The sequence below is a fragment of the Ostreibacterium oceani genome (assembly GCF_009362845.1).
Lineage (GTDB): Bacteria > Pseudomonadota > Gammaproteobacteria > Cardiobacteriales > Ostreibacteriaceae > Ostreibacterium > Ostreibacterium oceani.
In genome coordinates, this window is the sequence record NZ_WHNW01000005.1 from 1 (window position 1) to 111007 (window position 111007).

92 protein-coding genes, 1 tRNA gene and 4 pseudogenes are annotated in these 111007 nt (G+C 46.0%); 66 read left to right on the forward strand and 31 right to left on the reverse strand.

The features are described from left to right. Window positions 1–122 precede the first annotated feature (122 nt). The 4 genes and pseudogenes from GCU85_RS10390 to GCU85_RS05600 all read left to right on the forward strand — a co-directional run. Window positions 123–1091, forward strand: a pseudogene (locus tag GCU85_RS10390) (FAD-dependent oxidoreductase); the annotation flags it as partial. A 151-nt stretch (window positions 1092–1242) separates the two neighbouring features. Next, a complete protein-coding gene (locus tag GCU85_RS05590; RefSeq protein WP_152810205.1) occupies window positions 1243–2613 on the forward strand; it encodes a cation:proton antiporter in 1371 nt (456 codons plus the stop codon). 310 nt (window positions 2614–2923) lie between these two features. Beyond that, entirely contained in the window at window positions 2924–5113 is a 2190-nt protein-coding gene (locus GCU85_RS05595; protein WP_152810206.1) for a TolB family protein, read from the forward strand. A gap of 64 nt (window positions 5114–5177) precedes the next feature. After that, window positions 5178–5657, forward strand: coding sequence for a hypothetical protein (locus GCU85_RS05600; RefSeq protein ID WP_152810207.1), 480 nt, complete (start codon window positions 5178–5180; stop codon window positions 5655–5657). Window positions 5658–5799: 142 nt separating this feature from the next. Here GCU85_RS05600 and yaaA read toward each other — a convergent pair whose 3' ends face one another. Further along, window positions 5800–6576, reverse strand: a complete 777-nt coding sequence (gene yaaA / locus GCU85_RS05605) for a peroxide stress protein YaaA (RefSeq protein WP_152810208.1) — start codon at window positions 6574–6576, stop codon at window positions 5800–5802. 273 nt (window positions 6577–6849) lie between these two features. Here yaaA and GCU85_RS05610 point away from each other — a divergent pair, with 273 nt between their 5' ends. The 9 genes and pseudogenes from GCU85_RS05610 to GCU85_RS05650 all read left to right on the forward strand — a co-directional run bounded on the left by GCU85_RS05610 (window position 6850) and on the right by GCU85_RS05650 (window position 17185). Continuing rightward, window positions 6850–9366 (forward strand): 5'-nucleotidase C-terminal domain-containing protein, encoded by a 2517-nt coding sequence (locus GCU85_RS05610; RefSeq protein ID WP_218110565.1) that lies wholly within the window; start codon window positions 6850–6852, stop codon window positions 9364–9366. Window positions 9367–9670: 304 nt separating this feature from the next. Then, a pseudogene (aroA, locus tag GCU85_RS05615) lies at window positions 9671–11002 on the forward strand (3-phosphoshikimate 1-carboxyvinyltransferase); the annotation flags it as partial. Next, window positions 10995–11675, forward strand: coding sequence for a (d)CMP kinase (gene cmk / locus GCU85_RS05620; protein ID WP_152810211.1), 681 nt, complete (start codon window positions 10995–10997; stop codon window positions 11673–11675). The pseudogene aroA and the gene cmk, both read left to right, overlap by 8 nt. 30 nt (window positions 11676–11705) lie before the next feature. After that, a complete protein-coding gene (gene rpsA, locus GCU85_RS05625; RefSeq protein WP_152810212.1) occupies window positions 11706–13376 on the forward strand; it encodes a 30S ribosomal protein S1 in 1671 nt (556 codons plus the stop codon). A 149-nt stretch (window positions 13377–13525) separates the two neighbouring features. Next, a complete protein-coding gene (locus GCU85_RS05630) occupies window positions 13526–13831 on the forward strand; it encodes an integration host factor subunit beta (protein WP_152810213.1) in 306 nt (101 codons plus the stop codon). A gap of 106 nt (window positions 13832–13937) precedes the next feature. Continuing rightward, window positions 13938–14615: a thermonuclease family protein gene (locus GCU85_RS05635; RefSeq protein ID WP_152810214.1), complete on the forward strand. Its 678-nt coding sequence runs from the start codon at window positions 13938–13940 to the stop codon at window positions 14613–14615. Between the two features lie 186 nt (window positions 14616–14801). Beyond that, the gene (ruvA, locus tag GCU85_RS05640) at window positions 14802–15407 is read left to right on the forward strand and encodes a Holliday junction branch migration protein RuvA (RefSeq protein WP_152810215.1); all 606 of its coding nucleotides are present in this window, start codon (window positions 14802–14804) and stop codon (window positions 15405–15407) included. An 18-nt stretch (window positions 15408–15425) separates the two neighbouring features. After that, window positions 15426–16433: a Holliday junction branch migration DNA helicase RuvB gene (ruvB, locus tag GCU85_RS05645; RefSeq protein WP_152810216.1), complete on the forward strand. Its 1008-nt coding sequence runs from the start codon at window positions 15426–15428 to the stop codon at window positions 16431–16433. Window positions 16434–16639: 206 nt separating this feature from the next. Beyond that, window positions 16640–17185, forward strand: a complete 546-nt coding sequence (locus GCU85_RS05650) for a hypothetical protein (RefSeq protein ID WP_152810217.1) — start codon at window positions 16640–16642, stop codon at window positions 17183–17185. 15 nt (window positions 17186–17200) lie between these two features. Here GCU85_RS05650 and GCU85_RS05655 read toward each other — a convergent pair whose 3' ends face one another. Continuing rightward, on the reverse strand, window positions 17201–19024 hold the full coding sequence (locus tag GCU85_RS05655) for a M61 family metallopeptidase (RefSeq protein ID WP_152810218.1): 1824 nt from the start codon (window positions 19022–19024) through the stop codon (window positions 17201–17203). A 71-nt stretch (window positions 19025–19095) separates the two neighbouring features. Further along, complete coding sequence (gene pyrE, locus GCU85_RS05660) at window positions 19096–19761, reverse strand: orotate phosphoribosyltransferase (RefSeq protein ID WP_407944976.1); 666 nt, start codon at window positions 19759–19761, stop codon at window positions 19096–19098. 167 nt (window positions 19762–19928) lie between these two features. Between pyrE and GCU85_RS05665 the strand changes: the two genes are divergently transcribed. The 3 genes from GCU85_RS05665 to rnr all read left to right on the forward strand — a co-directional run bounded on the left by GCU85_RS05665 (window position 19929) and on the right by rnr (window position 23636). Continuing rightward, on the forward strand, window positions 19929–20702 hold the full coding sequence (locus tag GCU85_RS05665; RefSeq protein ID WP_152810219.1) for an exodeoxyribonuclease III: 774 nt from the start codon (window positions 19929–19931) through the stop codon (window positions 20700–20702). A gap of 141 nt (window positions 20703–20843) precedes the next feature. After that, the gene (locus GCU85_RS05670; RefSeq protein WP_152810220.1) at window positions 20844–21197 is read left to right on the forward strand and encodes a hypothetical protein; all 354 of its coding nucleotides are present in this window, start codon (window positions 20844–20846) and stop codon (window positions 21195–21197) included. A 12-nt stretch (window positions 21198–21209) separates the two neighbouring features. After that, window positions 21210–23636, forward strand: coding sequence for a ribonuclease R (rnr, locus tag GCU85_RS05675; protein ID WP_152810221.1), 2427 nt, complete (start codon window positions 21210–21212; stop codon window positions 23634–23636). 168 nt (window positions 23637–23804) lie between these two features. Here rnr and GCU85_RS05680 read toward each other — a convergent pair whose 3' ends face one another. Together GCU85_RS05680 and ggt are read right to left on the reverse strand one after the other, a co-directional pair. Beyond that, on the reverse strand, window positions 23805–24284 hold the full coding sequence (locus GCU85_RS05680; protein WP_152810222.1) for a DM13 domain-containing protein: 480 nt from the start codon (window positions 24282–24284) through the stop codon (window positions 23805–23807). Window positions 24285–24378: 94 nt separating this feature from the next. Beyond that, window positions 24379–26100 carry a gamma-glutamyltransferase gene (gene ggt, locus GCU85_RS05685; protein ID WP_152810223.1) on the reverse strand — a complete coding sequence of 574 codons (1722 nt, stop codon included), beginning with the start codon at window positions 26098–26100 and terminating at the stop codon, window positions 24379–24381. A gap of 152 nt (window positions 26101–26252) precedes the next feature. Here ggt and GCU85_RS05690 point away from each other — a divergent pair, with 152 nt between their 5' ends. Further along, window positions 26253–27362, forward strand: coding sequence for a phosphagen kinase (locus tag GCU85_RS05690; RefSeq protein WP_152810224.1), 1110 nt, complete (start codon window positions 26253–26255; stop codon window positions 27360–27362). Window positions 27363–27444: 82 nt separating this feature from the next. Here the strand turns inward: GCU85_RS05690 and GCU85_RS05695 are convergent, their stop codons facing one another. The 7 genes from GCU85_RS05695 to GCU85_RS05725 all read right to left on the reverse strand — a co-directional run bounded on the left by GCU85_RS05695 (window position 27445) and on the right by GCU85_RS05725 (window position 33111). Further along, entirely contained in the window at window positions 27445–28410 is a 966-nt protein-coding gene (locus GCU85_RS05695) for a D-amino-acid transaminase (protein ID WP_152810225.1), read from the reverse strand. Then, a complete protein-coding gene (locus GCU85_RS05700; RefSeq protein ID WP_152810226.1) occupies window positions 28403–29785 on the reverse strand; it encodes a TRAP transporter large permease in 1383 nt (460 codons plus the stop codon). Before GCU85_RS05700 ends, GCU85_RS05695 begins: the two co-directional genes overlap by 8 nt. Then, window positions 29785–30324 carry a TRAP transporter small permease subunit gene (locus GCU85_RS05705; protein ID WP_152810227.1) on the reverse strand — a complete coding sequence of 180 codons (540 nt, stop codon included), beginning with the start codon at window positions 30322–30324 and terminating at the stop codon, window positions 29785–29787. The genes GCU85_RS05700 and GCU85_RS05705 overlap by 1 nt, the downstream gene beginning before the upstream one ends. Window positions 30325–30420: 96 nt before the next feature. Then, window positions 30421–30777 (reverse strand): diacylglycerol kinase, encoded by a 357-nt coding sequence (locus GCU85_RS05710; protein ID WP_152810228.1) that lies wholly within the window; start codon window positions 30775–30777, stop codon window positions 30421–30423. Continuing rightward, on the reverse strand, window positions 30777–31775 hold the full coding sequence (locus GCU85_RS05715; RefSeq protein ID WP_152810229.1) for an NAD(P)H-dependent glycerol-3-phosphate dehydrogenase: 999 nt from the start codon (window positions 31773–31775) through the stop codon (window positions 30777–30779). Before GCU85_RS05715 ends, GCU85_RS05710 begins: the two co-directional genes overlap by 1 nt. A gap of 91 nt (window positions 31776–31866) precedes the next feature. Continuing rightward, the gene (gene secB / locus GCU85_RS05720) at window positions 31867–32376 is read right to left on the reverse strand and encodes a protein-export chaperone SecB (RefSeq protein ID WP_152810230.1); all 510 of its coding nucleotides are present in this window, start codon (window positions 32374–32376) and stop codon (window positions 31867–31869) included. 174 nt (window positions 32377–32550) lie between these two features. Further along, window positions 32551–33111, reverse strand: a complete 561-nt coding sequence (locus tag GCU85_RS05725) for a FlgO family outer membrane protein (protein ID WP_152810231.1) — start codon at window positions 33109–33111, stop codon at window positions 32551–32553. A 384-nt stretch (window positions 33112–33495) separates the two neighbouring features. Between GCU85_RS05725 and GCU85_RS05730 the strand changes: the two genes are divergently transcribed. The 7 genes from GCU85_RS05730 (at window position 33496) to dnaE (ending at window position 43956) form a co-directional block, all read left to right on the forward strand. After that, window positions 33496–35661, forward strand: coding sequence for an adenosylcobalamin-dependent ribonucleoside-diphosphate reductase (locus GCU85_RS05730; protein WP_152810232.1), 2166 nt, complete (start codon window positions 33496–33498; stop codon window positions 35659–35661). A gap of 13 nt (window positions 35662–35674) precedes the next feature. After that, window positions 35675–36454, forward strand: a complete 780-nt coding sequence (locus tag GCU85_RS05735) for a TSCPD domain-containing protein (protein ID WP_152810233.1) — start codon at window positions 35675–35677, stop codon at window positions 36452–36454. Between the two features lie 155 nt (window positions 36455–36609). Then, window positions 36610–37503, forward strand: coding sequence for a methylenetetrahydrofolate reductase (locus tag GCU85_RS05740; protein WP_152810234.1), 894 nt, complete (start codon window positions 36610–36612; stop codon window positions 37501–37503). 322 nt (window positions 37504–37825) lie between these two features. Continuing rightward, a complete protein-coding gene (lpxA, locus tag GCU85_RS05745) occupies window positions 37826–38599 on the forward strand; it encodes an acyl-ACP--UDP-N-acetylglucosamine O-acyltransferase (RefSeq protein WP_328592798.1) in 774 nt (257 codons plus the stop codon). Then, a complete protein-coding gene (gene lpxB, locus GCU85_RS05750; RefSeq protein WP_152810235.1) occupies window positions 38599–39747 on the forward strand; it encodes a lipid-A-disaccharide synthase in 1149 nt (382 codons plus the stop codon). The genes lpxA and lpxB overlap by 1 nt, the downstream gene beginning before the upstream one ends. Next, window positions 39744–40298, forward strand: a complete 555-nt coding sequence (locus GCU85_RS05755) for a ribonuclease HII (protein WP_152810236.1) — start codon at window positions 39744–39746, stop codon at window positions 40296–40298. The genes lpxB and GCU85_RS05755 overlap by 4 nt, the downstream gene beginning before the upstream one ends. A gap of 13 nt (window positions 40299–40311) precedes the next feature. Next, window positions 40312–43956, forward strand: a complete 3645-nt coding sequence (gene dnaE, locus GCU85_RS05760) for a DNA polymerase III subunit alpha (protein WP_218110567.1) — start codon at window positions 40312–40314, stop codon at window positions 43954–43956. 38 nt (window positions 43957–43994) lie between these two features. Here the strand turns inward: dnaE and GCU85_RS05765 are convergent, their stop codons facing one another. After that, window positions 43995–44687 carry a M48 family metallopeptidase gene (locus tag GCU85_RS05765; protein ID WP_152810237.1) on the reverse strand — a complete coding sequence of 231 codons (693 nt, stop codon included), beginning with the start codon at window positions 44685–44687 and terminating at the stop codon, window positions 43995–43997. 322 nt (window positions 44688–45009) lie between these two features. Between GCU85_RS05765 and GCU85_RS05770 the strand changes: the two genes are divergently transcribed. The 12 genes from GCU85_RS05770 (at window position 45010) to GCU85_RS05825 (ending at window position 57143) form a co-directional block, all read left to right on the forward strand. Next, on the forward strand, window positions 45010–45864 hold the full coding sequence (locus GCU85_RS05770; RefSeq protein WP_152810238.1) for a 16S rRNA (uracil(1498)-N(3))-methyltransferase: 855 nt from the start codon (window positions 45010–45012) through the stop codon (window positions 45862–45864). Continuing rightward, on the forward strand, window positions 45854–47596 hold the full coding sequence (locus tag GCU85_RS10325; RefSeq protein WP_152810239.1) for a two-component system sensor histidine kinase NtrB: 1743 nt from the start codon (window positions 45854–45856) through the stop codon (window positions 47594–47596). Before GCU85_RS05770 ends, GCU85_RS10325 begins: the two co-directional genes overlap by 11 nt. A 126-nt stretch (window positions 47597–47722) precedes the next feature. Further along, window positions 47723–49357, forward strand: a complete 1635-nt coding sequence (locus tag GCU85_RS05780) for a sigma-54-dependent transcriptional regulator (RefSeq protein ID WP_152810240.1) — start codon at window positions 47723–47725, stop codon at window positions 49355–49357. 105 nt (window positions 49358–49462) lie between these two features. Next, window positions 49463–50536: a UDP-N-acetylmuramate dehydrogenase gene (gene murB / locus GCU85_RS05785; protein ID WP_152810241.1), complete on the forward strand. Its 1074-nt coding sequence runs from the start codon at window positions 49463–49465 to the stop codon at window positions 50534–50536. Between the two features lie 96 nt (window positions 50537–50632). Continuing rightward, window positions 50633–51307 carry an HAD family hydrolase gene (locus tag GCU85_RS05790; protein WP_152810242.1) on the forward strand — a complete coding sequence of 225 codons (675 nt, stop codon included), beginning with the start codon at window positions 50633–50635 and terminating at the stop codon, window positions 51305–51307. A 12-nt stretch (window positions 51308–51319) separates the two neighbouring features. Beyond that, on the forward strand, window positions 51320–52063 hold the full coding sequence (gene ubiE, locus GCU85_RS05795; protein WP_152810243.1) for a bifunctional demethylmenaquinone methyltransferase/2-methoxy-6-polyprenyl-1,4-benzoquinol methylase UbiE: 744 nt from the start codon (window positions 51320–51322) through the stop codon (window positions 52061–52063). A 3-nt stretch (window positions 52064–52066) separates the two neighbouring features. Further along, a complete protein-coding gene (locus tag GCU85_RS05800) occupies window positions 52067–52966 on the forward strand; it encodes a hypothetical protein (RefSeq protein ID WP_152810244.1) in 900 nt (299 codons plus the stop codon). 3 nt (window positions 52967–52969) lie between these two features. Next, a complete protein-coding gene (ubiB, locus tag GCU85_RS05805) occupies window positions 52970–54592 on the forward strand; it encodes a ubiquinone biosynthesis regulatory protein kinase UbiB (protein ID WP_328592799.1) in 1623 nt (540 codons plus the stop codon). Between the two features lie 15 nt (window positions 54593–54607). Then, window positions 54608–54934, forward strand: coding sequence for an HAD hydrolase family protein (locus GCU85_RS05810; protein ID WP_152810245.1), 327 nt, complete (start codon window positions 54608–54610; stop codon window positions 54932–54934). Between the two features lie 31 nt (window positions 54935–54965). Beyond that, window positions 54966–55853: a hypothetical protein gene (locus tag GCU85_RS05815; protein WP_152810246.1), complete on the forward strand. Its 888-nt coding sequence runs from the start codon at window positions 54966–54968 to the stop codon at window positions 55851–55853. Window positions 55854–56026: 173 nt separating this feature from the next. Then, on the forward strand, window positions 56027–56587 hold the full coding sequence (locus GCU85_RS10180) for an MFS transporter (RefSeq protein WP_235896236.1): 561 nt from the start codon (window positions 56027–56029) through the stop codon (window positions 56585–56587). Further along, window positions 56577–57143 carry an MFS transporter gene (locus GCU85_RS05825; RefSeq protein WP_152810247.1) on the forward strand — a complete coding sequence of 189 codons (567 nt, stop codon included), beginning with the start codon at window positions 56577–56579 and terminating at the stop codon, window positions 57141–57143. Before GCU85_RS10180 ends, GCU85_RS05825 begins: the two co-directional genes overlap by 11 nt. Window positions 57144–57160: 17 nt before the next feature. Here the strand turns inward: GCU85_RS05825 and GCU85_RS05830 are convergent, their stop codons facing one another. The 6 genes and pseudogenes from GCU85_RS05830 to GCU85_RS05855 all read right to left on the reverse strand — a co-directional run bounded on the left by GCU85_RS05830 (window position 57161) and on the right by GCU85_RS05855 (window position 61388). Then, entirely contained in the window at window positions 57161–57772 is a 612-nt protein-coding gene (locus tag GCU85_RS05830) for a LysE family translocator (protein WP_152810248.1), read from the reverse strand. 209 nt (window positions 57773–57981) lie between these two features. Continuing rightward, window positions 57982–58314 carry a gamma-glutamylcyclotransferase family protein gene (locus GCU85_RS05835; protein ID WP_152810249.1) on the reverse strand — a complete coding sequence of 111 codons (333 nt, stop codon included), beginning with the start codon at window positions 58312–58314 and terminating at the stop codon, window positions 57982–57984. 368 nt (window positions 58315–58682) lie between these two features. Further along, the gene (locus GCU85_RS05840; RefSeq protein ID WP_152810250.1) at window positions 58683–59285 is read right to left on the reverse strand and encodes a glutathione S-transferase family protein; all 603 of its coding nucleotides are present in this window, start codon (window positions 59283–59285) and stop codon (window positions 58683–58685) included. A gap of 23 nt (window positions 59286–59308) precedes the next feature. Next, window positions 59309–60184, reverse strand: a complete 876-nt coding sequence (locus GCU85_RS05845) for a nuclear transport factor 2 family protein (RefSeq protein WP_152810251.1) — start codon at window positions 60182–60184, stop codon at window positions 59309–59311. A 126-nt stretch (window positions 60185–60310) separates the two neighbouring features. Further along, window positions 60311–60409: pseudogene (locus tag GCU85_RS10395) on the reverse strand (NAD(P)H-dependent oxidoreductase); the annotation flags it as partial. A gap of 109 nt (window positions 60410–60518) precedes the next feature. Then, window positions 60519–61388, reverse strand: a complete 870-nt coding sequence (locus GCU85_RS05855) for an SDR family oxidoreductase (protein WP_152810252.1) — start codon at window positions 61386–61388, stop codon at window positions 60519–60521. A 173-nt stretch (window positions 61389–61561) separates the two neighbouring features. On the opposite strand from GCU85_RS05855, the gene GCU85_RS05860 reads away from it, so the two are divergent. The 3 genes from GCU85_RS05860 to GCU85_RS05870 all read left to right on the forward strand — a co-directional run bounded on the left by GCU85_RS05860 (window position 61562) and on the right by GCU85_RS05870 (window position 64670). Continuing rightward, window positions 61562–61993, forward strand: coding sequence for a winged helix-turn-helix transcriptional regulator (locus GCU85_RS05860; RefSeq protein ID WP_152810253.1), 432 nt, complete (start codon window positions 61562–61564; stop codon window positions 61991–61993). Between the two features lie 326 nt (window positions 61994–62319). Beyond that, entirely contained in the window at window positions 62320–64089 is a 1770-nt protein-coding gene (locus GCU85_RS05865; RefSeq protein ID WP_218110568.1) for an ATP-dependent nuclease, read from the forward strand. A gap of 86 nt (window positions 64090–64175) precedes the next feature. Next, window positions 64176–64670 carry an AAA family ATPase gene (locus GCU85_RS05870; protein WP_152810254.1) on the forward strand — a complete coding sequence of 165 codons (495 nt, stop codon included), beginning with the start codon at window positions 64176–64178 and terminating at the stop codon, window positions 64668–64670. Window positions 64671–64956: 286 nt separating this feature from the next. Here GCU85_RS05870 and GCU85_RS05875 read toward each other — a convergent pair whose 3' ends face one another. Together GCU85_RS05875 and GCU85_RS05880 are read right to left on the reverse strand one after the other, a co-directional pair. Beyond that, window positions 64957–65307, reverse strand: a complete 351-nt coding sequence (locus tag GCU85_RS05875; protein WP_218110569.1) for a DUF3147 family protein — start codon at window positions 65305–65307, stop codon at window positions 64957–64959. Window positions 65308–65400: 93 nt separating this feature from the next. Continuing rightward, window positions 65401–65781 (reverse strand): SpoIIAA family protein, encoded by a 381-nt coding sequence (locus GCU85_RS05880; protein WP_152810256.1) that lies wholly within the window; start codon window positions 65779–65781, stop codon window positions 65401–65403. A 220-nt stretch (window positions 65782–66001) separates the two neighbouring features. On the opposite strand from GCU85_RS05880, the gene GCU85_RS05885 reads away from it, so the two are divergent. Beyond that, window positions 66002–66310, forward strand: a complete 309-nt coding sequence (locus GCU85_RS05885; protein WP_152810257.1) for a hypothetical protein — start codon at window positions 66002–66004, stop codon at window positions 66308–66310. A gap of 263 nt (window positions 66311–66573) precedes the next feature. Here GCU85_RS05885 and aceF read toward each other — a convergent pair whose 3' ends face one another. Beyond that, window positions 66574–68274, reverse strand: a complete 1701-nt coding sequence (gene aceF / locus GCU85_RS05890) for a dihydrolipoyllysine-residue acetyltransferase (protein ID WP_152810258.1) — start codon at window positions 68272–68274, stop codon at window positions 66574–66576. Window positions 68275–68286: 12 nt separating this feature from the next. Next, a complete protein-coding gene (gene aceE, locus GCU85_RS05895; RefSeq protein WP_152810259.1) occupies window positions 68287–70950 on the reverse strand; it encodes a pyruvate dehydrogenase (acetyl-transferring), homodimeric type in 2664 nt (887 codons plus the stop codon). Between the two features lie 575 nt (window positions 70951–71525). Here aceE and csrA point away from each other — a divergent pair. The 20 genes from csrA to lpxC all read left to right on the forward strand — a co-directional run bounded on the left by csrA (window position 71526) and on the right by lpxC (window position 93614). Continuing rightward, entirely contained in the window at window positions 71526–71759 is a 234-nt protein-coding gene (gene csrA / locus GCU85_RS05900; protein WP_152810260.1) for a carbon storage regulator CsrA, read from the forward strand. Window positions 71760–72161: 402 nt separating this feature from the next. Next, window positions 72162–72254: transfer RNA gene (locus GCU85_RS05905), tRNA-Ser, on the forward strand. Between the two features lie 322 nt (window positions 72255–72576). Beyond that, complete coding sequence (locus tag GCU85_RS05910) at window positions 72577–74058, forward strand: SulP family inorganic anion transporter (protein WP_152810261.1); 1482 nt, start codon at window positions 72577–72579, stop codon at window positions 74056–74058. A gap of 15 nt (window positions 74059–74073) precedes the next feature. Next, complete coding sequence (locus GCU85_RS05915) at window positions 74074–74949, forward strand: universal stress protein (RefSeq protein ID WP_152810262.1); 876 nt, start codon at window positions 74074–74076, stop codon at window positions 74947–74949. A gap of 416 nt (window positions 74950–75365) precedes the next feature. Further along, on the forward strand, window positions 75366–75800 hold the full coding sequence (gene mraZ, locus GCU85_RS05920) for a division/cell wall cluster transcriptional repressor MraZ (protein ID WP_152810263.1): 435 nt from the start codon (window positions 75366–75368) through the stop codon (window positions 75798–75800). Window positions 75801–75811: 11 nt separating this feature from the next. Continuing rightward, window positions 75812–76729, forward strand: coding sequence for a 16S rRNA (cytosine(1402)-N(4))-methyltransferase RsmH (gene rsmH / locus GCU85_RS05925; RefSeq protein ID WP_152810264.1), 918 nt, complete (start codon window positions 75812–75814; stop codon window positions 76727–76729). Further along, the gene (gene ftsL, locus GCU85_RS05930) at window positions 76726–76992 is read left to right on the forward strand and encodes a cell division protein FtsL (RefSeq protein WP_152810265.1); all 267 of its coding nucleotides are present in this window, start codon (window positions 76726–76728) and stop codon (window positions 76990–76992) included. The genes rsmH and ftsL overlap by 4 nt, the downstream gene beginning before the upstream one ends. Window positions 76993–77009: 17 nt before the next feature. Continuing rightward, window positions 77010–78740, forward strand: a complete 1731-nt coding sequence (locus GCU85_RS05935; RefSeq protein WP_152810266.1) for a peptidoglycan D,D-transpeptidase FtsI family protein — start codon at window positions 77010–77012, stop codon at window positions 78738–78740. Next, a complete protein-coding gene (locus tag GCU85_RS05940; RefSeq protein WP_152810267.1) occupies window positions 78740–80329 on the forward strand; it encodes a UDP-N-acetylmuramoyl-L-alanyl-D-glutamate--2,6-diaminopimelate ligase in 1590 nt (529 codons plus the stop codon). The genes GCU85_RS05935 and GCU85_RS05940 overlap by 1 nt, the downstream gene beginning before the upstream one ends. 6 nt (window positions 80330–80335) lie before the next feature. Then, on the forward strand, window positions 80336–81730 hold the full coding sequence (locus GCU85_RS05945) for a UDP-N-acetylmuramoyl-tripeptide--D-alanyl-D-alanine ligase (protein WP_152810268.1): 1395 nt from the start codon (window positions 80336–80338) through the stop codon (window positions 81728–81730). Window positions 81731–81732: 2 nt separating this feature from the next. Continuing rightward, the gene (gene mraY / locus GCU85_RS05950; protein ID WP_328592800.1) at window positions 81733–82815 is read left to right on the forward strand and encodes a phospho-N-acetylmuramoyl-pentapeptide-transferase; all 1083 of its coding nucleotides are present in this window, start codon (window positions 81733–81735) and stop codon (window positions 82813–82815) included. 18 nt (window positions 82816–82833) lie between these two features. Then, window positions 82834–84174, forward strand: coding sequence for a UDP-N-acetylmuramoyl-L-alanine--D-glutamate ligase (gene murD, locus GCU85_RS05955; RefSeq protein ID WP_152810269.1), 1341 nt, complete (start codon window positions 82834–82836; stop codon window positions 84172–84174). Next, window positions 84167–85465 carry a putative lipid II flippase FtsW gene (gene ftsW, locus GCU85_RS05960; protein ID WP_152810270.1) on the forward strand — a complete coding sequence of 433 codons (1299 nt, stop codon included), beginning with the start codon at window positions 84167–84169 and terminating at the stop codon, window positions 85463–85465. The genes murD and ftsW overlap by 8 nt, the downstream gene beginning before the upstream one ends. Beyond that, window positions 85458–86609, forward strand: coding sequence for an undecaprenyldiphospho-muramoylpentapeptide beta-N-acetylglucosaminyltransferase (gene murG / locus GCU85_RS05965; protein ID WP_235896237.1), 1152 nt, complete (start codon window positions 85458–85460; stop codon window positions 86607–86609). The genes ftsW and murG overlap by 8 nt, the downstream gene beginning before the upstream one ends. After that, window positions 86599–88101, forward strand: coding sequence for a UDP-N-acetylmuramate--L-alanine ligase (gene murC, locus GCU85_RS05970; protein ID WP_152810271.1), 1503 nt, complete (start codon window positions 86599–86601; stop codon window positions 88099–88101). Before murG ends, murC begins: the two co-directional genes overlap by 11 nt. A 1-nt stretch (window position 88102) precedes the next feature. Beyond that, window positions 88103–89083, forward strand: a complete 981-nt coding sequence (locus GCU85_RS05975; protein WP_152810272.1) for a D-alanine--D-alanine ligase — start codon at window positions 88103–88105, stop codon at window positions 89081–89083. Beyond that, window positions 89076–89936, forward strand: a complete 861-nt coding sequence (locus tag GCU85_RS05980; RefSeq protein ID WP_152810273.1) for a cell division protein FtsQ/DivIB — start codon at window positions 89076–89078, stop codon at window positions 89934–89936. Before GCU85_RS05975 ends, GCU85_RS05980 begins: the two co-directional genes overlap by 8 nt. Before the next feature lie 19 nt (window positions 89937–89955). Then, entirely contained in the window at window positions 89956–91182 is a 1227-nt protein-coding gene (gene ftsA, locus GCU85_RS05985) for a cell division protein FtsA (protein WP_152810274.1), read from the forward strand. Between the two features lie 93 nt (window positions 91183–91275). Beyond that, the gene (ftsZ, locus tag GCU85_RS05990) at window positions 91276–92385 is read left to right on the forward strand and encodes a cell division protein FtsZ (RefSeq protein ID WP_152810275.1); all 1110 of its coding nucleotides are present in this window, start codon (window positions 91276–91278) and stop codon (window positions 92383–92385) included. Window positions 92386–92675: 290 nt separating this feature from the next. Beyond that, the gene (gene lpxC, locus GCU85_RS05995; protein WP_152810276.1) at window positions 92676–93614 is read left to right on the forward strand and encodes a UDP-3-O-acyl-N-acetylglucosamine deacetylase; all 939 of its coding nucleotides are present in this window, start codon (window positions 92676–92678) and stop codon (window positions 93612–93614) included. 448 nt (window positions 93615–94062) lie between these two features. Here lpxC and GCU85_RS06000 read toward each other — a convergent pair whose 3' ends face one another. After that, a complete protein-coding gene (locus GCU85_RS06000) occupies window positions 94063–94476 on the reverse strand; it encodes a universal stress protein (RefSeq protein WP_152810277.1) in 414 nt (137 codons plus the stop codon). 186 nt (window positions 94477–94662) lie between these two features. Then, window positions 94663–96477, reverse strand: coding sequence for a BCCT family transporter (locus GCU85_RS06005; protein ID WP_152810278.1), 1815 nt, complete (start codon window positions 96475–96477; stop codon window positions 94663–94665). Window positions 96478–97102: 625 nt separating this feature from the next. Between GCU85_RS06005 and GCU85_RS06010 the strand changes: the two genes are divergently transcribed. Continuing rightward, complete coding sequence (locus GCU85_RS06010) at window positions 97103–97912, forward strand: DUF4328 domain-containing protein (RefSeq protein ID WP_218110570.1); 810 nt, start codon at window positions 97103–97105, stop codon at window positions 97910–97912. A gap of 120 nt (window positions 97913–98032) precedes the next feature. Here the strand turns inward: GCU85_RS06010 and GCU85_RS06015 are convergent, their stop codons facing one another. After that, window positions 98033–99025: an Ldh family oxidoreductase gene (locus tag GCU85_RS06015; RefSeq protein ID WP_407944977.1), complete on the reverse strand. Its 993-nt coding sequence runs from the start codon at window positions 99023–99025 to the stop codon at window positions 98033–98035. A 217-nt stretch (window positions 99026–99242) separates the two neighbouring features. On the opposite strand from GCU85_RS06015, the gene GCU85_RS06020 reads away from it, so the two are divergent. From GCU85_RS06020 to GCU85_RS06040, 5 genes are all read left to right on the forward strand, one after another. Further along, window positions 99243–100145, forward strand: coding sequence for a LysR family transcriptional regulator (locus tag GCU85_RS06020; RefSeq protein ID WP_152810280.1), 903 nt, complete (start codon window positions 99243–99245; stop codon window positions 100143–100145). A 224-nt stretch (window positions 100146–100369) separates the two neighbouring features. Then, window positions 100370–101818, forward strand: coding sequence for an aldehyde dehydrogenase family protein (locus tag GCU85_RS06025; protein WP_152810281.1), 1449 nt, complete (start codon window positions 100370–100372; stop codon window positions 101816–101818). After that, a complete protein-coding gene (locus tag GCU85_RS06030; RefSeq protein WP_152810293.1) occupies window positions 101818–102807 on the forward strand; it encodes a membrane dipeptidase in 990 nt (329 codons plus the stop codon). Before GCU85_RS06025 ends, GCU85_RS06030 begins: the two co-directional genes overlap by 1 nt. 49 nt (window positions 102808–102856) lie before the next feature. Then, entirely contained in the window at window positions 102857–104566 is a 1710-nt protein-coding gene (locus GCU85_RS06035; RefSeq protein WP_218110572.1) for a hypothetical protein, read from the forward strand. Then, entirely contained in the window at window positions 104556–105350 is a 795-nt protein-coding gene (locus GCU85_RS06040; protein ID WP_152810282.1) for a hypothetical protein, read from the forward strand. Before GCU85_RS06035 ends, GCU85_RS06040 begins: the two co-directional genes overlap by 11 nt. An 18-nt stretch (window positions 105351–105368) precedes the next feature. Here the strand turns inward: GCU85_RS06040 and GCU85_RS06045 are convergent, their stop codons facing one another. The 5 genes and pseudogenes from GCU85_RS06045 to GCU85_RS10455 all read right to left on the reverse strand — a co-directional run. Beyond that, the gene (locus tag GCU85_RS06045; RefSeq protein ID WP_218110573.1) at window positions 105369–106046 is read right to left on the reverse strand and encodes a class I SAM-dependent methyltransferase; all 678 of its coding nucleotides are present in this window, start codon (window positions 106044–106046) and stop codon (window positions 105369–105371) included. Window positions 106047–106113: 67 nt separating this feature from the next. Continuing rightward, a complete protein-coding gene (locus GCU85_RS06050; RefSeq protein ID WP_152810284.1) occupies window positions 106114–107664 on the reverse strand; it encodes a carbon-nitrogen hydrolase family protein in 1551 nt (516 codons plus the stop codon). A 324-nt stretch (window positions 107665–107988) separates the two neighbouring features. Continuing rightward, window positions 107989–110142, reverse strand: coding sequence for a vWA domain-containing protein (locus GCU85_RS06055; protein ID WP_152810285.1), 2154 nt, complete (start codon window positions 110140–110142; stop codon window positions 107989–107991). Next, a complete protein-coding gene (locus GCU85_RS06060) occupies window positions 110135–110746 on the reverse strand; it encodes an RNA polymerase sigma factor (protein WP_152810286.1) in 612 nt (203 codons plus the stop codon). Before GCU85_RS06060 ends, GCU85_RS06055 begins: the two co-directional genes overlap by 8 nt. Before the next feature lie 149 nt (window positions 110747–110895). Next, window positions 110896–111007 (reverse strand): annotated as a pseudogene (locus GCU85_RS10455) (IS30 family transposase); the annotation flags it as partial.

Below are 111007 nucleotides of genomic sequence, written 5' to 3' on the forward strand. Positions count from 1 at the left end.
AATCGGTTACTCGCCATTGTCTGGTTTGATAAAGACGCCAAATCTCTTGGCGATCAAGCGGTGTTAAGCGTATTCGTTTGTGCATGTTCATTACAGTATTCTCTCAAAAAATACTGTAAACAACCCGAAGAAATCTTACACCTAACGGCATCTCAACGAGCTTGCCATTTGAAACCCAAATTGCCTATGTCCGCAGTATGCAAGGGCTAGAAAATGCCGTGATTACCCGCCCAGGCTATGCGATAGAATATGATTTTTTTGATCCGCAAGGACTCACGCACAGCCTAGAGACCAAAGCCATTGAAGGGCTATTTTTTGCAGGACAAATCAATGGCACAACAGGCTACGAAGAAGCCGCCGCCCAAGGATTGTTAGCTGGTGTTAATGCGGTATTAAAAGCTGGTGACAAGCCGGCGTGGACCATCACACGAGACCAAGGTTATATCGGAGTTATGGTTGATGATTTGATTACGCAAGGCACCAAAGAGCCATACCGCATGTTTACTAGCCGTGCGGAATATCGGTTGTCGTTGCGTGAGGATAATGCCGATCAACGCTTAACTGAGATGGGTCATGGTCTGGGTTTGGTTGGCGAAGCACGGTACCAAGCATTTTGCGAAAAAATGACCATTTTGGAAAAGCAAAAAGCCGAACTCAAAGCGCTGTGGATACAGCCTGATAACCTAACTGACGAGGCAACCATCACGCTGAGCCGCGAGGCAAATGCCTATGAATTACTAAAACGTCCTGAAATGCCATACAGCGAGTTAGAGAAACTGCCAGGTGTGACGGCAGATCTTGATCAAGTGATTAAAACGCAGCTAGAAATCGAAGTGAAATACGAAGGCTATCTCAAGCGTCAACAAACAGAAATTGACAAGCAGCGGCGCTACGTGGATAAAAAAATCCCCCCACAATTTGATTACACAACAGTCAAAGGGTTGTCCGCAGAAGTGGTTGAAAAATTAACCAAAATTCGCCCAGAAACCATCGGGCAAGCGCTACGCATTTCGGGCGTAACCCCTGCGGCGATTTCGTTGATTTTGGTTTATTTAAAAAAACAACAGTTGGTCGGTGTGCCAGTTGTTTAGTGTGCAATAGAGTTTGTAACGGTGTTTGCAATAAGCCAATGTGTAATAAAGCGATTTGATGCCGATTTAGTGCCGATTTAGTCTGCGCCTTTTTCTGTCAGATATGTTGGTTTGATTTTAGCGGATAGCGAATAATAAAAAGCGCTTGTTGATGCGCTTTTTATGGCATAATAATGCGTCATTATTTTCGTCATTGAATATTCTCTTTCTTACCTTGCTTATTGGTGAACTGGCTGTTATGCAAATCCCTCAGTTAATTGCGATTCTCTTGGTTGCCACAGCGTTACTCTCGGTGATTAACGAAAAATTCATCAAAATGCCGCTTAGTATTGGCGTGATGGTTATCACAATGGTGGCCTCTCTGCTTATTTTGTTGGCAGGTTATTGGGACTGGTTTCATGCCGATCATTTTGTCCATCAACTCGTTAAGCGGATTGATTTTTCCGAGACACTGATGCATGGCATGCTAAGTAGTATGCTCTTTGCGGGTGCATTACACACGAATTTGACCAAATTATGGCAGCAAAAATGGGCGATATTTTTCTTGGCAATTTTTGGTACCTTTATCTCAACGGCATTAGTTGGTTATGGTATTTATTATCTATTTAATGGGCTGGGGCTAGTCGAGTTACCGCTACTTTATTGCTTGTTATTTGGTGCGTTGATTTCTCCAACTGATCCGATTGCGGTGCTCGCGATTATGCGTCGTGTCGGCGCGCCAGCTGATTTAGAGATATTGATTTCGGGTGAATCATTGTTTAATGATGGGGTTGGTGTTGTGCTGTTTGCCGTTATTGGTGCCATGATTTTAGGTGAGTCACAAACCCCAGTGATAACAGGTGCCGTTTTATTTGCAGAAGAAATGGTCGGTGGTATTTTATTCGGCTTGCTGTTGGGGTGGGTAGGTAATTGGCTGCTAGAACAAGTGTATGATTACCACATGGATGCGTTGATAACGCTTGCTGTATCATTTGGTGGTTACCAGATGGCATTGGTGCTTGGCGTGTCGGGGTTGATTGCCGTGGTTGTGGCTGGGTTGATGGCAGGGCAATACATGCGTAAATATTATCCAGCGGATGAGTTGGGGCGAACGCCATTGGATATTTTTTGGAAGATTATCGATGAACTGCTCAATGCTATTTTATTCGTGTTAATTGGTTTAGAGCTGATGTCGTTTGCGACGATTTCTGTGCCGGTATTGGCGATGAGTGTCGTTATTTTGGTGGTATTAGTCGCGCGCTGGGTAAGTGTTTTGATTCCGATTGGCTTCTTAAAGCTATGTCGGCACCCATTTCCAAGGCATGTCATGGGGTTTATGACCTGGGGTGGCTTAAGGGGTGGTTTACCCATCGCGTTGGTGCTGTCACTGCCACAAAGCGAAGCGCGTGAAACCATGATTTTGCTAACGTACGCGGTAGTCGCATTTTCAATTATAATTCAGGGGCTTTCAATTAGCCCACTGATGCGTTTTTGGATGAGAAATGAGAAGCTACCAGCTATATCGCCGTCAACGCGAGACTAGTCAGCGCCTCTAGCGTGTCCAAAATCCCTACAGCGCCTAGAATACCTATCCTCCTCCTCGTTATTGCTTATCAGTGTTAATCAGTGGAAGACGTTTGTCAGTAACATTGGCGCTGGCTAGGATTGGCTAGGTCTGGCGTTATTGGTGAAAAGTCCAAAAAAATGAAGCCGAATCTGGGGCGAATCTGGGGCGAAGGTGCTTATTTGTTTCTGATTTTTAAATTGGCTGCTTGATGGATGGTTTTAGATTGACAAGGTTATCCGTGCGTTTTATGATGACTGTGAATTAATTAACAAGGAGTAAGCAAACCATGTATCGTTCTGACTGTCAAAATCAGCATATTATGCATCAATTTGCAGGGGTGTTTTCAAGCCGCGCTAAGCCGTTGGTAAAAACCATCTGCTTGTTATCCGGGCTATCTTGTGCGTTGGTGGGTTATGCACAAGAAGTCACGCGAGTCAGTGTCAATAGCGCAGGCGAAGAAGCAAACCGGGGGGGTTTTTACTCTAGGCCTACGATTTCAGCCGATGGTCGCTACGTGGCGTTTGAATCAGAGGCAGATAATCTGGTGGCGGGTGATACGTATGGCATATGGGATGTATTTGTGCACGACCGTGAGACGGGCGAGACCACCCGTGTCAGTGTGAGTAGCGCAGGCGAGCAGGCGAACGACGAGTCTGAATCGCCTGCGATTTCAGCCGATGGTCGCTATGTGGCGTTTGAATCAGAGGCAAATAATCTGGTGGCGGGTGATACGAATGGTGCCAGCGATATTTTTGTGCACGACCGTGAGACGGGCGAGACAACCCGTGTGAGTGTGAATAGCGAAGGCGCTGAGGCGAGCAGCTCTTCTGGTTTGCCAGCGATTTCAGCCGATGGTCGGTACGTGGCGTTTGACTCAAGGGCAGATAACTTGGTGGCGGGTGATACGAATGATGCAAGGGATGTGTTTGTGCGCGACCGTGAGACGGGCGAGACCACCCGTGTCAGTGTCAGTAGCGCAGGTGCGCAGGCGAACAGCGTGTCTGATTCGCCAGCGATTTCAGCCGATGGTCGGTACGTGACATTTGCATCGTATGCAGATAACCTGGTGGCGGGTGATACGAATAACGACTGGGATGTATTTGTTCACGACCGCGAGACAGGCGAGACAACCCGTGTCAGTGTCAATAGCGCAGGCGTGCAGGCGAACAACGACTATTCTTCGTACCCTACGATTTCAGCCGATGGTCGTTACGTGGCGTTTTCATCGGATGCAGACAACCTGGTGGCGGGTGATACGAATAACGACTATGATATTTTTGTTCACGACCGCGAGACAGGAGAAATCAAACGAATTCCAATTTCCATAGCTCCATATGATTCTGTATCGTTATCATTATCTGCCGATGGGCGATATATTGCTTACTCATCTGAAATTGAGTGCCTTTTTTCGCCATGCCCTGATGTTGGTTATGGGGTTTATATTTATGACCAAAAGACGGAGCAAACCGAAGTCATTGTTAATTTAGTCGAAGATAATAATATTTATTTTATAGGTAGTGGATTCCCTAGTTTATCAGCCGATGGTCAAACGGTGGCATTTGGTTCGAGTAATACTAACTTGGTGCCTAATGACACCAATCAAGCGTTCGATATTTTTGTGGCAGAGTTAGGCGAGACCATACCCAACATCAGCGGTACGTGGTATGACCGCAACCAGAGTGGTTTAGGGTTTAACATGATTCAAACAGCGAACGACCAGTTGGTGGCGTATTTTTATGGCTATGAAAATGCTGATGGCAACACTAACGGCAACACTACTGGCGATGCGCTGTGGTTATTGACGGACGCTTTGGCCGTATCGCAAATTGAACAGGGCAAAACCTACACCCTGCCTGTCTATACGGGTTTTGCGGGCAATGGCGGTCGCTTTGATAGCGCCCCGACTACGGACAGAAGCGGCTTGACCGAATGGGGCAACGTCGAGCTTACCTTTACTGGCTGCGGTACCGCGACGGCAACCTTGATTGGTGATAATGGTACCAAGTCATTTGATATGATTAAGCTAGCCAATGTCAAAGGCGCTGAATGCGGTGATGCAGTTACTAATAATCCGTTTTTCAATATCAGCGGCACGTGGTACGACACGACTGAAAACGGTCTTGGGTTTAATGTCATTAATACAACGAACAATCAGTTGCTGGCGTATTTTTATGGCTATAAAAGTGGTGCAAATGGTGATACGCATTGGTTGTTATCAGACGCCTTGCCAGTTGATACAGTAGTGCCTGGTCAGACTTATACGATACCCGTTTATACGGGCTATGCAGGTAACGGCGGTACATTTACAAACGCACCGACAGATGGCAATAGTGGTATTCGAGATTGGGGTACACTGCAAATCAGGTTTGATAACTGCAATAGCGGTAGTGCGACCCTGTCAGGCGAAGATGGAACCAAGTCATTTAACCTAGTGAAATTAGCTAACCTGAAAGGCGCAGCTTGTAGTAGTAATTGACGATTAGCAGATAGCTCGTTGATAGTGGATTGATCGGATTGCGACACTATCACAGGAGACGTTTATGCTAAAAATCGAAAAAATAACCTACCTAAAGGTAGGTTATTTTTTATTACCCACCGCTGTTTTTCTATATGATTTCATCTATGTGACGGATGAGTTTCGTTTCGTTTTTGCGGCGCTTATATCCATTTTCTTAGCGTTACCATTGGGGTTTATAGCAGCAAAAGGAATTGAAGATTATTTCTATGACTTAAAAACGCTAGAAACAATGCTAGAAAACCTATCTTTTGGTCACGATATGGCACAAACTATAGCCGAACCTATAATAGGGTTTGTTTTTGTGAGTATTATTATGTGTATTGGCTATGTTCAGTGGTTTATTATTGTCCCTAAGCTATGGAGGGCTATTTTTAGGCTGCGATTCTGGCCGTTTAATGTGATAAACCATGAATCCATTCTCGTCAGAATCGGCGCTGTTATATTCGTGTATATAACTAGTTTTGTTAGTTTTTATATTGCGGTAGCAATTTTTTATTGGTGATTTTTCGACAGGCGACTCTTGCGCTAGGTTAAAATAAGATACAACAATACAAGCAATAACTGGGTAAAATCTGAACAAATGATTGGTGCGGATTAAATAGTTGTTTGCTAATAGTTGTTTGCTAATTGGCGTGATGGGTTGTTTAACCCATACTATCACGGTGAAATACCACGGTATTGTCTGTTGAGTCATCCGCGACAAAATAGTAACCATCAACGGCGAATTTCTTTAAGTCGCGGTAATCGGTTAGGCGCTGCTCGATAATCCATCTTGCCATGAGTCCGCGTGCTTTTTTGGCATAAAAACTGATGATTTTGTATTGTCCATTTTTCTCGTCTTTAAACACCGGTGTGATGACTTTAGCCGCCAAAAGGCGAGTGTTGATGGCGCTAAAATATTCATTGGAGGCGAGATTAATCAACACGGGGTGTTTTTCGTCATGCAATTGTGCGTTAATCGCCTCGGTGATGGTGTCACCCCAAAAACCATACAAGTCTTTGGCGGTGTTTGTCTGGAATTTTGTGCCCATTTCTAGGCGATAAGGTTGCATCAAGTCCAGCGGCCGAAGTAGCCCGTAAAGCCCAGATAAAATGCCTAAATGCGCGTTAGCCCACTGCAAGTCGTGGTCGCTAAGGCTATTCGCGTCCAGCCCCGTATAGACGTCGCCTTTAAACGCTAAAATGGCTTGTTTGGCATTATCTAGAGAAAATGGGGTTTGCCAGTCTTGGAAGCGCTCAAAATTAAGTAGCCCTAATTTGTCACTAATTTTCATTAATGCCGAAATATCCTCTGGGGACAATTTTTTCGCCGTATCAATGAGGGTTTGCGCGTGCGTCAAAAACTGAGGTTGCGTCGCTGTTTTTGTCTGTGGCGGAGTGTCAAAGTCCAATGTTTTGGCAGGAGAAATAACGAGATACATAAAATCCTCAATAGTTATGGATGACAGTGGTCTGTATTTGAATAACACAATTATACGCTAATTTTAGGTCGATGTGACACTTGTGTCGTTTTAGCGGTCGAAAGCGTTGAGTGATGGATATGGTCGATAAGTAGTCGGAAGGGCAGTCGGGAAATAGTTGGGATACTGTCACAAAACGGTCATTTTTTGTTAATCAAACTGCAATAATAAATCGTTACGATGCCCCATGTCAGCAATAGGTATAACGTTTACATATATTTTAGGAGATTGGTTTTGAAAAAGTTACTACCCATCATATTACTTGGCTGTGTGAGTTGGCAGGCCAGCGCGGATTTTACGCTAAACATTTCACACATTAATGACCACCATTCACACCTTAATCCAGAGGATATTGATTTGATGCTGCCTTCGGGTGAAGTGGAAGTCGAGCTGGGCGGTTTTCCGCGTGTCACTGCGCAAATCAACGCCCAAGCAGCGCGCAGTGAGCACCATGTTAAAATTCACGCAGGCGACGCCATAACTGGGGATTTATTCTATACCTTGTTTAAGGGTGAGGCTGACGCGGCACTGATGAATACCGTTTGTTTTGATGTATTTACAGTCGGTAACCATGAGTTTGACGCGGGCGATGCGGGGCTAAAGACGTTTTTGGATTATCTGCTTGATGGTAGTTGCGATACGACAGTATTGGGGTCGAATGTCAGTCCTGAAGTCGGTGTCTCACCGCTAGCGCCTAACGCGGTTGATGACTATTTAAAGCGCACAGCGATTAAATCGTTTGGCGATCAACAAGTCGGATTTATCGGGATTGATATCGCCAATAAAACCAAACAATCGTCTAGCCCAGACGAGACAACGGTGTTTGCTGACGAATTGGAGACGGCACAAACGTATATTAATGAATTAGTGGCGATGGGTATCAATCAAATCGTCTTGGTGACGCATTATCAATATCAAAATGATATCGCACTGGCGGCGCAATTATCGCACGTTGATGCCATCATAGGCGGGGATTCGCATTCGTTGTTGGGTGAGCAATTTGCCGAGGTTGGGCTTAATCCACAGGGTGCTTACCCGACGCGTGTCACTAACGCGGATGGTGATTTGGTTTGTATCGTGCAAGCATGGCAATATGCGGCAGTGGTTGGCGAGTTGGCGTTAAACTTTGATGATGCAGGGGCATTGACTTCGTGTGAGGGAACGCCACATTTGTTGCTGGGTGATACTTTTGTCCGCGATGATGAAACACTTACGGGTGACGCGCTGGCAACGGTACAGGCCGAACTGGCTGCAATCTCTGGTCTAACGATGGTGACACCAGATGCGAATGCTGAAATGGTGCTGGCTGATTATGCCGCGCAGGCCGAGGAATTAGAAACCACAGTGATTGGTAACATTGCTGAGAACTTGTGTTTGGAGCGTATTCCTGGGCAAGGGCGCAGTAGTTTGTGTGATGTCTCGGAGACGGCTGAGCGTGGCTCAGATATTACGATGGTGGTTGCCGAAGCATTCCGAGAAATGAGCGTACTATCGGATGTAACTATCCAAAATGCAGGCGGTGTGCGAATTGATATCCCTGCGGGTGAATTAACCATCGGTGATGCCTACCGATTATTGCCATTTGCGAATACGATTGTTAATCTCGATATGACAGGCGCAGAAATTAAACAAACCCTAGAGGAAGCCATCGACGTTGCGCTTTATGTGGATGGCGGTTCAAGTGGTGCGTATCCTTATGCCGCAGGATTGCGATTTGATGTGGCGGCAGGTCGTGCCTTTGGTGAGCGCATTCAAAACCTCGAAGTCAAGGTCAAGGGCAGTGATAGTTGGGCGTCAATCGACCCGAGTGAATTTTATCTGGTCGCAACCAATAGCTTTATCGCATCAGGCGGTGATGGCTACGACACGATGAAGCGCGTGTTTAATGACCCACTGCGTGCAGAAGACACGTTCTTAGATTATGCGCAAGCCTTTGTCGACTATGTGGAGGCACGGGGCACGGTCGGTAAATTGCCAACTGAGGATTATAGCACCCGTCGTTATTGTGCAACATATGACTGTGGTGGCATCAGTGATTTGTGGTGGGATGAAGACAAAGGTGGTTATGGTGTGTCAATCAAACGCTTAGACAACCGCGTTGTGGTGCGCATTTATGGCTACGATGCTGAGGGTCAGCCTTACTGGAGTACATTAGAAGGTATTCCTGTAACCGACGAGAGTGACGCAGGATTTACCGCAGGCGGTGATGTCTATACCTATCGTTATGATGGCCAAGCCATTGGCGGGCAGTGGAGTCGTGACAATGTGACACCAACAATTATTGGCTCAGGGTCATTGGTTTACGATAAATCAGCCGATACCGTGGCGCTGTCTGTGCGCACTAGCGAGGGGGATTATGATTTAGACCTAACTCGATTTAATGGCAATGATCGCCAAGCAGGAGACGGCGTCTATTGGGCGCCTGATAAGAGTGGCCAAGGGCTTTATGTGTCTAATCGAGCGTCTCGTGTGTTTGTCCAGTGGTTCGTTTATGACGAAAACGGACAGTCTGCATGGTACACCATTGAGCCGTCGGCAGACGATGAAAATCAGTATGTCGTTTACAGTCCAAGCTACAGCGGCGGCAATCCAATGCAGGCATTTGACCCAGCCAATGTTGTGCGAAAAGCCGTCGGCACAGCGAGTCTGACGCAAAACAACGGGCGCAGCTATACCTTGTCAGTGACATTGACAGCAGGACCAAATGCAGGACAAATGGAGGTATTTAACCTAACGGCGTTTGATTACTGATTGAAATTAATTGCTAAGACGACGAAAGCCCTGCGATGTTGCAGGGCTTTTTTTGTTTGCAAAATCGAAATTGGATTGTCGTTGATTGTTATTTATCGATTGTTATTTTGTTTGGGATGGCTAAAATAGCCCTTTAATTGATATAATCGATAGTCTGTCTTAAGGTGGTTGCTTAGTTGGTTGTCCTTGTTGGTTAGCCCCTGTTGGTTAGCCCCTGTTGGTTAGCCCCGTTAGTTAGGTGACTGTCTTGATGAAATCTAGAAGAATAAAAAACGGAGTGACAATGAGCAGTTGGCAAACCAATCCATCGCAACAAATTTCGGGCGACATCCGTGTGCCAGGGGATAAGTCTATTTCGCACCGCAGTATTATGCTGGGGGCACTGGCGAAAGGGGTAACCGAAATTCGCGGTTTTTTGTCTGGCGATGATTGTGTCGCCACTCGACAAGCTTTTGAAGCCATGGGAGTTAATATTACCGACCAAGATGACGTGATTTGTATCGAAGGCGTCGGAATAAATGGGTTGCAAGCCCCTGCAAAACCCATCGATGTCGGTAATTCGGGGACAGGAATGCGATTGTTGGCCGGTGTTTTGGCGGGGCAGTCGTTTGCTAGTACGTTAGTCGGTGATGCGTCGTTGATGCAACGCCCGATGAAGCGTGTTGCCGAGCCACTCAAGCAAATGGGCGCGAATGTCTCGGTAAATGCCGCAGGGTGCGCGCCAATTGCGATTGCCCCGAGTTCTGGCTTGCATGGCGTGACTTATCATCAATCGGTCGCCTCCGCACAAGTCAAGTCCGCATTACTATTGGCGGGGATTTACGCCGAGGGTGAAACAATTGTTCATGAGCCTGGTGTGAGTCGAGATCACACTGAACGAATGTTGAGAAGCTTTGGCTACCCAGTTGAGACGATTGTGACAGGCGAATCTCGCACCACCAAACTACAAGGCGGTGGTGTGTTAAATGCCACGCAAATTACCATACCTGGTGATATTTCGAGTGCTGCTTTTTTTATGGTGGTAGCGGCTATTGCGCCAGCGGGTAGTGTGTTGACTATTCGCGGTGTCGGGGTGAATCCGACACGCACAGGGATTATTGATATATTACAACAGATGGGTGCGGATTTGACGTTGGAAAATCAGCGTAAAGTCGGTGATGAGCCCATTGCTGATGTGGTGGTGCGCGCTTCAACGCTTAAAGGCATTACCGTGCCGCGCGAGTTAGTACCGCTTGCTATTGATGAGTTCCCGGTGATTTTTGTTGCCGCTGCTTGTGCAACAGGCACCTTTATATTACGTGATGCCAAAGAGCTACGAGTCAAAGAAAGCGACCGAATTGCTGCCATGGCAACGGGATTGGCGGCGCTAGGTGTTAAGTGCGAGGTGCTTGAGGACGGCATGGTTATTCATGGTAATTCAGATAATCCATTTCCTAATGCAGCGACAATTGATAGTCTGACCGATCACCGCATTGCGATGGCGTTTGCGGTGGCGGGGACGCGTGCTTGTCAGGCAATTACCATATTACAATGCGCGCATGTGGCGACATCGTTTCCAAACTTTCGTGCATTGGCGGCAGCGGTTGGGATGTCCGTCGAGGAAACAAACGATTTAGCAGGCACGTCGGATGGATAACGCCGTGCCGATTGCGAAAATCATCACGATTGACGGCCCAAGCGCTGTCGGTAAAGGCACGATGGCAAAACGATTGGCAAGCGAGCTCGGGTATCACTTGTTAGACAGTGGTGCGTTGTACCGATTGGTCGCAGTCAATGCGTTGCAGCAACGACTAGACCCAAATATCGCCAGTGACGCAGAAAAGGCGGTGCAAAACTTGCACGTAGAATTTGATGACGACAAAGTGTACTTAAATGGAACGGATGTTACGACAAAAATCCGCGAAGAAAACGTATCAAAAGCCGCATCTCAGATTGCAGTGCACGCGTCTGTTCGCCGTGCTTTGTTTGCTTTTATGCAGGCGTTTGTCAAGCTGCCGGGTATTGTCGCAGATGGGCGCGACATGGGTACGGTGGTTTTTCCGCACGCTGATGTGAAGCTGTTTTTGACGGCTGTGACAGCAGTGCGTGCAGAAAGACGATATAAACAGTTGAGCAAACATGCAAAAAATGTTACCCTAGACGCCGTTTTTTCCGAGTTAGTAGATCGGGATGCGCGTGACAGCACTCGCGATGAGGCGCCGCTTATACCAGCAGAGGATGCGGTGGTGATTGATACCAGTGTTGACACAGAAGCGCAGGTGTATGAAAAAATCATGCAAACTGTGCGATTAGGGGGCATTTTGCCATAAACAATGACAACAAATTGAGAAAATAATTTTATGACTGAAAGTTTTGCGGACCTCTTTGAAAAAAGTTTGGATTCCATCGAATTAGAAGTAGGGACAATCGTTACAGCGACGGTTGCAGACATTGGCAAAGATTTTGTCGTCGTCAATGCAGGGTTGAAATCCGAGGGGTTTATTCCTGTGTCGGAATTTGCCAACGCAGATGGCGAAATGACGCTAAATGTTGGGGATGAAGTTGAAGTCGCGCTAGAAGCGGTAGAGAATGGCTTTGGCGAAACACGACTGTCGTTTGAAAAAGCGAAGCGACTCAAAGCATGGAAACGACTAGAAGGTATTTTAGCCGACGAAGTGACTGTGACAGGTCAAATTACTGGTAGCGTCAAAGGTGGATTTACGGTAGATTTGGGCGATATTCGCGCGTTTTTACCTGGCTCGTTGGTCGATGTACGCCCTGTTAAAGATCCTTCTTACCTAAAAGATAAAGACCTAGAGTTTAAAGTTATTAAGCTTGATGAAAAACGCAATAATGTTGTTGTTTCTCGTCGCGCAGTCGTCGAATCAGAGTACAAAGCAGAGCGTGAGCAATTGCTAACCAACTTAAAAGAAGGCGATGTGATCAAAGGGGTTGTTAAGAATTTGACCGATTACGGTGCATTCCTTGATTTAGGTGGGGTTGATGGCCTATTGCACATTACTGACATGTCATGGAAGCGGATTAAATACCCATCAGAAGTGGTCAACATTGGTGATGAAATTGATGTTAAAGTACTGCGTTTTGAAAAAGACCGTGATCGTGTTTCATTAGGTTTAAAACAACTGGGCGAAGATCCTTGGGAAGACATCTCACGTCGTTACCAAGTGGGCACTAGACACTTTGGTAAAGTCTCTAATGTCGCTGACTACGGTTGTTTTATTGAGCTTGAAGACGGTGTTGAAGGTTTGGTACACGTCTCTGAAATGGATTGGACCAATAAAAACGTTAACCCGCGTAAGTTTGTTTCACTAGGTCAAGAAACTGAAGTGATGATTTTAGAAATTGACGAAGAGCGTCGTCGTATTTCACTGGGCATGAAGCAATGCCAATCAAACCCATGGACAGACTTTGCGACTAAGTATCAAAAAGGCGATACGGTCAAGGGTGCGATTAAATCTATCACCGATTTTGGTGTGTTTATTGGCCTAGAAGGCGATATAGACGGTTTAATTCACTTGTCTGATTTGTCATGGAATAAAACAGGCGAAGAGGCCGTTCGTGATTACAGCAAAGGACAAGAAATCGAAGCCATTATTTTGGCGGTGGATTCTGAGCGTGAGCGTATTTCTTTGGGCATTAAGCAATTGGATAAAGACCCATTCTCAACGTTCTTAGGTGATAATGGTCGTGGTGCGATTGTGACAGGGAAAGTGAGTGAAGTAACGCCTCAGGCGGCAACGGTTTTATTGGCAGACGATGTGGTGGGTGAGTTACGTGCAAGCGAATTCTCTCAAGAGCAGGTTGACGATTTAACGACTAAGTTAAGCGTTGGCGATGAGGTGGAAGCCAAAATCACCAATATTGATCGCAAAACCAAGCAAGTGTCATTATCGATTCGTGCCAAAGATCAAGCCGAAGAAAAAGCCACAATCAAAGACTTTATGCGTTCTGAAACGAGTACCTCTGGTACCAGTTTGGGCGACATATTTAAAGAGCTAAAAGACGATTAATCGTCGCTTGATTCATTGCAGGGGAGTGTGCAGACACCGTTAGCGAGGTAAGCGCCCTCCCTTTGCAATGAAAAAAGTACTAAGTTTAGTTTGATAATAATTCGATTGTGCGAGATAATATCAAGACAATCATAACTAGGTGATAAATAATGACAAAACTAGAGTTAATTGAAAATTTAACGATTCGATTTGATCATTGGAAAAATAAAGACGTCAAGGAAGCGGTATATACCACGTTTGAGGAGATTTGCCATACCTTAGAGTCAGGAAATCGTGTTGAAATTCGTGGGTTTGGTAGTTTTTCTCTGCATCATCGCGATGCACGTATTGGTCGTAACCCGAAAACGGGAGAGAAAGTACAAGTCGAGGCCAAAGCGATTCCTTACTTCAGAGCCGGTAAAGAAATGCGAGAGCGTATCAATGACTCGTATGGCAATACTGCGATAAAAAAATAAGGACCAACTAAAAAAACCAGCCACGCGCTGGTTTTTTTAGTTATTAATCGGTCTGCATGAGTAGGGTCTTTATGGATGGGGGTCTGCATGGATGGTTTTTTGATTGATGAAAAATCAGACAGTCATTTGGCGCGTTAAAGCGTATCTTTTGAGCCACACTAGCTATTTATTGCTATCGAGTTTGTTGGTTATCGGTATCGTTATTTTGCGCGGCGATTGGCCACAAAAGCAATCGATATCACCGCAAAGCGACAATCAGCCAAACTCGGCGTCTCATTTGGCCGCTGGTATGCCAGCAGAGCGGCTAGGTAATGGGCAGTTAAGCAATGAGCAGTTAGATAATGGATTACCACGGCAGCAATGGATGGTTTGCTATCACCCAGTAGTGTTAGATGGCGATTCGCTTCGTCTCGATTGTGCGGGGCAGGTTATCGAGATACGCATCATGGACATTGATGCCCCAGAATTAGCGCAATCGCCCTGGGGGGGGCTGGCAAAGTCTGCACTGGTTGACTTGCTCGCACCCCGCGTTGACGTGAAAATTATCGGCCTAGATGCCTACCAACGCCATTTGGGCAAGATTAAAGTAAATAACCAAGATGTCGGGCTAGGTATTGTTAAATTGGGTATGGCCACGGTGTATCCCCGCTATCAGCCGCCACCTGAGTATATTGTGACAATGCGCCAAGCAAAGCAACAGGCTGTGGGTATCTGGCAGACGGCGGGGTTGCACCAAGATCCACAGCGATTTCGTCGGTTAAGTGATGATGGTACTCGGCGCTAAAGGTAGTCGGTTATAAGGAATCGGTAGGCTAAATAGGGCAGCAGACAGAGAATAAATCTTGGTAATTGATAGCAACTAAACGGCTTTTGAGCTAGAATAGCATTAATTTCTGTTACGAAATTCAAAAAATTAGACAATTAATGAGACCAGTTAATTATTCGTCAACGCAATAACGGTAATTCCTATATGATTGCAAGCTTACAAGGGGTATTGCGGTATAAAAAACCGCCCCATTTAATTATTGAATGCGCAGGCGTTGGCTACGACGTAGAGGCAACGATGACTGTTTTTTCCCAGTTGCCTGAGGTCGGTGGAGACGTGTTGATTTATACGCATTTATCCATTCGTGATGATGCGCATGTGTTGTTTGGTTTTGCCAATTTAGCTGAGCGCGATGCGTTCCGTTTACTGATTAAGGTTAATGGTGTTGGGCCTAAGATGGCGATTGTCATTTTGTCGGGGATGAAAGTTGATGAGTTGGCCGTCGTTATTGCCAATCATGATATTAATATGCTGGTGAGCTTGCCTGGTATCGGTAAAAAAACTGCTGAACGTTTGTTAATTGAGCTCAAGGATAAGTTCCCAGTTATGTCGCCACAGGGAGCGGCGGTAAATACGAACAACCCAATGGCTGCCAATGATCGACAGATCAAAACAGAAGCAGCCGAGGCATTGGTTGCATTGGGCTACAAAATGAGCGAGGCCGACAAAATGGTGGATCAATACTACGAATCAGGTATGACTAGCGAAGTCGTCATTCGTGGGGCGTTACAAACCAGAATGAAGCGGTAACCAAAGGATAATATCACCATGATTGAATCAGATAGACTGGTAAGCGCCGAGGTTGAGGGGAATTCTCGCGTGGAACAAGACATTGACCGCGCCATTCGTCCCAAACAGCTCACCGAGTACATCGGCCAAGTCCCTATTCGCGAGCAAATGAGTATCTTTATTCAAGCGGCACGTAATCGCCAAGAGCCGCTAGATCACACGTTATTATTTGGTCCGCCAGGATTGGGCAAAACGACCTTAGCGAATATTATTGCGGTGGAGATGGGGGTAAATTTGCGAACGACGTCTGGCCCTGTGCTGGATAAAGCGGGTGATTTAGCCGCCATTTTGACTAACTTAGAAGCGCATGACGTGCTTTTTATCGATGAAATTCATCGGCTAAGCGCCGTGGTCGAAGAAATATTATACCCTGCAATGGAGGACTATAAAATTGACATCGTTATTGGTGAAGGGCCTGCTGCACGCTCTATCCAACTCGAATTGCCACCATTTACGCTGGTGGGTGCAACCACCCGTGCAGGATTATTGACATCACCGTTGCGCGATCGGTTTGGTATTGTGCAGCGCTTAGAATTTTACTCGCCCGATGAGCTGCAAAAAATCGTGATGCGCTCTGCACGCTTGTTGGGCGTTGAATGCCATGAGCTCGCCGCGTTAGAAATTGGACAGCGGGCACGAGGCACACCGCGAATCGCCAATCGCTTGTTGCGCCGTATTCGTGATATTAGTGAGGTTAAATCGCACGGCAAAATCTCAATCGATATTACCCGCCAAGCATTGGGTATGCTGCATGTAGACAATGCGGGTTTTGATCATTTAGACCGCCGCTTGTTAGGCGACATTATCGATAAATTTGCAGGCGGCCCCGTTGGTCTAGATACGATGGCTGCGGCAATCGGCGAGGAAAGAGGGACAATTGAGGACGTCCTAGAGCCATACCTTATTCAGCAAGGTTATTTAATGCGTACACCCAAAGGGCGCGTTGCAACGCAAAAAGCGTATACTCATTTAGGGATAGAGAAATAGTATGCTTTCTATTTTATTGTTTGGTATAAAAGAATAAAATCCTACCCCCGAGTCGCTAATCAGATGAAATGGCAGGGTGATTTTGCCGAGCAACTTTGTCAGGTGATTTTGTCAGATTTTTTAGTCAGATATTGCGCTGGTTAATATAGCGTTTGACATAGCGATAATAAGAATTATACTGAGTCTTTTCTCGGGGTGTTGTAGTCGTGAATAAATTAGCCGTGAATAAATTAGGTGTAAGCCGATTTCGTATATTCTTTTCTTCATTCGTCGTTTTGCCGTTACTATCCAAACGGCTTACCTTGATCGCCTTGATTGTCATTTTTTCAGGGTTTGGTTTTTCTAGCATGGCTTGGGCGCAGGCAAATTGGTTCGGTGATTTTTCCTATAAAGCGCAGTCAAAAGCCGATATTGCCGTCGCACTACAGCTTGAAATTATAAATAATAATCGTCAGTGGATTTTACTTAACCAAAAAGACCCTGCGATTATGCTGCAACAGCCGCTATCGAATAATGTAGTGCGGATGTATCAATACTTATTGCGTGAAGATGCGCTTGCCAACAGCCAGCTCTATCGCAATGACTTCGCCGCCTATTATTGCAAAGTGTATCGTGGTTATCTGCAAGTAACGGCAGCGATTGATACACAATTATTTGTTTATGTAGGCAATCGGCGCAAAGATCAGCAGCTACTAACACAAATTGAACGACAGTTTACGCGCATCAACGAACGTTATGCCTGCCAAGCGTAACAGGGTTGAGTCGCGTTAAACGGTTGTTTCTAACCATGCTTGGCCCAGTGCGGTTTGTTGAGTGGCTTTTAGGGTCACTTGGGTTGCTGCGGGTGGCGCTAATATTACGTGTTTTTCAAATAGACGGCCGCGACGGTTGAGCGTTAGTTGGATACTTTCACCCGGTTGATTGGTGAATAACACGGCTGTTGTATCGAGACTGGCAATGTGTTGGTGATTAATGGCGATAATTTCATCGTCAACCGATACGCCGACTTGGGCGGCGTGGCTTAGACTATCAAGGAAAGTGATGTCGATATTATGACGTGAATTTTTACTAATACGAAAGCCTGGTTCGCTGGTGTGTACTTGATTTTTCGTTTTGGCTGGGCTTAATTCATAATCGATGCCAAAATTGGTTAAGATGTCTGCAAGCGGTAAGTCCTGAGTGCCATGGATGCCTGTGTTAAAAAGCCGCTCTAGGTCAGTGTGTTTATCCGCCGAGACAAGCTGTTTGCAACCAGCCAGCGCGTCCATCTCGTCAATACCGCGGTTGTCTTGGCCATAATGCTGCCATAACCAGCGCATTAAGTCATCAAGACTCGCCTGATTTTGTGTGTGTAGCCTGAGCCACAAATCAAGGTATAGGGCAAAAATAGCCCCTTTGCTGTAGTAACTCACCATATGGTTTCGTGAGTTGTTGTCGGCTTGATAGAGCTTTGTCCATGCATCGAAGCTGGATTCCGCAAGGCTTTGTAAATGACGACCTGGTGTTGCGAGAACCCGTGATAGATTGCTGGCTTGGCGGTCAAGGAAGGTTGCCTCGTCAATGATGTTGGCACGTCTTAGGAAGACTTCATCGTAATAGGAGGTAAACCCCTCAAACAGCCAAAGCATTTCGCTGTGCTGGGGTTGGTATAAGTCATAATGCAGGTAATCGGTTGGGCGTAGGCGTTTGATATTCCATAAGTGAAAATATTCGTGCGAACACAGACCCAAAAAATCAATCGTTGGTTTATCCAGTGGTGCGTCTTGACGTAATATCATCTCAGGGGATGCCATGAGTGCAGTTGAATGCAAGTGTTCTAAGCCGCCATAGAGGTTGGGCTCAATGTAGGTCATAAAATGATAGTCGTTTGTCAGCGGTGTGCCGTTAAAAAGCTGTATTTGGGCTTGGCAAATGGCGGCAATCGATGCGCTGATTCTTGTGATATCGTAGTCAGGCAATAATTGCCCAGTAAACACCACGTGATGCGGAATTTGTGCCACAGACACTGTTTGTTGCATGGTGTGTTGGGCTGACTCGATAGGGCTGTCAATCAGTAAGTCGTGGTTTTCTGCGTAGTAGGTTTTGCTGGTTGTGTCAGCGGCTACATGCTGGTTGGATGAGCCTAATGAGTTGGGTGAGTTAGGGATAAGGTGTGGAATAAGTTGTGTAAAACATGGCCACGGTCCAGGCGGGGTGACGGTGATAGTTCGCGGTTGGTTTGATAGATGGATAATGTCTAGGCAAACACAGCATGGATTGAGGAAAAGCCGTTGGTCATCTAGGTAGGCGCCACGCACGGATAGATCGTAGGCATAGATTTGGTAGGTAATCGTCAGCGGCTGATTGCCGCTATGAATTTGCCACGTATCGCCATCTGTTTTTTGCCAAGAAAGCGGATGGTTATCGGTGTCATAAGCGGCAAATGCTTGGACATGACGCGCATAATCACGAATTTTATAGCTGCCAGGAATCCATTTGGGCATTTTGGCAATGACATCGTGGTCGGATTGCGCTATGGTGATTTGCACGTCAATTAGGTGTGCGCCTGTGTTTTTGGCTGCGATATCATAGTGTAAGGTTGGCTTTTTCATGTTGTTAGCTCCGTGTCCGTACTATTTGCCGCACTGCTCGCTGTACTACTTGTCGTACTATTTTCCTGGTATCATTTAATCCCATACTGCTGGCGATATGCGGTTAGTTCGGGTAGGTAATTTTGCGAGTGAGCGTCTTGGTTAGCAAAGGCAATTAGGTCATCCAGCGTAATAATTGCATGCGTGTTGATATGATATTGTGTGGCAATCATTTGAATGGCGGATTGTGTTTGGTTTGGTGCAACCTCTTGGCGGTCAAGCGCCACTAATACGTCGCTGATATCACCTTCGCTATCGGCGAGTAATGCCATGGTTTCTTTGATGGCTGTGCCTGCGGTGATGACATCATCAACGACGAGGACTTTGCCACGAATGGGGCTGCCAACGATTGAGCCGCCTTCGCCGTGGTCTTTGGCTTCTTTGCGGTTGAATGCCCAAGGGATGTCTTGTCCTGTTTTTTGCGATAAAATAATCGCGATAGCGGTTGCCAGTGGAATGCCTTTGTACGCGGGGCCAAAGATAACATCGAACGTGATAGGGCTTTCTAGGATTTTATCGGCATAGCATTCGGCTAAATGCCACAGTGATTTACCTGTGGCGAACTGCCCTGCATTAAAGAAATAAGGGCTGATGCGCCCTGATTTTAGCGTAAACTCGCCAAAGCTAAGGGCATTGACTTGTTGTGCGAGTTCGATGAATTTTAATTGATAGGTGTTGAGTGCCATTGTGGTCGCCATTGTCATCTCGGTTGTTGTTGAAATTGCCTACAAATTGCCTACAAATTGTTGGTTATTATGCCACAGAATGACATTTTTTGGCGTGTTGCTTCAGTCAACACGGAAAAAAAACGGTGGACACCTGAATTGTCATAGGGTTATGCGCCAAATTGCTTTACAATAGGCACATGAAAGTTGTATCGATTAATACCAATGGCATACGCGCTGCCGCACGCAAGGGTTTTTTTTCGTGGTTGCGTGCAGAAGACCCTGACGTTGTCTGCATCCAAGAAACCAAAGCGCAGGTCGATCAGTTAACCGATGATTGTTTTTGGCCCCAAGGGTATCATTGTGTTTATCATGATGCGGTTAAAAAAGGCTATTCGGGCGTGGCGATATACGCCAAAGTCAAGCCTCAGCAAGTCACACAAGGCATTGGCTGGCCAGATATTGACGCCGAAGGGCGCTATTTGGAATTTACCTTTCAAAACGCCAGCATCATTTCGCTTTATATGCACTCGGGCTCTTCGGGGGACGCGCGACAACTAATCAAAGAAGACTTCATGGCGCGATTTTACGCGTATCTAATGGCACGAAAGACCGTGGATGTCCCAATAATTCTGTGCGGCGACATTAATATAGTTCATACAGAAAAAGATATTAAAAATGCCAAAGGTAATCAAAAAAATTCAGGCTTTTTGCCCCATGAACGCGCTTGGATTGATCGACTGTTTCGTGAAGGATTTTGCGATGCCTTTCGATTGGTCGATGACCGCGCTGAACAATATACTTGGTGGTCAAATCGCGGTCAAGCGTGGGCGAAAAATGTCGGCTGGCGCATTGATTATCAAATCATCAGTGCGTGCTTGGCGCCCACGGTGAAATCGGCGATGATTTACAAAGACGAACGTTTTTCTGATCATGCACCACTGGTGATGACGTATGACTTTGCATTAACCTAGTTGATTCAGGTACAATAAATAATAATTGGCGCCAAATAGCGAATTAAAGTGCGAATTAAAGTGCGAATTAAAGCGCAAATTTAAAGTGAGAGATAAAATCTGCAAAAATAACCGTAAAATGAATAAAATTGGATAATAAAAATGGACGATAAGCAAAAAACATCTGATGAAACGATTGATACAACAGGGTTAGACGAGGCCACGGTTGATGTGTTGCCCCTTTCGGTGCGCGAGCATTTGATGCGGGGTAACCAAGCCCTCGCGGTCACGACATTACAAGCAGAAAAAGGTCTGACACAGGCGCAAGCAGAGCAAGAAATAGAAGATTATAAAGCATCACTTCGTCAGCGCAAATTGGAATTAGATATCCAAATAATGAATGCTGAGAATCGGCGTGATTCCAGTGCGACCGTTCGTAAAATCGTGACTTGGGCAGGCTATCTGATTATTTTGCTACTCACGTTGTTTGCGTTAAATATGATAATAAAAATGTAGGTGAATAAACGAATGAGTAGAAATTGGCAAAAGCAGGACCCTGAGTTCTCAAATGAAGAAAAAAAATATCCGCATCCTGTGCCAAGCCGTGCGTTTATTATTACAACGATTCAGCAATCGGCTGTGTCGTTGGATTTTGCAGCGTTGGTCAAGCATTACGCGCTTAACCGTCATGAAAAAGAGACGCTAAGACACCGTATCAAAGCCATGCTGCGTGATGGCCAAGTCGCCATGAACGGCAAAGAAGAACTGCGTATCCCCAAAGCACGCCCCAAATTAATCGGTAAAGTGTATGCACACGTTGAGGGCTATGGTTTTTTTATCCCTGAGGATAAGAGTCTAACCGATGGCCAAGATTTATATTTGTCGCCGTTTCAAATGAAACAAGCCATGCACGGTGATGTGGTTGAGGCCGAGATGCTGACCTCAGGCGGGCGTAGCAACAAAAAAGAAGGGCGCATTATTCGCGTGGTTACCCATGCCAACACGCTGATTATTGGTAAGCTCATTAATGATTATGGTATCAAGGTAGTTAAGCCAGAGAATCGCCGTATTCACCATAAAATTCAGGTGACTAATTTGTCTGAATTTGCAGTCAAGGAAAACGAAATTGTCGCGGTGACCATTAGCCAGTATCCGAATAAAAATAATCCCATTGTCGGACAAATCAGCAAAGTATTTGGTGATCATATGGATGCGGGTATCGAAATAGATGTCGCGATTGCCAATCACCAATTGCCGCATGAATGGCCCGATGCCGTTGTCAATCAAACCATTGCCATACCTGATGAAATCAAAGAATACGATTGCCTTAATCGGGTTGATTTGCGGCATTTGCCGTTGGTCACAATCGATGGAGTGACGGCGCGAGATTTTGATGATGCGGTGTATGCCAAAAAAACCCAGACAGGATACGTCTTGTACGTCGCGATTGCGGATGTTGCGCATTATGTCAGCAAAGATAGCCCGCTAGACCAAGAGGCGAAAAATCGTGCCACGTCGGTTTATTTCCCTAACCGCGTGATACCCATGCTGCCCGAAAAGTTATCCAATGGATTGTGTTCGCTGAATCCGAATGTGGATAGGCTGTGCATGGTCTGTGAGATGCTGATTGATAACCAGGGCGAGATTAAACGCAGCAAGTTTTACGAAGCCGTCATGCACTCCAAAGCGAGACTGACCTACGAAGCCGTTGAGGAAGTCCTCTTTATGGATAATTTGGTGCTAGGGGATGAGTATCAGCATGTCATCCCGCATTTGCAGGATTTAAAATCTTTGTATGAAATACTCAGAGCGCAACGCAATGAGCGCGGTGCGATTGGTTTTGAGACCACCGAGCCTGAATTTGAATTCGACAGTGCAGGCAAAATCGATCGTATTAGTGCGCGCGACAGCTTGAAATCGCATCAATTGATTGAGGAATTCATGGTGCGTGCCAATGTTTGTGCGGCTAACTTTTTGTTAAAGCAACGTGGTAAGCATCGACCGCTGGCGCTATTTAGAAATCACCTAGGGCCTAGCGAAGAAAAATTGACGCAATTAATCAGTATGTTGGCCAAAGAAGGCATGACGCTGACGCTAAAAGGTGAGGCGGGAAATACGGGCGATGCGGGCAATGCGGAAAAAATCCTCGCTGCTGTTTCACCCAAAACGCTTGCTGCGGTCGTTGAAAAGGCCAAAAGCCACGAGAATTTTGAGGCGATACAGCTGATGATTTTACGGGCAATGTTCCAAGCGGTGTACGAGGCCGAAAATCACGGGCATTTTGGTTTAGCCCTAACCGCCTACGCACACTTTACTTCGCCGATTCGGCGTTATCCCGATTTGCTGGTACACCGTGCGATCAAACACGCACTACGCTACAAAAATGAATTGTACGTGTATTCGTTTGAGCAAATGCAGCAACTAGGTGAGCACTGCTCGACTTGCGAACGGCGCGCTGACGACGCAACCCGTGATGTGATTGACTTTTTGAAGTGTGATTACATGATGGATAAAATAGATCAATGCTTTAGTGCGACGATTTCGGGCGTGACGTCGTTTGGCTTATTCGCTACGTTAGACGAGCAATTTGTCGATGGATTAATTCATATTAGTTCGCTGGCGGGTGATTATTTTGTCTATGATGGCGACCGTCAATTACTGATGGGCGAACGCAGCCGCAAGGTGTATAAAATTGGGGATCAAGTCGAGATTCGTGTCAGCGACGTATCGACAGAAAAACGCCAAATTGATTTCGTCTTAACGGACACGTATTTGCCGTTTGGTGGCAAAGCACAGGATAATGCCAAGCAGCCAGCGAAAAAATCACAGGCAGCGAAAAAATCAAAACAATCAACTAAGCAATCGACTAAAAAAGGCGAGCCCAAACCCAGCAAGCAAAATCCGCAGGAAAAAACAGGCAAAAAACGCACGCGCAATAAGCGTAACAAGGGATAAGTCTGAGATAGATGATAGGCTAAATGCGCTTTGTTGTAAGCGGCTGTTTTGTTGGCAGAGAAAAGGGAAAAAACTAGCCTTTGTAAAGCAATGAGTGGCGATACGGTAGTGAAAATGTGGTGGTTCAGATACTGAGATGGACCACCGATAAGTCGTTACTTGCGGTTGTTACTCGCGGTATTTGGCTGATGTGATGAATTCATCAAACGATTCACACCAAACAATAACAGTATTAAAATGAGCGGGCTCAATATCTGCAGGAATGTCTACGACGAAATTTTTGAATGTTTTGACATCACCTACCCGAACCATACTGGTCTTTAGGCGGTTGAATTCTTTTTCGGTTTCAATAAATTGAGGAGAGAGATAAAGCTTGTAGTCTGGACCAGGCGCAAGACTACCTATGAAAGTAATGGATTCGGCGCCAATTGTCACTGTACCTTCCCCCCAATGAAAAGCATCACTATCTTTCAAATCTTTATGGAAAATCGCCGTGTACTTGGCTTGTGATGAGATAGTTTGAATTGCTAATTCGCTAGGCGCTGGTGGTGCGGTCAGAATAGGTAGCGTGTAGATGCCAAGCCCAAAACCTAATATACCCACGATGCAATGGGTTACTATGAGTGCTGCAATGGTGCGTGTTTTCATGGTGGTATGTCTGTGGTTATTTGAGCGGTAATAACCATGAGGGGCAATGCTTGGAATGTTTGCCCCTCATGGTTTGTATGGTACTGATGGCGGCTTAGTAGCCCGCAGTGGATGCGCCGGCTCTGCGTGGGTCAGAGGCGCCAAATAGAATACCATCGACTTTCATAATCGATTGGGTGCTACCCATAGCAGATTTGACCTTGACATCGTGGCCTTTGGCTTGCAAGAGGCTTACGGTGTCTTTATTGAGGGTTTTTTCAACCCGCAGCTCATCGGGCAGCCATTGGTGGTGGATGCGCGAGGCGTTAGTGGCTTCTGCGATATTCATTTGGTGGTCGATGACATTCATGATGACCTGTAACGTAGTGGTGATAATGCGGCTACCGCCTGGGCTGCCCGTGGCTAAAAATGGTTTGCCATCTTTTAAAACGAGGGTTGGGCTCATCGACGACAACGGACGTTTTTTGCCCGCAACGGCATTAGCGTCGCCGCCAATCAGTCCGTAGCCGTTAGGTGTGCCTGGTTTGGCAGAGAAGTCATCCATTTCATTGTTGAGTAAAATTCCCGTGCCATCAGCGACCAATCCTGTACCATAAGAAAAGTTAATGGTATAGGTGTTAGCAACGGCGTTGCCGTACTGATCCATCACCGAATAGTGGGTGGTTTCATTGCTTTCAAACGGGATGGGGTTGTTGGGTTTGATTTCTGCTGCTGGGCGTGCTGTATCGCCAATAGATTCAATGAGCGATTTGGCGTAGGCCTTGCTAGTGAGACCTTTGATGGGTACTTTGACAAAATCAGGATCGCCCAAATATTCAGAGCGATCCGCATAGGCGAGTTTCATCGTTTCGGCCATCAGGTGAAGGGTGTTAGCCGTATTGTGTCCCATTTCGGCGATGGGGTAGTTCTCTAGCATATTGAGTATCTGCACGATATGCGTACCACCTGAAGAAGGTGGTGGCATAGAGACAATTTCATAGCCACGGTATTGCCCTGTGATGGGTTCGCGAAATACGGCTTCGTAATTCGCAAAGTCCTCAACGGCCATCATGCCACCTGCGTCATTGACCGCTTTGCTAATGCGCTCGGCAGTCTCGCCGGTATAAAATCCAGCGCGCCCTGATTCGGCAATGCGTTTTAATGAGCGGGCTAAGTCTGGTTGTTTGAGTTTTTCGCCAATTTGATAATAATCATCGCCTTTGTAAAAGATAGCTTTGGTGCTATCCCACTGCTTGAGGCGGTCTTCTAAGTTAATCAGGGAGTTGTATAAATCAGGGGTCATGACGATGCCGTTTTCAGCTAGATCAATCGCGGGTGCGATCACCTCGCTTAGTGGCATGGTGCCATAAGTCTCTAACGCTTTGATCATGCCTGCAACGGTACCAGGGACACCAACTGCGAGACCGTGAAAGCGTGATTTTTTTTGATCTGGTTCGCCTTGTTCATCTAAAAACATATCACGAGACGCTTTTTGGGGTGCCATTTCGCGGTAGTCTAGTGTGGTGGTTTTGTTGGATTTGGCATCGTGAATGACCATAAATCCGCCGCCACCGAGGTTGCCAGCTCTGGGTAGGGTAACCGACAGAGCAAAGCCAATGGCGACACTGGCATCAACTGCATTCCCGCCTTTTTTTAGAATGTCTAGGCCAATTTGGGTGGCAACGGCCTCTTGTGTCGAGACCATGCCTTGGGTGGCAATGACAGGGTGGTGTATGGCATCGCTTTCATAAATGGCGGTGGGTGATTGTTTGGCAAGGATTGGGCCGGTAATTATAACCAGTACAAGCGCTTTTAATTTTAATTTTAATTTTTTCATTTGGTTACCTTGATTGGTTGGTGAGTAAATGACTGACTGCTAGATTATAAGTTAAAGTTATTTTAAATAACAGCTTTTTTGATGTAATATGTGTTTATTTTTGCGGTATAATCGAGGGCTGAAAATAATCACTACATACGATAACAGATGCAATGCAGACACCTTTTCCACAGAGACCCGTAGTACAGACAGATTTAGCACAGACAGATTTAGCGAATACGCCTTTGTCGGCATTGGCGCGTAGCCAATCTTTGGTTGCAAATTACTTAACGCATGCGGTCTATCTGGCGTTAAAAGACAAAGTTACGCCGTCTGGTAGTACGTTGCAACAAGCCATTCAAAGCAATGTCGATAATCCTGATAGTGCGATCGGTTTTTATGCGATGGATGCGGCGAGTTACCAAATCTTTGCGCCATTATTAAACCCGATTATCAAGGCTTATCATGGCAATATACCAGATAGGCAATCTGGTTTAATTATGCCGTTGGATGACGCAAAAAAAAGCGCTTGGCGTTTTGAAGCAGGGGCTGAATCATTGATTGTCTCAACCCGAATTCGAACAGCAAGAAACTTGGCAGATTTTGCGTTTGGTGGGATGTTAATGCCCAAAGACCGCCAAGCCGTGCAAAGCCAGATCGTGGATGCACTCGCGACGTTACCAGCTGCGCTACAAGGTCAATATGAAACGATTCAAGCGATGGATGAGCAAAGGCAGTCGGCGCTGATTGCTTCCCACTATCTGTTTAAACAAGGCGACCGCTTTTTGGCTTCGGCGGGGCTTAATAATGATTGGCCAAATAATCGCGGTATTTTTTTGGCAGCGGATAAGCGGTTTTTGGTTTGGGTGAACGAGGAAGATCATCTGCGTATTATTTCGATGCAAAAAGGGCACGATATTAGTAGTGTTTACGAACGCTTGGTGATGGCTTTTGATTGCCTTCAACAGCATTTAAACTTTGCCGAAGACCCACGGCTGGGTGTGTTGGCAAGCTGTCCGACCAATATTGGCACAGGCATTCGAGCCAGTGTTCATATTCGGCTGCCGCATTTGGCGCAACAAGGCGAGCGACTCAAAGCGCTAGCTAACCGCTATCATTTGCAAGTGCGCGGACAAGCTGGCGAGCACAGCGATAATGCAGGCAACCCCATCGTTGATTTATCCAATCGGCGGCGTTTGGGGCTGTCAGCATTGGATTGTATTAATGATTTGGTGCTAGGGGTTAATGCGATTATCCGCGAGGAGAAACGCTTGTCGCGTTGAGCAATCTGGCGCAATCTATCTGACTCAATCTCTAACGCCTTTAATTTTTAAGTGGTGACGGTGTTAGGATGGGTTGTCGGTGTTAGGGCAGCTGGTGGTTTAGCCCCGTGTCTAGGTAGATTTGCCGCATTTGTTTTGTCAGTGCGCCAGGTTTACCATCGCCGATGATGGTCTCATCGATTTGAATCACAGGGATGACTAGCATGGTCGCCGAGGTAACAAATGCTTCATCAGCGGATTTAGCTTCATCTAAACTAAAGTCACGTTCTTCTAGTGTGAGTCCGTGGGTGGTCGCCATTGTCAGAATCGCGCGGCGTGTAATGCCGTTGAGTATTTGTGCGTTAGGGGCCTTGGTGATGAGGCGGTTGCCTTTGATGATAAAGGCATTGTTGGCGCTACCTTCGGTGACCAAACCGGCTTCAATAAACCAGGCATCATCAAAGCCATTATCAACGGCAGCCTGTTTAGCTAGCACCGCGCCTAATAACCCCGTGCTTTTGATGTTGCGTTTTGCCCAACGAATTTCAGGAAAAGCCATCACGCGAATGCCCAAATCGGCTAATGGGTTTTCCAGCAGATTTTTCGGCTGCGGAATAATGACTACATTAGGCTGAATGGTCTTTGATGGTAAAAAGTCGCGGTCAGCATCTTGGCCGCGCGTTACCTGTAGATAAATCGCCCCATGAACGAGTTGGTTTTTTTCAATAATGGCCCGCTGAATAGCCATTAATTCGTCTTGGGGCATTGGCATGGGGATGCCGACTTCGTTTAAAGAATAGGCCAGCCTCGTTAAGTGCCCTTGGCTGTCGATGAGGGCTTTATGTAGTACCAGGTTGACTTCATAAACACTATCGGCGAATAAAAAACCGCGATCAAAAATCGAGATGTTGGCATTGGATTCGCTAACAAATTGACCATTGACGTAGCAGATGCGCTCAGCGGCATTGCTAGTTGTGCCGTTAGCCTTATCGTTAGCGGTATCGTTAGCGGTATAGTTGGGGATATCGTTGACGGTATCGTTAAGGGTGTCATTTCTACTATTAGCCATAAATAATACCGGGTAGCCAAGTTGCTAAGGCAGGGAATAGCGCCAAAATTAATAGCATGAAAACTTGAATGATGATAAAAGGTATAACGCCTCTATAAATAGCGGTGGTTTTAATCTCAGGCGGCGCAACGCCTCGTAAATAAAATAAAGCAAACCCAAATGGCGGTGTTAGAAAGCTGGTTTGTAAATTAATCGCCATCATGACGCCCAGCCAAATGGGGTCAAATCCTAGCATCAATAAAATCGGGCCAACAATCGGGACAACCACAAAGACAATCTCGATAAAATCTAAAATAAATCCCAGTAAAAACATAATCAGCATCACAACCAATAGCGCACCCCATTTGCCCCCAGGCAGGCTATGTAGCCAGCTTTCGACTAATTTATCACCACCTAAGCCGACAAAAATGAGCGAAAAAATAGTCGCACCGATTAAGATGAAATAAACCATTGCAGTCACCTCGGCAGTCGAGCGCACAATGGCGGTGAGATTTTTGCGGGTGAATTCACGCTTGAGTATGGCCATCAAGATCGCACCAATCGCACCGACTGAGGCAGCCTCTGTTGGTGTGGCGAAACCTGTGAGGATAGAGCCTAAAACCGCAATAATGAGAATGAGTGGGAAACAAACGGCAATAATAACGCGTTTCAGAAATTGATTAGCTCGTGCATCGGCGATTTCCTGTGCAGGGATTGGCGGCGCACTGTCTGGTTTTAAGAATGCAGTGACTAGAATATAGGCAATATAAAGTAGTGGCAATACCAACCCAGGTAACATCGCCCCCGCAAATAAATCGCCGACAGACACGGTATCAGGAGACCAGTTGCCCATCGCAAGTTGGGCTTTTTGGTAGGCGTTAGAGATGACGTCGCCTAATAAGATCAGCACAATCGACGGTGGAATGACCTGTCCTAAAGTGCCTGAGGCACATATTGTTCCTGTGGCTAGCGCTGGGCTGTACTGGTAGCGTAGCATCGTGGGTAATGTCAATAAACCCATCGCGACAACCGTCGCACCAACGATGCCTGTTGATGCAGCTAGAATGGTCCCTACAATGACCACCGAAATGGCCAATCCACCGCGCAGACGACCAAAAAGCATGCCCATCGTGATGAGCAAATCCTCGGCGATTTTTGATTTCTCAAGTACGACGCCCATAAAAACAAACAGCGGCACAGCGACAAGAATAGGGTTGTTCATAATGCCAAAAATCCGAGAGGGTATTGCATGCAAGATGCTTACATCAAACGCACCAAACAAGTGTGCTGCGCCAGCAAATAGCAGCGAAACCCCCGCAAGGGTAATGGCAACTGGATACCCCATCATTAGGAATAAACAGATGACAACAAACATGATAATGGCTAAATATTCCATTAATTGGTCTCCTTGGCCGCTGGGCTAGTGTGTGTGTCGATATTGGGGCTGGGTTGTCCTGTTTTGATTTGTTTTATTTTATGAAAGACAAGCGAAATGCCCTGTAGAATCAGCAAAACGGCGACGACAATAATGAGTGATTTGACCAGATAAAGCGCGGGCAGGCCACCGACCTCGCCTGATGATTCTTTTAGGCGCCACGAGGAAGCGACATATTGCCATGAATAATAGATAATAAAGGCGCAAAACGGCAACAATAACGCGAGTGTGCCAAATAAATCAACGATACCTTTTTGGGTGTTGTTTAGCCGTGTGTAAAGGACATCAACACGAACATGTTTATCTGCATAGAGCAAAAGCGGCGCGCTTAGTAAGAAAACCAGTGCATTCATAATTAAAACTGCTTCGTTTAATTGGATTGAGTAAGCGTTTAGAAAATACCGCGAAATCACATTGTAAAATGTGGCAAGTACCATGAAAAAAGTTAACCAAGCAACCCCATAGCCTATCCACTTGCTCAATTGATCAATTATCTTCATGTCAGGTTTATCCTCTCAGTTGTCAGATACGAGCGCCTAGCGTCTTGTTACCGCTAGCCTTGTCACCGCTGATTTAGATTATAACAACAAACACAATTATAACAATAAAATCGTTATCCAGGTAATAACCGCCATGATAAGGGTCACTGAAACAGCGGCAGAGCCAGCGTCTTTGGCTTTGCCAAAATCGGGATGCTGTTCGTCAAAGCGATCTACGACGGATTCTATGGCAGAATTAAATAGCTCAGCAAGCAAAATTAATCCAAGGCTAGTGACGAGTAGCAGCCACTCTATTGCTGATGCTGCTATCACAAATGACAGTGGTAAAAGCACGGCGATTGCCGCGCATTCCTGACGAAAAGCGGCTTCGCCTTTAAAGGTATTGATAAACCCTTGTTTCGAGTAGCGGCATGCGTGAATTAAACGAGATAAACCTTGGCGTTTGGGTTTCATTATTCGGTTTCTGGTTTCGGGTAATGCGAAAGTAGGGCTTGTTTGGCGGCCTCAATAGACAGCGTACCACGAATTAATTGTTCGATTAGATTGGTGATTGGGGCGCGAACGTGGTGTCGATGGGCGTATTGTGTGGCTTCAATGGCGGTGTGGACACCTTCTACGGTTTGTCCGATTTCTGCACAGGCAGACTGTGTGTCGTAACCTTGCCCCAGTAATAGCCCAAATCGGCGATTACGAGATAAATCATCGGTGCAGGTCAGCAATAGATCGCCCAAACCTGATAAGCCCATCAGGGTCTCGTTGCGTGCACCCGAGGCGGCGCCTAAACGAGCAATCTCGTGTAAACCCCGGGTAATAATGGCTGCACGCGTGTTGGCGCCAAACCCCAAGCCATCAGAAATACCAGCAGCAATGGCGATGACGTTTTTCAGTGAGCCACCAATTTGTGCGCCGATGACATCGTCTGTGGTGTATGTGCGCATCTGCTCATTGTGTAAAAAGTTGGCGAAATCATTGGCAAACGCCAACGTGCTTCCCGCGACCGTTATTGCGGTCGGTAATCCAGCGGCGACTTCTTTAGCAAAGCTAGGGCCAGCAATAATAGCAAACGGTGTGTCAGGAAATTGCGTTGTAAAGGTGTGGCTTAGCAAGTCGTTTGTTTGTTTATCGAAGCCTTTGATAGCCCAACCAATTGCTTGGCGGCAAACATAAGGTTGTATGCGCGCTAACGTCTCTGCAAAAGCGTGGCTAGGTACAACCAATAGAATCATGTCACAATCATAAATAACCGCAATATCGTCAGTAGGATGGACGTTATCTGGTAAGGGAGTTGACGGCAAATGTTGGTTGTTGACTCGTGCTTGTTGTAGTGCTTTGATATGCGCGGCATTATGTCCCCATAAAAAGACCGTGCTGTGTTCGTCAGCGCGTGCACAGTTAAGTGCGAGTGCGGTGCCCCAACTGCCTGCGCCTAAAACAGCGATTTTTTGTGCCATGCTATTTAACTAGAAAATGGTTACTGTGCCGCGCATTGTTTTTATGCATACAATTCATACGAGTAATGTTGGTGGCTCAGGTTGGTTTAGCTTAGTGCGTGGTTGGTTTGTCGTCTGCCTGAGGCGTGCTTTCTGAGGCAGCAGTGTCAGAGGCGTCAGTTTTGTTTGCTTCAGCTTGCTGTTGCAGATGCTGTTGGTAAAGCGCGTTAAAATCTAACGGGTTTAGCAGCATGGCAGGGAAACCAGCTTTTTGTGATAAGGCGGAAATCGTTTCACGGGCGTATGGGAACAATATATTGGGGATAGCGGCGCCTAAAATATGACCGCGTTGTGCGCTGTCAAAACCTTTGACGGTGAAAAGGCCGGCTTGCATGACCTCGATGACATAAGCGACTTTGTCTTCGATTTTGGCGGTGACAGTGAGCGTTAGTGTCACTTCGTATAAGCCGTTTTCTTCGGAGACACACGTGGACTGGTTGCCAAGGTTGAGGTTGATCTCTGGCTGCCAATTTTGTTGGTGGATGGCGGGGGTGTTGGGTGATTCAGAAGAGATGTCTTTTGTGTATATTTTGTTGATTTCAAATGCTCTTTCTTCGGACATAGTGCGAGTTCCTTATGTGGTTAGTTAGGTCAATAAAATAGCGAGCTAAGATTGTAACAAATTCTCGTGCTAAAAGGGGAGTTGTATGCAAAAAAGCCACAAAATATTGTGGCTTTTTTGCAGGTTTCAATAGGCATTGCTGCTTTATTTGCTCATCGGTGAGCGAATTGCAGTCTATCGTGTTTTTTGTCGTGCCATTTTGCGTACATCAGGCCCCATGGGTAAATCGAAATCATAGCTCGCTAAAATACGATTATCTTCTGGACGGATTAACCGCGTGCTGACATAAACATGGTCACGACCAACGGCATAGGTACCCACAAGGACTGCGCCTGCAGCGTGTTCTTTGGATATTTTTTGAATGTCACGAGACAGCATGTACTCGCCGCTTTTTTCTCTGACTTTGACATCGTGCCGTGTTCTTAAATCAACAACAGGGAAGCCAAACTGGGCAAAGCGGTTGCCAATTTGCTCAGAGACCATCAGACCCAGTGCTGAGCTAGAGTTTAAGTCAGTAATGTCTGCCACGCTAGTAATTAAAATGGCTTTTAGGTCATTTTGCAAATAGGTGGCCTGTGACATAAGCCCTTCACCTGCTTTGTGAGAAGTGCCTATGATATCTGGATCCTTAACATTGCTATAAGTTCCTTTGCTTGCATTTTCATTGAAAATATCAGGCGTTGTGCATCCAGCCATCATGGCGGCTGAAATGGCGATTAGTAGGTATTTTTTCATCCTTTGTGCTCCCAAATGTAGAAATACACGGCTCCTATGCGAAACGATAGACGATGTATTCTTTGTTATTAAACCATAAAATTATTTATTAATCTCGCATAAGATACCACAACTTAAAATGAAGCGAAACCCTCTTGATGGCTTTGAACGTGAAAAAATAAAATTTATTTCATCAAATTGTTGCAAATGGGTCAGACTAGGCTAACCCGTTGGTCTGTCGGTGATTCGCTGTTTTTAGGGCGAAAATAACTACAAATTGGGGTTGATTTGCATGGGGTGCACAATGTATAGTGTATCTCGTGTTTTTGCTTTGGCTGGTTAGTCGAGCAAATCAACACAAGATAATGCACCCTATTTTGATAACTAATTTAAAGGAGACCCGCGATGGATTTGGTCGAACTCGCTGAAAAAACGACAACAAACGTCACTGATATAAAACTACAGCCAGCTTCCCTGGATATTTGGGAAAAAAAATACCAACTAAAAACCAAAGATGGTCAACCCGTTGATGAAGATATAGAAGCGACCTATGCGCGCATTTCAGCAGCGCTTGCCGCAGTCGAAGAGACCAAGCCAAAACAAAAAAAGTGGCAAAAAGCGTTTCATTGGGCGCTACAGAATGGTGCCATTCCTGCAGGACGCATTGTTTCAAATGCTGGGGCGTTACAACACAAGCCAGCGACATCGACAATCAATTGCACGGTTTCGGGTACGATAGTTGATTCGATGGATGATATTCTAGGTAAAGTGCATGAATCTGGGCTGACACTAAAGGCAGGTTGCGGGATTGGTTATGAATTTTCGACTTTGCGCCCACGCGGTGCTTATGTGGCAGGTGCGGGTGCCTATACGTCAGGCCCTTTGTCGTTTATGGATGTTTATGACAAGATGTGTTTTACGGTGTCTTCAGCGGGTGGGCGGCGTGGTGCGCAAATGGCTACTTTTGACGTTTCTCACCCTGATGTGTTGGACTTTATTCGTGCCAAACGCGAAGATGGGCGTCTACGCCAGTTTAACTTGTCGCTACTGATTACCGCAGACTTTGTTGAAGCGGTAAAAAATGATGCCGATTGGCACTTAGTCTTTCCTGTTCGAGAGCAGGAGTTACGCGAAGATCAAGCGACACTAGAGGACTTGATCGCAGATAAGCAAATTATTTGGCGCGATTTTCCTGATAAAACAGGCAAGATACTCAACGACCAAGAGCAAGTGGCGTGCCGCATTTACAAAACCTTGCCAGCACGTCGTATTTGGGATGCCATTATGGCCTCTACGTATGATTATGCGGAGCCTGGGTTTGTCTTGATTGATAAAGTTAACGAGATGAATAATAACTGGTTTTGTGAAACGATTCGCGCAACCAACCCCTGTGGTGAGCAGCCATTGCCGCCGTATGGTGCCTGTCTGTTGGGGTCGGTTAATCTGACCAAATTTGTACGCAATCCGTTTACCGATGAGGCCGTATTTGATTGGGATAGCTACAACGAAGTTGTCTCTATCTTTACGCGCATGCTAGACAATGTCGTAGAAATTAATGGCCTGCCGTTACCCGAACAGCGCCAAGAAATTGCGCGCAAACGTCGCCATGGTATGGGCTTTTTGGGGTTGGGTTCGACGATGACCATGTTAGGCATTGCTTATGGCTCACCGCGTGCTATTGAGTTTACTGAAAAAGTGGCTTGTGAAATGTCACTAACGGGCTGGAAAGCCTCGCTAGAATTGGCCAAAGAAAAAGGCCCTGCACCAATTATGAATGAAATGTTTACCCTAACTCCGCATATGCTGCGTTTGCGCCCTGAGTTAGTTGATGCTGGTTATCAAGTCGGTGATCAGTTGCCTGGTCGTGTCTTGCACGCAAAATATAGCCGCTACATGCAACAGATTGCGAGTATTGATGCCGACTTAGTGAATGAGTTAGCCGAGTACGGCGGGCGATTTACACACCATAGCTCGATTGCACCGACCGGGACGATTTCGTTATCACTGGCGAATAATGCATCGAATGGGATTGAACCGAGCTTTTCGCATCATTACTCAAGAAACGTTATTCGCGAAGGTAAAAAGTCCAAAGAAAAAGTTGAGGTATTCTCTTATGAATTATTAGCTTATCGCGAGCTAATTAACCCCAAAGCCATGCCATTTTCTACTGAGCCAGATGAGCAACTGCCTGATTACTTTGTCTCTGCTGACGATATTACGCCCAAGCAACACGTGGATATCCAAGCGGCAGCCCAAAAATGGATTGATTCATCTATATCTAAAACAGCGAATGTACCTACGGATTTTGATTACGAAGACTTCAAAGACATTTATCTGTATGCCTATGAGCAGGGGCTCAAAGGGTGTACGACCTTTAGGTTTAACCCGGCCGCTTTTTCTGGTGTGTTGGTCAAGGAAAAAGATCTAGAAAGTACGACCTATCAATTTACGCTAGAGGATGGCTCGCAAGTTGAGGTTAAAGGCAATGAACAAATTGAATACGATGGCGAGATACACAGCGCCGCTAACTTGTTTGATGCACTAAAAGAAGGCTATTACGGTAAATTTTAATTAGGATTGACAGATGATAAAGATTGATAAAAAAATAACAGGTTACGCAATTAAAAAAGCCGATGAGCCAGCCGATGCATCAGCCGATGTATTAGCCGGGGTATCAGCTGATACAAAGGCGACAACCATCGGTAAACAGGGTGAAGCAGGCGGGCAGCCAGCTGCGTCTGGACCAATTGAAATGCACGAATCGATTAATCGCCCCGAAAAATTATTCGGCTCAACATACAAAGTGAAAACACCACTGTCGGAGCATGCGCTCTATGTGACCATTAATGATTACTTACTCAACGAGGGGACGGAGTATGAACAGCGTCGCCCTTACGAGATGTTCATTAACTCAAAAAACATGGAGCACTTTCAGTGGATTGTGGCGTTGACACGGGTAATTTCTGCCGTCTTTAGAAAAGGCGGTGATAGCACGTTTTTGGTCGAAGAACTCAAGTCGGTATTTGATCCACAGGGCGGCTACTTTAAATCTGGCGGGCGTTATATGCCGTCGATTATAGCCGAATTAGGCGATGTGATTGAGTCGCATATGAAATCCATTGGCATGATTCGGGATGAGCAAGACCAGCATCAGCAACGCTTGATTTTTGAAAAGCAGCAACAGTTGGCAGCAAAAGAAAAAGAAAAACAACAGCAAGGTATGGCCGCGTCAGCGACAGAGACAGCCAATACATCGGGTTATCCAGCCAGTGCCGTGTTATGCAAAAAATGCTTTGCCAAAGCAGTCGTTGTGATGGATGGTTGCGCGACATGCTTATCCTGTGGAGACAGTAAGTGTGGCTGATTGGTGTGTTAGCTAGCGTTAGTTCGGTTTAGTTTACGTTAGTTCACGTTAGTTAGCGTGAAAACGTCATGTTGCTTGCTGGTTTGACGTAATTAGAAAAACAGCGGCCAAGCAATCACGCTATGATGGGCTTTTTACTAACCGATGAAATCACTATGAATACAAAACAAATCGTTCAAGACTTTTTTGCTGACTTTACCTTAGAAACCACGCCAGGGGCGGCAAAGAAAATCGACGACTATGGGCAGTATATTCGCCAAGGCGAAAAGGTCTATGTTACTTTTTTGCCTGGCTCGGATTTTGCTGATACCGTCGCTGTTTCTAAGCGCCTCAAAGCCGAAGGATTGGAGCCTATCCCGCATATTGCGGCGCGTTCGACACCGAATCGCCAGTTTTTGGAGACAGGCATTAAACAATGTGTGGAAGAGGCAGGCGTCGAGCGCTTTTTGGTGATTGGTGGCGCGGTTGACAAACCCGTTGGCGAGTTTGACTGCACGGCACAAATTTTGGAAACGGGTCTGTTTGATAAGTACGGTATTAAATCGGTTGGCTTAGCAGGTCACCCAGAGGGTAGTCCTGATATAACCGACGAAGGCATTCGCGAAGCACTACGCTTTAAAAATGCGTTTGCCGAGCGCACCGATGCAGACCTTTATTTGGTGACACAATTCTGCTTTGAAGCTGCGCCCATTATTGCCTGGGATAAAGCGCTGCAAGCCGAAGGTAACCGATTACCAATCCACATTGGCCTGCCAGGGTTGGCAACGTTGAAATCATTGATTGGTCACTCCAAAGCCTGTGGTGTCGGTGCTTCGATGAAATTTTTGACTAAGCAAGCAAAAAACGTATCTAAACTCTTGTTGGTTAATGCACCTGATGAGCTCACCATTGATTTGGCAACGTACAAAGCCACAGACCCGAATTGCGGTATCGCAGGACTACATATTTATCCGTTGGGTGGTTTGCCAAAGACGGCTAATTGGTCTTATGCGGTACGCGATGGGCGCTTTAATTTACATAGCGATGGTAGGGGTTTTGATATTGTATAGCTATGTCTCCCAGTTTAGTTAAGCTGTCTCAACTCAGTCGCTGACTCAAGCGGTTGAAGTTGTTTTTAAAAATGAAAGGTCATCTTAGGATGGCCTTTGTTTTTGCATTTTTCGTTGTTTAAGTGGGATTACGAGGAAATTACTGGAATTACGAGGAAATTACTGGGATTATAAATGGTATTACAGCATGATGGGTTATCCTCGGGTTTCATTTGTTGTTGGTGGCACAAAAAATCTATTTTTGCGGTATAATTGATGCCAGTAGTTACCGCTTTTTTTATCTGTGCTCGTCTCTATTGAGTCGTTGCCGAGGAGTATTTAAGTGATTCATTCAACAGCAGTTATTGACCCAAGCGCGCGGATAGATGAAAATGTCAGCATTGGTCCTTATAGCATTATCGGCGCTAACGTGGAAATTGGCGCAGGGACTTGGATTGGGCCGCATGTCGTGATTCAGGGGCCAACCAAAATTGGGCGCAATAACAAAATCTACCAATTCAGCTCACTAGGCGAAGTGCCGCAGGATAAAAAATTTAACGAAACCGATGAAACATGGTTAGAAATTGGCGATGGCAATGTGATTCGTGAATTCTGTACCTTTAATCGTGGTACGGCTCAAGATGCAGGGAAAACGGTCGTGGGCAATGATAACTGGATCATGGCCTATGTGCATTTAGCCCATGATTGCGTGATCAAGGACCATACCATCTTTGCAAATGGTGCCTCGTTGGCGGGGCATGTTACTATCGGCAATTATGTGGTGATGGGTGGGTTTGCTTTGGTTTATCAGTTTGTGACGGTGGGGGATTATGCCATTTGTGGATTTTCTTCTGGCGTGAAACACGACGTTCCTCCTTATTCGATGGTTGATGGTATGCCCGCTAAGGCGGTGACGATTAATATAGAAGGGTTGCGTCGGAATTATTTTTCCAAAGAGGAAATCCAAAGTATTAGAGAGGCGTTTAGGCTACTCTACAAATCGGGGCTGACACTAGACGAGGCCAAACAGGAGTTGCTCGGGCTGGCCAAAACTGCGCCAGTCATTAATTTGCTGAACGAATTTTTTCCCGTGATGAAGCGGGGTTTGATTCGTTAATGCATATTGCTTTATTAGCAGGCGAAGCATCAGGAGACCAGCTTGGTGCTGAGTTGATTAAAGCGCTGAGAAAACGCAATCCTTGCATTCGGTTTGATGGGGTTGGTGGCGAAAAAATGCAAGCACAGGGGTTTAATTCGCTTATTCCGATGGAGGAGTTTTCGGTCATGGGTATCAGCGAGGTTTTATGGCGATTACCAAAACTACTGCGATACCGAAATCAGCTGATTGAGCAATACCAGAGCAGCTTACCCAATGCTTTTATTGGGATTGACTCGCCTGACTTTAATTTACGGCTGGCGGGGCGTTTGCGCGAAATTGGTATTTATACCGCGCAGTATGTCAGCCCCTCTGTTTGGGCGTGGCGCGAAAATCGGATTGAGACGATCAAGCGTTCCTGCGATTTAATGTTAACCTTGTTTGAGTTTGAAAAACAATTTTATGATAAGCATCAAATGCCTGCGGTTTATTGCGGGCATCCGTTGGTTGACTTGATTCCCGCTGAGCTGAACCCCGCCAAAGCCAAAGCACGCCTACAACATGAGCCTGGGCGCCCCTATTTAGCCGTATTACCTGGCAGCCGTCAAAGCGAAGTAAGAAAAATGCTACCCGTTTTCATTCAAACGGCACGCTATTTGCAGAAAAAATTACCCAATCTTGTGTTGCAAGTGCCTGTGGTAAATCAAGAAATTCGGGCGCTGGCGACAAAGCTGTTTGCGCAACAAGGCAGCGGATTGACGTTTGAGCTGATTGACGGTGATGCCAAGCAGGTTATGCTTGCTTGTGACAGTGTCTTATTGGCATCAGGCACGGCAACGTTAGAAGCGATGCTATTGCAAAAACCCATGGTTGTTGCTTACAAAGTCAGCCGAGTAACGGCGACAATTGCTAAACGCTTGGTTAACGTCACACACTTTTCATTGCCGAATTTACTCGCAGACCACCCCGTTGTGCCTGAGTTTATTCAGGATGCGATTAACCCCCACGAAATGGCGCATGAGCTCTATCAACAAATCACAGATGCGTCGCACCGCAATGCGTTGGTGGCGAGACTGGTGCAAATTCGCCGCAAAGTCCGCGGCCATGCAGCAGAAAATGCAGCCAAAGCCGTCTATCAAGACATGATGCGCAAGGAGCTAATGGGATGAGGCTGGCAGGGGTTGACGAAGCGGGGCGAGGTGCTTTGGTCGGCAGTGTGTATGCCGCTGCAGTGGTGCTGCCTGAACAATACGACCGGCGACAAACGATTGACTCTAAAAAAATGACAGAAGCCAAGCGATTTGCTGCTGCCGACTATATTAAATCAATCGCGGTTGATTTTGCGGTAGCAACGGCAACCGCCGCAGAGATTGATGCACTAAATATTCATCACGCGACTTTATTGGCCATGCAGCGGGCGGTTTTGCAGCTAACGGGTCAGATAGATGCGGTTTGGGTTGATGGGAAATTTAGCCCTGAATTACCCCAGCCAACAACTGCGATTATCGGGGGTGACGGGCTGCACGATTGCATTGCTGCCGCGTCGATTTTGGCAAAAACGGCGCGGGATGCTGAGATGAAAGCACTGGATGAAACGTATCCACAATACGGATTTGCGAAGCACAAAGGCTATGCTACTGCTGCGCATCGAGAGGCATTAGCGCATTATGGCGCGCTGCCGATGCATCGACGTTCTTACAAAACCGTTCGAGACTTATGATGAATGAAGTGATATGAGTGAAGTGATGATGAGTGCAGTGAATCCACTAGACAATCAACGTGAATTAAATAACGCAACGAATAACGCGAATAACGCGAATAACGAAATAACCGTACCTTTTGCGCATTTGCGTGTGCATTCTGAATTTTCATTATCAGATGGCATGCTACGCATCAAGTCATTAGCAAAACACGCGAAAGACGCAGGCTATGATAGCATCGCGCTAACAGATATTAATAATATCTATGGCTTGATAAAATTCTATAAAAGCGCGCTTGCGGTTGGTATAAAGCCCATTTTAGGGGCTGAAGTTTATGTGCGTAGTCAAGTTGGGGTACACAAACTGGTATTGCTATGCCAGAATAACCAAGGTTACACCCATCTTTGTGAAATTATCTCTGCCGCCTATTTAAGTAGCCAGTCAAACCAAGTGATAGCGGTTGAGGAATCGGTTTTGCGCGAACATGCAGCCGGTCTGATTGCGCTATCGGCAGCGCATGAAGGCTTGTTTGGCCAGCATTTGCTGGATGGTCGTTATGCAGAAGCAGAGCAGGTGGCGCGCGATTATCAAACGCTATTTGAGCATCAATTTTATATCGAAGTCCAGCGCTTAGCCAAACCTCAAGAGTCGACTTATCTGGCTCGAGCTTTGACGCTAGCAGACAAGCTAGGTATTCCAGCCGTGGCGACAAATCATGCCTGTTTCTTGGCTGAAAAAGACTTTTATGCGCATGAGGCACGGGTGTGTATTAATCGAGGCGATATACTCAACGATGACAATCGCGTCAAAGCCTACAGCGAGCAACAATACCTCAAGTCGTCAACAGAAATGGCGGCGGTTTGGGAAGATTACCCAGAATTACTCACCAACGCTCACCGTATTGCGCAAAAATGCAACGTAACCCTAACCTTAGGTGAGAGCTATTTACCCGCGTTTGCAAACGAATTGGGGCTTAGCGAAGCCGATTACCTCGTCAAAGTGGCCCAACAAGGGTTAACCGAGCGGTTACAGCAACAATTTGTTGATGCAGATACCATTGCGGCTAAACGAAGTCCATACGACCAGCGTCTCGCATTCGAATTAGATGTGATTAACCAAATGGGCTTTCCTGGTTATTTTTTAATTGTTGCAGACTTTATCCAGTGGTCCAAAGAAAACCAAATTCCAGTAGGCCCTGGTCGCGGCTCAGGTGCAGGGTCGTTAGTGGCTTATGCGCTCAAAATTACGGATTTAGATCCGCTTGCTTATGATTTGTTATTCGAGCGATTTTTAAACCCTGAACGGGTGTCTATGCCAGATTTTGATATTGATTTTTGCATGGAAAAGCGTGATTTGGTCATTGACTACGTCGCGCAGAAATACGGTCGCGATAAAGTCTCACAGATTGCAACGCATGGCACAATGGCTGCCAAAGCGGTTGTCCGTGATGTCGGACGTGTTTTGGGTTATGGCTATGGCTTTGTTGATAGTATTGCCAAATTAATTCCATTTGAAATTGGCATGACGCTGACCAAAGCACTCGACGTTGAACCCGAGCTGAAAAAACGCTATGACGACGAAGAAGAAGTCCAAACACTCTTAACGCTGGCCTTATCACTAGAAGGGCTCGCGCGAAATGTGGGCAAACATGCGGGTGGTGTGGTCATTGCGCCGTCAAAATTAACAGATTTCTCTGCGCTTTATTGTGAGCCTGATGGCAAAAGTATCATTGTGCAATATGACAAAGACGACATTGAAGCCGCTGGGTTGGTTAAATTTGACTTTTTAGGGCTACGCACGCTGACTATCATTGATTGGGCACTAAAAAATATTAATGACAAGCGCCAATCAATGGGAGAATCAATCGTTGAGATAAGTAAAATCCCACTAGATGACGACAAAACCTATACCTTGCTCAAGGCATGTCACACCACGGCGGTTTTTCAGCTCGAATCATCGGGCATGAAAGATTTGTTAAAGCGGCTACAGCCCGATCGATTTGATGACATTATTGCGTTGGTTGCCTTGTTTAGACCAGGGCCATTGCAGTCAGGGATGGTGGATGACTTTATCAATGTAAAACACGGCCGCGCGGATGCTAACTATCCGTTGGCAGAATTAAAGCCGATTTTGGCGCCGACTTATGGTGTGATTTTATACCAAGAGCAAGTCATGCAAATTGCCCAAGTATTGGCATCTTATACGCTGGGTGAGGCCGATATGTTACGCCGCGCGATGGGTAAGAAAAAGCCCGAAGAAATGGCAAAACAAGGTGCGTTGTTTATTGATGGTGCGGTAAAAAACGGACATGACCAAGCAACAGCAAAATACATTTTTGATTTGATGGAAAAATTCGCAGGTTATGGGTTTAACAAGTCGCACTCGGCAGCGTATGCACTATTAGCCTACCAGACGGCTTGGCTAAAAACCCATTATCCACAGGCATTTATGGCGGCGGTTTTGTCTGCCGACATGGATAATACGGATAAAATTGTTACGTTAATCGAGGAATGCCGACAAATGGGGCTGACGCTCAGACCGCCTTCGCTTAATGAGTCTGCTTATCAGTTTACGGTCAATGCCCAAAACGAAATTGTCTATGGGCTAGGGGCAATCAAAGGCGCGGGTGAAGCGGCGCTAAAAACCATACTAGAGACACGGCAAACGCATGGTGCTTTTGCCTCAGTCACGGATTTCTTTTTATCCATTGACTTGGCCAAGCTGAATAAACGCGTGTTAGAGGCGTTAATTAAAGCGGGCGTGTTTGATTTATTAACCGCGAATAGACGATTTTTGTTAAAAAATTTGGATGCCTATCTAAAACTGGCAGAACAAACGGCAAAAAACAAAAAAACAGGACAAAACGACTTGTTTGGCATGATGGGGCTTGATTCTGTTGCTACTGCGGGCGCAGGTAGTGCAACCCCTGCGCCTGTTATTGAAACACAGCCATGCGATGAATGGTCAGCGCACGATAAACTTAGCCATGAAAAATCCGCATTGGGGCTTTATTTGACTGGGCATCCGATTGAATCATATCTCAGTGAACTCCGCGAAATCACTCAGCAGTCGTTAGCGCAGTGGCTATCGCGAATGGAAAACGAAGCATCGCCCCAATCAGGGCATAAAAGACCCCGTGGGCAACCCGTTATTCTCGCAGGATTGCTAACGGGCATTCGAGTGCGTCAAGGTCAGCGCGGAAAAATGGCATTTGCGACGATTGATGATCGCAGTGCGCGAACCGAGATTCGATTTTTTTCCGATAATTACGATAAAAACCGTGACAAATTAGCCGACGATTCGATTATTGTGGTGGTTGGCAAAGCGGTTTACGATGACTTTGCAGGCGCTTGGCGCGTGAATGGCGAGACAGTTTATGCGCTAGAGGAATTACGTGAGCAGTTTGTCACCGATGTTCAAATTCAATGTGACCCAACGACAGCAATGCCCGAATTGCTAGAGGCGATTAAAACGCATCAATCAGCGGCAGGTGCGCAGGTGTTTTTGGCGATTCAGACAGCGCATGTCATGGGTAAATTGCAGCTGCCCAAAACGACTAGCTTGCCGTTATCGCCTGAATGCTATCAAGCGTTAACCCGTATTGTCGGCAAAGAAAACATGAAAATGCGTTATCAATTGGATGCACTTACCGCGCCTGATGAGTCGGTAAGTAAGTAGTCACACCACAGCTCCGTTGTAGCCCCGTTGCAGCGCCATCAAATAGTGGCAAATAAGTGAGGCTGTGTCTTCATATACTGCCGCGCGTCTCGCCAATCAGGCATAAAGCGCGTCATTAAGCCGTAAAAACGGGCATTATGACCACGTTCCAGCAAGTGGGTCATCTCATGCACCACCGTTTGTTCAATGCAGGGAATTGGGTAGGCAATCAGTGCCAAATTAATCCAAATACGCTGTGCGGCGATGTTGCATGTGCCCCAACGGGTTTTCATGTGCTTAATCCGTGCTTCGTTTACACGCACGCCCATTATGGGCTCGTAGTGTGCAATCATCGGTTCGATAATATCCTGTAATTGTTTGCGATAAAATCGAAGTAGGGCGTTTTGTCTATGGGTAGTATTGGTCGCTTTGTCTACGCTGGGGCATTGAACGAATAGCTGTTGGGTTTGCTGGCAATAATGGGTTGTGTGCTTTGCATGAAAATCCAGTGAGACAGGTTGCCCCAAAAACATCACCTGCTCGCCGTGGTTGTACTGCGGTTTATTCGGTCGATGCTGCTGGGTTAGCTGTTGTCGCTTGACGTCAACCCAATGCGCTTTTTGCCGCAGTATCGCGGCAATTTCGGCATCTGGCATGTTGGTGGGTGCAGAGACTTGCAGGCAGCCATCGGCATCAAGACGCAGATAGACGTGTTTGATGGCTTTTTTGGTAATGATGGTGTCTGTTCGCATGGGTTGAAAGCTTAGTCAGTTGAATGAAATTTGGTGGTCTTGCCAAGTGTTTATTTGCTGATCACGGTTGCTAATCGTGGATTTACTTAGGCGATTTTTAAGCAGGCAATTTTACACTGAGCGTCAGTATAAAGTCAATGAGTGGTATGGGTCGAGGCGGCATGGGGCGAGGCATAGGTGCGTTATAGATGCAATATAGACTTGTTTGAGTAGGACGTGTGCTACTGGCAAGGTCATGCCGTGAAGGTCAATGCTACGAAACGAAATGAGGTAAAATTCACGTTACGAAGATTCATTGGCAGCGCACGGGCTTTGCAGTATAATGACGGTTTGTTTGGTTTGGATTGATCGCATGAAACGGCTTTATATCGACAGTGAGTTGTCCTTGAATCATGCAGCCGTGTTATCCGAAGCCGCGTATCATTATCTGTTTCGGGTCAACCGTATTGCGCCAGAGGCAACTATTGTGGCGTTTAATGGCGATGGCTACGATTATACGTGTCAGCTACAATTGACGGGGAAACGTCACGCACAGATAACGCCAGTGCGTGTGGAGAAAAACACCCGCGAGTCGCCATTGCATACGGTGTTGATCCAAGGTATATCAAAAGGCGAGCGCATGGATTATGTCATGCAAAAAGCAGTCGAGTTGGGGGTGAATGAAATTTACCCCGTCCTCACGGCAAGAGCGGTGGTCAAGCTAGACCAAACCCGCTTGGCGAAAAAAAACCAACATTGGCACGGTGTCGCTATCGGCGCCTGTGAGCAAAGCGGACGCGCTGTGTTACCTGAGATACATCCTGTTATGCCCTTGCAAACGGTGCTGGCCGCGCTTGCTACGCCACCAATAACCGCGCCACCAACAACCGCGCTAACCGCACAATCATCAGCCGAGCAATCATCAGCCGAGCAAGCACCCTTATCTGACTGCATTAAGTTGGTATTGCATCCCACGGCAAACGAAGCCGTGCTATCCTCGTTAGCAGAGGGCGCGGCCAAAACCTGCTGTATATTGATTGGTCCAGAGGGCGGGTTAACCGATGCCGAGGTATCAATGGCCAGCGCAAGTGGGTTTGTCGCTTGCCAATTAGGGCATCGTATTTTACGAACTGAAACAGCAGCCGTCAGTGCGCTCACCGCGGCACAAATTTTGTGGGGAGATTTTCGTGTTTTTTAATCGTTCAAAAGATGATCCATTAGTCGAGGGTATGGAGCAATTCCCCACTTTGTTGATGGAGCCTTGGCGCGTCAATGAGTTAATCGAAGAAGAAGCCGTCATCCAGCGCCGTCGCCTCTTTCGTGCTATTGCTTGGACGCGCATGGGTGTCGCGCTGTTGGCCTTGATTGTCTTCTTTTTTTATGGCCACCTTGATAGCGTCGTTACGGTGGTTTTATTGTGTTATATCATTTTTATTTTTGCGTTGATGCTGCGCGGTAGCCAACACCCTGATGGCATTAATCGGTATAGCTTTTTAATGGCGATTTTCGATTTGTCGTTACTGAGTTATTTTATTGTGATTAATGATAGCAAAGCGGAAATTGGTTTTTTGTTTTTGAGTGTGCTGTTGAGTGCGATGTTGATGCCGTTTGGTCGTTTGTTAATTATCGTGACATTGGCGGCATTGTCGATTGCCATTGGCAGTATGAAAAGCGTGATTAATCAGTTTTATTGGCCATTTTCTGCACAAAACTGGTGGGATATTTTGCAGACACAATCGCATCTGTTTTTGCCCAGCGAAAATTTACAAGCCATCCTGGCGATGGTGGTTGGGATTTTTGTGACGGCGGTGGTTGCGAATCGTTTGGCGAGTTGGTCGTTTCGTAACGAGGTTAAAGCACAGTTTCGTTATAAACAAGTACGCCATGTGTTGTCGTTTAACCGTTCAATTATCGAACACTTAAAGTCTGGTGTACTGGTCTTGACCGCGGATGCGAAGATTATTAGCATTAATCAGCGCGCTATTGAGTTGTTGAACCTCAGCAGCACGCAGGCGATTATTCACTTGCGTGATTTATCAATTGACTTAGCAAGGCGCTATCAGCATTGGCTGAGTAGTGGTATCGAAGCCCCGATGCCGTATCGACACAATGAAGGCGCACAAGAGGTATCGGTGTCCTTTTCGGGGTTTGGCCAAGCCGAGCAGCGTTCGGTGGTTATGATGAATCTAGAGAGCGTCAATGAATCGTTGCAACAGGCCCAAGAGGCGAAACTACAATCCTTAGGCCGCTTGACTGCAGGTGTTGCGCATGAAATTCGTAATCCATTGTCTTCAATTAGTTCTGCAGCGCAACTGCTGGGTGAGACGGCAGAAAACCCACAGCAAAAAAAGCTGACCAACATGATTGTGACAAACGTCAAACGAACCAATCAAATTATCAGTGATATTTTGGGGTTATTCAAAGAGACCCAATCACGCCGCGAATTATTGTCGGTTAATGAGACCTTGACACAATTTTGTCAGGATTTTTCACTCGCCAACAGTGAACGACGATTTGAGATTTATGTCACGGGTGAGAAAGATTTATCGTTGTATTTTATGTTTGATGCGGGGCAGTTTGACCAAGTGCTGTGGAATTTGGCGCAAAATGCGTTGAAATATGCTGGCGTAGATAATCTAATTATTACGTTGCAGTATCAATTGGCACCGTCACGGAAAAATATCTATATTGATGTGATTGATAATGGCAAAGGCATTCCTGCCGAAAAAATCCCGCATATCTTTGAGCCGTTTTACACGGGTGGCACGAGCGGGTCGGGTTTGGGGCTTTATTTGGTTCGTGAGCTTTGTAGCGCGAATAATGCGAATATTGTCTTTATGCCTTTTGAAGGTGATGATGCCTTTGGTGCGCGTTTTCGCATTGTAACGCAGACGTTTTTTTCTAAAAACACAAAGCCCAAAGCAGGCTAAAATGCCGTATAATGGCTATGATTGAGCGTCGTGATTAAAATTCGTGATTAAGATAAAGCGATTAAGATAAAGCGATTAGTAAGTAAACTAAGTCTGCATGTAATGCACCCAAATTGTTAGGAAGCCATGAGCAAAAAAACGGCAACAGCACTCATCGTCGATGATGAACAAGACATTCGTGAAGTAATCGAAATGGCCTTTATGGGCATTGGCATTGACGCGGTGTTAGCACCGACGTTAAAAGAAGGCATTCGTTTGCTGAAAAAACACGAACAAATTGATTTTTGTATCACTGATATGCGATTGCCTGATGGGGATGGGTTGGATTTAGTCAAATATATTCAGCGCCATTTTCCGCAATTGCCAGTCTGTGTGATTACTGCGCATGGTAATGTTGAGTTAGCGGTCAAAGCATTAAAACTCGGTGCGTTTGATTTTGTGAACAAGCCGTTTGACCTTGACCAGCTGCGCTCGATGGCCAAATCGGCAATGACCTTAGTTGATACAAAAGATGCACACAATAGCGACGATGGTATCGCCGCCAACACCAACGATGCAGGTCAGTCGCCGCGTCACGCAAGTGCGGTTAATATTATCGGCGACTCTGCTGTTATGAAAAAATTGGACGCGGTGATTAAAAAACTGGCGCGTTCACAAGCGCCTGTGTTTATCTATGGCGAATCCGGCACAGGAAAGGAATTGGTTGCGCGCAGTATCCATGCGCAATCGGCGCGGCGCAACGGTCCATTTGTCCCGGTTAATTGCGGTGCTATCCCTGAGAATTTGGTCGAAAGTGAATTTTTTGGCTATAAAAAAGGTGCATTTACTGGCGCAGATAAGGATTATCCTGGGTTATTTGTGTCGGCCAATGGCGGTACGATATTTTTGGATGAAGTGGCAGATTTGCCCTTATCGATGCAGGTCAAACTGCTACGCGCAATCCAAGAAAAAGCCATACGCCCGATAGGGGGCAACCGCGAGCTAGCGATTGATGTGCGAATTCTATCGGCAACGCATAAAAACCTCGAAAAAATGGTGGAATCCCATGAATTTAGAGAAGACTTATACTACCGACTCAATGTAATATCGCTAGGTATTCCACCGCTGAGACGGCGTAATGGCGATATTGCCCTGCTGGCTGAATTCATTATTAAAAAAATGACCCAATCGTTAGGGAGTGATACGATTGTTTTATCGGATTGTGCGATTGACAAACTAATGGCGTATGATTTTCCGGGTAATGTGCGCGAGTTAGAAAATATCCTTGAGCGCGCCGCCACGTTTTGCGAACATCAAACCATTACCGAGGCAGACATTCATTTAACCAGCCAAATGATCGAAGGCGAAGATAGCCTGAGTATTGATTTGAACGCAGCAATGGATACTGATTCACCTGTGGTGCCAGAGACTAAAGGGCAGCAGGCGAATCAAGCGCGGGTTTCCTCACAAACTGATCCGCAAAAACATCCACAGGCACAAAATGCAGGGCAGCAAAATGGCGCACAAACAAGTGTAAAAACAAATATGCAAACTCATCTGCAAACTCATCTACAAACGACAGAAAGCCCTCGCGATGATACCCATACCATCGATGTTGACGCGTTGCCCAATGATTTAGATGCCTATCTTGAATCAATCGAGAAAAAAGCCATCCTTTCAGCATTAAAAGCAACCGATTACAATAAAACCAAAGCGGCAGAAAAACTGGGGATTAGCTTTCGCGCATTTCGCTATAAATTACAGAAATATGACATTAAATAAGTTGATTTCCCCTACTTTACAATACATCCGTTCGCGGTGCGCTGACGCAAAAAACACGTTCGTCGCAAAAAAACACGCTCGTCGCAAAGGCATGCACCCACTAATATGCGCTCACTGACCACAATGCAAACGCCGGTTCAGGCAGACAACATTATTTACTTAACGTCGCACCAGCAATTGACGGCCTTAGTCGAACAGCTATCACCGCCTTTTGTTGTCTTAGGTGAGGGGTCGAATGTCGTTTTTGTCGGAGATTATTCTGGTACCGTGGTTGTTAATCAGCTACCTGGTGTAACGATTATCGATGATAACGAATCAACGGTAACGGTGCTTGCTGGTGCGGGTGAAAATTGGCATCATTTTGTTTGTCAGATGGCGGCGGCTGGTTATCACGGGCTGGAAAATCTAGCATTAATTCCGGGTACCGTGGGGGCGGCACCAGTGCAAAATATCGGGGCTTATGGTGTTGAGGTCTGTGAATTCATCGACTGGGTGGATGCTTTTGACTGGGTTGAGAAAAAATGGGTTAAGCTGTCTGCTGATGCCTGTCAGTTCGGCTATCGTGATAGCCTTTTTAAGCAAACAGCTCAACCAGACCGCTATCTGATTACCGCCGTTGCTTTTACCCTAAAAAAAACGTTTGAACCGGTGTTGACTTATCGTGAAGTGAATGCATGGTTTGCCGAGCAACCACCACAAGACGGAAACGCATTATTGTCTGCCATTGTCAGCATCCGCCAAGCCAAACTGCCTGACTATCGCTGTACACCAAACGCAGGTAGCTTTTTTAAAAATCCTGTCATTAGTGGTGCGCAGTATCGATTATTACAGGCAAATTACCCACAAATACCGGGCTTTTTGCAGCCAATCACTCACGCTATGCCAGAAAATTCTGGGACTGATAATAGCGAACCGAACGTCAAAATCCCTGCCGCGTGGTTAATCGAGCAGATAGGCTTTAAGGGCATGGTTAAAGAAACGGGTGCGGGTGTTTATGAAAAACATGCCCTGATTTTGGTCAATACTGGGCAGGCGACGGGCAAAGCGATTTATGATTTGGCCCAAGAAATTAGGCAAAGCGTTGCCAAAACGTTTACAATAAATTTGCTACCCGAAGTGCGATTTATTGGTGATTTTGGGGGCGAGTTTGAGGGCGAGTTTGGGCGTAATGTCGGGTGAGTTGAGCGTAAATTCAGCACAGAATAACTAGTGGGGAGCAATGAATAGACAAAGCAAAATCAAATGGTCACGTAAAGAAATAAGGGGTAATAGCTAATGATGCATGACGTTTCTGCGGTTATTTTTGACATGGATGGGGTTATTTTTGACTCCGAGCAAGTCTATTACGATGCTTTTTTTATCGTGGCTAAAGAGCACGGACTCATGGCGACAGACGCCATGGTCAGAGAATTTGCGGGCAAGTCAAAATCAGGATGCCAGTTGATTTTACAAAACTTATTAGACAATGATTTGGAAAAAACACAGCAGTTTTGGCAAGATTGGGGGCGCGCTCGTGATGCCTTATTACATGACAACGGCATGCCATTTAAGTCTGGTTTTGTCGAGCTACTGCAATCGATTACTGCCACAAACCGCGATGTAGCGATTGTGACATCGGCTGAGCGTGCGGATTTAGAGGATAACTTTCGTCGGACGAATACCACGTTGCTTGATACTTTCAAACATATCGTCACGATTGAAGCGGTAAAGCAGCCCAAGCCCCACCCAGAACCCTATGACAAAGCCATGCGTTATTTAGGTTATGCCCCTGAAAATTGCGTGGTGATTGAGGACTCAATTCCTGGGGTTAGTGCGGCGTTAGCCGCCAACGCTCAGACCATCATGATTAATGATTATATGCAACCTGAGCCATCGCTCAGGGCGAGGTTGCTTCATTATGCAACGCATCACCAAGACATTTTGCAGTTTATGCAAACCAACGGCTTGTAACGGAGAAAAACCATGACAGATAAAACCCATTTTGGCTATGAATATGTGGATAAAAAAGAAAAAGCCGCCAAAGTGTCCGCAGTATTTGACTCGGTAGCGAGTAACTATGATGTAATGAATGATGTGATGTCATTAGGTGTGCACCGATTTTGGAAGCATTTTAGTGTGATGCTAGCCGATGTTAGACAGGATATGGTGGTATTGGACTTGGCTTCGGGGACTTGTGATTTGGCGATTCAAATGGGCAAAAAATTAGCCGGTACAGGTCGTCTAGTGGCATCGGATATTAATCCCAATATGCTTGCAAAGGGTAGAGATCGCATGGTTGATAAGGGGTTAATCGAAAACATTGAGTTTGTCGAAGCCAACGCCGAGCAATTGCCGTTTGCCGATAATACGTTTGATTTGGTGACGATGGCCTTTGGACTGCGCAATGTCACCGACAAAGATCAAGCCCTGCGTGAGATTTTTCGGGTACTAAAACCCGGTGGGAAATGTCTGGTGCTAGAGTTTTCTAAACCCAGCCATGCACCGCTCGAAACCCTGTACGATTTTTATTCATTTAATGTGTTGCCTAAGCTGGGTAAATGGATTGCCAAAGACGAAGCCAGTTATCGGTATTTGGCCGAATCGATTCGAATGCACCCTGACCAAGCGACATTGCAAGCCATGTTTGACCAAGCAGGCTTTTCGATGACGAAGTACCAAAACCTCACGGGCGGTATTGTCGCTATTCACCAAGGCATTAAAATTTAACGGATGATGGCGTATTCGATCGTGGGTTCTCAATGTTTTGCGAGTCTGCTCAATATCGCATTGAGCCGCCATCAGCGCGAGTGCTGTGTAAAATCGAGTGACGGCAATTCCCGCGACGGTAATCCCTGCGACGACAATCCCCGCGATGGCAACCCTAGCCATCGCAATGGCAACCCTAGCCATCGCAATGGCAATCCTAGCCATCGCAATGGCGCTATAGATTTGTCACCGCTAGAATCCTTGTCAATTACGTTGGCGATTGATGAGCTACCTGCATCAATTGCGGTACGGTTTGTCAATGGTCGGGCAACCGCGATGTTAACAGATACGGCCACAGCAACAGATATGACAACAGATACGAGAACCAGCGCTGAGGCAACAGATGTGGCGTTTTCAGGCAGTTTGTCAGCGATGGTTGCGTTACTGACGGGCGAGGTTGGTTTGGCTGATTCTGAGGTTTATATTACGGGGAAAATTGGCAGCGCCCAGCGTTTTCAAGCGGTTTTTTCGGCGTTAGCGGTTGATTGGCGTGATTTTTTTACACGCCGTTTGCCTGAGACGATTTCAACGTTAGTTCCAGGCCTTATCCCTGATTTGATACCTGAGGCTATGCGTGATTCAATGCGAGATTCAATGCGTGATTCAATACGCGGCGAAGGTGCTAAAACCCACAAAGCTGCATTACAAAAAAGTCTGCATGCGTTTACCAGTGGCGCTCAGCTAGTCGATGCAGGCGCGACACAGTTAACACAATCTTTGCATGAATACGTAACCCAAGACAAAGCATGGGTGGTGCCCCGCGCGGAATTTCAAGCACTCAGCGGGTTAGTCGATACGCTGGACAGTCGATTAACCCAGCTGTTAAAGCAAATCGAATTAAATCAAACCAAGTCAGGAGAATAACCGGTGATTCAAAACGTTGCGCGTTTTTTTAAGGTGTGGCATACCTTAGCCAAGTACCGAATTGATGCGCTGATTCCAAAAACGAGTCGGCATGGTATGATTAAGCTCTTAGTCTTTATGATGCCTGTTGCTTGGTTTCGCCAGCCGTCGGAGTCACGCGCGGTACGTGTGCGTTTGTCGCTAGAGTCATTGGGGCCGATTTATGTCAAATTTGGACAGGCGTTATCGACACGCCCTGACTTATTGCCCCCTGATATTGCTGCCGAATTGGCAAAGTTACAGGATGATGTTGCGCCTTTCTCCAAAGAGTTAGCGATTGAAATTATAGAGAAAAGCTTAAAAACGCCTGTCGGTGAAGCATTTGCTTCGTTTAGTGACGAGGTGCTTGCATCAGCATCGATTGCACAAGTCCACACCGCGACACTGCACAGCGGCGAATCGGTGGTTGTTAAAGTGGTGCGGCCACAGATTGAACGCACCATTCGCAATGATTTGTGGCTGATGTATCGCTTTGCCAATGTCTTGCAACGATTGTCCAAAAATATTCGGCGGCTGCATTTGCCCGAGGTGGTTAGCGAGTTTGATAAAACCATTATGGGCGAATTGGATTTGATGCAAGAGGCAGCCAATGCCAGTACGCTAAAACACAATTTCAAAGATTCAGATTTGCTTTATGTGCCAGAAATTTATTGGGATTATTGTGGTAAAAACGTACTGGTGATGGAGCGTGTATTTGCCGTCTCTATTGGCGATATGAAAACGCTGCGTGAAAAACGCGTGAATCTGAAAGAACTCGCTGCGCGTGGCGTGACTATATTTTTCACGCAAGTCTTTTACCATCAATATTTTCATGCAGATATGCACCCTGGCAATATTTTTGTTGACATCAGCGACCCCGAAAAACCCAAATACGTCGCCATTGATTTTGGTATTATGGGTAGTCTGAATGATCAGGATCAATACTACTTGGCGGAAAATTTTCTGGCCTTTTTTAACCGTGATTATCGCCGTGTTGCCAAGCTGCATATCGACTCAGGTTGGGTGCCTGCCAATGTTTCAGTGACTGATTTTGAAGCCGCTATTCGCAAAGCCAGCGAACCCATCTTTGGCAAACCGCTCAAAGACATTTCCTTTGCTCAATTTCTGCTGACACTATTTCAAACGGCTCGCCGTTTTGAGATGGAGGTGCAGCCTCAGCTGGTATTGTTGCAAAAAACCTTTTTTAATATCGAGGGGTTAGGGCGTGTGTTGTATCCTGATTTGGATTTGTGGGAGACGGGTAAGCCCATTTTGGAAAAATGGATGAAAGACCGATTTGGCCTGCGTGCGATACTTAAACAAATGCGTACGCATTCAGGTGAATATACCGAGGCGCTCACTCAATTGCCTTTGTTGATTAACCAGCAATTACAGCAAACACAACAGCAACAGCAACAACAGGAGCGCCGTCAACGTGCACAGTGGCGGCGAAGTCTTATCGTTGCGGCTAGTGTTGTGTTTAGTGCCTCGGCTTGGTTGATTTTTCAGCCGAGTTTGTGGGCAGAACCCTATTCACGGTATTTTTTGGGTGGTGTGATTGTTTTGATGGTATGGCAATTGCGTCGTGGGCTAAAAAGTGAGGCATAAGGCGCTCAAGACAGGGTGTTGAGCGATAGGGCGCAGATTCAAAATCGAAGCAAGTCGTTTAAAGCCAACGCTGTACAGCTTGCGCTGTTACACAACCTATTGGCAATCGATGCAGACACAGCAAAGCAGCGCGTCTTATTTATTGGCGATTCGCATAATGACGCGGTTATGTTTAATTATTTTGATTTATCGGTGGGTGTGGCGAATGTGATGGATTGTATCGAGACCCTGGCGCACCGACCTAAATACATCACGCAACAAACCGAAAGACAGGGTTTTGTTGAACTGGCTGAGTGGTTATTGGATAATCAATCAGATGAAGAAAAACATCATTTAATTTAATGAGTACTCAAAATATATTGGAGAGATTTGTATGAAACTGGAAAAAGCATACGCAGAAGATATCAAATCTTACATTACTGCTTATGAGGCTGATCAACAATTTAAAATAGGTAAGATAAAGTCAAAGTTTAACTTTAAATGCCCCGGTAACGACTGTCTTGCTCCCGTCACATGCGCTAACTTAGATCGTCCAGATCGTCTAAGAAAACGAGAGCCTTATTATAAAGTTGTCGGTGAGCACAGTGCTGAATGTGATTTAGCTAAAGATATCAATATCCAAAGTCATGCTGCAAGCATGTGCCAAGATATCTATGGTGAGAGCGACCCGTATTATAAAGGCATCCGTCGTCTAGACCTACAACTTCCAAGCACTAAACGACTAGCACGTGATGACAATAATGATCAGACGATGAATGCAACGGAAACGTCAAGACATACACATGAAACTGAATCAGGCAAGCGTAAAAATCAGCCCAGAATTCGACTGTCATCATTAATTGATACATACTTAAACGAAGAGTTCTTTGAATTACAATTACCAGCCATAGGCGTCATAAATAGTCGTGATTTATTTTTTGAAATCAATGGTCAGGACATAGGGGGGCTTGAAGATTATTTTCGAATTTTTTATGGCAAAGCATGGTTTAATAAGAAAGAAAAAGGCTACTCTGTCGTGTTTGACAAAACACTTACACACGGAGAAACCACCCAAAGACCTTCAACCTATATACCCATCAGTGTTATTGAGTCTTCTCCTTTTAAGCATTTCAATTTAAGTACGATGGAAAAAATAGCTGATAACAGACCTAAAGATGTTTTTGTACTTTCAGAAACAGGTCCTCGTGTTAAAAATGGCTACATCAATCTGTGGTGCGAAGGCATTATGTACATTGATTATCGATTGATAAAACCTCGGTAAATGAATCCACAAATAACCGATAGCATTAGCCCCCTGCCAACAACTCCCTCGGAAACTCACTCATGACAACCACCCGCTCTATGGATATGGCTGCTTCGTTTATCGAGTTTTTCGGGTGATTATTTATATCAAATGGCGATTATTTGGATGGCGTGGACATTATCGGATTCAGTATGGTTTACGGGGAGCGTCGCGGCGGCGTATCGCCTGCCATTTTGGTGTTTTGGGTTGTTTGCTGGCATAGTCGCGGATCGGTTCAATCGCCAATCGATTGTGATTCGCGCCAATACGATGCGTTGGTTGTTGTCGCTGTGTATTTTATCCTCTATGCGAGCGATTTGATGACGCCGTTGCTGCTGTTAGGGTTGGTGTTTTTTATTTCGGTGGCGTGGTCGTTTGAAAATCCCGCGTTTTCCGCGCTCATTCCGCAACTGACCGACGCCTCATCCATTGGCACAATCAATCATCTGATCGACAACACGAAGCGCATTGCAGGTGTCGTGATGCCGTTGCTGTCCATCTGGCTGGCATCGCATAGCGACACAGGCGATTATTTTTTGATTATTGCCGCGTGCTATTTGCTGGCAACCGTTTGTGCGTCACGGTTTACGCCCATCATCCCATTTCAGCCGAACACGGCTAGCGTATCACTGCTTTCGCGGTTTAAAACCATGTTTCGCCTGTTTTTACATTATCCGCTGATTATGATCGCCGTGTTTTGCTTTGCGTTTTAATTTAGCGTACGGCGCGGGCGTGGTGTTAGTGCCGATTATCATTGATCAACACTACCATTTGGGGTTGGATGGTTTTAGCCTGTTTATGGCAGCCCAAGGTTGCGGCGCATTAGTCGCTAATCTATTACTCCGCAGGGCGATGCTACCCAGCCAGACGCAACTCAGTCCAACGAAATTCAGTCGAGCGCATCAACAGGTTTACCATGCACCTTTTTATGGGTTTATCATCGTCGCAATCGGCTTAATCGCCGTTGCACTTTGGCACAGCCTGCCAATGCTGATTGTGTTTGGTTTTGTGGGTGGCTGCGGATTGCCACTGATGGATATTTACATGCCCAGCTTGATTCATAGCGTCGGCAACGCGCAACATCACGGCAGATTGTTTGCCATTTGGCGGTTTTTTGCGGATTTTGGCATGGTGATGGGATTTGCGCTCAGCGGACTGCTCACATCCTTTGCCACAGCACCGACTGCTTTAACACTGATTGCCGTGCTGACGATCCCAGCCTCGCTTTACGGATTGTATCGATTTAACCGCAGCCATAAACATATGTAAAAAAATTTGTTCTATCCCTACTTGCTGGCAGTGGCTAAACCAACACCAAAGCACATAAATGTGCCACCGCTGAATCGACTGATGATACGCCCGCCTTTTTCAGAAGCTAACCACCCTCGTGCAGACCTAGCCAGTAATGAATAAACTAGATGAATGCATACGACAAGTGAGCTATACGTCACGACCAAAATGATGAATTGAGTTGTAAAACCTTCGGTGAAATCTATGAATTGCGGAAATACGGACATAAAAAAGAAGACGGCTTTAGGATTGGTCAGCTGGAGCGTTAGCCCCTCTAAAAATTGAAGTTTTCTGTTTTTATAGGTTGCATTGTTTAAGTCCACGCTGATTGCAGGAGAGCGCCAAAGTTTAATGCCTAAATAGATTAAATACGCAGCGCCAACAAACTTCATAATCGTAAAGGCTAGCGATGATGTCATAAGTAGGATTCCTAGGCTTGTGGCAGATACACCTGCCACTATAAAAGTACCAAACGCAATGCCAAGAATCCCGCCTATTGCCCCTTTTGTGCCGTAGCGAATAGTATTGGTCAATGTTAAAACAACACCAGGACCTGGGCTTAACACCGTGATAACCGCTATTAATAAAAACAATAAATAATTTTCCATATTATCCTCTTAGGACATAACCGTTAATTTTTTGCTCGCCACACTTAGGGCAGCATCGCAATGCCATTGCTAATAACAGCGTCTGCTGTAAGTATTCCTGCTAGGGTCGACTACCTATGAACGACACCATTCATTGAAATAACGGTACGCTCTGGACAGCCGCTTTTCTGACGGCACAATCGGCAAAGCAGTGCGACTACATCTGTTTGTTAGGCGGCTGTGTTGAGCGCATAAACATAGGCTTCAATAACTTCACCGCTTTCAATTTTGACTTGTACTCGTTGTCGCTGATAACCAGTGCCCTCGAATTCATCAAGCATCGACCAATGTTTTGATAGCTGATCCGATGAAAAAACAAAACCCTCTACTCCTTCCCCTTCGTCTGATGGGACAATGCCAGGAAAACCTTGCGCCGAACCCCAGCCTTCGTCCAGCAGCTTCCCTTTTAGAATCGCTCTATCCCAATGACCTGGTATGTCCTCTAAAACATGATGATTCGGCCTTCCTGGCGCGAGCGTACCGTAAACAAACAATCGTTCCATTTTTCCTATACCTCCTAATTTTGATGCCGCCTAACAGTTTATTCGCAGCATTCCGTAAATATCATGCTATTGAGCCACAGCTTAATCACTTAGCACGCGCCGTCTATCTGGTTCATTTTTTGTTCGTTTTATGCCTCATTGAGCACCTTAGAACCCTTGCCACTTCAGCTACGCTTTATTTAAAATAAGCATACAACACAATCCATTAATCCACCAATATCTTATTCACTTAAGTTCTGGCATAACGACTTCCTTTATACCATTGGCAGTCTGACGAATCGAAGAGAGCATAATAAATGCACGACCCTATCCACCAATAAAAAAGCCCTAGCAAAGCTAGGGCTTAAAAAGTCAGTCACACATCACACTTACGGCAGCATCGCAATGCCGCTGTTTTTCATTTTATGAACCGATGGATGGGCACAAATGTCTTGCCACCAACGCGCTAAGGCAGGGAAGTCATTATAGGCATCGGTGCGATATTTACGATGCACCCATTCGGTGGCAAAGACGGCGTGAAAATCCCCCACCGTTGGCGCATCATTAATCAAAAACCGATGGTCTTTGAGTTTATGCGAGAGCAGTTCAAACCATTGCGTGGCGCGTTCGGGTTTATCCGCCAATTTGCCACTGAGCGCATCGCTAAAAATATCGTTGATATCCAGCACGGTTTGCTGGCAATCGAATTGCTCGGCTTCGGTTTGCCCCGCCAGTCCAAAGGTTTGTCCCAAGATTTGTAAAATCGCGGGCGTTTGTCCGATGGTCATGCCGTTCGGCAAGGTGATGGCGGGATAACGAAAATGGGCAAATAACGCTTCGCCTTCGCCCGTCGGTGCATCTTTGGGTTCGCGGATGGTGTAATCGGCACCTGCTTCGTCTAGGGTCAGGACGACGCCAATCGCCCGCCCCCAAAACTGCTGACACGCCGTCCAATAATATAATGTATAAGCTGATTGATCTGTGTTCGTCATCGTAAAAACCTCAGTAAAAACCTCTAAAATCCAAACATGGTGTTATCATTGGCTAAGCCTTCGGTGGGGATGGCTTGAATCACGTCCCAATGTTCGGCAATTTTACCATTTTCAAAGCGTACTAAATCATAAAAAATTGAATGCACGCCCAAGTGCTGACCTTCGGCAATCGAGAGCACATAGTTACCTTCACCAACCACAATATGTTGCTTTTCAAATACCCATCTTGGTTTCACTTTACCGCTCATTTGTGCGGCAAAAAAGCCCTCGATGCCATCGGCAGCGTCAGGATTGTGTTGCTTATAATCAGGGTGAAAATAGGTTTGTAAGGCTGCGCCAGCTTCTTCAAGTGTACCGTTAATGAAAATATCAAAGGCTTGTTTGAGCTTGGATTTATTGGCTTCGGTTTGATCCAAATCGGTAATCGCAGTAATACCATCGGTTAAGCGACGACCCGAAGCATTCGGCTCGCTTTCGCATTGCATCGCATCCCAATGACCTGCCAACCTGCCGTCGGTGTTGACGCTAAAGAAATCAAACGCCACCATTTCGTTACAACCATGCCCAAAAGCTTCGGCATTGTGCCACTGGTTTAAGGCAACGGTATATTCACCGTCTTCGAGCAATAGCACCGTGCTGACTTGAATATTTTGCGCTTCAATCACAGGGAATAAATTCAATAACCCTTCCGCTTTGTCGGCAATAAAGGGGTTATGCTGCTCGTAATCAGGATGTAATATTGCTTCGGCAGCAGCGGCATCACGGCTATTAATCGCGTTCATTAAGGTTTCAACCGACGCCTTTCCGTTGCGCGACGAGGTTTCATGTGTGGCGTGTTGATTGCTGCTGCACGCTGCCAATAGCCCCGATAACAGCATTAATACGATGGATTTTTTCATGGTGCACCTCCCGATGCGATGATAAGTTATCAAGCGTCAACGCAAACACGCTTCGGCGCATGATTGCCCCGAAGCGGTTTCGTTAGCCATTGATAATCAATGCGTTGACGCTATTTGATGCTGGCGTTAGCCTGCAAAAACGGTTTGCAGATGTTGATCAAGACGTTTGAAATCATTGGCAATATCGCCGTTTTTCATCACATCAAAACAGGCGAAAGTCGGCAGCGGCTTGGTTTAACTCACCTTTGGCAAAGGGATATTCTTGGTGAGCATTGATAATTAAGGCTTTCTTCATCTTTTTTCCTCGTTTGATTTGTTATGCAATACAGGACGATTAAACGTCCTTACCGCCTAACACGTCTTCCAATTGCATTTCTGCCAGTACGCGGTCTTGAATCGGTTGCTTGGCAGCGTTCATTTCATCCACGCCCCATGTGATACCGACGACGGTGCGCGTTGGGCGTTTGCCAGCAGGCATCGCGGCAAGTTTTAAGTACGTATCGACGACTAATTGTGGGTCAGGCGCTTCTTCGCTTTCTAGGAACTGTCCGAAATGCTCGGTTAACGCAGCTGGCACGTTTGCCAATTCGCCGTAACTGGCTAATACATCGCTACGCGCAGGCGTTTCGCCACCACCTAACAATCCTGAGCGGAACGGCCCCGGCTGCACAATCGCAACATCAATGCCCAATGGCGCGACTTCGTAGCGTAAGCCTTGCACATAGCCTTCAAGCGCGTGCTTGGTCGCGCTGTAAGTCGAGAAAAAGGGCGGCGAGATTTGCCCAACTAATGACGACGTATTAACAATCAAGCCTGATTTCGCTGCGCGCATCGCTGGCAATACCGCTTGCATGGTACGAATCGCGCCAAAGTAGTTGATTTCCATTTGCGCTCTGGCTTGATCCATGCTGAACGCTTCGGTGATGCCAATGTACATGACCCCAGCGTTGTTGATTAAAATATCAATGCTGCCTGCTTTGGCAAGTATTCCAGCGACTGCCGTTTTAACCGATTCGTCATTGGTGACATCCATATCCACAACATGGATGTGGTCCGAATGTGCGGCGAGTTCTGCTTTAACAGCGGCATTTTTGCCGTCTGGTTGACGCATGGTGGCAAATACTTGGTAGCCTTGGTCAGCAAAATCTTTCGCGGATGTTTGCCCAAATCCACTGCTGCTGCCTGTAATAATCACGTTTTTCATCAAATGTTCCTCTGTTAAGAATGGGGGGGGTTAATTTTCTTGCTTGCATATTGCAAGTGATAATACTAGCATATTACTTTTAATTTGCAAGTAATTTGCATTGTACATGATTGCTTTTGTTTTGCAAGTGATTTATCATAGGCACTCTATATTTCACTTTTTGAGCGCATTCCATGCACAACACAGTACCCTTTCGGTGCGATTGCCCCATTACCTCGGCACTAGATATTATCGGTGATCGCTGGATGTTGATTATTGTTAAACAAATGCTGGTCGAGGGAAAACAAACCTTTAAAGAATTTACACAAAGCGATGAAGCCATCGCCACCAATATTTTATCGACCAAATTAAAATGCCTTGAAGCGCTCGAAGTCATCACCAAAACACAAATGCCGGGCAATAAAAAAACCAATATCTATCGCTTAACCGAAAAAGGACTCGCACTAGCCCCCCTCATCATCGAACTCGCCATCTGGAGCGACGCGTATGTCCGCCCCATGCACGCCGACATGCAAAAACCCAAAGAACTCACCCTAATACATCAAGACAAAGCCGGCTTTATTGACGCCTTAGTGCAGCGCTATAAAGCACAGTCGCCATTATAGGCGCAAAGAGCGAATTGATATAAAAGGCAACAAAGCGACAAATCAATACGCATATATCACGATAAAAAGTGGCTTTTCCATTAAAACGAACAACAAAAAATCTAATAATAAGTTGATTTGCATCAAGGTTTAAGGTTATAGTTCATGATTAATAAACTGCTGTTGAATATGAAATCAGGACATACCATGTTATTGTTATTTATCCGACAGCTCACGAGAAAATGATTGATAATGCAGATTATTTTAATATTTAATTGCCTGTCTTCTATAAAGGGATATAAGGCAAAGTGTTCGTTATCCTACTGTTAGGCTACAAGGAATAAATAGTGAAAATTGAAAGTATATGGGTCAAAAACTGGCGTTCATTAAAAGAACAAAAGCTAGAAGCACAAGATCTGATGGTTATCATTGGCCAGAATAACCACGGGAAATCGAACCTTTTGTCTTCTGTCTTGTTCTTCTTTGGTGAGATAAAGCAACAAGATCTGGATTTTCATCATGGTTCTTCAGAACTATTTGTGGAAATTGAGTTTGGTGATCTTGATGAATCAGACAAAACTACTTTCAAGAAGTATTTAACCTCTGAAGAAAAAATAGTTGTAAGAAAAACTGCCTTTCTAGGCGGTAGTTTTGAATACCGAGGGTACATAGAAAACCCATCGGATGCCTGGCTTCAAGAAGCAAATGCTTCTGCTTATACTAAAAGAGAGCTTGCTTCCAGTCTTCCATTCCATCCTTATATCCCCGATTCTGGTCGAATTACCAAACAAAACATCATTGATGCCCAAAACGAATATATCCAAAATAACAGGGAAGCTATTCAATTCGCTTTTGAGCTTGAGACGACAAACTTTCTTGGTTTGCAAAGTGTCGCAAAGGGAATATTTGGTGAGGTTTACTTTATACCAGCTGTAAAAGAAGCCTCGGATGATTTTTCTTCTAAAGATTCTAGTGTTTTCGGAAAAATGTATGCTGATGTTGTAGCTTTAATGTCTGAGCACAATAACGACTGGAAGGAAACAAAGGAAAAACTCGGGAAACTATTTTCCACCCTGAATAAAAAAGATCATGAAGGCAATGACAATAATGATAGACCTCAGCAATTAACTGACTTTGAGAAAGAGTTAACAGATGAACTTGTTGCATGGGGTGCCAAAGTAGATATTGAAGTAAGCGCCCCTGATATTGAAAATGTATTTAAAGCAAATACGCAGGTTTGGATTGATGACGGTGTTAGAACTGATATAAAAAGAAAAGGGCACGGTTTACAGCGTGCTCTGACAGTTGCGCTAATACAAGTTGTTGCTAAGAAGGCTCTTGCTGAGGCAAAGTCAGCGGAAGAGCGAGGAAATAGAAAATCATCAAATTCTAGATACTTCATATTCGAAGAGCCTGAACTTTATTTGCATCCTCAAGCACAAAGGTCGTTATTCGACTCATTCGTGGCTTTGTCTGAGTCAGGGAGTCAAGTTATTCTATGTACTCACTCAAGCGGTTTAATTGATGTTGAGCGTTATAAGTCTATTTACATAGCAACAAAGGATGATGAGTTAAACGGAACTAAGGTTAAACAATGCACCGAAGACTTATTTGAAGGTGATTCGAAGAAAGATTTTAATCTTTCCTACTGGATCAATCCTGATCGTGGGGAATTGTTTTTTGCAAGTAAAGTTGTTTTGCTAGAGGGCGCTACAGAAAAAACTGTATTTCCTCTGTTGGCGAAAAAGCTCGGTGTTTTCAGGTACGAATATACGTTAATTGATTGTGGCTCAAAATACAATATCCCTCTTTACGTTAAGCTGATGAATAAATTTTCTATCCCATATGTGGCTGTTTATGACCGAGATCATCAAGCTCACAAAGGGGACGATGCAATTGCGTCAGCAGATCGAATAACACAAAAAATTGTTGATGAGATTGATAACCACATAGGTTCTTCAGTGGTCTTAGAAAACGATATAGAGGAAGAGCTAGGCTTACCAAATGGGGGCAGTAGCAAACCTTATATCGCATTAAGTCACATCACAGCAGAAGGTTTTGCGGTCACTTCACAAATGGCACAAAAGATCAGAGAAGTTTATGACGCAGAGGCCTAACAAGTTGCTGCACTCGGAAAAATTACTCGCTGCGCTCCCAATTTACCAGTGAGCAAGGCGTTATGCACTAATAGAGAGTCAAAAAAATGGCGAGACTAATTATTGTTACGGGTCCAACAGGTGTTGGCAAGACCACATATTCCTTATCTTTATCCAAGGACATTAGGGCAATCCGATTTTCTATAGATCCGTGGATGCAGAATCTATTTTCAAAAGATATGACCTCCCTTGATTATGACTGGATGATTGAGAGAGTGAATCGGTGTTATGTTCAAATCTGGCAGGTTAGTGAGCAAATTTTAAAATTGGACAGCAACGTGGTTTTAGATCTAGGCTTTACTACTAAAGAGCAGCGCGGTCATTTTGCTGCTCTTGCAAAGGGTCTCGACATTGAGCCAGAAGTACATTATTTGAGCGCGCCAAAAGATGTTCGCAAAAAGCGCGTAGAAAAAAGAAACTTAGACAAAGACCCTAGTGTTTACGCCTTCGAGGTTACTGATTTCATGTTTAACTTTATGGAGCCAAAATATGAAATCCCAGACGAACAAGAATTAGCAAATGGTTGTGTCATAAATACATAACAAGCTAAGGCACGCAGGACTCGCTAACACTCGCCCGAAACACCAATCCAGGAAAACACCAATCCAGGACACCCACTAAAATCCCTGTGTTCACTATCGAAATGTGAAATTTGGATAAATTTGAACGCACTGAGTGATTGCCCTGATTGAATTTTGCTAATTCAATTTGTGCCCTATACGTCAGACAAAGCCGGCTTTATTGATGCCTTTGTGCAGCGCTATAAAGCACGATAAGCACGATTGCGATTATAGGCGTTAACGCATGATGCGGTTGTTTTATGAAAGTTCATAACACCACGCCAAAGTGACGAAGCATCACCACCATTAACCAATAACAAAGCGCAGTGATTCCAATTGAAATGATTAAACTTAGGTAGAAATTTACGCCTTTGTCTAGCAATAAAGGCAATGCAATAAATAACGCCAAAGAAGGCAATACCAACCAAAAAACACTACTGGAGAATTCGCTAATCTTGGCTTTATCTTCTGTGTCAATATATAGCCAAAGCATTGCCAGAACTGACGTTAACGGCACTGAAGCTAAAATCGCGCCGATGAGCGTACTGCGTTTGGCAATTTCTGAAATAAGCACTACCAAAACGGCAGTAATTACGATTTTTATAAAATAATAGAGCACTATTTCCCTCGCTTTGATATTCGGTATTCGGTATTTTGGCGAAATTATGAGCACCAAAAATAATCTGTATTTATCCCGTTGTGTTTTATTTTATTAAGCTAGCAGCCACTTAATCGCCGCTGTTTTGTTGGTAAAAAACTTTGTTTCGCCAGAAATAAACCAGCTAAACATTTTAGTGCATACTGCTTGCCAGTCTTTATGGCCAACCAGCGCGATTTTTTCAAACTCATTGCTATGCCTAAGGCCTAGGCGAAAGTCATCCCAAGCGGCATGTAAATCCCAGCCACGCAGCGCCGTCGCATCAATGAGTGTTTTAACTTTTGGTTCTTTGGCTTCGGCTAACGCGGCTTCAAACATTGGTGTGATGGCTTCGTAATCTGAATGTGTTAATTTGCCAACCGCTTTTATATGAACATAAAACGTATTGTTGGTACGCTCTATGCCAATCGATAAGCCGTGCGTATTTGTTGTCATGATGATACTCTCATTTGTGCCAGTTTTATCTCTATCATACTAAAAAAATGACGTTAAAAGTACTGTGTGAACAAACTAACTAGGGCTCAAGGGTTTTTTGTTTTTCTTTAACTTTTTATTTGGATTGATTTTTTCTATTTTCCGACAAGCAATAGAAAAATTGGTTATTTTGACTTAGAATAGGTCGCTCGTTGTGTAAATAAAAAAATAGGGGGAAGCTATGGAACAGATTGAAGTTAAAAAAGTAAGTGCTGGGACTGTGTTTAAATTGTTCGTGATCGGTTTAACGGTGGGCTTTCTCCCTGTATTCCTTTTATTCGGTGTATTAGGGATGTTGGGCTTGGGGACATTAACTTGGAACGATCAGCCTGTCACTGGGATTAAAGCAATATTCGTTGCGCCGTTTATAGCCGTACTGATGTCATTGATATTTACAGCACTGCTAGGTAGTATTTGCGCATTGGGTTTATGGGTATTTTCTTTTTTCAGACCATTGAAAATTGAGTTTGTTTTGAATGAAAAAATTTAGAGAAATTTAAAAAAAATTCCTGACAATCAGGATAGTCTGACCGTTTTTTGCGCGCGTTTAGTGCGCAAAAAGCAAATAATCACCCCAGAAAAGTACTGGGCATCAAACCGCTCTGAGACATTACTAGGCGCATAGCAAGGTGTATAATTAGGCGTATAATCAGTCATTATTGTGGCTGGCGCCTTATCAGCGATGCTTGTCTGCCGTCTGAAAAAGACCTGAAAAAATAACTATTTAATAACAAGCACCTAAAATAAAATCAGCTATAGTAGCAAGCGTCTAACATCAGCCAGTGTGGCGGCAATATGCTGTGTAAATCGTGCGCCGTCTGCACCGTCTATGACGCGGTGATCATACGATAGAGACAGTGGCAGGATATTACGCGGTACAAAGGCTTTGCCATCCCAAACGGGTTGCATCTTGGACCGAGAAACGCCCAAAATGGCGACTTCGGGAGCATTGACGATGGGTGTAAAGCTGGTGCCGCCGATGCCACCTAAGCTAGAAATACTCATGCAACCGCCTTGCAAATCGGTAGGTGTTAGTTTGCCATCACGGGCTTTTTCACTGAGTGTCATGAGTTCGCGCGATAAGTCATAAATATTTTTTTGGTCCACGTTACGGATAACAGGCACGACCAGCCCATTAGGTGTGTCTACGGCGATACCAATGTGATAGTATTTTTTGATAATCAATGAATCACCGTCACCAGCTAGTGACGAATTGAAATTGGGGTAGGCTTGCATGGCGGCAACTAACGCCTTCATCAAAAAAGATAACATGGTGACGCGAACGCCTTGTTTTTCGGCTTCTGTTTTGAGTGATTTTCGAAAGTTTTCTAATTCGGTAATATCGGCTTCGTCATTTTGTGTCACGTGCGGGATATTTAACCAGCAACGCGTTAAATGCTGGCTTGAGATTTTATTGATACGTGATAGTGGTTGCGTTTCAATCGTGCCGAATTTGCTGAAGTCTTGCGTAGGAATTGGCGGAATGCCTGTCCCCGTTGTGCTGGTTTGTGTTTTGCTGCTTAGTTCCGATTTGATAAAGGCTTTGACATCGTCATGGGTGATGCGTGATTTTCGGCCTGTGCCTTTGATTTGCCCTAAATCAGCGCCCACTTCGCGCGCAAATTTACGTACTGATGGTGAGGCATGGGCTTGTCTGAAGGCAGTGTTATCGATGGGCGCCGCGTGATTGTCGTGTTTGGCTGTGCTTGCTGGTTCGTGCGCTGATTCGTGCACTGATTCGTGCGTTGATTTATTCTCTGGCTTATCCGCAGCTTTATCTGCTACGTTATCCGCTGCTTCAGACTGTGGTGCGCCGTTGCCATTATTATTGGCAGCCACCACCAATTGACCAATGACATCGCCAGTTGATAGTTTGTCGCCAACACTGGCAGTTAGTGAGACAATTTTGCCAGTATTCGGGGCAGGCATATCCATTGCGGCTTTGTCAGACTCTAGGGTTAGTAAGCTTGCTTCTGCGTCAACTTCATCGCCTGGTTTAACGAATATTTCGATGACAGGGACGGCATCATCACCAATGTCTGGTACAACTAAGTCAATCACGGTTTCGTCTGATTCAGCCTTAGTGTCTGGCTTAGTATCTGCCTTAGTATCCGTGGATTTGTTTTTTTCGGGTTTGTTTTTTGATGAGTCAGCCGCAGACTCAACCTCAGATTCAGCCGCAGACTCAGATTCAGATTCAGATTCAGCCGCAGATTCAGATTCAGAAACGGTTAGGGTGCCAATGACATCTCCCGTTTTGACTTCATCGCCTGCCTTTATTGTCAGCGAAGCAATCGTGCCCGCGGAAGGGGCAGGGACTTCCATGGCGGCTTTGTCGGATTCGATAACAATTAACGGCGCATCTTTGTCAACGTGGTCACCGACTTGCACGAGAATCTCAATTGCGGGTAAGCTTTCATCACCAATGTCTGGAATTTTAATTTCAGTAGCCATTTGAATTCTCCCTTATTGTGTGACAGGGTTAGGTTTGTCGGGGTTGATGTCGTATTTTTTAAACGCGGCTTTGACCGTTTTTAAATCCACCTCTCCCATGTCGTGTAGTGCGCAGAGGGTCGATACAACAATGTGTTTGGCGTTGACTTCGAAATGCTCGCGCAATTTTTTTCGTGTGTCAGAGCGTCCGTAGCCGTCTGTGCCTAGCGCAACAAATTTATTGGGCACATAAGGTCGTAGTGAGTCGGCATACAGCTTGATGTAGTCTGTCGCGCAAACGACAGGCCCAGTTTGTTTGTCTAGGCACTGTGTAATAAATGGCAAGCGCGGTTTTTTGTCAGGATGCAATAGACTCCAGCGCTCACAGTCTTCGCCGTTTTTTCTCAGCTGGTTAATACCTGGCGTCGACCAAATATTACAAGCGACTTGATATTCGGACTCGAGAATTTCAGCGGCCGCGATAACCTCACGTAAAATCGCACCGCATCCCATGAGCTGCGCTTTGATTTTATGGCGACCTGCTTTTTTGAACAAATACATACCGTTGACAATGCCGTCTCTTACCTTAGGGTCGTCTGGCATGGCAGGGTGTGTGTAATTTTCGTTCATCGTTGTAATGTAATAGAAAACAGATTCGTTTTCTTGGTACATACGTCGCATGCCGTCTTGAATGATGACGGCCAGTTCATAGGCAAAGGTTGGGTCATACGCGATACAATTTGGAATGGTGTGTGCGTTAATGTGGGAGTGTCCGTCTTGGTGTTGGAGTCCTTCGCCAGCCAAGGTGGTTCGCCCAGCCGTGCCACCAATCATAAAGCCTTTGGCTTGCATATCGCCTGCTGCCCAAGCCAAATCACCAATCCGTTGGAATCCAAACATCGAATAATAAATGTAGAATGGAATCATTTGGATATTATGATGGCTATAGGCCGTTGAGGCGGCAATCCAGTCAGACATCGCGCCTGCTTCGTTGATGCCTTCTTCGAGGATTTGGCCATTTTTTTCCTCTTTGTACCACATCAGCTGATCGGCGTCTTCTGGTTCGTATAATTGTCCAGAGGGTGAGTATATTCCCATTTGTCTAAACATGCCTTCCATACCAAAAGTCCGTGCTTCGTCAGGGACGATGGGTACAATGCGCTTGCCAATCACTTTATCACGCGCCAAGGTGCTCAAAATCCTAACCAACGCCATGGTCGTTGACATTTCCCGATCTCCCGAGGACTCTAAGAGTGCTTTGAACGTCTCTAGCTCAGGGGTTTGCAGTGGTTCGATTTGCCAACGTCGTGCAGGGATTGAGCCACCTAATGCGGCACGTAGGCCTTTGAGGTATTGGATTTCTTCGCTGTCTTCGGGTGGACGGTAAAACGGTGCATCATCGATTTCTTCGTCAGAAATAGGGATATCGAACCGATCGCGAAATTGGATGAGGGCATCGCGCCCCATTTTCTTTTGTGAGTGTGTGGTGTTTTGTCCTTCACCCGCTTCGCCCATGCCGTAACCTTTGACCGTTTTGGCGAGGATGACGGTGGGTTGGCCTGTGGTGTTGACTGCCGCGTCGTAAGCCGTATAGACTTTTTGCACATCATGGCCACCGCGTTTCATCGCCCAAATTTCATCGTCACTTAGGTGGGCAACACGAGCTTTGAGGTCAGGGTGTTTGCCCCAAAACTTGTCGCGAGTGTAGGCGCCACTTTTGGCTTTAAAGGCTTGATATTCACCATCAACGCATTCCTCCATGACTTTTCGTAGCAACCCATCTTTGTCATTCTCTAAAAACTCATCCCATACTGAGCCCCAGAGGACTTTAATGACGTTCCAGCCATTGCCACGAAAATTGGCTTCTAGCTCTTGGATGATTTTACCGTTGCCTCTGACTGGGCCATCGAGCCGCTGAAGATTACAGTTAATAACAAAAATCAAGTTATCTAATTTTTCGCGTGCAGCGAGTGAGATAGCGCCAAGCGATTCAGGCTCGTCAGTTTCTCCGTCACCGATAAAGCACCAGACTTTGCGGTCTTCCTCGGGGATTAGCCCTCGATGCTGGAGGTATTTCATGAAACGGGCTTGGTAAATCGCCATAATCGGCCCCAGCCCCATAGAGACAGTGGGGAATTGCCAAAAATCTTTCATCAGCCAAGGGTGAGGGTAAGACGATAAGCCATCGCCATCGCATTCTTGGCGGAATCGATGCAGGTCTTCTTTGTTTAAGCGGCCTTCTAGGTAGGCGCGGGCATAGATGCCTGGTGAGCTGTGGCCTTGGAAAAAAATTAAATCGCCGCCGTGGTGATCAGACGGTGCCCGCCAAAAATGGTTTAGTCCCATTTGATACAAGGTTGCTGATGAGGCAAAGCTTGCGATATGTCCACCAAGCTCAGGTGATATGCGGTTGGCCTTGACGACCATTGCCATTGCGTTCCAGCGCACTAAGGCAACGATTTTTTTCTCAAGTTGCTGATTGCCAGGCAGTGGCTTGTCGAGGGCTCTTGGGATCGTGTTGACATAGGGCGTGTTAGCGCTAAATGGCATTTTACCAGTGAATTTGGCGATTCGTGTCTGTAGTGCCTCAATAATGAATTCCGCTCGGCTATGTCCGTCGGCATTGGCAACGGCATCTAGCGCGTCAAGCCATTCTTGGGTTTCTTGCGGGTCAATATCATTGTAGCTTTGGTTCATTGCTCCACCTGTGCTGTGAGAATAAAAATCATCGCGTATAATACCATAAACCGATACAAAGCAGTGTGAATTTAATTCTCGCACAAAGCAAATTGAGTGCCAAATTGGATGCCAAGCTGGGGAGTCACTGATTCCGATGGGTCTTGAGTAAATGCAGACCCTAAATAAGGCGCTAGATAAGACGCTAACCATTGGCGTCAATGTATGGCGGTGTCAGTTTTTTCGCTATCCTGCTTTTAGTTGGGCGGGGGTTGAGAGTGTGGCTGGAAGTGAGTTGAGAGTGGGCTGGGAATGGGCCGGGAATGGGCTTGACTGCGTGATTTGGCGGCGTGATTTGGCTACGGGTACTGCCTTGATGCGCTTGCTATTGTTATTATTCACAGGTTGCGTTGCAGGTTGCGTTACATTGATTTTTTATGAAACATGTGAAACTTTTCTGACAAAACTTGTTTTTAATAGCTAAATTAGTTATACTTATATCTAGGAAATTGTCTTATTGACTGTCAGCATATGACTATTAAAAAGAAAGATTTCTTAATTTTTAAACTGATAAATTTATACATAAGGAAATTGCTATGTTAATACTTACTCGTCGTGTTGGTGAAACCATTGTTATTAATAAAGATATTCGCGTTACTGTGCTAGCAGCTAAGGGCAATCAATTACGATTAGGTATTGATGCGCCGCCTGAGGTTGAAGTGCACCGAGAAGAAATTTTTAACCGGATTCATGGGATTGAAGTTGCGCAAGAAGCAGCGCCAGAAGAGACGCAGCGAAGCGTTGAAGAAGAGGAAAACTTTAATCGCTAGATTGTTGACGCCTAGTTGTTAGTTGTTAACACGTTAATCGTCGACGTATCATTCATCAAAGTATCGTTCAGCTTGACTGTCATGACGTCTGGTATTGTGCCTGTCGCTGTGGCTTAGTCGTTTTGGCGGGTCGTTTTGCGGGTCGTCCGTGTTGTCGGATTTGTTGATTTGTTGATTTGTCGTAATAAATAATTTACAGCGCTCGATAATCGTGTTAATCTTTTGGCGTTTTAAGTTACCTTGTCGAAGTTACTTAGTCACGTAGGCTGGCTTTCTTTTGAGTGGCTTGCCGCTAGCGCAATGGGTAATTGCCGAGGTATAGATTGCCAAGGTGCAGATTGTCAGGGTTGCTGATGCTAACGTTTGGCAATATTAAAAAGTAACATTAAAACAAAAAATATTGGAGAGTTGGCCGAGCGGCTGAAGGCGCTCCCCTGCTAAGGGAGTATACGGTTTATAGCCGTATCGAGGGTTCGAATCCCTCACTCTCCGCCATCTTGCGCTGTCCATCTGTCAGGTTCTTATTAGCGCGTTGTGCGCGTTGTGCTGTGCGATCTGTATTGTGCGATTTGTGTTCTGTGCTTCCGTTGATTGGTTAGATTTTCTTAAAAGCAGATAATTGTATATCGATTGTCTGCTTTTTTTATTGATTGTTAGGTGTGCCAGTATGTTCGGCTAGGGATGTTGAGGCGCGCTAATCTATAGGCTAATGTATGGGCTAATCTGCAGGCTAACCTATAGTAGAAATTAGGGTGCAATACGCCAACAAAGACAGGCAGAAAAAACGAAAAAATAATTACATTTTAATAGGTGATAAATGAATTGGAGTCAACTCAAGACCGAATGGTTTTCTAATATCCGTGGTGATTTATTGGCAGGTATGGTTGTCGCGTTAGCACTAATTCCTGAGGCGATTGCGTTTTCTATCATTGCAGGGGTTGATCCTAAAGTAGGGCTATACGCTTCGTTTTGTATTGCTGTGGTTATTGCTGTTATCGGTGGTCGGCCTGGGATGATTTCTGCCGCAACAGGTGCGATGGCGCTAGTAATGGTGACGTTGGTCAAAACGCACGGGTTAGAGTATTTATTGGCGGCGACCGTGCTGACGGGTGTTATCCAAATTCTTGCTGGTGTATTGCGCCTAGGTTCGCTGCTGCGATTTGTCTCGCGCTCGGTTGTGACCGGATTTGTTAATGCCTTGGCGATTTTGATTTTTTTGGCACAGCTGCCTGAGTTTAGTGGTGCGGGCTGGCAGATGTATGCAATGGTTGCGGCAGGTCTTGGTATCATTTATGGGCTGCCGTATTTTACTAAGGCAATTCCTTCACCGTTGGTCGCGATTGTTGTGTTGACTATTTTTGCGATGGTCGTTGGATTGGATTTGCGTGCTGTCGGTGATATGGGTGAGTTACCCGATACGATGCCGATGTTTTTAATCCCCGATATTCCGCTGAACCTAGAGACATTATTAATTGTATTGCCTTATTCTATTACCTTGGCGGCTGTTGGGCTGTTGGAGTCATTGATGACTGCAGTCATTGTCGATGATCTAACCGATACGCCCAGTCAAAAAAATCGTGAATGCGCAGGCCAAGGCGTGGCAAACATTGTATCAGGGTTTTTTGGCGGTATGGCGGGTTGTGCGATGATTGGGCAGTCTGTGATTAATGTTAAATCAGGTGGTCGAGGGCGGCTGTCAACTTTTTTTGCGGGCGCGTTTTTGTTGTTCTTGATTTTGGTGTTGGCGGATTGGGTGAAGCAAATTCCCATGGCGGCGCTAGTCGCGGTGATGATTATGGTATCTATTGGCACGTTTAACTGGGCGTCAATTAAAAACATGCGAACGCACCCCAAATCATCAAGTTTGGTCATGGTGACTACTGTCGTTGTTGTCGTTGCAACGCATAATCTGGCGTTGGGTGTTTTTGTGGGTGTGCTGATGAGTGCCTTGTTTTTTGCGAAAAAAGTCTCGCATTTGTTGTTTGTTGAATCTGAAATGGCGGACGCGTCCAGCCATCGAATTTATCGGGTTTATGGTCAGGTGTTTTTTGCCAGTGCTGACAATTTTGCGGCGCAATTTGATTTTAAAGAAGTCATTGAAAAAGTGACGATTGATATGACAGCGGCGCATTTTTGGGATTTGAGCGGTGTTGGGGCGTTGGATAAAGTGGTGATAAAATTTCGCCGAGAAGGGACAGAGGTCGAAATCTTGGGGATGAATGAAGCGAGTGCAACGTTGGTTGATAAGCTGGGTGTTCATGACAAACCCGATGCCGTCGACTTGCTGTCGCCGCACTGATAGAGGGGTGGTAAAATGACGAAAATATTGGGCTGTATTGATGGGTCGCTTTATGCGGATGGTGTTTGTACGTTAATCAGCTGGGCGCAGGCGCGTTTGCAGCTGCCTGTGACATTATTGCATGTGGTGACGCCTTCCTCGGTCGGGGGTAATCCGATTGATATGACGGGGCAAATTGGACTGGGTGCGAAATCTGATTTGCTACAAGCGCTAGCCGAAATCGATGCGGCGCACGGTAAGCTGGCGTTGAAAAAAGGGCAGCTAATGCTGTCTCATGCGCAAGCATTGCTTGCAGCAAACGGCATTGCCCAGCCTGAGATATTGCATTGGCGAGGTCGGCTGGTTGATACAATTGCTACGTTGGAGTCTGAGCTGGATTTGATTATTATGGGTAAGCGTGGCGAACAGCATCAGACGGATTCTGCCCATTTAGGGGCTAACTTGGAGCGTGTGGCAAGGACAATCCATAAGCCTTTGCTACTGGCAACCCAGCAGCCAAAGCCGATTGAGAGAATTTTGATTGCTTATGATGGTAGTGCGTCGGCACAAAAAACCTTGGATTACGTGGCAAGTAGTGCATTGTTTAAAGGCTTGGAAGTTCATCTACTAAACGTTGGTAACGATTCAGCTGAGGCGACAGCGAGCCTGGCCGTCGCTGAGGAAAAATTAACCGCACAAGGATTGAGCGTGATTGCGAGTTTGCAAAGTGGTGAGGCGGTTGCCACGGTGGCCACGGTGGCCACGGTGGTTAGGGATTACCTAGATACTCATGCGATTGATTTGCTTGCTATTGGTGCGTACGGGCATTCAAAAATCAGGCGCTTAATTTTGGGTAGCACCACAACGGCGTTAATTCAGCAATCTCAGGTGCCAGTGCTGCTATGCCGCTAGGCTGATGGTTGAATTTTAGCCAGCATATTGTTAAATATGAAATAATTCACACAGTTTATTGACGGTGATGTGTAACGGGGCTTGTCCCCGTTTTTTTGTGCGTGCTGTTTTTTTATCCCACTTTAATCCACTTATTTAAATTTTTGCATTATTTTGCCTATATTTTGGCAATCTATGTTAATATTTTGTCTGTTTTAAATTCTACTTGTTGTGAATTTTCTTATTTAAAAACGTTGACTTTGTTAAAAATAAGTCATATAGTTTGCACTAGTGGGATAAAGTGGAATAAATTGCATCGATTGGTTTATTTATTGACTGCTTTAAAAAAACAAATAGTCATTGGTTAGCTATTGATTAGCGCGGGTGACTTGGTTTGACGACTTGATTGGGTTAAAAGCCTAAGGATAAAAAACAACATGTTTCGAGGTCTGCACAATGTAACGATGGATAGCAAAGGTAGGATTGCCGTGCCTGCTAAGCATCGTGACGTGTTGTCGAAGCTGATTGTGGTGCCTAATCCGATGCCAGGTGAGTCTTGTTTATTGGTTTATCCGATTCATGAGTGGGAGCAGGTGGAGGCAGATATTGTTTCGCGTCCTAATTCTGGGTCGGTCAGACAATTAAAGCGCCTATTTTTAGGTCAAGCCGTTGAGTATGTGTTGGATGGGCATGGACGCGTTTTGTTGACGCCGAGTCTGCGTGAATTTGCAGGGCTAGATAAAAAACTAGTGATGGTTGGTCAGGGTAATAAGTTTGAATTATGGGATGAGTCGGCGTGGACGGCGCTTCGCGATGGTGAAGTTGACGATGGCGCGGCTTTTGTAGAAGAATTAGAAAGTTTGTCGTTTTAGGCGGTACTTCGATGAGCGAGCATGTTTCGGTTTTGTTAGATGCATCGTTGACCGCATTGGCTATTCAACCAGATGGCGTTTACTTGGACGCAACATTTGGGCGAGGCGGTCATAGCCAAGGTATTTTGTCGCAATTGGGTCAAGAAGGAAAGCTTTACGCCGTCGATCGAGACCCTGCTGCCATTAAAACGGCGACAAAAATTACCGATACGCGATTTTGTTTTGCGAGTGGTAATTTTTCAGAGTTTATGACGCTATTTCCTGGGTTAGGTAAAAATAGCTTGGATGGCGTCTTGTTAGATTTGGGGGTTTCTTCGCCGCAGTTGGACGAAGCATCGCGAGGATTTAGTTTTACGCGTGATGGTGAGCTAGATATGCGAATGAACCCCGAAACCGGAATCACTGCCAAGGAGTTTGTGAATAACGCCACTTATGGCGATTTAGCGAATGTCATCGCTTGCATGGGGGAAGAGCGCTTTGCCAAACAAATAGCAAAAAAAATAATTAAAGCGCGCACCTCGAGTTTGATAGCTACAACAACACAACTGGCAGAGATCGTGAAATCAGCAATACCTGTTCGATTTCACACACCGGGTCGCCATCCGGCGACCCGCACTTTTCAAGCGATTCGCATTTATGTGAATCGAGAGTTAGAGGAGCTTGAGGCGGTTTTGCATCAAGCTTATCTGGCTTTAAAAAAGGGTGGGCGATTAGTCGTTATTGCATTCCACTCGCTAGAAGATAAAGCGGTAAAGCAGTTTGTTAAAAGTTTGGCAGGCAATGAGTTGCCACCAGAAATACCGGTCTTTAGTTCGGCCGAATTTAACAAGGTGCGTCTGATTGGTCGGCCCGTTCGACCGAGTGAGGCAGAGATTGCGCAAAATCCGCGCGCACGTAGTTCAATTATGAGGGTAATAGAAAAATTATGAGAATATTATTGATGTTGGGTGGGTTGGTATTTACCTTGGCGGTTGGTGCGGTTCAAGTCGCTGAATCTGGCTACCAAGCAAAACGGTTGATGAGCCAAATTCAATCGGTTAAGTCTGAGCGAGACCAGATGCGCCTACAATGGAGCCAGCTGGTGCTAGAAGAATCGACGCTAACCGATGAAGCGATTATTTATCAAGTGGCTGAAAAGCGATTGGGCATGGCATTGCCAACGGCTCAGCAAGTCGTTTATCGCGTTGAATAATCTCCTTTGAGATAAGTATGAAGCGGTTTGTCTCCCCTTATGGCGCAACAACAAGGCGAAATGTTGTCTTGTTGTTGCTGCTTTTTTTTGCGTTGGGGGTTTTGACGCGGGTCGTTTATTTGCAAGTTTATCATGCCGACTTTTTAGTCGGGCAAGGTAATAGCCGATTTGTTCGTGTAAAAAAAGAGCCCGCATTGCGCGGTGAGATTGTCGATAGAAACCAAGTCCCATTAGCGGTCAGTACGCCAGTCAGTAGTATCTGGGTAAATCCCAAAGAAATCATCGAAACACCCGAGGTGATTAGTGAATTGGCGGATTTAATTGGCTATCCTGTTGCTAAATTAACAGAAAGAATTCAAGCGAAAACAGAGAGTACGTTTATTTTTGTGCGGCGTGGTATGGAGCCATCCGTTGCAAAGCATGTCGTGGATAAACGTTTGCCAGGGGTGTATGAGTTGCGTGAGTATCGACGCTTTTATCCTGCGGCAGAGGTGACTTCACAAATTATAGGCTTTAACAATATTGATGATGAAGGGCAAGAAGGCATCGAGCTGTCATACAATGATTGGTTAGCGGGTTTGGCGGGGTCTTCGGAGATTGTCCGTGATCGCTCTGGCAGAGTCGTTGATATATTGCAAGAAATCAAGCCGCCTGTGCAAGGGCAGCCGCTTGAACTAACTATCGATAAACGGATTCAATATTTGACGTATCTGGCGTTGTTAGAAGCAGCGCAGGAAAATAATGCCACTGCGGCGACCGCTGTTGTATTGGATGCCAAAACATCAGAAATTTTAGCCATGGTTTCAGTGCCTTCAGGAAATCCCAATAATGCCCAAGAGCGTAAACCTGCGCTAGTCAAAAATCGTGCGATTACCGACACCTTTGAACCAGGCTCTGTCTTGAAGCCTTTTGTAGTGGCCAGTGCCATGGACAGTGGGTTAATTACAGCAAACACAGCAATAGACACAAAGCCTGGGTTTATGAAAGTAGGCAGCCATGTGGTTCGCGATGTGCGTAATTATGGTGAGTTAGATGTGGCTCGTGTGATTAAAAAATCAAGCAATGTTGGTACATGCAAGATTGCGTTGCGTCTACCACGGGAAAAGTTACATGCGATGTATGCCGCCGTGGGTTTTGGTCAATCGAGTCAGATTGATTTCCCGGGCGAGCAAAAAGGCATGCTACGTGATTTTTCCAGAATGGGGGATTTTGAGTATTGCACAAATTCGTACGGTTACGGGATATCGACCAACGCACTTCAGCTAGCGCAAGCGTATGCTGTTCTTGCCAACGATGGACAATATATTCCTGCAACATTGGTCAAACAAAACACGTTGCCCGAGGCAAAGCGGATAATTAGTCATCAGAGCGCAGAAGCCGTGAGAGATATGTTGGCGCTCGCGGTTGGAGACGGGGGAACAGGAACACGCGCGACCAAAGGCGATTATATGCAAGATTACTCGGTTGCAGGAAAAACAGGAACCGTGCATAAAGTGATTGACGGGCAATACGCAAAAGATCGTTATCGATCGGTATTTGCTGGATTTGCGCCCGCTAAAGACCCAAGTATTGTGATGGTCGTGATGGTCGATGATCCGCAGGGTGATGCTTATTATGGTGGCGCAGTTGCGGGGCCAGTATTTGCCAAAGTCGTCGGCATGACGCTGCGTATTTTAGGGGTCGCGTCTGATCAAGCGCCATCCGTCAATGGTGCGAAGTCAATTCAGATTAATAAAAAGGACGAGTAATGTACTTATCTGAATTACTTGATGGATTGACAAGATTAATACCGACGGATGTGACGGTATCTGCGATAACTAATGATTCGCGAAAAATAACACCACAGACCGTTTTTTTTGCACAGGCTGGGCTACGTTCGCATGGCTTAGACTACCTTAGGGATGAATGTCTTAAGGGCAAAAGTCAACCAGCGGCGGTGGTCTATGAACCGCCCTATGACCTTTCACGATTTGCTTGTGCGGATAACTGGATTGCTATTCCTAGTTTGAGCCAGCATATGAGTGAAATCGGTCGTCGATTTTATCAGCCAATATTCGATATTGCCCCGATTGGGGTTACAGGAACGAATGGCAAAACCAGTGTGACACAATATATCGCACAATTGGCTGATTTTTCAGTGATTGGCACGATGGGTTACGGGCGACTGAATGGTGGCGCGTCTGATGCGCTGACAGCGTTGTCGCATACGACGCCTGATGCGTTGGCGGTGCAGGCAATTTTAGCAGAACTCAGTCAACAGTCCAGTGGTGTTGCGATGGAAGTATCATCGCATGCACTGGCCTTGCACCGCGTGTCGGCTGTTGATTTTGGTGTTGCTGTGTTTACGAATTTAACGCAAGACCATTTAGATTTTCATGGTGATATGGCGCAGTATTTTCTAGAAAAGGCCAAATTATTCATGCTGCCGACCGTGCATACGGCAATCATTAATGTCGATGGGATGCATGATAACCATGGTGGCGAGAGTGACGCGAGTGACGCCAGTGATGCGAGTGATGTGGGTAACTATGGTGCTCGGTTAGCTGCGCAGGTGCAAGCGGCGGGCAAATGTGTTTGGGTTTATGGTGAATCGGATGCCGTGTTGGATTACGATAACGCTGTCAGATTAACGGATATTCAATTATCTGCAAATGGCATTTCGGTCAAATTGCAGCGTAAAACCAACGGTAAGCAATGGACAGAAAATCTAACCGCGCCTGTTTGGGGACGGTTTAATGCACATAATCTGGTGGCAGCGATGTTGGCGCTTCAAGCCAGTGGGTTTGCGTGGGCAGCGTTGCTAAATAAAACGGCATCAATTCGTGGTGTTACAGGTCGCATTGACCCAATTCACTTGCCGAATGGTGGCGTTGCTGTGATTGATTACGCGCATACACCGGATGCGTTAATTCGCACGTTGCAGAGTCTGCGCGAGCAAGTGTCGGGTAAAATTATTGCGGTGTTTGGTTGTGGCGGCGATCGTGATAAAGGCAAGCGGCCGTTGATGGCGGCTGCGGTTGAAGCGCATGCGGACGCAGGCATTATCACTGACGATAACCCAAGGACAGAATCGTCAGCTGATATTATTGCCGATATTTGGCAAGGCGTGGAAAATGAAGCCAAGTTCACCGTGGTTGCTTCACGCAAAACAGCAATTTGTGCTGGATTGGCGCAGTTGCAGGCAGGGGATGTGTTGTTGATTGCGGGTAAAGGGCACGAAACGTATCAAATAATAGGCGATCAAACATTTGATTTTAGCGACTATGCCGTTGTTGCTGAGTGGCTTGTAACGTCGCAAGAAACGCGCAAAAAATGCGCAAAAAACGCGGAGAGGTGAGGCAAGATGAAACCCTTTGATGCAAAGACCTTGAATCGCGTATGGCGCTCGCTATTGGTGGAAACGCTGGACGAATCAGCACATAACACCGCCATGATAGCGTCAATTAATACAGATAGCCGAGCCATTAAGCCAATGGATTGCTTTGTTGCTTTGGTTGGTGAGCACTTTGATGGGCATGATTTTTGTCAAGCGGCCGTTAATCAGGGTGCAAATTTATTAGTGGTTGAAAGCAAACAGCCAATCGACTGTCCGCAAATTGTGGTCAAGGATACGCGGCGCGCTTTAGGGTTACTGGCGGCTGAAATTCGACGGCAATTTGGCGGCCAAGTCATCGGGTTAACCGGGTCAGTGGGTAAAACGACCACGAAACAGATGTTGGCAAATATTTGTCAGCAAGTTGGTAAAACGCATATGACACAAGGGAACTTGAATAACGATTTGGGTGTTCCGTTTACGTGGTTTGCGTTACCTGAGGATTGTCAGTTTGCTGTCATCGAAATGGGGGCTAATCATCAGGGTGAAATTGCGTATTTAGCAGAAATTGTGCAGCCTGATGTGGGGTTGGTATTAAATGCTGGGCAGGCACACTTAGCAGGATTTGGTGGGCTAGATGGCGTGGCAAAAGGCAAAGGTGAATTATTTTCCGCTTTGCAGTCGCACCAAACGGCGGTGATTAATGCCGATGATGCGTATGCCAATTGGTGGCAGGATATGGCGGCAAACGCTGGCAGTAAGGTGACCTTTTCGATGCGGGAAAATGCCGGTGCTGACGTTTATGCCAGTGATATACAGCTTGCTGAACAGCGGTTTACTTTGCATTATGGTCAACATACAGCGACTGTGAACTTGCCAGTAGTCGGTAAACACTATGTACAAAATGCAATTGCCGCTGCCGCTGCCGCGTATGCAGCGGGTTTGCCCATGGCTGCCGTTGTGGCCGGTTTGCAAACCTTTACGTTGGCCGCAGGGCGGCAGCAACTGATTCAGCTTGGTCAGGTAGTAATCATTGATGATACCTATAACGCGAATCCGCAATCAATGCAGGCCGCTGGTGATGCGCTTTCTTTTGCAACAGGTTATAAAATTATGGTGTTAGGTGATATGGCGGAGTTGGGCGAGGCGCAGATTGAAATTCATGCGCAGCTAGGTGCAAGCTTGCAACACGCGGCTGATGCTTTTTTTTGTACAGGGACAATGATGCAGTATTTTGCGCAGCACAATCAGCGGGCGCAGTGGTTTTTGGATAAACAGCGCCTGAGCGACGAATTATTACAGTGGATTATATCCAACGTTGATAAAACAGTGCCCACGACAATTTTGGTCAAAGGCTCGAGAAGCATGAAAATGGAAACGATTGTTGAATTTTTGCGCCAACAGATTAACCCAGTAGAGGAGTAGTTGTGTTTTACCATCTTTCACAGTTATTGGTCGATCAGTTTTCTATTTTTAATGCCATTTCTTATGTGACATTGCGCATTATTCTAGCGGCACTGACGGCGTTTTTAGTGTCCATTTGTTTTGGACCTAAAATGATTCGTTTATTACAGGTCAAGCAAATGGGGCAATTTGTGCGAGACGACGGACCAGAGTCGCATTTTAAGAAACAAGGGACACCAACGATGGGTGGCGTGTTGATATTGCTTTCGATTGGGCTGGCGACGCTAGCTTGGTGCAATTTAAGTAATGTGTATGTGTGGATTTGTATTTTTGTCACCGCGGGGTTTGGCTATGTCGGCTGGCTCGATGATTATCGTAAGTTAATCAAAAAAGACCCGTTGGGGTTGCGCGCCAAAGAAAAATATTTATTGCAGTCTGTGATTGCTATTTTGGCAGCGATTTGGTTGTTTTTGATTGCCGATGATCCATTAGATACGGCGTTACTTTTCCCCATGTTAAAAGACGTTGCCTTGCCGCTGGGGTTGTTATTCATCCCGTGGGTATTCTTGGTGCTAACGGGCGCCAGTAATGCGGTAAATTTAACCGATGGATTAGATGGATTGGCGATTTTGCCAACGGTTTTAGTTGCCGCGGGGTTAGGTGTTTATGCTTATGTGACAGGGCATTTTACTTTTGCTGAGTACCTGCATATGCCATTTGTTCGCGGTTCGGGTGAAATGGCAATTATTTGTGGTGCCATTGCGGGCGCGGGGTTGGGTTTTTTATGGTTTAACGCGCACCCTGCGTTGGTTTTTATGGGGGATGTGGGTGCTTTAGCCTTAGGCGCTTTGCTCGGTATTATTGCTATTGCGATACGGCAAGAATTTGTGTTGGCCATTATGGGGGGGATTTTTGTCTTAGAGACCGTATCTGTCGCGATGCAAGTCATCTCTTATCGGCTAACGGGCAAGCGGATTTTCCGCATGGCGCCTATTCATCACCACTTTGAATTAAAAGGTTGGCCCGAGTCGCGTGTCACCGTTCGCTTTTGGATAGTGACGGTGGTGCTCGTGTTGATTGGGCTGTCGTTACTTAAACTTAGATAAGATTATTTTTTTATTACCATGTTTGTTGAAGAAAAATTAAAACAACTGATGCTACCAGAGCCTGTTGCCATTATTGGTGCAGGGTTGACAGGGAAGTCTTGTTTTAATTTATTGTCTGCGGTAGGCATCCAGTGCCAAGTTTTTGATGAGCGCAAGATACTGCCGCAGCATTTTTCTGAAAACCCTGATATGGTTGCTTTAGGTCCATTTGAAGCAAAAACCTTTGCCGAATTTGCCACCATTTTAGTCTCGCCTGGGGTTGATTTGCGCCGCGCTTGTTTTGTGAATGCTGTGGCTAAAATTATTACGGATATTGAATTATTCGGTCGGTTGACAACGCGCCCAGTCATCGGTGTGACGGGTTCTAACGGCAAGTCTAGCGTGGTGTCAATGTTGCATTTGGCAACACAGCAACAAGGGCTTGATTATTTGTTATGTGGCAATATCGGTGTGCCCGTATTGGCCGCGTTGCAGGGCTCTGATGACCAATGCGATGGTTACATTGTAGAGCTATCTAGTTATCATTTAGAACGTGCACCTAGCTTGCACTTAGCTATTGGCACTTGGTTAAATGTTAGCCCCGATCATTTGGATCGTTACGATAGCTATGCTGATTATGTGGCCACCAAAGCAAAAATTTTTGCACAAGCCGATTACTGTGTGGCAAACGCAGCGGATAGTAACGTGCTAGATTATGCGCAAAAATACAATAACGTGGTTTATTTTTCTGGTGAGCGCAACCGAATGATTCCAGCGACCTATCATTGTGAAGCAGACATGATTTATGCAGGTCAGCAAGCACTGTTTGATATGGCGAATTTTTCTCAAGTCGGACTGCACCATGCCGAAAATATCATGGCGGTTTTTGCCATGGCAAAGCGTTTAAAAATACGCGATGCTGCAGTGGTAGCAGCGTGTCAGCAATTTGTTCCTTTACCTAGTCGTTCGGTGACAGTGGGGAAAAAAGACGGTGTCCTATTTATTAACGACTCCAAGGGCACAAATGTCGGTGCGGCGGTTGCTGCGATTCGCGGTATTGACGCACCGATTATTTTAATTGCTGGTGGGCAAGGCAAAGGCCAAGACTTTTCACCATTAAAACAAGTCTGCAAAAACCATGCCAAGCACGTGTTATTAATGGGTGAAGATGCCCCGTTATTAGCGACGGTGCTTCAAGGTAGCGTGGCGATAAGCCGCGTGAATGATTTGAACGAAGCAGTTAGCACGGCTATTCGTATCGCTGTTCCAGGGGATGTGGTGTTGTTATCACCAGCGTGTGCGAGTTTTGATATGTTTAGTAGTTATTTGGCGCGTGGTGACTTGTTTGAAAAAATAGTAAGGGAGTGGATTGATGCATAAAACAATGGTTTCTAGACAGCAAACAATAACGCATTCGCCATTGCAGGATTTTTATCAGACGCAAACAACGCAAAGCCGTTGGTCAGGCCTGTTATTTCCTGATAAATTATTGGTGTTTAGTTTGCTATTGTTGATGCTTTATGGCTGGGTAATGCTAACTAGTGCCTCGATGCCACGGGCAGGAAGCTATGGTTCGCCTTTTGCGATATCATTGCGCCAAGGCTTATACATGGGGCTAGGGTTTGTTATCGCCTATGCTGTTTTTATGGTGCCTTCTAATTGGTGGTTTAAGCATTCGTACCGAATCTTATTGGTTGGATTTGGTTTTTTATTGTTGGTGTTAGTGCCCGGTGTCGGGCGTGAAATTAATGGCGCGATGCGCTGGATTCCGCTAGGTATCGTTAATATTCAGGCATCTGAATTTGCTAGGGTTTGCATGATGATTTATGCGGCTGCGTATTTGCATCGCTATCAGAATCAAATTCATAAGTCACTCTGGGCGATGCTTAGGTTGCTGATTGTATTAGCGGTATTTGCCGTGCTGCTGTTAAAACAACCCGATTTTGGCGCAACTGTCGTCATTGGTGCGACCGTATTGGGTATGATTTTTTTAGCGGGCGTATGTTTGGTTCGCTTTGTTTCGTGTTCGATTGCAGTGGCTATTGTTGCAGCGCTGGTATTGGTTGCAGCGCCTTATCGGCGTGCACGATTGGTGAGTTTTTTAGACCCTTGGGAAGATGCGTTTGGTAGCGGTTATCAATTGGTGCAATCGCTAATTGCCATTGGGCGTGGTGAGACCCTCGGTGTCGGGATGGGGGAAAGCATTCAAAAACACCATTATTTACCTGAGGCACACACTGATTTTATTTTTTCTATTATTGCCGAAGAGCTAGGATTGGTCGGCGTTTGTGTGTTAATGATACTGTTTACGATTGTCGTTTGGCGTGCGTTTGTCATTGCCAGTAATGCCGACAAAGTGCGTATGCGGTTTGCGAGTTGTCTGGCCTACGGTATTGGCGTGTGGTTAGCGATTCAATCGTTAATCAACATGTCGGTTGCGACAGGTATCTTGCCAACAAAAGGTTTGACGCTACCCATGATAAGCTTTGGCGGGTCGTCTTTGTTGGCCAGTTTTATTTTGTTTGCATTGCTGCTGCGTATTGATAGTGAATCACGCTACCTATTAGCGCGACAAGGGGAGGTGACTGCAAAAAATAAAGCAAATAATCAAATAAACAGGCAAATAGATAGGCAAATAGATAGATCAGGACAAGGGATGCCAAATGACTGATGCTATGCCGTTAACAGCCGCGCCCTTGACCGGTAAGACCATTATGATTGGTGCGGGTGGTACGGGCGGTCATGTGTATCCTGCTTTGGCGGTAGCGCACGAATTGCAAGCGTTAGGTGCGACGGTGCATTGGTTGGGCACGGCTGAGGGGATTGAGTCACGTTTAGTCCCTGATGCAGGACTTGCCCTATCAACCATCCGCATACAAGGTGTGCGGGGTAATGGGCTAAAGCGATTAGTGAAAGCGCCGTTGGCGATTTTACACGCCATACGACAGGCAAAAGCGGTGTTGTCTCAATACCAACCTGATGTGTATATTGGCTTTGGTGGTTTTGCCAGTGGTCCAGGTGCGGCGGCGGCAAAATGGTTGTCTATTCCAGTGATTATTCACGAGCAAAACGCCGCCATGGGGCTCACCAATCGATTGGCATCTCGCTGGGCAAAGCGTGTGTTGCTGGCGTTTCCGCTAGCGCGTGAAAAAACACGTGGCGAGCGAAATCATGGGCATAGTCGCGGTGAAATCGTCGGTAATCCTGTGCGTCAATCTATTGCGCAGTTAGCGGCACAAGGTAGCCGATATGGCCGATTGCATGACGCCAATCAGCCCGTCCGGGTATTAATCGTCGGGGGAAGTTTGGGCGCGAAAGCAATCAATGAAGTCATACCAGAGGCTGTTTTGCCCCTATTGCCCAATATTACCGTGACCCACCAGACGGGGGCAACTACCTTTGAACAAACGTCGGCTGCTTATCAAGCCTTGGGTATTTTAGCGCAAGTAGACTGTCGGGCCTATATCGACGATATGGCGGCAGCTTATGCAAATAGTGATTTAGTCATTGCACGGGCTGGGGCTTTGACGGTGAGCGAAATAGCGACAGTTGGGTTGGCTGCTATTTTTGTTCCGCTACCACATGCGGTTGATAATCATCAGTTTTTGAATGCAAAATTTCTTGTTGATGCAGGGGCGGCTGTGATTGTGCCACAAGATGAGTTAACGGCGCACCGCCTTAAAAACGAAATACAAACCCTCATGGCTGCAAAAACGCAGTTGAGCGAAATGGGGAATCATGCCCTGCAACAGAGCCATGCGCATGCGTTATCGACAATTGTAGCGGTTGTTCAGGAGGTATTAGATGACGTGTGATAATGTGAAGTACGATAATCAGCCACGTAAGCATATGCGCCGCGTGAATCATATTCATTTTGTGGGGATTGGTGGCGCTGGAATGAATGGCATTGCTGAGGTGATGGTGAATTTGGGCTATGCTGTGTCGGGCTCAGATATTCAGTCATCCAGTGCAACGCAAAGGCTGCAATCACTAGGCGTCGATGTCACAGTGGGGCATCAAGCCGAACAAGTGAATAAAGCCGATGTTGTCGTTAAATCGACAGCAATTCAATCAGATAACCCCGAGATAATCGCGGCGCATGCCGCGAGAATTCCAGTAGTCAGCCGCGCGGAGATGCTGGCTGAAATTATGCGTTATCGATTTGGCATCGCTGTTTCAGGGACACATGGAAAAACCACCACGACGTCGATTTTGGCCTCGCTATTGGGCGATGCAGGATTAGACCCGACGTTTGTTATTGGTGGCGTGTTAAATCGCGCAGGCACGAGCGCAAAACTCGGACAAAGCGATTATTTAATTGCCGAGGCGGATGAATCGGATGCCTCGTTTTTGCATCTAACGCCAATGCTAACGGTGGTAACGAATATCGATGCAGACCATTTAGAGACGTACGGTGGAGATTTTTCGGTTTATCGACAAACGTTCGTTGATTTTTTACAACGAATGCCGTTTTATGGGCTGGCCGTGGTTTGTTATGATGATGTCAATATTCAAAAAATCCTACCAGATATAGGGCGCCCTGTCGTGACGTATGGAAGCGCTGCGGATTGCGATATTTATGTTAAAGACATCCGTACAACAGGCTTGATGACAAGCTTTGATGTGGTGTTTTCGCGAGATAACCCAAGCGCCTGTGTCACCTTTGATTTACAAATGCCAGGCAAACATAATGTTTTGAATGCGCTTGCTGCGATTGCCGTTGCGCATGAACTAGATGTGCCTATGCAACAAATCCAACAAGGGGTTGCTAATTTTAATGGCGTTGGACGGCGTTTTACGTTGCGTGGATATTTATCCAAGGCACAAGCACAAATTCCGGTATTCGAAGACTATGGGCATCATCCCCGAGAGCTTTCTGCTGTCTTATCGGCGGCGAAAGCGGCTTTTCCCGATAAGCGAATTTTTGCGGTCTTTCAGCCGCATCGGTTTTCTCGTACACGGGATTTATTTGATGATTTTGCCAATGTGTTGGCGCAGTTTGATAAATTGATTCTGACCCGCGTTTATGCCGCGGGTGAGGCGCATATTCCTGATGCAGATGGACGCGCGTTAGCACGTGCCATTCGAGCGCGGGGTGGGGTTGAGCCGATCTTTGTACCTGAGTTTGACAAAATATCTGAGCAAACGATTCATGTTGCGAATGCTGATGATGTCATTTTGGTTTTGGGTGCTGGGTCTATCGGTCAAATCGCCACGCAAGTTGTTATGCAAACTGCCATGCAAACTGACATACAAGCCGTATCAAAAGACGCATCGAATAGTTCAAACACTAGCGGAGGAGACTAATATGTCGAACGCACTAGACACTAACGCATTAGACACCAGCGCATGGCTTTCTCCTGAGCAGATTCAAGCGCTTGGCAAGGTCGGTGTGTTGTATGGCGGGTTTTCTGCTGAACGCACGGTCTCTTTGGCAACAGGTAGTGCGATATACAATGCGTTGATTGACGCGGGTATTGACGCCGAGCTATACGATGTTGACCGACAATTTTTGTCGGTATTAATCGATAAGCCGTTTGATTTTGCCTTTATTGCCCTGCACGGACGTGGTGGTGAAGACGGCACGCTACAAGCGATATTAGACTGGCTTGAAATTCCTTATGTTGGTAGTGGGATGCAGGCATCTGCTATTGCGATGGATAAGGTCAAAACCAAACAAATTTGGCAAGCATCTGGTTTGCCAGTGTTGCCGCAAATGCTATTGCATGCGGGTGTTTGCCCCGCTGATGTCGTCGCCCAAGTTGGGTTGCCGCTAGCCATCAAGCCTGCTTTAGAAGGCTCTAGTGTGGGTATTAGCAAAGTGTGCAGTGAAGCGGAAATTATGCCTGCGTATGAAAAAGCGCGGGGTTATGACCGTGTGATTATGGCAGAGCGCTGGGTGGAAGGTGACGAGCTAACTGGCGCCATTATCGGTGATGAAGTGATGCCACTGATTCGAATTCGAATGCAAACGGGCTTTTATGACTATGAAGCGAAATACGTAACAGGTGCGACGGCTTATGAATGCCCCTGTGGTCTGCCAGCAGAACAAGAAGCGGCAATCCAAACGTTAATGAAGTCAGCGGCAAAAGCGATTGGCGTCAAGGACTGGTCTCGGGTGGATGTGATGCTCGATGCGGCGCAACAACCTTGGCTGCTAGAAATTAACACCATACCAGGTATGACGCCGACATCGCTAGTGCCAAAAGCCGCAAAACAAGCAGGAATGCGATTCGAAGACACCGTCATTAAAATACTAAAAACTTCATGGGAGAGTTACCATGCGTGATTTTGCAAGTTATGTCAATAACCAGCGATTACCCGATAAACGAGGGGTTTCCATGCGCCGCGATATTGATTGGTGGATGGAGTTTGTTGCAAGTAAGTTAGCCAAATGTTTGTTTTTGTTATTGCTGGCTGCGATGTTGCTTTTGGGTAAGTTGTTTGGGCAGCTGGCACAAGACGCGAGCCGTTTTCCGATTAATGACATTACGTTAAAAGGCGAGATAAAAATCACAACCGCTGAGAAAATTCACGCGGCATTACAGCCATTTAACCAAACTAGTTTTTTTGGTGTTGATGTCAATGCCGTATCAGCGTCATTGCATGAATTACCGTGGATACAGCAAGTTTCGGTGGAACGGGCATGGCCTGATCAATTGTTGATTCATGTTTCTGAGTACGATGCGCGTTATCGTTGGGGTGATGGGTATCTGCTAGACGCATCTGGTAGTCGATTTCCAAATAGTGGGCATCAGGCTTTTGCGGCGTTACCGCTGTTAATCGGTCCAGATGGGTTTGAATCGATGGTCATTGATACCTACGAAAAGGTCGAAGCCGTGTTTTTACCGATAGCGGCGGCAAAAGGCCAGCTACCACTAAAACAATTGGTATTAACGCCATATTTATCCTGGGAGTTACATTTAGACAAGCAAGTAGTGGTAAAATTCGGGCGCGATCAATTTGGAGAGCGTTTACAGCGCTTTGCAGAAGCTTACCAAGTCGGTAAAATTCCCGAATTAGAAAAACTGCAAACGATTGATTTTCGTTATCGCAGTGGGTTTGCTGTTAAATGGCAACCAGCCTTTGCACCCAAAGCGAATGAAGCAGAGCTGATTGATGCTTCACATACTGAGATATAGACCATAAATTGATGAAAAAATGAAGTATGGACAAATAGTTGCTGCAATCGATATTGGCTCTGAGAAAATTGTTGCCGCGTTGGCAAATATCTCAGCTCAGGGAGATATTAACCTCATTGCGTTGGTGGAAAAACAGTCCAAAGGCGTTAAAAAGGGGGGGATTGCCAATATCGCACTAGTTAAGCACACCGTCAACGCGGTGTTAGATGAGCTAGAGGCAGATGGCAGTTATCAAATCCATTCAATTATTTCGTCTATTTCAGGCATTAATATTGTCGGGCATAATGCAGACGGTCGTATCGTGATTAAGAGTAACCATATTACCAAACATAACGTGCTACAAGCCGCCATGATTGCCCGAGATGTCGCAGTTCAGGAAGGGCGACACCTGCTGCATTTGCTAAAGCAAGATATTATCGTAGATAACCAGCATGGTATAGACGACCCGATTGGACTGATTGGTGAAACGCTTGAGCTTCACGCGCATGCTATTACCACCACACAAACGCACTATCAAAATTTACTACAGGTGTTTTCTGAGCGCGATGTTGATGTGGAATCCGTCGTGTCGGCTGGGTTGGCTTCGGCATTAGCGGTGACGATGCCTGAGGAAAAAAAGTTAGGTGTTTGTGTTTTAGATATTGGTGCAGGCACAACAGAGATTACTATCATTGCCAATAACGTGGTCAAGCATTCAGAAGTCATTCAAATAGGCGGCGAAGCGATCACCAGTGATGTCGCGTTTTTTATGCGTTCTACGACAGAAACAGCCGACTGGGCTAAACAACAAGTCGCTATCGATTTTGACTACCCTTTATCAGACACGTTAGAAATTCCAGGCCTTAGCGAAGCATCGCGCAGCTATCCCAAATACGAAATTGCAGAGGTAATCCGCGATCGCTGTGAAGACTTGATTCACATTGTGATGCAAAAAATCAACCGCGCTGGATTTGAATCAGCTTTTCCAGCGGGTTTTGTGATTTGCGGTGGCGGGGCACAGTTGCTGGGGATTGAAACACTCCTCATGCACCAAAGCCAGTTGCCTGTTCGCCGCGGTGAGGTCGAATTAACCATTAACGGCAAAACGGTCAAAGCCTGTCGCTATGCGACTTTGATGGGGTTGTTCATGTGTGCTTACGAAGAAGATTACAGCTCGGCACTGACGCAGCGACGAAAAAAAGGTATAATTAAGTCTATTGTGACCAGTGCTAAAACAGTGGTACAACGATTGCGACAATATTTTTAAATGTCAGAGGTTAACCTGTTGTTTAGACTGATTTTGGTGAGAGTGACGACAGAGTAGGCGATGATTTCAATAGAAAAAAATTAGGGGAGTGACATGTTTGAATTAATGGACAACAGCGAAACAGGTGTGCAACCTGCCGTCATTAAAGTGATTGGTGTCGGTGGTGGTGGCGGTAATGCCGTCCAGTACATGATGGATAGAGAATTGGCAGGTGTTGAGTTGTACTGTGCAAATACCGATTTGCAAGCATTGCATGTGTCTCCGGTGAAAAACAAGGTGCAATTAGGAAAAGAGGTCACGCGCGGGCTAGGTGCGGGGGCAAATCCAGAAATCGGTCGCAAATCGGCCGTTGAAGACAAAGAAAAGCTGGTTAGCATCTTGGATGGAACCGACATGCTATTTATTGCTGCTGGCATGGGCGGCGGGACTGGTACAGGTGCTGCGCCAGTGATTGCAGAAATTGCCAAAGAATTAGGTATTTTGACAGTTGCTGTCGTGACCAAACCTTTTACTTTTGAAGGGAATAAAAGGGGACAAGCGGCACTTGCTGGTATCAGTGAATTATCTGATCATGTGGACTCATTAATTACTATTCCGAATGATCGATTATTAGCGGTAATGGGCAAGTCAGCGAATATTTCACAGGCGTTTGACACGGCAAATGGCGTTTTGTTTGGTGCGGTTCAGGGGATTTCTGACTTAATTGTGCGCCCTGGTTTAATTAACGTTGATTTTGCTGATGTTAAAACCGTGATGTCCGAACGGGGTATTGCGATGATGGGCGCAGGTACAGCAACAGGGGAAAACCGAGCACAAGAGGCTGCCAGTCAAGCCATCTCAAGCCCATTGCTTGAAAATATCGACTTGTCGGGCGCCAAAGGCGTGTTAGTCAATATCACGGGCGGTGAGCAATTTGCGCTAGACGAGTTGGAAACGGTGGGTAATATCATTCGTGGCATTATGGATGAAGACGCGATGGTGGTTATCGGCACAGTCATTGACAAAGAGATTGAGGACGAATTACGCGTGACGATTGTGGCAACGGGAATTGATAACGCCAATAGCGATGCCAAAATTGCCAGTAAAGCGGCCGCGCAAGCGAGTCAAGCGGCACCCGCTAAGGCGCCACCAGAGCCAAAAAAACGCGGGGACTCACCATTTGAACTCGATATCCCTGCATTTTTGCGTAAAAAGGTCGATTAATTGATGCAATTTAAGGCGAAATTAAGGTGAAATTGAGTAATAGAGTTAGCACAGAATTAGCGCAAAATTAGCACAGAATTAGCAGTGGTAGACGAATAAGCGCGTAAAAATCGATTGCAAGTTACCTAATAATCGATGGTGCGTGGCGGACTGGTCTAATAACGTCAGTAGCGGCGTCAGTAGCGGACGAAGTATAACAAAGTGTAAACAAAGTATAAACAAAGTATAAACAAAGTATAAACAAAGTATAAACAAAGTATAACGAATAATATAACTAACCAATTAGATTGATGATTTTACAAAAAACACTCAAAAAACCCGTTGAAATTTCAGGTGTTGGCTTGCATTCTGGCAAAACCGTGAACATGCAACTATTACCAGCGCCTGCCAATCACGGTATTACCTTTGTTCGCAGTGATCTAAAGCCTGCTAAGCGTTTTCGTGCCTGCCCAACATTGGTGACAGATACGCGTTTATGTACGGTGATTAGTCAAGGCGGTGCGAGTGTTGCAACCATTGAACACATTATGGCGGCGCTTGCGGGGTTGGGGGTTGATAATGTCGAGATTGTCGTGGATGCGCCAGAAATTCCGATTGTCGATGGTTCGTCAGCGCCCTTTGTGTATGCGATTCAACACGTAGGCTTGTCAACGCAGGATGCTGAAAAACAGTTTATTTTTATCAAACGTGATGTCGAAGTTCGGGTAGAGGACAAATGGGCCAAGCTTAGCCCTTATTCCCGAGGATTTAAGATTGATTTTGCGATTGATTTTACACACCCAGCGATTCGTAAAACCAACAACCGAATTTCATTGAATTTGACTTCTCAACAGTTTGTTCAATCACTTTCACGCGCGAGAACCTTTGGCTTTTTAAGAGACAGCGAATATTTGCGTGAGAATAACCTAGCGCTCGGTGGTAGTTTAGAAAATGCCGTGGTGCTTGATGAGTATCGGGTACTCAATGAACAGGGGCTACGTTACGAAGATGAATTTGTTCGTCACAAAGCCCTAGATGCAGTAGGTGATTTGTATGTATCAGGTTATGCGATTGTTGGGCATTATATGGGATATAAATCCGGTCATGCGCTCAATAATGAATTATTCCGCGCGCTACTTGCTGACAGTCGTGCTTATGAAATTCGTGGCTTTACTGAAGCAGAGGTTGGTGCGTTGAGTCAAACAGGTCTGCAGACAGGGGAGTTACCAGCAACTGGCTGGGTGTTCTAACGCTATTTTTTTGCGTGATTTTCTTTGCGCTTACTCTCTTAGCGAAATTCTCTTAGCGATGTGCAGTTCCGCATCCGTGTTTTATGTTTACGTTGTGGCGCATTGTCGTGCCACATTACCTTCATGGGTAATGAATCCATTACTGCAATCCATTTATTTCGGCAATCCATTTATTACGGTATCCGTCACTGGGTAAATAGCGTTAAGTGTGAGTGGCGTTAAGTGTGAGTGGCCAAGTGTCAATCCCAGTGTGTCAATGACCTTCAGCTTTAATCGTCTAAAAGAAAAACTAAAGAAACACTAAACAAAAATGGCGCATTAGCCTAGCAACCAATGCGCCGTTTTTAGTGGTTGTTTGAATGCTTATTCAACAACGATTGTTCACGTTAGGCAGCCTTGACAGCGACCTTGGCTAACAATTCCAGCTAACAATCCCTAACTAATAATTCTAGCGAACAACAAAGACTGAAACTTTGGCGTAAGAGGCCATATGTCCACCGTGTGAGCTAAAGATATGATCCATAATGCCAGGTTCATGTGATGCCATAATAACCAAATCAGCGCCAATCTCTTCTGTCGCCTTTAATAGTCTCGAGTTGACCTCTGCGCTGGGGTCTGGTGATTTTAAATTAACAGCGTGTGCAGTGATGCTGTATTGCTTTGCTTTGTGTGCGGTAAATTCCTCTAGAATTTGTCCGTACTCGCCCGCACTGCTGGCAATTTCACTGGGTAGTTCGCCAGAGACGCTGACGAAATAAATTTCAGCGTTATATTCGTGTGCCATGTTACAGGCGACATCAACGGCTTTGGCGATTGTGTCACGATGCACTAGATCGACGGGTACCATGATTTTTGAAAACATACAATTAATCCTCTTGTAGCGTAAATTAAATGGTGAGTGGTTACTGTTTATGGTTACTGGTTAATAAATAACCTAACGAATGAACCACTGACTTAATAAGTTGGGGGAGTTAGCTTAATCGCTTAAGCTCCCCCGTGTTTGGGGTTATGTGTCAGTGAAAGTTAAATGTCGCTGGCTAAACACGCTTTACTCAGCACTTTCACGACGATAGTCATTATAGAGTGCCTTTCCTAGGGAAATGCACATCAATACCATAATGATGGTAAAGGGCAATGCGCCAATAATCATGGCATCTTGGAGCGCGGATAATCCGCCGCCGCCAGCAAATAGCAATACCCCAATGACTGATGTTAATACAATGCCCCAAATAATACGGTGACGGATATCGCTTTCTTCTTCACCGCCTGAGACGATGGTGTTGATAACCAAAATGCCACTATCTGCCGAGGTCACTAAGAAAGTCAGAATAAGCACAATACTCATGATAGTAATGCTCTTTAGTATGATGCTGCCATCGCCTAGCATATAGCCTAGTGTGACAAAGAGTTTAGCGGTGTTTTCAGCGCCTGTAATAGCGCCTTCGGCAACGCCTGTAAGCTCTAAATCAATGGCTGTGCCACCGAGAATGGTCATCCACAACCAGCATACTAGCGAAGGGGCGATGACCGCGCCTAGGACGAACTCACGGATGGTGCGTCCTTTAGAAATGCGCGCAAGGAATAGTCCAACAAATGGAGCGAATGCAATCCACCAAGCCCAGTAGAACGTTGTCCAGCCGGCTTGCCAACCGAATAAGCGACCATCTGTACCCGCTTCATAAAGGGCGGCAGTGGTGGTTTCTGGTAGGCTAGCAAGATTTTCGGGTAAGCTTTCACGGAAGCTATCCAAAGAGCCCCATGCATTGGTCGCCGAGGCATATACCGCTTGTAAATCTTCGCTGGATAAACCCGTCTGTTGAACCGCAGGTAGCGCGCTAAACTCAGCGACTGACTGCGGGCCATGCGCACCAAAACTTAGTTGGAAAAAGTGCAATAAATAATCGCCTAACGCGGCGCCATAAGTAGTCATGGCAAAAGCAAACGAGCCAAAGATGACAAAAGTCATTAATAAGATGAGTGACATCACTAGGTTGCCATTGGATAGCCACTTAATGCCGCGCCCAACCCCTGAAACGGCGGATAAAATCGACATAGCCATAATCACAATAAGCCCTGCGATTAATCCAACACGATTGGGTGTCGGTGCCTCGCCTGTTAAATCCATCATCCATTCCATGCCGCTAATGGCGTATAAGCCATTAATGAATTGGCTAACACCAAAACCAATCGTGACGGCAACGCCGAGGATGGTTGCAATCACCCCAACAATGTCAATCACCGCACCGAGCGGACCATTCACATGGCGACCAAATAGTGGCGTCAGTGCTGAGCGAATGGTCAGCGGCATACCACGCGTATAGGCGTAGTAGCACATGCTAAGCCCTGCGGCGACATAAATGGCCCACGCATGGAACCCATAGTGTAAGAAGGTGTAGCGATAGCCAGCGGTTAATCCCTCTGCGGTGTTGCCTGTCACTTTGCCTGCCACGGTTTCAGGGTTAGAGCCCCAAAGCCAAATCGGTTCTGCGGTGGCAAAGACCATCAAGCCAACGCCCAAGCCCGCACCAAACATCATGGCAAACCAAGAAAAACGCGAAAACTCAGGCCCTTCGTTGTTAATGCTTAATCGACGCCTGCCCGAATTGGGGATGGCGGCAATAATGAATAAAAAGACGGCAAATGCGCCAACCGAAATAATGTAAAACGTGTTGAATATGTTGAGGCTGTCCCATTTGGTACTGGACAGTATTGCGCCTGCGCTATCTGACCAAATCAATGCCCACAGGACAAGCACTACCATAATGAGTTTTGAAATGGACGCTAACGGAATAGACTGCCCTTCGTAAAACCCGGTATTGGCGGTGGGTATATCTACATCGGTGAATGGTTCTTTTATCGACATACTATGGTTACCTTTTCGTTATTTATAGTTAAAATTTAATTAAATCATGGTAATAAAATGCATTTTTTCAATGGAGTTATGCGCAGAAACACGTAAAATCTCACAAAAAGCAGCGAAGATTACCAATCTTTCCGCCTTATACCTAACCATAAAATTAGTTATAAATCAAGTTTAATTGATTGGGAAAATTGAGTTAACGTCGTTTTAACTTAGTCGCGTTTTTGATATTAATAACATTTAATGATTTAAAATCAGTTTGTTGTTTTAGCGTATGCGTAAAGTATGCGCAAATTTATTTGGTGCAAATCTAGAGACGCAATTATCTGATACGATATTTTTGATGTCACTTACCATCTAGTTGTATATGACCGCGCATTATTTTTTAAAAAATATAAATAAAATAAACAAGTTAGTGTTATGCGGTGGTATCTGAGTGATTAAATTAGACGAGCTTTAGTGAGCAGTTTTGGCTTAGAATATGCCTTGTTGTCATATGGTTCATACTATCGGATTTGCCCTGATATTGGTATTGCTTTTTTTGAATTATCTTGGTATGTTGACTGAAATTTAGGATTTTTATAAATCAATTGATGGGTACGGTGGTTACGCTATTTAAGGATGTTATATGAACGAAATAAAGCACACAGGCACTGAAATGACAGCTGATACAGATGCCGAAATGATGGCTGACAAAACAACAGATGAAGGTGTTGATAACCCTTATGAATCACCAGGGGAATCTGTGTATCAGCAAATTGAGCAAGCCGCAGGGAGCCAATTTATTCATTCAGATGGGCTAACGAAGTGTGTTGTTTGGGCGTTGTATGCACAAGTCGTAGTGGCGGTGATTTCGATAATTTCTGGGTTTATGGAGTACCAGCTACTGACAGACTATGAACGCGGTGTCTATGCGTCACAGGACGAGGCTGTTGCCGATGGAGAAGCGAACGACAGGCGCCAAATGGTTATTGCCATAGGATACGGGGCTGTGTTTATTATATCGGGTTTTTTGATTCTTAAATGGGTTTATCGCGCGAATTATAATGCAAGGCAGTTGGGGGCTGTTGGTATGAAATTTACTCCAGGTTGGTCTGTTGGTTGGTACTTTATCCCGATTATGTCACTTTGGAAACCCTTTCAGGCGATGCGAGAGATATGGCAAGTCAGTCATAATCCAAAGGATTGGCAATCGGTAGAAGCTGGCTCAATTTTGGGTGCTTGGTGGGCTTTTTTCTTAATCAATGGCTGGCTTGGACGCGTGGTATACAATCAGTCTAACCGCGCAGAAGAAATTGCCGAATTTAAACAGGCGGCTTCCCTAAGCCTCGCATCCGATGTGGTCGGTATTATTTTGGCGTTGGTGACTTTGTTACTCGTCAATAAAATTTATCGTGCGCAAATCGACCAATACAATAGGCTTTTCAGTACACCATGAGTCAATCTGCCTGCACAATAACGAGGGCAAGTGTTGCAGGTGGTTACTAAAGCGTAAAGCTACTGTAAAGTTAGATAGAGTCGATACTGCTAATATTGACTAATCATTTACAGAGTGACCCTACGATTCGCTATCTTTAATCAGCAACTGAAGCTTATCCCATAGCGCGCGATCGACGTCAACCGCGTTACTTGATTTGTCTATACTGCCTGGTAGACGTGCGCCGTCTTGGGCGTTAACGGCTTCTGTCAGTTGTGATAGCCGTTGCCAAAAAGACTCGTGTTGATTAATCTGAGGGTCAATAAGCAAATAGCATTGACCGAGGTCGTGCGGTTTGCCCTCGGGGGCTTTTAGTGCGGCGACATCGCTTGAATTAACTGACCCTGTCAGGCCTGCGGCAAAAATCTCAGCCATCAAACCAAATCCCCAGCCTTTGTAGCCGCCCGCTGAGCATAATGAACCGCCCAACGCTTTTTCAGGATCATCGGTGGGTTGTCCCGCTGCATCAATCGCCCAGCCAAGCGGAATTTTGGTGCCTGCGGCTTTGGCCATCGTGATTTTGCCAAGCGCGACAGCAGAAGTGCTCTGGTCAAATTGAAAGGCAATGCCGCCTGATTGTGCGGGCACCGACATGGCGATAGGGTTAGTGCCAATGACGGGTTGGTTGCCATTGGGGGGTGAGACTATCGCAGACGCATTGGTCATGCCGATGCCAATCAACCCAGCGTGTGCAATTTGTTCGGTAAAATAGCCCAGCGATGTACAGGTGTGGGCGTGCGCGACAGATAAGACGCAAATACCTTGGCTTTGGGCGGTTTCAATCGCCTTGGGTAGGCCTTTGGCGAATGCGGCTTGGGCAAACCCAAATTGGGCGTCAACATAGACAGCGCTCGGCTTGGGTTGGCTGACAATCGGTGTTAAATGGCCTTGAACACGCCCCGTTTGGAGTTGCTGACAATAGCTTTCTAAGTAGTAGAGTCCACAAATTTTGTTGCCTTTGGCTTCGGCGACAGCAACCGCATCTGCGACAGCGGCGGCAATCCAATCAATCGCACCATGTTTACGTAGTGCTTGGTAACTGATTTCCCGAATTTGACTGATGGGTAAGTGAATCGTGTCTGCGTTATTGGCATGATTAGCATGGCTAGAATGACTAGAATGATCGATGCTCGTATTGGCGGTTGGATTGTTGTTCATGTTGATACCCCGTTAGAATGCAAATAAAATTGCCTAGATTTGTGGTTGATTTTTAAGTTATTTAGGCGTATACCTAGTGTTTGAATGATTAAGTCAAGCTGAATTTATATCAGCATAATAGAGATGAGTTGAAATGGCAATTAAAGTTGAGATGCTACGGTATTTTGTCACCGTTGTTGAGAGTGGTAGTTTAGAGTCAGCCGCATTGGTGCTTAATCGCACACCGTCTGCGGTGTCGATGATGCTAAAACAATTTGAAGAGACCTTGGGACTGGCGTTATTTGCAAGCAGTCGTAAAAACAAACTCACACCAGCGGGGCAAAAAATATACACCATTGCCACGCGCGAAGTGGCGCACTTTGAGCAAACCATTCGTGCGCTCAGTGGGGTTGCTAAGGCGGTGACGGGCTCGATTAAAATTGCGGTGACGCCTTCTATCGCCAGTGCGGTATTGCCCGTGATTATGCGCGACTATATTGCGGCGCATCCGAATTTGCAGATTGAGGTACGAGACATGACCTCGCTACAGGTTGTTGACGCGATTAATAGACAACAAGCCGATGTGGGCATCGCCTGTTGTGATGATAAGGCCAACTTGTATACCCACCATTTGTTTTCTGATCGGTTTGGCTTTGTTTGTCGCAAAGATCATCCTACCATTGGCAATAAAATAGACGAATGGGGACGCATGACATGGGCAGATATTCAGGACGCCTATTTCATCGTCAATGACCTATGTAAATTTATTCAAGATCCAGATTTTGTCACCATTCGCCGCAAATCTAACCTCAGCGCACCGAATACGGCGTCGTTGTTGGGGATGATTCGCGCAGGAATTGGCGTGAGTATTTTGCCTGAATTGGCGGCAATTATGTTAGAGCCTGATTTGTGCTTTTTACCGCTTAAAGCAACTGAATCTAAACGTGAAATTTATTTATTGTCACAGCCTTTGCAATCGTTAACGCCTGCGGCAAAGGCCTTTGTTGGTACGGCAGAGGCTTTTGATTACCGCGCCTATTTGATTCAGAAAAACTGAAATTAAGTTCAATTTTTTAAGCTTGATTGAAGTTAGTTTCTGTGCGATTATCCTAGTACACATCCTCGTGCATATCACGCATTAATTAAATGATAAGCATCGTATAGCGAAGCTAAATTAAATAAAATCAAATACAAATGAAATTAACTACAAATGAAATCAACTAACCAGTTGATTGATGAAAATTAAATCTAGTGAACTACGTCACTAGTGGGAGAAGCAATATGACGCACCACCACAATTTTATCGCGGGTCATTGGATGGACGGAGAATCTGCCATCACCAACATTAATCCATCGGATTTGTCGGATGAAATAGGCACGTATGCGCAGGCATCTAGCGCACAACTAAACCAAGCATTGGAGCAAGCGAAAATTGCCCAGATACAGTGGGCAGGTTATGCGTTGGAGCGCAAACAGACGGTTTTGCACAACATTGGACAAGCACTGATGGCACGCGCTGAGGAGCTAGGCACGCTGCTTTCTCGTGAAGAAGGCAAGCCCTTAGCCGAAGGCAAAGGCGAAGTTTATCGCGCCGGGCAATTTTTTACCTATTACGCCGCTGAAGTGTTGCGCCAATTGGGGCAAAATGCAGATTCGGTACGGGCAGGGGTTGATATTGATATTCGCCGTGAGCCGATTGGCACGGTGGCGGTGATTTCGCCGTGGAATTTCCCGACGGCAACCGCGGCTTGGAAGATCGCACCCGCGCTTGCGTTTGGTAATGCGGTGGTCTGGAAGCCTGCCAACTTAACCCCCGCATCAGCAGTTGCACTCACCGACATTATTGCCCAGCAAGACATTCCAGCGGGTTTGTTTTCGTTAGTCATGGGTGCAGGGCGCGAAATTGGTCAGGCGTTGGTTGAAAGTCCGATGGTCGATGCCATTACCTTTACGGGTTCTGTCGATGTGGGGCGGCAAATTGCCCAAAGTGCCATTGGTAATTTGACCAAGCTACAAATGGAAATGGGGTCTAAAAATGCCTTGGTGGTAATGGATGATGCCGATGTGGATTTGGCGGTTAGTCTCGCGGTCGGTGGGGCTTTTGGTGGTACGGGGCAAAAATGTACCGCGTCTTCGCGGTTGGTGGTGCATCGTGCAATCCACGATGAATTTGTCGACAAACTGGTCAAAGCCACCACCGCAATGCGTGTCGGGCATGCGCTTGCAGCTGATACGCAAATGGGGCCTGTGGTCAGTGACACGCAGCTACAACAAAATCTCAATTATGTCAAAACGGGTCAAGCAGAAGGCGCAACACTACTTTGCGGTGGCGAAAGGGTTGAGCGGAATACCGACGGATATTACATGACACCTGGCGTATTTGTGGATACCAACAACCAAATGCAAATTAACCGCGAAGAGTTGTTTGCACCGTTGACAGCGGTAATCGCTGTAGCGGATTACGAACAGGCGTTAGCCACAGTCAATGATACGCGATTTGGGCTAACATCGGGGATTGTGACGCAACGCTTGTCGGTTGCGCATGATTTTCGTCGCCGTGCCCAAACGGGTGTCGTGACAATTAATCTACCGACCGCAGGCACAGATTACCATGTGCCCTTTGGTGGTCGCGGCGATAGCTCGTATGGTTCGCGTGAACAAGGGCAACAGGCGATTGAATTTTACACCCAGATGAAAACCACCTATATGGCGAGTGGTGATCCGACATGATGCGCATTGACGGCCTGCAATATTGCGCATGGTCGGAGACGATTTTTCGTCAGTGGCGTGCTAGTGGGCTAGACGCAGTTCACGTGACGATTGCTTATCATGAAAATTTTCGTGAGACCGTGTTGAATGTCGAACAATGGAATCGCTGGTTTGAGCGCCATGACGATTTAATTCTACATGGACAAACGGCAGCCGATGTGGCGTTGGCTCATGAGACGCAGCGCACGGCGGTGTTCTTTGGCTTTCAAAACCCGTCGCCTATAGAGGATGATATTGGGTTGGTTGAAGTTTGGCACAAATTGGGCGCGCGATTTATGCAGCTAAGCTATAACAACCAATCCTTATTGGCGACGGGCTGCTATGAATCAGATGATGCGGGCATTACTCGCATGGGCAAAGCCGTGATTAAAGAAATGAACCGTGTGGGGTTGGTCGTTGATATGAGCCACTCTGCTGACCGTTCAACGATTGAGGCCGCCGAAATTAGCGCGCGCCCGATTGCGATAACGCATGCCAATGTATACGCGTGGCATCCTGCGCTACGAAATAAGCAAGACTCTGTGATACGCGCGGTTACCGATAATGGCGGTATGCTAGGGTTTTCATTATACCCGCATCATTTAAAAAACAAATCAGACTGCACGCTGGATGATTTTTGTACGATGATAGCCGATGCGGTTGCCAAATACGGTATTGCACATTTTGGTATTGGCAGTGACCTGTGCCAAGACCAGCCCGATCGTATTGTCGAATGGATGCGTGTTGGGCGTTGGACCAAAGACATTGACTACGGCGAAGGCTCTGCTGATGCCCCTGGGTTTCCAACCATGCCTGAATGGTTTCGTGATAACCGCGACTGGCCAAATTTGGCACAGGGGTTAGTGGCTAAAGGCTTTACAGCCAGTGAAGTCAATGCGTTGTTAGGGGGGAATTGGTATCGGTTTTTCGCAGAAAACTTCACGCCCCAATCGGGCGAAGCGGGTATCTAACAAACTAAAGCAACAAACTAAAGCAACAGACTAAACCATGAGGTGAGCGATGAACGTAACTGAAGCGACGCATAGTTCGAGAGAAGCACGGCGTTATCAGCGACCGCCTGAACAGCTAATGCAGTTGTCGCGTTTGGGTTGCTTTCACGCCTCTAGGTTATCGTTTATGCGCGTTTTGCTACGGCGCCTTTACCTAGACAATTGGCAATTTAAGCAACAGACTTTTGCCATTGACAATAGCGGCGAGGGGTATGCCGTTTATACCGCACAATGCGAGCAATCGATTTATTCGTTGGTGGCGTTTGCACACGATTTACCAGATTCGTTACGCAGTGATCGTGTCATTGCAGAGCGTTGGGATACGACGTTTACTTTATTTGACGGGGTGCCAAGCGCGGCCGATATTGCGCGTTTACAAGCCAATGTGCCGCTGCAAGAAGCAGGTCGCATCAGTGAAAAAGAGCTCTCGTTATCGCGTGCCAACCGCTCAGGACGGTTGTGGTCATATGTGATTGATTGTTTAGCGATGGGCAACCAGCCCGATAGCGATATGATCAAACAGACAGGATACCTAATGCGGACAACCGCCGTTTACGGCTCGGGGAAATTTGGCGCCGCAGACCGCGAAGTCATTGCCGAGCGCCCTGAATTTAGTGGGCCATTTCAGGTAGAAATGTTACATGTCTATTTAATTCGCTGGTTTGTCCGTGATTTGGCGAATGCGTTGGCGAAAGCCCAAGGCGGAGACAAAGCCACAACGTTGGACGCAGGAATAGCTAGATTATTGGGGATAGGGAATTCCACAGGGCTAGGTATGGCGCCGTTTATCGTTAACCATCCTGTGTTATTCAATAATTGGATTAGCGCCCGTGAAATGGCGATTGCCAAAGTCTGTCAACTTGCCAACGCAGATGAATCGGCGGTTGCGTTATTTAGCGCCTGCTTTGATGCCAGTCAAGTCTCTGTCGATAATTGGCAAACGCGCCACCCCATTCAGATTGAAAAATTAACGGTATTACGCGCCGAACTATCGCAACTAGCACAGTATTTGCAGTCGTTTGATTGGCAACAAAGCAGGCCTTGGCAGGCTTTGTTTGACTGGGTTCAGGATACACTGGGCGCAGATGCGCAAGAGTTATTTGCCTCACTCATGCTAGAGCCATATCCTGAGTTAGTGGATGGTTTGGCGCATTGCATGCTAGCGCCCGCCAGCAGCCCGTTAATTGATGGTGGGTTGTCTATTGCAAGGTTGCGTCAAACCATCGAAAGTCGCGCGAATTGGGCGCTAAAAACTGACTGGGAAGCGCCTGATAACCGCGCCCGCGTATGGTATATCTCCGAAGAAAAGCTAGAGCCGCGTCTCGGTGAGCGCTTCGAAGAGGATATTGCCGATTATGAACAGCCACTCTGTACGGGCAAGCGGATTGCCGAGTTATACCAACTGACCACCGATTGCGAGACAAAAACCGTTGGTGATTTTTTATTCCGCCACCCACAACACCGTGAGACGGTCAAGCGTGTATTACGGCTAAATACCCATCCTTATGCCGAAATTCAAGACAATACGATTGAAAAAACCATGTTACCCATTGATATGTTACGTTGTAAATTGTCATTTTTTGGGGCGACACATTTTGATCCTCGCTCCGATCGTTGGGTGCGCATTGTGATGTTTCAACACGCGCCTTATCCAGACGAACTGCACGCTGAAAACTATGATTACTGGCCTTATAACGGAGGCTTGTTGCATGGCGGTTGATTTTTCGTGTAACGAACTCGCTACGCTGGTTAAACACGCCGCCCAAGGCGCAGGCCACCCAATGCCAGAGGCGCTTTCCTATGCTGCGGTGTGGATGAGTCGGTATGACTTTTCGGCGCTGGATTTTTGTGGGGCTGAAGGTTGTGGCATTGAGCTTTGTGGTGCTCGGCTTGCATGCCAAGTGTTGGATAAACAAGTAGACGGCCAGTTAAATTGGCAAGGTCGCCCCGAGATGATTTGGCAATTGCCTAGCACACCTTATCCAACGTATTTTTGCCCTGTGTTAGTCGGGTGTTATTTGGCTGATAACGCGCTGGCCGATAACGCGCGGACGACAATTGGAAATAAAACCTCAGCGACAATATGCGGTATTGCCAATAGCGGTCTGATGCTGCCTTATTGGGCAGCGCTGGCTAAAACAATGCAAATCAGTCTCGCCGTTGATTTCTACGTTGGCGTCTCGCGGGTTTCGATGATAGCGAGTGGCGAGGCATTATGGCTGACGAATGTCGCGACGAACGGCGCCGCAAACAAAGCCGCAAAGTCGATTATCGATACACCACCGCTAGGCGAACGAGGGCTATCAGTGCAGGCGCAGGCAGTAGCGGGTCAAGTCAGCATTCAATTGATTAATCAAGATGCGGTTGCCGTTGATTGTCGGAGCCATGTGCCGTCAAAAAGTCGTGTACGCTTATCACAAGACATCTTAGCAAGGCTCAAAACCCACGCGGCGTCTATCTATGCGCCAGCGACCGAAGAATCACGCCAGCGCGGGGCAGGGTGACGGAAGTTAGCGACAAAACTAGTTGGTGAAAACCGATAAACGATTAGTAATGGTTAATTCAGAAAATTGATAATTGCCCTTTATTTTCGTCAGGGTGTCGCGTTGATAAATAAAAACATGTGTTTCATCGTTTTTGTAATACCAATTGGCAAAATCAATTTCATCCGTGTATAGGTGCGTCATACAATAAAGGCGACCGTTGGGCTTGAGTCGTTGCTTTAGCAGGGTGAATTCTTTGTCTGGGTTATGAAAATGCTCAATCACTTCGCAGCAAACAATGTAGTCGTATTTAGCGTTGAGGACCTCGGGTTGATTGCAAAAAAAAGGATCAAATTGCTGTAGCGTGTATCCCGCGTCGGTGAGGAGTTTGGAAATCACAGGGCCAGTTCCTGCGCCGAAGTCTAGGCCAATGCTGTCGGTGCAAAAGTCTTGTTTTACAGCGTTGACAATGGGCGCGACAAAGCGTTGATAACTCAGGTTATTTACGTCATTATTATGCTGTTCGTAGCGCGCTTTTTCGGCCGCTGGGCTGGGCAAAAAGCGTGTTGGCTTGAAAATGCCTAAGCAATCGCGGCAACAAAAAAAGCAATCTCGATAAAACAAGTCACCACGCCCGTGGCAAAGCGGACAGGTTTCGGTATCTGTGTGCTGAATGCTGCCATTGTCTGTTGACTGGGGTGTCGTTTTCGCCGTCATTTTCGCCGTCATTTTTGTTGTTGTTTTGGGTGGTTAACAGCGTTTGTTTGTCAAGCGCATAAATGAATCACTCGCCTTTATTTGGTGTTTTTGGATTGGATTTTTTTAATTCAAACAAGTCGTTTCTGCGGTCTTTAAGGTTTCTCACACTGCCGAATTGGTTCAGCTCTCTGAGTAAATCAATATCGACGTCGGCGATTAAAATCATTTCGGTGTTGGTCGTTGCCTCGGCCTTTATCCCATTGGCAGGGAATGCAAAATCACAGGGTGTAAAGACCATAGACTGGGCAAATTGGATATCCATATTGTTAACCTTGGGTAGGTTGCCGACACTGCCCGCGATGGCAACGTAGCATTCGTTTTCAATGGCGCGGGCTTGTGCGCAATGCCGAACTCTGGAATAGCCATTTTGCGTATCGGTTAAAAAGGGGACAAACAAAATATCCATGCCTTCGTCGGCTAAAATGCGGCTTAATTCAGGGAATTCAACATCGTAACAGACGAGAATGCCGATTTTTCCACAGTCAGTGTCAAATGAGGTTAATTCATGTCCGCCTTGCAGCCCCCAGACTTTGGCTTCGTCAGGCGTTACATGCAGTTTTTCAAAGCGCTCCAGCGTGCCGTCGCGGCGGCATAAATAGCCGACGTTGTAGAGTAAATCACCCACTAATTCAGGCATGCTGCCAGTGATAATATTGATATTATACGCAATCGCTAATTCAGAGAATTTTTGCACAATGTGTGGGGTATGACTGGCCAGCTCTCTGATCGCCTCTGACTCAGGCAGGTGGTTGTTATCGGCCATTAACGGCGCATTAAAAAATTCAGGGAACAGCGCAAAATCTGCACGATAAGCAGAAACCGCATCAACAAAATACTCAGCCTGTTGCATTAATTCGTCCAAGTCTTTGTATAATCGCATCTGCCATTGGATTAACCCTAGCCTGACGACTTTTTTATTGGTGGTGGCTAGCGAATTTTGTTTTTCATAATAAACATTGTCCCATTTCAACAGAATGGCATACTCATTTGATGCATCGTCGCCTGCCAGATAGCCCTTTAAGATTTTGGAGGGATGAAAATCATTCGACATTTGAAAATTTAACACAGGGTCTTGTATTTCCTTGCGTTTGACTTTTTCAATATATTCTTTGGGCGACAGCGTCTCAGCGTATTTGTGGTAGTTAGGGATTCTACCGCCAAAGACAATGCCGCGCAGGTTTAGTTTTTCGCATAACTCTTTGCGATAGTCGTATAATCTGCGACCTAATCGCAGGCCGCGATATTCAGATTTGATAAATACATCAATGCCATAAAGCACATCGCCATCATCAGTATGAGTGTCAAACGTATAATTGCCGGTGATGTCTTTGTAAGTATGGTGGTCGTCAAATTTGCTATAATCCACAATAATGGATAACGCACACCCTGCCAACAAACCGTTGACTTTGATAACGGCTTGCCCGTCAGGAAATTTGGAAATCAATGACTGAATATGAGAAACCTTCCAATACGCATCAGGCATATTGGGGTAGGCTTCTATCATTGCTTTTTTTAATTCTTCGTAATCATCGATGGTTAAAAACTGAAGGTCGATGTTTTCTATGGTATCTTTCATATATTTTGAGTGTGCGTGTTGGGGTTGTTGAAATAGTCTACTGTGAGATATGCGTAAATCATCAAAGATTCTAGAATTAAATAGCCCAAGAAATCGTAAACGGAAAAAGGATTTTGTTTTACCATAACTTTACTCTTAATTATCTTCATGACGTTACGTTAGCACTAACATTTCAATAACTAAATTTACCTATAGTCGAATGCTAACTATACAAATTGATTTATTTTTCAACGATTGTATAGGGGAACGCAGCACAAAGCAAACTTTGTCGTCGTGTTGCTCTGTGCTCCGTAAACACTGTGTTGTGCCGTTTGGTTTATGGTCTTATTTCGTGGTGTGTAGTGATTTGGCTTGGCGTACTAGCTGGACAAACTCACTGCGGTAGCCGAATTCGTCAAATCCACGGGCGTTTACCGCCATCTCAATGATTTGGTCGAATGTATAGTCGCCGAGATAGGCATCGCCGCGTAGTAATTGCCCAAATGCAGCAACGCTGGTTGCAAATCGGATATCATCAGAAACATCGGCGATAGATGGCTGTGCCATATCGTCTGTGATGGGGGTTTCGATGAGGCGGCTGGTGGTTGTGCCTGGCTGTTTATAGCGTAATTTTAGCCAAGCATATTCGCTGTCATGTGGTTTTTTTGCTGATTCGTTTGTTTTAGTGGCTTCGGTGGTTTCAGTTGGTTTGCCTGTACTATTGGGTTGATAACGCAGTTCATCAACTAACTGCCCAGCAGACCCAGTTGGCGTGATTTCGTAAATAGCGGTCACCGTATGACCTGAGCCAATGTCGCCTGCGTCGATTTTGTCGTTGTTGAAGTCTTCGCGGTTGAGTTGGCGTGTTTCGTAGCCAATCAATCGGTATTCGCTGACTTTATTTGGGTTAAATTCGATTTGGATTTTGACATCATTGGCAATCGGGAATAGGTTAGCGGCAGCCTCTTGGGCCAATACCTTGCGAGCTTCGTTTAGGGTGTCGATATAGGCGGCGGTACCGTTACCATGCTGGGCGAGGGTTTGCATTAAATGGTCGTTGTAATTGCCTTGCCCAAAACCTAATATGGATAAATAGACACCACTGTCGCGTTGTTTTTCGATATAGGTTTTTAAGTCTTCGGTATGGTTGATGCCGACATTAAAGTCACCATCGGTGGCTAGAATAATGCGGTTAGTCCCCGTTGCGAGATAGTTTTCTTTTGCCAATTGATAGGCGAGTTCAATGCCGGCGGCACCTGCTGTCGAGCCGCCTGCCTGTAGATTCTCTAAGGCGGCGATGATTTGGGTTTTGTTGCTGGCTTTGGTGGGCGCTAGTACCGTGCCTGCGCTGCCTGCATAAACGACAATCGACACCGTATCATCGGCATGTAATTCATCGAGTAGCAACCGAAAAGACTGTTTTAGTAGCGGTAATTTATCATTGGCCGCCATTGAACCTGAGGTGTCGATTAAAAAAACCAAATTCGACCGTGGTTTTTCAGCGTTGACTACGTCATGGCCTTGGATACCGATGTGCATGAGTTTGGTATTGGCATTCCACGGCGTGGGGAATACCGTCACATTGGGTTTGAACGCATTGTCGCTGTCGCTGGGTAAGTCGTATTGATAATCGAAATAATTAATCATCTCCTCGATACGTACGGCATCTTTGGATGGTAGCTGGTTGTGATTCAATTGCCGACGAATAAAGGCGTAGGCGGCAGTGTCTACGTCAATTGAGAATGTAGAAACGGGCTGCTCGGTGGTTTTTTGAACAGGGTTTGCGGTAACGCGCTCAAAGTTATCACCATCACTAACCGCGACACGCTGACGGGATAAGTCAGCGGATGGTTGCATAGGGGCTTGTGAAGTGGCTTGTGAATCAGATCCGCCGAATGCGGTTCTTATGCCCAACGAAATAACATGCACTTCTGTTGTATCAGCTTGGGAGTCAGATAGGCTATTATTTGCTTGGCTATCTATACTATTATTATTCGATGGTTTGGCTTTGGCATACTCAGGCGCTTTGTTTTCAGGTTTGTTGTCGACCATCTCGGTGGCGGGCGCTGCTTGGTCTGCTGACGTGTCAGTTTGTTTTTGTGATGGGGTGTTACTGCTATTTTTTTCTACCACGCTGCCTAGAAAGAAGGGGCTGGTTTTTTCACCTTGGTGGTCGAGATAATTGGGCACGACAATCGCAACGGCTAATACCGCAGCAATGGCACTACCTGACAGAATCATTTTTTTCATTGTATTACTCCATAGTTGTTTTAAGTTACTATAGATAAGACGCGCGGCATGACGAATTCCTTGGGGAGAAGTCGATTTATTTTCGTTGGTGTTTGATTTCGCATCAATTTGTGCCTTGTTTTGCGCTTTATTTTGCACATCATCGTCGATAAAAGCCTCACGGGCAGCGCGGATGGCGGCTGCTTTGGCGCGTTTGGACGCAGGCGGTGCGGTTAAATCCTGTAATTTTTTGAGGTCATTGTCATGCATCGTTTTGTACCTGTTGGCTCAGCTGTTTTTTGGCTTGGTGGATATACCACGAAACCGTACTCTCTTGGCATTGCATAATGGCTGCCGCTTCGAGGTGCGTGTGTCCCTCGGCATAGACTAATAGGGTCGCATCACGGAGTTTGTCAGGCAGTTGTTGTACGAGTTGCCAAAGGGTGATGGCATTCTCGTTTGCGGCTTCGTCTACAAGGCTGTGAGTAGTCGCATAGGCGGCGCTGTCGATGGCAATGTGCCCTGCCTCATGTGTTGCCTCATGTGTCGTGGGATACGCAGTGTTTTGGTAACCTGTCGCGTCATCCAGTGGTTCGGTCGCGCGGTGTGCTTGTTGGCGTAGAAAATCCTTTGCGCAATTAATGGTTATGCGATAAAGCCACGTGCTTAACGCGCTTTCTTGGCGAAATTGCCTAATGGCGCGTGCGGCTTTGATGCAGGCTTCTTGGGCGATGTCTTCGGCATCGCTCTGATTAAGTACCCATTTGAAGGCGCAGCGATAGATTAAATCGTAATGCGCCTCGATTAATTGTGAAAACGCATCGGCATCACCTTGTGCGGCTTGGGTGATTAACGGGTCAACGGGGTTTGACATTTAACGGCATCGTGCTTAAGGGGTTAATTTGTTGCGTGTTGGTTTTTCTTGGTATCTGGGTAATTAGACGGGGCGGACAGAGAATTCCTTGGATAAAATAAAAATAATGGTAAAAAAACGTGGCGGATTCCATTTGCAAGTGCAACGGTCTAACATCTAGATAATACCTCAAGTGGTGTTTGGTAGTCTAGTACTTTTCGGGGTCGGTTGTTTAATCTGTGTTCGATAAATTGTGTTTGCTCAAGCGTCACTGTGTCAAGC

Coding starts and splice junctions, on each gene's coding strand:
- GCU85_RS05870 (WP_152810254.1), top strand. CDS start 64,176: ATGGCGAGACTAATTATTGTTACGGGTCCAACAGGTGTTGGCAAGACC.
- GCU85_RS05635 (WP_152810214.1), top strand. CDS start 13,938: ATGAAAAATCAGACAGTCATTTGGCGCGTTAAAGCGTATCTTTTGAGC.
- secB (WP_152810230.1), bottom strand. CDS start 32,376: ATGTCCGAAGAAAGAGCATTTGAAATCAACAAAATATACACAAAAGAC.
- GCU85_RS05945 (WP_152810268.1), top strand. CDS start 80,336: ATGAAACCCTTTGATGCAAAGACCTTGAATCGCGTATGGCGCTCGCTA.
- rpsA (WP_152810212.1), top strand. CDS start 11,706: ATGACTGAAAGTTTTGCGGACCTCTTTGAAAAAAGTTTGGATTCCATC.
- GCU85_RS05755 (WP_152810236.1), top strand. CDS start 39,744: ATGAGGCTGGCAGGGGTTGACGAAGCGGGGCGAGGTGCTTTGGTCGGC.
- GCU85_RS05590 (WP_152810205.1), top strand. CDS start 1,243: ATGCGCTTTTTATGGCATAATAATGCGTCATTATTTTCGTCATTGAAT.
- GCU85_RS05695 (WP_152810225.1), bottom strand. CDS start 28,410: ATGGCTAATAGTAGAAATGACACCCTTAACGATACCGTCAACGATATC.
- GCU85_RS05715 (WP_152810229.1), bottom strand. CDS start 31,775: ATGGCACAAAAAATCGCTGTTTTAGGCGCAGGCAGTTGGGGCACCGCA.
- GCU85_RS05855 (WP_152810252.1), bottom strand. CDS start 61,388: ATGAAAAACGTGATTATTACAGGCAGCAGCAGTGGATTTGGGCAAACA.
- lpxC (WP_152810276.1), top strand. CDS start 92,676: ATGATTTTACAAAAAACACTCAAAAAACCCGTTGAAATTTCAGGTGTT.
- ftsL (WP_152810265.1), top strand. CDS start 76,726: ATGAGAATATTATTGATGTTGGGTGGGTTGGTATTTACCTTGGCGGTT.
- GCU85_RS05740 (WP_152810234.1), top strand. CDS start 36,610: ATGAATACAAAACAAATCGTTCAAGACTTTTTTGCTGACTTTACCTTA.
- GCU85_RS06055 (WP_152810285.1), bottom strand. CDS start 110,142: ATGCATGACAATGACCTCAAAAAATTACAGGATTTAACCGCACCGCCT.
- mraZ (WP_152810263.1), top strand. CDS start 75,366: ATGTTTCGAGGTCTGCACAATGTAACGATGGATAGCAAAGGTAGGATT.
- GCU85_RS05710 (WP_152810228.1), bottom strand. CDS start 30,777: ATGAAACCCAAACGCCAAGGTTTATCTCGTTTAATTCACGCATGCCGC.
- ruvB (WP_152810216.1), top strand. CDS start 15,426: ATGATTGAATCAGATAGACTGGTAAGCGCCGAGGTTGAGGGGAATTCT.
- GCU85_RS05680 (WP_152810222.1), bottom strand. CDS start 24,284: ATGAAAACACGCACCATTGCAGCACTCATAGTAACCCATTGCATCGTG.
- GCU85_RS05665 (WP_152810219.1), top strand. CDS start 19,929: ATGAAAGTTGTATCGATTAATACCAATGGCATACGCGCTGCCGCACGC.
- rnr (WP_152810221.1), top strand. CDS start 21,210: ATGAGTAGAAATTGGCAAAAGCAGGACCCTGAGTTCTCAAATGAAGAA.
- ftsZ (WP_152810275.1), top strand. CDS start 91,276: ATGTTTGAATTAATGGACAACAGCGAAACAGGTGTGCAACCTGCCGTC.
- GCU85_RS05670 (WP_152810220.1), top strand. CDS start 20,844: ATGGACGATAAGCAAAAAACATCTGATGAAACGATTGATACAACAGGG.
- GCU85_RS05690 (WP_152810224.1), top strand. CDS start 26,253: ATGCAGACACCTTTTCCACAGAGACCCGTAGTACAGACAGATTTAGCA.
- GCU85_RS05980 (WP_152810273.1), top strand. CDS start 89,076: ATGCGTGATTTTGCAAGTTATGTCAATAACCAGCGATTACCCGATAAA.
- cmk (WP_152810211.1), top strand. CDS start 10,995: ATGGATAACGCCGTGCCGATTGCGAAAATCATCACGATTGACGGCCCA.
- GCU85_RS06025 (WP_152810281.1), top strand. CDS start 100,370: ATGACGCACCACCACAATTTTATCGCGGGTCATTGGATGGACGGAGAA.
- GCU85_RS05940 (WP_152810267.1), top strand. CDS start 78,740: ATGTACTTATCTGAATTACTTGATGGATTGACAAGATTAATACCGACG.
- rsmH (WP_152810264.1), top strand. CDS start 75,812: ATGAGCGAGCATGTTTCGGTTTTGTTAGATGCATCGTTGACCGCATTG.
- GCU85_RS05840 (WP_152810250.1), bottom strand. CDS start 59,285: ATGACGAACACAGATCAATCAGCTTATACATTATATTATTGGACGGCG.
- GCU85_RS06005 (WP_152810278.1), bottom strand. CDS start 96,477: ATGTCGATAAAAGAACCATTCACCGATGTAGATATACCCACCGCCAAT.
- GCU85_RS05595 (WP_152810206.1), top strand. CDS start 2,924: ATGTATCGTTCTGACTGTCAAAATCAGCATATTATGCATCAATTTGCA.
- GCU85_RS05765 (WP_152810237.1), bottom strand. CDS start 44,687: ATGCGAACAGACACCATCATTACCAAAAAAGCCATCAAACACGTCTAT.
- ruvA (WP_152810215.1), top strand. CDS start 14,802: ATGATTGCAAGCTTACAAGGGGTATTGCGGTATAAAAAACCGCCCCAT.
- GCU85_RS05735 (WP_152810233.1), top strand. CDS start 35,675: ATGATAAAGATTGATAAAAAAATAACAGGTTACGCAATTAAAAAAGCC.
- GCU85_RS10180 (WP_235896236.1), top strand. CDS start 56,027: ATGGTTTACGGGGAGCGTCGCGGCGGCGTATCGCCTGCCATTTTGGTG.
- GCU85_RS05815 (WP_152810246.1), top strand. CDS start 54,966: ATGAAACTGGAAAAAGCATACGCAGAAGATATCAAATCTTACATTACT.
- GCU85_RS05780 (WP_152810240.1), top strand. CDS start 47,723: ATGAGCAAAAAAACGGCAACAGCACTCATCGTCGATGATGAACAAGAC.
- GCU85_RS05800 (WP_152810244.1), top strand. CDS start 52,067: ATGATGGCGTATTCGATCGTGGGTTCTCAATGTTTTGCGAGTCTGCTC.
- GCU85_RS05975 (WP_152810272.1), top strand. CDS start 88,103: ATGTCGAACGCACTAGACACTAACGCATTAGACACCAGCGCATGGCTT.
- murG (WP_235896237.1), top strand. CDS start 85,458: ATGACTGATGCTATGCCGTTAACAGCCGCGCCCTTGACCGGTAAGACC.
- GCU85_RS05845 (WP_152810251.1), bottom strand. CDS start 60,184: ATGAAAAAATCCATCGTATTAATGCTGTTATCGGGGCTATTGGCAGCG.
- GCU85_RS06035 (WP_218110572.1), top strand. CDS start 102,857: ATGAACGTAACTGAAGCGACGCATAGTTCGAGAGAAGCACGGCGTTAT.
- GCU85_RS05730 (WP_152810232.1), top strand. CDS start 33,496: ATGGATTTGGTCGAACTCGCTGAAAAAACGACAACAAACGTCACTGAT.
- aceF (WP_152810258.1), bottom strand. CDS start 68,274: ATGGCTACTGAAATTAAAATTCCAGACATTGGTGATGAAAGCTTACCC.
- GCU85_RS05910 (WP_152810261.1), top strand. CDS start 72,577: ATGAATTGGAGTCAACTCAAGACCGAATGGTTTTCTAATATCCGTGGT.
- GCU85_RS05700 (WP_152810226.1), bottom strand. CDS start 29,785: ATGGAATATTTAGCCATTATCATGTTTGTTGTCATCTGTTTATTCCTA.
- yaaA (WP_152810208.1), bottom strand. CDS start 6,576: ATGTATCTCGTTATTTCTCCTGCCAAAACATTGGACTTTGACACTCCG.
- ubiE (WP_152810243.1), top strand. CDS start 51,320: ATGACAGATAAAACCCATTTTGGCTATGAATATGTGGATAAAAAAGAA.
- murB (WP_152810241.1), top strand. CDS start 49,463: ATGCGCTCACTGACCACAATGCAAACGCCGGTTCAGGCAGACAACATT.
- GCU85_RS05885 (WP_152810257.1), top strand. CDS start 66,002: ATGGAACAGATTGAAGTTAAAAAAGTAAGTGCTGGGACTGTGTTTAAA.
- ggt (WP_152810223.1), bottom strand. CDS start 26,100: ATGAAAAAATTAAAATTAAAATTAAAAGCGCTTGTACTGGTTATAATT.
- GCU85_RS06040 (WP_152810282.1), top strand. CDS start 104,556: ATGGCGGTTGATTTTTCGTGTAACGAACTCGCTACGCTGGTTAAACAC.
- GCU85_RS06050 (WP_152810284.1), bottom strand. CDS start 107,664: ATGAAAGATACCATAGAAAACATCGACCTTCAGTTTTTAACCATCGAT.
- ftsA (WP_152810274.1), top strand. CDS start 89,956: ATGAAGTATGGACAAATAGTTGCTGCAATCGATATTGGCTCTGAGAAA.
- GCU85_RS05790 (WP_152810242.1), top strand. CDS start 50,633: ATGATGCATGACGTTTCTGCGGTTATTTTTGACATGGATGGGGTTATT.
- csrA (WP_152810260.1), top strand. CDS start 71,526: ATGTTAATACTTACTCGTCGTGTTGGTGAAACCATTGTTATTAATAAA.
- GCU85_RS06020 (WP_152810280.1), top strand. CDS start 99,243: ATGGCAATTAAAGTTGAGATGCTACGGTATTTTGTCACCGTTGTTGAG.
- GCU85_RS05835 (WP_152810249.1), bottom strand. CDS start 58,314: ATGGAACGATTGTTTGTTTACGGTACGCTCGCGCCAGGAAGGCCGAAT.
- GCU85_RS06045 (WP_218110573.1), bottom strand. CDS start 106,046: ATGACGGCGAAAACGACACCCCAGTCAACAGACAATGGCAGCATTCAG.
- GCU85_RS06010 (WP_218110570.1), top strand. CDS start 97,103: ATGAACGAAATAAAGCACACAGGCACTGAAATGACAGCTGATACAGAT.
- pyrE (WP_407944976.1), bottom strand. CDS start 19,761: ATGGCGACCACAATGGCACTCAACACCTATCAATTAAAATTCATCGAA.
- aceE (WP_152810259.1), bottom strand. CDS start 70,950: ATGAACCAAAGCTACAATGATATTGACCCGCAAGAAACCCAAGAATGG.
- lpxB (WP_152810235.1), top strand. CDS start 38,599: ATGCATATTGCTTTATTAGCAGGCGAAGCATCAGGAGACCAGCTTGGT.
- GCU85_RS05880 (WP_152810256.1), bottom strand. CDS start 65,781: ATGACAACAAATACGCACGGCTTATCGATTGGCATAGAGCGTACCAAC.
- GCU85_RS06030 (WP_152810293.1), top strand. CDS start 101,818: ATGCGCATTGACGGCCTGCAATATTGCGCATGGTCGGAGACGATTTTT.
- GCU85_RS05600 (WP_152810207.1), top strand. CDS start 5,178: ATGCTAAAAATCGAAAAAATAACCTACCTAAAGGTAGGTTATTTTTTA.
- GCU85_RS05630 (WP_152810213.1), top strand. CDS start 13,526: ATGACAAAACTAGAGTTAATTGAAAATTTAACGATTCGATTTGATCAT.
- GCU85_RS05935 (WP_152810266.1), top strand. CDS start 77,010: ATGAAGCGGTTTGTCTCCCCTTATGGCGCAACAACAAGGCGAAATGTT.
- GCU85_RS05725 (WP_152810231.1), bottom strand. CDS start 33,111: ATGAAAAAATACCTACTAATCGCCATTTCAGCCGCCATGATGGCTGGA.
- ftsW (WP_152810270.1), top strand. CDS start 84,167: ATGCATAAAACAATGGTTTCTAGACAGCAAACAATAACGCATTCGCCA.
- murD (WP_152810269.1), top strand. CDS start 82,834: ATGTTTGTTGAAGAAAAATTAAAACAACTGATGCTACCAGAGCCTGTT.
- GCU85_RS06060 (WP_152810286.1), bottom strand. CDS start 110,746: ATGTCAAACCCCGTTGACCCGTTAATCACCCAAGCCGCACAAGGTGAT.
- GCU85_RS05705 (WP_152810227.1), bottom strand. CDS start 30,324: ATGAAGATAATTGATCAATTGAGCAAGTGGATAGGCTATGGGGTTGCT.
- murC (WP_152810271.1), top strand. CDS start 86,599: ATGACGTGTGATAATGTGAAGTACGATAATCAGCCACGTAAGCATATG.
- dnaE (WP_218110567.1), top strand. CDS start 40,312: ATGAGTGAAGTGATGATGAGTGCAGTGAATCCACTAGACAATCAACGT.
- GCU85_RS05770 (WP_152810238.1), top strand. CDS start 45,010: ATGACGGTTTGTTTGGTTTGGATTGATCGCATGAAACGGCTTTATATC.
- GCU85_RS05655 (WP_152810218.1), bottom strand. CDS start 19,024: ATGAAAAAGCCAACCTTACACTATGATATCGCAGCCAAAAACACAGGC.
- GCU85_RS06000 (WP_152810277.1), bottom strand. CDS start 94,476: ATGTTTTCAAAAATCATGGTACCCGTCGATCTAGTGCATCGTGACACA.
- GCU85_RS05915 (WP_152810262.1), top strand. CDS start 74,074: ATGACGAAAATATTGGGCTGTATTGATGGGTCGCTTTATGCGGATGGT.
- GCU85_RS05860 (WP_152810253.1), top strand. CDS start 61,562: ATGCACAACACAGTACCCTTTCGGTGCGATTGCCCCATTACCTCGGCA.
- GCU85_RS05830 (WP_152810248.1), bottom strand. CDS start 57,772: ATGGAAAATTATTTATTGTTTTTATTAATAGCGGTTATCACGGTGTTA.